Annotated in this window: 89 protein-coding genes and 4 tRNA genes; 48 read left to right on the top strand and 45 right to left on the bottom strand. The window is 66.9% G+C overall.

Annotated features, from left to right (window positions below):
• Positions 1-143: 143 nt before the first annotated feature.
• The 3 genes from ACPXCG_RS18705 to ACPXCG_RS18695 form a co-directional block, all read right to left on the bottom strand.
• Complete coding sequence (locus ACPXCG_RS18705) at positions 144-641, bottom strand: DUF5130 family protein (protein ID WP_425793582.1); 498 nt, start codon at positions 639-641, stop codon at positions 144-146.
• Complete coding sequence (locus ACPXCG_RS18700; protein WP_425793581.1) at positions 628-876, bottom strand: hypothetical protein; 249 nt, start codon at positions 874-876, stop codon at positions 628-630. The genes ACPXCG_RS18705 and ACPXCG_RS18700 overlap by 14 nt, the downstream gene beginning before the upstream one ends.
• Positions 877-1,033: 157 nt before the next feature.
• Entirely contained in the window at positions 1,034-1,681 is a 648-nt protein-coding gene (locus tag ACPXCG_RS18695; protein ID WP_425793580.1) for an HNH endonuclease, read from the bottom strand.
• 160 nt (positions 1,682-1,841) lie between these two features.
• Between ACPXCG_RS18695 and ACPXCG_RS18690 the strand changes: the two genes are divergently transcribed.
• Entirely contained in the window at positions 1,842-2,282 is a 441-nt protein-coding gene (locus ACPXCG_RS18690) for a globin (protein WP_425793578.1), read from the top strand.
• 70 nt (positions 2,283-2,352) lie between these two features.
• Complete coding sequence (locus tag ACPXCG_RS18685) at positions 2,353-4,560, top strand: alpha-amylase family glycosyl hydrolase (protein WP_425793576.1); 2,208 nt, start codon at positions 2,353-2,355, stop codon at positions 4,558-4,560.
• Positions 4,561-4,594: 34 nt separating this feature from the next.
• Here ACPXCG_RS18685 and ACPXCG_RS18680 read toward each other — a convergent pair whose 3' ends face one another.
• From ACPXCG_RS18680 to ACPXCG_RS18655, 6 genes are all read right to left on the bottom strand, one after another.
• Positions 4,595-5,290 (bottom strand): hypothetical protein, encoded by a 696-nt coding sequence (locus tag ACPXCG_RS18680; RefSeq protein ID WP_425793574.1) that lies wholly within the window; start codon positions 5,288-5,290, stop codon positions 4,595-4,597.
• Entirely contained in the window at positions 5,287-5,748 is a 462-nt protein-coding gene (locus ACPXCG_RS18675; protein ID WP_425793573.1) for an acyl-CoA thioesterase, read from the bottom strand. Before ACPXCG_RS18675 ends, ACPXCG_RS18680 begins: the two co-directional genes overlap by 4 nt.
• 330 nt (positions 5,749-6,078) lie before the next feature.
• Positions 6,079-10,905: an NAD-glutamate dehydrogenase gene (locus tag ACPXCG_RS18670; protein WP_425793572.1), complete on the bottom strand. Its 4,827-nt coding sequence runs from the start codon at positions 10,903-10,905 to the stop codon at positions 6,079-6,081.
• A 130-nt stretch (positions 10,906-11,035) separates the two neighbouring features.
• The gene (gene ettA, locus ACPXCG_RS18665) at positions 11,036-12,709 is read right to left on the bottom strand and encodes an energy-dependent translational throttle protein EttA (RefSeq protein WP_425793571.1); all 1,674 of its coding nucleotides are present in this window, start codon (positions 12,707-12,709) and stop codon (positions 11,036-11,038) included.
• Between the two features lie 210 nt (positions 12,710-12,919).
• A complete protein-coding gene (locus ACPXCG_RS18660) occupies positions 12,920-13,354 on the bottom strand; it encodes a single-stranded DNA-binding protein (RefSeq protein ID WP_425793569.1) in 435 nt (144 codons plus the stop codon).
• 122 nt (positions 13,355-13,476) lie between these two features.
• Positions 13,477-15,504 carry a cytochrome c oxidase assembly protein gene (locus ACPXCG_RS18655; protein ID WP_425793568.1) on the bottom strand — a complete coding sequence of 676 codons (2,028 nt, stop codon included), beginning with the start codon at positions 15,502-15,504 and terminating at the stop codon, positions 13,477-13,479.
• A gap of 54 nt (positions 15,505-15,558) precedes the next feature.
• Here ACPXCG_RS18655 and ACPXCG_RS18650 point away from each other — a divergent pair.
• Positions 15,559-15,635: transfer RNA gene (locus ACPXCG_RS18650), tRNA-Arg, on the top strand.
• Positions 15,636-15,726: 91 nt separating this feature from the next.
• Here ACPXCG_RS18650 and ACPXCG_RS18645 read toward each other — a convergent pair.
• Both ACPXCG_RS18645 and ACPXCG_RS18640 read right to left on the bottom strand, forming a co-directional pair.
• The gene (locus tag ACPXCG_RS18645; protein WP_425793567.1) at positions 15,727-16,035 is read right to left on the bottom strand and encodes a hypothetical protein; all 309 of its coding nucleotides are present in this window, start codon (positions 16,033-16,035) and stop codon (positions 15,727-15,729) included.
• A 10-nt stretch (positions 16,036-16,045) separates the two neighbouring features.
• Positions 16,046-17,362, bottom strand: a complete 1,317-nt coding sequence (locus ACPXCG_RS18640) for a uracil-xanthine permease family protein (protein WP_425793566.1) — start codon at positions 17,360-17,362, stop codon at positions 16,046-16,048.
• 120 nt (positions 17,363-17,482) lie between these two features.
• On the opposite strand from ACPXCG_RS18640, the gene ACPXCG_RS18635 reads away from it, so the two are divergent.
• The 15 genes from ACPXCG_RS18635 to ACPXCG_RS18565 all read left to right on the top strand — a co-directional run bounded on the left by ACPXCG_RS18635 (position 17,483) and on the right by ACPXCG_RS18565 (position 33,310).
• Positions 17,483-17,986 carry an RrF2 family transcriptional regulator gene (locus ACPXCG_RS18635; protein WP_425793565.1) on the top strand — a complete coding sequence of 168 codons (504 nt, stop codon included), beginning with the start codon at positions 17,483-17,485 and terminating at the stop codon, positions 17,984-17,986.
• 31 nt (positions 17,987-18,017) lie between these two features.
• A complete protein-coding gene (locus ACPXCG_RS18630; protein ID WP_425793564.1) occupies positions 18,018-19,205 on the top strand; it encodes an FAD-binding oxidoreductase in 1,188 nt (395 codons plus the stop codon).
• A complete protein-coding gene (locus ACPXCG_RS18625) occupies positions 19,202-19,636 on the top strand; it encodes a hypothetical protein (RefSeq protein WP_425793563.1) in 435 nt (144 codons plus the stop codon). Before ACPXCG_RS18630 ends, ACPXCG_RS18625 begins: the two co-directional genes overlap by 4 nt.
• Before the next feature lie 338 nt (positions 19,637-19,974).
• Positions 19,975-21,654, top strand: coding sequence for an ABC transporter ATP-binding protein (locus ACPXCG_RS18620; protein ID WP_425793562.1), 1,680 nt, complete (start codon positions 19,975-19,977; stop codon positions 21,652-21,654).
• An 86-nt stretch (positions 21,655-21,740) separates the two neighbouring features.
• A complete protein-coding gene (locus ACPXCG_RS18615; protein ID WP_425793561.1) occupies positions 21,741-22,898 on the top strand; it encodes a permease in 1,158 nt (385 codons plus the stop codon).
• Positions 22,899-22,969: 71 nt separating this feature from the next.
• A complete protein-coding gene (locus ACPXCG_RS18610; protein ID WP_425793560.1) occupies positions 22,970-23,515 on the top strand; it encodes a PadR family transcriptional regulator in 546 nt (181 codons plus the stop codon).
• A gap of 40 nt (positions 23,516-23,555) precedes the next feature.
• Positions 23,556-25,619 (top strand): FAD-dependent oxidoreductase, encoded by a 2,064-nt coding sequence (locus ACPXCG_RS18605; RefSeq protein ID WP_425793559.1) that lies wholly within the window; start codon positions 23,556-23,558, stop codon positions 25,617-25,619.
• A 66-nt stretch (positions 25,620-25,685) separates the two neighbouring features.
• Positions 25,686-26,507: a mycolate reductase gene (cmrA, locus tag ACPXCG_RS18600; protein ID WP_425793558.1), complete on the top strand. Its 822-nt coding sequence runs from the start codon at positions 25,686-25,688 to the stop codon at positions 26,505-26,507.
• Between the two features lie 120 nt (positions 26,508-26,627).
• Positions 26,628-27,227 carry an oligoribonuclease gene (gene orn, locus ACPXCG_RS18595; protein ID WP_425793557.1) on the top strand — a complete coding sequence of 200 codons (600 nt, stop codon included), beginning with the start codon at positions 26,628-26,630 and terminating at the stop codon, positions 27,225-27,227.
• Between the two features lie 103 nt (positions 27,228-27,330).
• Positions 27,331-27,403, top strand: a tRNA-His gene (locus tag ACPXCG_RS18590).
• Positions 27,404-27,499: 96 nt separating this feature from the next.
• Positions 27,500-28,576 (top strand): threonine aldolase family protein, encoded by a 1,077-nt coding sequence (locus ACPXCG_RS18585; protein ID WP_425793556.1) that lies wholly within the window; start codon positions 27,500-27,502, stop codon positions 28,574-28,576.
• A 70-nt stretch (positions 28,577-28,646) separates the two neighbouring features.
• Positions 28,647-28,808, top strand: coding sequence for a hypothetical protein (locus tag ACPXCG_RS18580; RefSeq protein WP_190268129.1), 162 nt, complete (start codon positions 28,647-28,649; stop codon positions 28,806-28,808).
• Between the two features lie 276 nt (positions 28,809-29,084).
• On the top strand, positions 29,085-30,560 hold the full coding sequence (locus ACPXCG_RS18575) for a flavin monoamine oxidase family protein (RefSeq protein WP_425793555.1): 1,476 nt from the start codon (positions 29,085-29,087) through the stop codon (positions 30,558-30,560).
• A 22-nt stretch (positions 30,561-30,582) separates the two neighbouring features.
• A complete protein-coding gene (locus ACPXCG_RS18570) occupies positions 30,583-31,203 on the top strand; it encodes a TetR/AcrR family transcriptional regulator (protein ID WP_425793554.1) in 621 nt (206 codons plus the stop codon).
• 49 nt (positions 31,204-31,252) lie between these two features.
• Complete coding sequence (locus ACPXCG_RS18565) at positions 31,253-33,310, top strand: neutral/alkaline ceramidase (RefSeq protein WP_425793553.1); 2,058 nt, start codon at positions 31,253-31,255, stop codon at positions 33,308-33,310.
• A 19-nt stretch (positions 33,311-33,329) separates the two neighbouring features.
• Here the strand turns inward: ACPXCG_RS18565 and ACPXCG_RS18560 are convergent, their stop codons facing one another.
• The 5 genes from ACPXCG_RS18560 to ACPXCG_RS18540 all read right to left on the bottom strand — a co-directional run bounded on the left by ACPXCG_RS18560 (position 33,330) and on the right by ACPXCG_RS18540 (position 37,622).
• On the bottom strand, positions 33,330-34,472 hold the full coding sequence (locus ACPXCG_RS18560; RefSeq protein WP_425793552.1) for an acyl-CoA dehydrogenase family protein: 1,143 nt from the start codon (positions 34,470-34,472) through the stop codon (positions 33,330-33,332).
• 133 nt (positions 34,473-34,605) lie between these two features.
• Positions 34,606-35,820: a L,D-transpeptidase gene (locus ACPXCG_RS18555; protein ID WP_425793551.1), complete on the bottom strand. Its 1,215-nt coding sequence runs from the start codon at positions 35,818-35,820 to the stop codon at positions 34,606-34,608.
• Positions 35,821-36,025: 205 nt separating this feature from the next.
• Positions 36,026-36,101: transfer RNA gene (locus ACPXCG_RS18550), tRNA-Lys, on the bottom strand.
• 82 nt (positions 36,102-36,183) lie between these two features.
• Positions 36,184-37,404 carry a L,D-transpeptidase gene (locus ACPXCG_RS18545; protein ID WP_425793550.1) on the bottom strand — a complete coding sequence of 407 codons (1,221 nt, stop codon included), beginning with the start codon at positions 37,402-37,404 and terminating at the stop codon, positions 36,184-36,186.
• Positions 37,401-37,622, bottom strand: coding sequence for a DUF3618 domain-containing protein (locus ACPXCG_RS18540; RefSeq protein ID WP_425793549.1), 222 nt, complete (start codon positions 37,620-37,622; stop codon positions 37,401-37,403). Before ACPXCG_RS18540 ends, ACPXCG_RS18545 begins: the two co-directional genes overlap by 4 nt.
• Positions 37,623-37,854: 232 nt before the next feature.
• Here ACPXCG_RS18540 and bcp point away from each other — a divergent pair, with 232 nt between their 5' ends.
• Together bcp and ACPXCG_RS18530 are read left to right on the top strand one after the other, a co-directional pair.
• Positions 37,855-38,328 (top strand): thioredoxin-dependent thiol peroxidase, encoded by a 474-nt coding sequence (gene bcp, locus ACPXCG_RS18535; protein WP_425793548.1) that lies wholly within the window; start codon positions 37,855-37,857, stop codon positions 38,326-38,328.
• Positions 38,329-38,352: 24 nt separating this feature from the next.
• Positions 38,353-38,985: a TetR family transcriptional regulator gene (locus ACPXCG_RS18530; protein WP_425793547.1), complete on the top strand. Its 633-nt coding sequence runs from the start codon at positions 38,353-38,355 to the stop codon at positions 38,983-38,985.
• 158 nt (positions 38,986-39,143) lie between these two features.
• Here ACPXCG_RS18530 and ACPXCG_RS18525 read toward each other — a convergent pair whose 3' ends face one another.
• Positions 39,144-39,536, bottom strand: coding sequence for a holo-ACP synthase (locus ACPXCG_RS18525; protein ID WP_425793546.1), 393 nt, complete (start codon positions 39,534-39,536; stop codon positions 39,144-39,146).
• Positions 39,537-39,556: 20 nt separating this feature from the next.
• Positions 39,557-48,835 (bottom strand): fatty acid synthase subunit beta domain-containing protein, encoded by a 9,279-nt coding sequence (locus ACPXCG_RS18520; RefSeq protein WP_425793545.1) that lies wholly within the window; start codon positions 48,833-48,835, stop codon positions 39,557-39,559.
• A gap of 541 nt (positions 48,836-49,376) precedes the next feature.
• On the opposite strand from ACPXCG_RS18520, the gene ACPXCG_RS18515 reads away from it, so the two are divergent.
• Both ACPXCG_RS18515 and ACPXCG_RS18510 read left to right on the top strand, forming a co-directional pair.
• On the top strand, positions 49,377-49,805 hold the full coding sequence (locus tag ACPXCG_RS18515; protein WP_425793544.1) for an HIT family protein: 429 nt from the start codon (positions 49,377-49,379) through the stop codon (positions 49,803-49,805).
• Complete coding sequence (locus ACPXCG_RS18510; RefSeq protein ID WP_425793543.1) at positions 49,802-50,626, top strand: SIR2 family NAD-dependent protein deacylase; 825 nt, start codon at positions 49,802-49,804, stop codon at positions 50,624-50,626. Before ACPXCG_RS18515 ends, ACPXCG_RS18510 begins: the two co-directional genes overlap by 4 nt.
• Positions 50,627-50,647: 21 nt before the next feature.
• Here the strand turns inward: ACPXCG_RS18510 and ACPXCG_RS18505 are convergent, their stop codons facing one another.
• From ACPXCG_RS18505 to ACPXCG_RS18495, 3 genes are all read right to left on the bottom strand, one after another.
• Complete coding sequence (locus tag ACPXCG_RS18505; RefSeq protein ID WP_425793542.1) at positions 50,648-54,892, bottom strand: AAA domain-containing protein; 4,245 nt, start codon at positions 54,890-54,892, stop codon at positions 50,648-50,650.
• A 133-nt stretch (positions 54,893-55,025) separates the two neighbouring features.
• Positions 55,026-55,358 carry a rhodanese-like domain-containing protein gene (locus ACPXCG_RS18500; RefSeq protein WP_425793541.1) on the bottom strand — a complete coding sequence of 111 codons (333 nt, stop codon included), beginning with the start codon at positions 55,356-55,358 and terminating at the stop codon, positions 55,026-55,028.
• Positions 55,359-55,561: 203 nt separating this feature from the next.
• Positions 55,562-57,340 (bottom strand): DEAD/DEAH box helicase, encoded by a 1,779-nt coding sequence (locus tag ACPXCG_RS18495; RefSeq protein ID WP_425793540.1) that lies wholly within the window; start codon positions 57,338-57,340, stop codon positions 55,562-55,564.
• A 237-nt stretch (positions 57,341-57,577) separates the two neighbouring features.
• On the opposite strand from ACPXCG_RS18495, the gene ACPXCG_RS18490 reads away from it, so the two are divergent.
• The 3 genes from ACPXCG_RS18490 to ACPXCG_RS18480 all read left to right on the top strand — a co-directional run bounded on the left by ACPXCG_RS18490 (position 57,578) and on the right by ACPXCG_RS18480 (position 61,869).
• Positions 57,578-59,362 carry an AMP-dependent synthetase/ligase gene (locus ACPXCG_RS18490; protein WP_425793538.1) on the top strand — a complete coding sequence of 595 codons (1,785 nt, stop codon included), beginning with the start codon at positions 57,578-57,580 and terminating at the stop codon, positions 59,360-59,362.
• A 144-nt stretch (positions 59,363-59,506) separates the two neighbouring features.
• Positions 59,507-60,664, top strand: a complete 1,158-nt coding sequence (gene opgC, locus ACPXCG_RS18485; RefSeq protein ID WP_425793537.1) for an OpgC domain-containing protein — start codon at positions 59,507-59,509, stop codon at positions 60,662-60,664.
• Positions 60,661-61,869: a trans-sulfuration enzyme family protein gene (locus ACPXCG_RS18480; RefSeq protein ID WP_425793536.1), complete on the top strand. Its 1,209-nt coding sequence runs from the start codon at positions 60,661-60,663 to the stop codon at positions 61,867-61,869. The genes opgC and ACPXCG_RS18480 overlap by 4 nt, the downstream gene beginning before the upstream one ends.
• Before the next feature lie 57 nt (positions 61,870-61,926).
• Here ACPXCG_RS18480 and ACPXCG_RS18475 read toward each other — a convergent pair whose 3' ends face one another.
• Both ACPXCG_RS18475 and ACPXCG_RS18470 read right to left on the bottom strand, forming a co-directional pair.
• Entirely contained in the window at positions 61,927-63,441 is a 1,515-nt protein-coding gene (locus tag ACPXCG_RS18475; protein WP_425793535.1) for a DUF7059 domain-containing protein, read from the bottom strand.
• The gene (locus ACPXCG_RS18470) at positions 63,438-63,641 is read right to left on the bottom strand and encodes a hypothetical protein (RefSeq protein WP_425793534.1); all 204 of its coding nucleotides are present in this window, start codon (positions 63,639-63,641) and stop codon (positions 63,438-63,440) included. The genes ACPXCG_RS18475 and ACPXCG_RS18470 overlap by 4 nt, the downstream gene beginning before the upstream one ends.
• 117 nt (positions 63,642-63,758) lie before the next feature.
• Here ACPXCG_RS18470 and ACPXCG_RS18465 point away from each other — a divergent pair, with 117 nt between their 5' ends.
• The 3 genes from ACPXCG_RS18465 to ACPXCG_RS18455 are packed head-to-tail and all read left to right on the top strand — an operon-like array spanning position 63,759 to position 65,105.
• Positions 63,759-64,319 (top strand): MarR family winged helix-turn-helix transcriptional regulator, encoded by a 561-nt coding sequence (locus tag ACPXCG_RS18465; protein ID WP_425793533.1) that lies wholly within the window; start codon positions 63,759-63,761, stop codon positions 64,317-64,319.
• On the top strand, positions 64,316-64,738 hold the full coding sequence (locus ACPXCG_RS18460; RefSeq protein WP_425793532.1) for an organic hydroperoxide resistance protein: 423 nt from the start codon (positions 64,316-64,318) through the stop codon (positions 64,736-64,738). The genes ACPXCG_RS18465 and ACPXCG_RS18460 overlap by 4 nt, the downstream gene beginning before the upstream one ends.
• Entirely contained in the window at positions 64,731-65,105 is a 375-nt protein-coding gene (locus ACPXCG_RS18455) for a DoxX family protein (RefSeq protein WP_425793531.1), read from the top strand. Before ACPXCG_RS18460 ends, ACPXCG_RS18455 begins: the two co-directional genes overlap by 8 nt.
• 27 nt (positions 65,106-65,132) lie before the next feature.
• Here the strand turns inward: ACPXCG_RS18455 and ACPXCG_RS18450 are convergent, their stop codons facing one another.
• The gene (locus ACPXCG_RS18450) at positions 65,133-66,185 is read right to left on the bottom strand and encodes a LacI family DNA-binding transcriptional regulator (protein WP_425793530.1); all 1,053 of its coding nucleotides are present in this window, start codon (positions 66,183-66,185) and stop codon (positions 65,133-65,135) included.
• A gap of 114 nt (positions 66,186-66,299) precedes the next feature.
• On the opposite strand from ACPXCG_RS18450, the gene ACPXCG_RS18445 reads away from it, so the two are divergent.
• From ACPXCG_RS18445 to ACPXCG_RS18425, 5 genes are all read left to right on the top strand, one after another.
• A complete protein-coding gene (locus ACPXCG_RS18445) occupies positions 66,300-67,316 on the top strand; it encodes a Gfo/Idh/MocA family protein (RefSeq protein ID WP_425793528.1) in 1,017 nt (338 codons plus the stop codon).
• 21 nt (positions 67,317-67,337) lie between these two features.
• Positions 67,338-68,243 (top strand): sugar phosphate isomerase/epimerase family protein, encoded by a 906-nt coding sequence (locus ACPXCG_RS18440; protein ID WP_425793527.1) that lies wholly within the window; start codon positions 67,338-67,340, stop codon positions 68,241-68,243.
• 31 nt (positions 68,244-68,274) lie between these two features.
• Positions 68,275-69,150, top strand: coding sequence for a sugar phosphate isomerase/epimerase family protein (locus ACPXCG_RS18435; protein ID WP_425793526.1), 876 nt, complete (start codon positions 68,275-68,277; stop codon positions 69,148-69,150).
• Position 69,151: 1 nt separating this feature from the next.
• Positions 69,152-70,177, top strand: a complete 1,026-nt coding sequence (locus tag ACPXCG_RS18430; RefSeq protein WP_425793525.1) for a Gfo/Idh/MocA family protein — start codon at positions 69,152-69,154, stop codon at positions 70,175-70,177.
• Positions 70,178-70,318: 141 nt separating this feature from the next.
• The gene (locus ACPXCG_RS18425; protein ID WP_425793523.1) at positions 70,319-70,486 is read left to right on the top strand and encodes a hypothetical protein; all 168 of its coding nucleotides are present in this window, start codon (positions 70,319-70,321) and stop codon (positions 70,484-70,486) included.
• 1 nt (position 70,487) lies between these two features.
• On the opposite strand, the gene ACPXCG_RS18420 is transcribed toward ACPXCG_RS18425, so the two are convergent.
• A tRNA-Leu gene (locus ACPXCG_RS18420) sits at positions 70,488-70,572 on the bottom strand.
• Between the two features lie 78 nt (positions 70,573-70,650).
• On the opposite strand from ACPXCG_RS18420, the gene ACPXCG_RS18415 reads away from it, so the two are divergent.
• The 3 genes from ACPXCG_RS18415 to ACPXCG_RS18405 all read left to right on the top strand — a co-directional run bounded on the left by ACPXCG_RS18415 (position 70,651) and on the right by ACPXCG_RS18405 (position 72,667).
• Positions 70,651-71,088 carry a transcriptional regulator gene (locus ACPXCG_RS18415; protein WP_425793522.1) on the top strand — a complete coding sequence of 146 codons (438 nt, stop codon included), beginning with the start codon at positions 70,651-70,653 and terminating at the stop codon, positions 71,086-71,088.
• Positions 71,085-71,429: a DUF3817 domain-containing protein gene (locus ACPXCG_RS18410; protein WP_425793521.1), complete on the top strand. Its 345-nt coding sequence runs from the start codon at positions 71,085-71,087 to the stop codon at positions 71,427-71,429. The genes ACPXCG_RS18415 and ACPXCG_RS18410 overlap by 4 nt, the downstream gene beginning before the upstream one ends.
• A 131-nt stretch (positions 71,430-71,560) precedes the next feature.
• Complete coding sequence (locus ACPXCG_RS18405) at positions 71,561-72,667, top strand: glycosyltransferase (RefSeq protein WP_425793520.1); 1,107 nt, start codon at positions 71,561-71,563, stop codon at positions 72,665-72,667.
• Between the two features lie 16 nt (positions 72,668-72,683).
• Here the strand turns inward: ACPXCG_RS18405 and ACPXCG_RS18400 are convergent, their stop codons facing one another.
• From ACPXCG_RS18400 to clpS, 11 genes are all read right to left on the bottom strand, one after another.
• Complete coding sequence (locus ACPXCG_RS18400; RefSeq protein ID WP_425793519.1) at positions 72,684-73,301, bottom strand: non-canonical purine NTP pyrophosphatase; 618 nt, start codon at positions 73,299-73,301, stop codon at positions 72,684-72,686.
• On the bottom strand, positions 73,298-74,056 hold the full coding sequence (rph, locus tag ACPXCG_RS18395) for a ribonuclease PH (protein ID WP_425793518.1): 759 nt from the start codon (positions 74,054-74,056) through the stop codon (positions 73,298-73,300). The genes ACPXCG_RS18400 and rph overlap by 4 nt, the downstream gene beginning before the upstream one ends.
• 62 nt (positions 74,057-74,118) lie before the next feature.
• Positions 74,119-74,886: a cyclic nucleotide-degrading phosphodiesterase gene (locus ACPXCG_RS18390; RefSeq protein ID WP_425793517.1), complete on the bottom strand. Its 768-nt coding sequence runs from the start codon at positions 74,884-74,886 to the stop codon at positions 74,119-74,121.
• An 87-nt stretch (positions 74,887-74,973) separates the two neighbouring features.
• Entirely contained in the window at positions 74,974-75,774 is an 801-nt protein-coding gene (gene murI / locus ACPXCG_RS18385; protein ID WP_267631625.1) for a glutamate racemase, read from the bottom strand.
• Positions 75,775-75,818: 44 nt separating this feature from the next.
• A complete protein-coding gene (locus tag ACPXCG_RS18380) occupies positions 75,819-76,448 on the bottom strand; it encodes a rhomboid family intramembrane serine protease (RefSeq protein WP_425793515.1) in 630 nt (209 codons plus the stop codon).
• Between the two features lie 186 nt (positions 76,449-76,634).
• On the bottom strand, positions 76,635-77,606 hold the full coding sequence (locus ACPXCG_RS18375) for a PLP-dependent cysteine synthase family protein (RefSeq protein ID WP_425793514.1): 972 nt from the start codon (positions 77,604-77,606) through the stop codon (positions 76,635-76,637).
• 6 nt (positions 77,607-77,612) lie between these two features.
• Positions 77,613-77,885: a MoaD/ThiS family protein gene (locus ACPXCG_RS18370; RefSeq protein ID WP_425793512.1), complete on the bottom strand. Its 273-nt coding sequence runs from the start codon at positions 77,883-77,885 to the stop codon at positions 77,613-77,615.
• Between the two features lie 3 nt (positions 77,886-77,888).
• Positions 77,889-78,296 (bottom strand): Mov34/MPN/PAD-1 family protein, encoded by a 408-nt coding sequence (locus ACPXCG_RS18365; RefSeq protein ID WP_425793990.1) that lies wholly within the window; start codon positions 78,294-78,296, stop codon positions 77,889-77,891.
• A gap of 130 nt (positions 78,297-78,426) precedes the next feature.
• The gene (locus tag ACPXCG_RS18360) at positions 78,427-79,518 is read right to left on the bottom strand and encodes a P1 family peptidase (RefSeq protein WP_425793510.1); all 1,092 of its coding nucleotides are present in this window, start codon (positions 79,516-79,518) and stop codon (positions 78,427-78,429) included.
• Complete coding sequence (locus ACPXCG_RS18355; RefSeq protein WP_425793509.1) at positions 79,515-80,090, bottom strand: DUF2017 domain-containing protein; 576 nt, start codon at positions 80,088-80,090, stop codon at positions 79,515-79,517. The genes ACPXCG_RS18360 and ACPXCG_RS18355 overlap by 4 nt, the downstream gene beginning before the upstream one ends.
• Positions 80,091-80,108: 18 nt before the next feature.
• Entirely contained in the window at positions 80,109-80,330 is a 222-nt protein-coding gene (clpS, locus tag ACPXCG_RS18350; protein ID WP_425793989.1) for an ATP-dependent Clp protease adapter ClpS, read from the bottom strand.
• 260 nt (positions 80,331-80,590) lie between these two features.
• Here clpS and ACPXCG_RS18345 point away from each other — a divergent pair, with 260 nt between their 5' ends.
• The 5 genes from ACPXCG_RS18345 (at position 80,591) to glgB (ending at position 88,932) form a co-directional block, all read left to right on the top strand.
• The gene (locus ACPXCG_RS18345) at positions 80,591-81,895 is read left to right on the top strand and encodes a nicotinate phosphoribosyltransferase (RefSeq protein WP_425793508.1); all 1,305 of its coding nucleotides are present in this window, start codon (positions 80,591-80,593) and stop codon (positions 81,893-81,895) included.
• A gap of 8 nt (positions 81,896-81,903) precedes the next feature.
• The gene (locus ACPXCG_RS18340) at positions 81,904-82,503 is read left to right on the top strand and encodes an isochorismatase family protein (RefSeq protein ID WP_425793507.1); all 600 of its coding nucleotides are present in this window, start codon (positions 81,904-81,906) and stop codon (positions 82,501-82,503) included.
• A 55-nt stretch (positions 82,504-82,558) separates the two neighbouring features.
• Positions 82,559-84,637, top strand: a complete 2,079-nt coding sequence (locus ACPXCG_RS18335) for an ATP-dependent DNA helicase (RefSeq protein ID WP_425793506.1) — start codon at positions 82,559-82,561, stop codon at positions 84,635-84,637.
• A 76-nt stretch (positions 84,638-84,713) separates the two neighbouring features.
• Entirely contained in the window at positions 84,714-86,714 is a 2,001-nt protein-coding gene (locus ACPXCG_RS18330; protein ID WP_425793505.1) for a maltotransferase domain-containing protein, read from the top strand.
• A 7-nt stretch (positions 86,715-86,721) separates the two neighbouring features.
• The gene (glgB, locus tag ACPXCG_RS18325) at positions 86,722-88,932 is read left to right on the top strand and encodes a 1,4-alpha-glucan branching protein GlgB (RefSeq protein WP_425793504.1); all 2,211 of its coding nucleotides are present in this window, start codon (positions 86,722-86,724) and stop codon (positions 88,930-88,932) included.
• 150 nt (positions 88,933-89,082) lie between these two features.
• On the opposite strand, the gene ACPXCG_RS18320 is transcribed toward glgB, so the two are convergent.
• The 5 genes from ACPXCG_RS18320 to ACPXCG_RS18300 form a co-directional block, all read right to left on the bottom strand.
• Complete coding sequence (locus ACPXCG_RS18320) at positions 89,083-90,102, bottom strand: tetratricopeptide repeat protein (protein ID WP_425793503.1); 1,020 nt, start codon at positions 90,100-90,102, stop codon at positions 89,083-89,085.
• Positions 90,103-90,143: 41 nt separating this feature from the next.
• A complete protein-coding gene (locus ACPXCG_RS18315; RefSeq protein WP_425793988.1) occupies positions 90,144-91,250 on the bottom strand; it encodes an MFS transporter in 1,107 nt (368 codons plus the stop codon).
• Between the two features lie 107 nt (positions 91,251-91,357).
• Positions 91,358-91,663 (bottom strand): thiamine-binding protein, encoded by a 306-nt coding sequence (locus tag ACPXCG_RS18310; RefSeq protein ID WP_425793502.1) that lies wholly within the window; start codon positions 91,661-91,663, stop codon positions 91,358-91,360.
• A 12-nt stretch (positions 91,664-91,675) separates the two neighbouring features.
• Positions 91,676-92,035 (bottom strand): DUF3817 domain-containing protein, encoded by a 360-nt coding sequence (locus tag ACPXCG_RS18305; RefSeq protein ID WP_425793501.1) that lies wholly within the window; start codon positions 92,033-92,035, stop codon positions 91,676-91,678.
• Positions 92,036-92,096: 61 nt separating this feature from the next.
• Positions 92,097-93,329, bottom strand: a complete 1,233-nt coding sequence (locus ACPXCG_RS18300; RefSeq protein WP_425793500.1) for an acetyl-CoA C-acetyltransferase — start codon at positions 93,327-93,329, stop codon at positions 92,097-92,099.
• Positions 93,330-93,411: 82 nt separating this feature from the next.
• On the opposite strand from ACPXCG_RS18300, the gene mce reads away from it, so the two are divergent.
• The 3 genes from mce to ACPXCG_RS18285 all read left to right on the top strand — a co-directional run bounded on the left by mce (position 93,412) and on the right by ACPXCG_RS18285 (position 95,417).
• Positions 93,412-93,906: a methylmalonyl-CoA epimerase gene (gene mce, locus ACPXCG_RS18295; RefSeq protein WP_425793499.1), complete on the top strand. Its 495-nt coding sequence runs from the start codon at positions 93,412-93,414 to the stop codon at positions 93,904-93,906.
• A gap of 28 nt (positions 93,907-93,934) precedes the next feature.
• The gene (locus ACPXCG_RS18290) at positions 93,935-95,038 is read left to right on the top strand and encodes a hypothetical protein (RefSeq protein WP_425793498.1); all 1,104 of its coding nucleotides are present in this window, start codon (positions 93,935-93,937) and stop codon (positions 95,036-95,038) included.
• Between the two features lie 94 nt (positions 95,039-95,132).
• Positions 95,133-95,417 (top strand): nitroreductase/quinone reductase family protein, encoded by a 285-nt coding sequence (locus ACPXCG_RS18285; RefSeq protein ID WP_425793497.1) that lies wholly within the window; start codon positions 95,133-95,135, stop codon positions 95,415-95,417.
• 99 nt (positions 95,418-95,516) lie between these two features.
• Here the strand turns inward: ACPXCG_RS18285 and nucS are convergent, their stop codons facing one another.
• The 3 genes from nucS to ACPXCG_RS18270 all read right to left on the bottom strand — a co-directional run bounded on the left by nucS (position 95,517) and on the right by ACPXCG_RS18270 (position 99,125).
• Positions 95,517-96,200 (bottom strand): endonuclease NucS, encoded by a 684-nt coding sequence (nucS, locus tag ACPXCG_RS18280; protein ID WP_425793496.1) that lies wholly within the window; start codon positions 96,198-96,200, stop codon positions 95,517-95,519.
• A gap of 57 nt (positions 96,201-96,257) precedes the next feature.
• Positions 96,258-97,691, bottom strand: coding sequence for a glutaminase A (gene glsA, locus ACPXCG_RS18275; RefSeq protein WP_425793495.1), 1,434 nt, complete (start codon positions 97,689-97,691; stop codon positions 96,258-96,260).
• 231 nt (positions 97,692-97,922) lie between these two features.
• Entirely contained in the window at positions 97,923-99,125 is a 1,203-nt protein-coding gene (locus ACPXCG_RS18270) for a GAF domain-containing protein (protein ID WP_425793987.1), read from the bottom strand.
• Between the two features lie 213 nt (positions 99,126-99,338).
• On the opposite strand from ACPXCG_RS18270, the gene ACPXCG_RS18265 reads away from it, so the two are divergent.
• Positions 99,339-101,183 carry a flavin-containing monooxygenase gene (locus ACPXCG_RS18265; protein ID WP_425793494.1) on the top strand — a complete coding sequence of 615 codons (1,845 nt, stop codon included), beginning with the start codon at positions 99,339-99,341 and terminating at the stop codon, positions 101,181-101,183.
• 72 nt (positions 101,184-101,255) lie between these two features.
• On the opposite strand, the gene ACPXCG_RS18260 is transcribed toward ACPXCG_RS18265, so the two are convergent.
• On the bottom strand, positions 101,256-101,525 hold the full coding sequence (locus ACPXCG_RS18260; protein ID WP_425793493.1) for a hypothetical protein: 270 nt from the start codon (positions 101,523-101,525) through the stop codon (positions 101,256-101,258).
• 14 nt (positions 101,526-101,539) lie between these two features.
• On the opposite strand from ACPXCG_RS18260, the gene ACPXCG_RS18255 reads away from it, so the two are divergent.
• Genes ACPXCG_RS18255 through ACPXCG_RS18245 form a run of 3 tightly spaced genes read left to right on the top strand, consistent with a single transcriptional unit; the run spans position 101,540 to position 104,852 of the window.
• Entirely contained in the window at positions 101,540-102,412 is an 873-nt protein-coding gene (locus ACPXCG_RS18255) for a universal stress protein (protein ID WP_425793492.1), read from the top strand.
• Positions 102,409-103,968, top strand: coding sequence for an APC family permease (locus ACPXCG_RS18250; RefSeq protein ID WP_425793491.1), 1,560 nt, complete (start codon positions 102,409-102,411; stop codon positions 103,966-103,968). Before ACPXCG_RS18255 ends, ACPXCG_RS18250 begins: the two co-directional genes overlap by 4 nt.
• Positions 103,969-104,024: 56 nt before the next feature.
• Positions 104,025-104,852: an alpha/beta fold hydrolase gene (locus ACPXCG_RS18245; RefSeq protein WP_425793489.1), complete on the top strand. Its 828-nt coding sequence runs from the start codon at positions 104,025-104,027 to the stop codon at positions 104,850-104,852.
• Positions 104,853-105,059: the final 207 nt, after the last annotated feature.

Raw genomic sequence — 105,059 nt, 5'->3', positions numbered from 1 at the left:
TGCCGCCTCTCCCTGCCCCCCCCCCCCCCCCCCCCCCCCCCCCCCCCCCCCCCCCCCCCCCCCGCCCGCTGGATTGTGGAATTGTTCGGTACTGCCGTAAGGAGACTCGCGTACCGCCCGTCAGGAGACGGCCGTACTGCCCGTCAGGAGACGGTGGCAGCGGTCGACATGACCCGCAGCGCCGCGATCAGTCCATCGATCAGATCGCCCTGACGGAAACTCGTGACCGCCGCGGTCACACCGAGCTGGGCGACGCGATCGTTGACCCGGTCGGCGACCGCGACACCCGACACCACGACAACCTCGTGGGCATTCGGGGACACTGCGATCAGCGCGCCATGGGCCGGCTCCGGAGACCGGAGCAGCACCGCGCGAGCATCCGCGACGGCGTCCGCGCCGAGCTCACCGACATAGACCGAGAACCGCACGAGTGCCTTCTCGCTGGCACTCTTGAGCGCGTCGTCGAGGCCGATCAGCTCCTCACGGGTGAACGGCGGCGTGGTGGGCGCCTGACCCGGGAACCGCGTCGCCGAGATGCGACCGCTGTTGGTGATGACCGTACCGACCGGCAGTGCACTCCCGGCCGCCGATGTCGCCTCGACCTCGGCGTGACGACCTGTTGCTACCTCACCACTTGCCACTGGCCGAGCCTCCGTCCACGTCGGTCGATTCCGCATGATGTGCCAGTGCCATCGGCTCGATACCGGTGGCGCTGAAGAGCAGTGGAGCGTGCTCCCACTGCTGATCGAGGGTGTACAGCGACACCTTCGGATACTTCGTGTTGAACGTGAACGCCATCGCGATGACACATGCCACGACAAGGACCGCACAGATGATCGTGACAGGCATTCCGATGGCGACGATCAGGTTGTCCATGTCACCCTTTCGATCGGTTGCATTGCGGTGACCTGCGGAACATCCATGTACAGGTCATTGTGATCAATCTAGCCGACGCACGCGACCCTCGGGCGGTGACCCCTACAGTGCGTCGTAGACGCAATTCCGCCGATCGACCATCCGAAACCCGGCCGGATCAGGCGGCACCGGCGTCGATGTACTGCGCCCATGCCGGATCGATCTCCTTGACGGTGGCCAGCAGACGCCAATGACGCCCCTTCGGGACGCCCGGCTGGACGCGCAGCGACCAGCCCAGCTCGCTCAGAAGCCGATCGGCCTTGCGGTGGTTGCAGCTCGCGCAACAGGCGATGCAGTTCTCCCACGTGTGGGATCCGCCCCGACTGCGAGGCAGCACGTGATCGATGGTGGTCGCCTTGGCAGAGCAGTACCCGCACCGGAACCGGTCGCGCTGCATCAGCGCCGCCCGCGTCAGCGGAACCACGGCGCGATACGGCACCTTGACGAACGACCGTAGTCGGATGACCGAGGGCACCGGGACCGACATGTCGGCCGAGTGCACGGCGAGTCCGCCGTCGTCGGCATGCACGACGTCGGCCCGCTCACGCAGGACCAGGACGATGGCCCGACGCAGGGAGATGGCGGTCAGCGGCTCGTATGTGGCGTTGAGCAGGAGAACCCGGCGGCGACCCCAGAGCAGTGCCGAACGCGACGGAGAGGCGCCCACGAACTCGTGCGCGCGGCCGCCGGGAAGGGTGGTGAGCGCAGTGATGCGCGCCCGGCCGCCGTCGGCCGATACCGTCTTTGCTGCGCTCCTGCTCGTCATATGTGTCTCCCACCTCAACACGACGAGGTCAAGTTGACCATGGAACACCGACTATTGCACGACAATTGTGCGTGTCACCGCAGGTCGCCTCGGTGAACACCCGGCGAACCGACCGCCTGCGGAGTACGGGTGGTTGAGGCCCACGCCCGCGGTCAGGACAATGGAGGCCGTGAGTACCGAGGTCCCCGGCGGCATACAGCCCAGCAACCCTTCCACGCAGCGCACGTTTTACGACGAGGTGGGCGGCGCGGAGACGTTTCGCAAGCTCACCGCGCGGTTCTACGAGGAGGTCGCCGCCGACGAGGTGTTGCGTCCGCTCTACCCCGAGGAGGACCTCGAGCCCGCGGAGCGGCGTCTGCGGATGTTCCTCGAGCAGTACTGGGGCGGGCCACGCACGTATTCCGAGGAACGTGGCCATCCGCGGTTGCGCATGCGCCACCATCCGTTCCGCATCGGTCCCATCGAACGCGATGCATGGCTGCGCTGCATGCACACCGCAATCGGTTCGATCGACGCACAGACCCTCGACGACCCGCACCGGCGGGCACTCGTGGACTACATGGAGATGGCAGCGCAATCGATGATGAATTCGCCCGTCTGACACGCCGTCACGTGCGTTCCGACGCGCCGAGATGACCTGTAGTTCTCACCGAAAACACAGGTAAGGCACAATGACGACGGTGAGCGACGAGACATCGAACGCTGTCCCCGCCGAACCGGATCCCGATGGCGCGCCCGACGCCGCAATCACCGGTGCCGACGAGAACGCCGTGACCTCCGAGGAGGCCACGGCAACGGACAGCACAGACGAGGACGCTGCCGACGTAGTGGGCGACGAACAGTCGGACGACGCAGTCGACTCTGCGCCTGCCGATCCCGGTTCTTCCGAGACCGATGACGTGGTCGAGACCGACGAGACCGGAGCTCCGGGCCCGGATGTCGCCGCAAGCGGTGACGAGGACATCGACGACTCGAAGATCGACGCTGTCGCAGAGAGCTCCGAAGCCACCGGCGACGACGAGCAGACCGCCGAAACCGTTGACGCCGTTGACGCCGTTGACGCCGTTGACGCCGTTGAGGCCGTTGACGCTGACGAACCCGACCGCGCGGACGACGACACCGATGCCACCGCCGCGGGGGCCGGCGACGACAACGACGATGAGTCGGCCGATGACGTCGACGAAGTCCAACAGGCCGTCGACGCAGACGATGCCGTGGTCCCCGCAAGCACTGCGACGCAACTCGATCCCGACGACGACACCTGGTGGAAGTCCGCGGTCTTCTACCAGATCTATCCGCGCTCGTTCTCCGATCTGGACGGCGATGGCGTCGGCGACCTCGCCGGTGTGATCGACAAGCTCGGCTACCTCGAGCTCCTCGGGGTGGACGCGCTGTGGCTGAGTCCGATCATGCGCTCCCCCATGGCGGATCACGGGTACGACGTCTCCGATCCGCGCGACATCGATCCGATCTTCGGCGATCTCGCGCGGTTCGACGAGCTGATCGCCGAGGCACATGAGCGGTCCATCCGCGTCACCATGGACCTCGTCCCCAACCACACCAGCGATCAGCATCAGTGGTTCGTCGACGCGCTGGCGGCCGAGCCCGGCAGCAATGAGCGGGCCCGGTACATCTTCCGCGACGGACGCGGCGATGACGGCGACGAGCCGCCGAACAACTGGCGGAGCATCTTCGGCGGTCCGGCCTGGACGCGGGTCCCGGATCCCGATGGCACACCGGGCCAGTGGTACCTACACATCTTCGCTGCCGAACAGCCGGATCTGAACTGGGAGAATCCCGAGGTCTTCGACGATCTGGAGCAGACCCTGCGCTTCTGGCTCGACCGCGGAGTGGACGGCTTCCGCATCGACGTCGCGCACGGCATGGCCAAGCCGGCGGACCTGCCCGACATGGATCTCGAGTCGACTGGCCTCCTGCAGAACGACGACGACGATCCACGGTTCAACAACTATGCCGTGCACGACATCCACCGCAAGATCCGCAAGGTGCTCGACGAATATCCCGGCTCGGCGAACGTCGGTGAGATCTGGGTCGACGACAACGAACGATTCGCCGAGTATCTGAGGCCCGATGAACTGCATCTGGGCTTCAACTTCCGCCTCGCCAAGGCGACGTTCGACACGGAGTCCATCCGGGACGCGATCGAGAACTCGCTGGCGGCAGTGCTGTCGGTGTCCGGGGTGCCCACCTGGACGCTGTCCAACCACGATGTGGACCGTGAGGTCAGCCGATACGGCCAAATCGAGGGCACTCCCTCCGGGGCCGACCCCGCCGACCCCGAGATCGAGGCGCCCGACACCGACATCGATCTCGGCATCCTGCGGGCGCGCGCCATGCTGCTCGTCGAACTCGCACTCCCGGGAACGGTGTTCATCTACAACGGCGCCGAACTCGGACTGCCGAATGCCGATCTGCCCGACGACGCCCTGCAGGATCCGGTGTGGGAGCGCTCCGGACACACCGAACGCGGCCGCGACGCGTGTCGGGTCCCGTTGCCCTGGGAAGGCTTCGAGCCGCCGTTCGGATTCAGTGGCAACCCGGACACGTGGCTGCCGATGCCCTCATCATGGTCGCGGTTCACCGTCGAGGCACAACTCGAAGACATCGGTTCGACGCTCTCGCTCTACCGGCAGGCAATCGAGATGCGATACGAGCGAACGGAGTTCGACGGTGACACGGTGGAGTGGTACGGCGCCCCGGATGGCTGCCTGGCCTTCCGCCGGTCGGTCGGGCACCTGACCTGCGCGCTCAACACCGGCGATGTCCCGGTCCCGCTCCCGCCCGGCGAGATCCTGCTGACCAGTTATCCACTCATCGACGGGCAGCTTGCCCCGAACTCGGCCGCCTGGCTCGTCTGAGCGCCGATCGGGGCACCGGGAGACCGGCGTGCGGTCACACAGTCATCATCGCGATCTTCTCGCGGCGCTGGAACACCGATCCGTATCGGGCGTCGATCCGAATCCAGGCACCGGACACGCGGATTCGAACCGGTTCGTCGGCGGCGATGCGGTCGATCGGTGACGTCTCGGTGACCTCGTGGCCGTCGGCGTCGCGGATGAATCCCATCGCGGTGACGGCGAAGAGCGATCTCATCGAGACCGCGGCGCGCCGTTCACCGTCTCGCGACGTCACGTCGAGCACATCCTGGTCGAGCAGTCCGGTCGCGGGACCATGCGCACTGCCCTCGGTCCGTGCGAGATGTGCACCACCACGGGACAATTCGACGACGGTACGCGCCGGGACGTCGTCGAGCTGGGTGAAACCGGAGTTCGCCGGCAGCGCGCCGCGCCAGGCGCTGTCCAGACCGAACCCGGGATCGACCGCGTTGCCCGGCTCCGCCGCCGACAGTGCCGCGCGCAGCATCCCGGCGTCCGCGACGATGTCGGCGGGGCGCATCGTCCCGAACACGGATCTGCTCGCGAGGACATCGAATCCGGTGTTGACCCAGAATCCGAGCAAGCCGTCGGGGCGGGCGGCCACCCGCACGGCGGCCGTGTCGTCGAGACGGACAGCGCGTCCCAGGAATGCGGTTGCGTCAGACCGGTCCCCGGGACCGGTCACGGTGATGTGACGTTCGGGCGCGGTCACCCGGCCACCGGATCTGCGCGGCGGAACGACCCGAGGAATTCCTTCTCGTCCGCGGTGAGTCGTCGCAGACGCTGCGCATCGACATCGAACGCGACGAGCTGGGTGGTGGCGGTGACCGCCGGTTTGCTCGCCGGGTCGGCGCCCTTCGGACGGACCTCGTACCCGACCGTGAAGTCCACCGCGCGCAGCTGCTCGACGAACATGGTGACCTCGATCGGCCCCTCGTCGTGGCGCACCTGTTCCCGGTACTTCACGTGCAGGTCGGCCACCACGCACCCTTCTCGCAACGAGGCCGTGGGCCGCCCGTCGTAGAAAAGCCACGGAATCCGGGCCTCCTCGAGGAGGGTGACCATCCGTGCATGGTTGATGTGGGCGAAGACATCCATGTCAGACCACCGGACGGGTACCTTGACCAGGTATCCGGCGTCGGTCTTCGTTCCCTCGTCCTCGTAGAGCACGCGCTTCCCTTCCCAGACGTCGTCGACCGGCGACTCACCGCCGCGGGTCCAACCCTACGCAAGCACCGTCGCGCGATCAGCCCGGCACGATCTCCACCGGCAGCCCGTTGAGCACGACGGGGGCGCAGAGCTCGCCGCCGGGACCGTGGCGTCCGCCAGCCCGAGACGGTCCGCATCATCGGGTGCACGTGCAGGGGCCGAGGTCGATGCCGTGCGGGGCGTCTTTGAGGGTGCCGGGGGTCAATCCGTCGTGCGGTCAGGTCCCGGCGCTTCCCATCGTCGACGGTCAGGGTCAGTCCGCAGGTCGCCTCACACAGCGGACAGTATCGCTCAACGGATCACGCTGCGCAGTTGACGGGCGGCCACCGAGAGCACGGCCAGGTCCAGGGTGTCCGACTCGGTGATGTCGGTGAGCATCGTGCGAACCCTGGACAACCGGGACGTATGGGAGAACTCCCATTCGTGGATCTTCTCGGCCGCCGACTCGTCGGGCTCGCCCACCTCGAGGATCTTCAGCGTGAGGGCGCGCAGCGCGCCGTGCATGTCATCGCGAAGTGCCAAGCGCGCCAGCGCATGCCATCGATCACCGTAGGCGAGGTCGGACACCGCGGTGAGCAGTTCCTCGAGTCCGAAGTGCTCCATCACCGCGAAATAGAGTTCCCCGACCTCGACGGGCTCACGGTCCGCGATCTCCGAGGCATCGATGATGTCGAGGAGGCAGAACCGGTGCAGGCTCACGGCCACATCGTGCGCGAGATCCTGTGGCACTCCGGCCGCCTCGTAGCGGTCCAGTCGCGCGTCGACATCGAAAGCCGAACTCGCGCCGAACCAACTGTCGAGCAGGGCCGACAGCTCCGTGACCCGCTCCCCGTACCGGGTGATCTCCGCGGCCATCGCCAGCGGCTGTGGCCGGAAGGCCAGCAACCACCGCGATGCCCGGAACAGCAGGCGGCGAGCGTACATCGACATCTCGTCGATCGCCGTGGCCGGCGCGGGCGCGTGGGTGATCCGTTCGAACAGACCGTCCATGCCGAAGACTGCGCCCGCCACCACATACGCACGCACGCCCTCCTCCGTCGAGGAGCCCGTGCCCTCCCCCAGACGGAAGAGGTGGGTCATCCCCGCCTTGTCGACCACATCGTTGACCAGCGTGGTGGTCACGATCTCCCGCCGCAGCCGGTGCGAGCGGATACCGTCGGCAAACCGATCCCGCAGGGGCATCGGGAAATAGCCGGACAGCCGAGCGTCGAACACCTCGTTGTCGGGCAGATCGGTCGCGAGGAGATCCGATTTCGCCGCCAGTTTGACGTGCGCCATCAGGGTGGCGAGTTCCGGTGAGGTGAGGCCACGGCTCAGGTCGCCGCCGAATCGTTTTCGCAGTTCGGCCGGTTGCGGTAACGCCTCCAGTCGGAGGTCCACACCGCGATTGCGCGCGAGATCGGCCAGCTGCCGCATGTGGACGTCCACCCGGACGGTGGAGAAGGTTCGGCTGAAGCCGAGTTCGGAGTTCTGCGAGATGTTGTCGGCCAGCACGAGATCGCCGACCTCGCCGGTCATCGACTCCAGCAGCGGGTTGCGGTCCGTGACGTTCAGGTCACCCGAGGACACCGCGGAATCGAGCAGGATCTTGATGTTCACCTCGTGGTCGGAACAGTCGACGCCTGCCGAATTGTCCATCGCGTCGGTGTTGACGTGCCCACCTGCCAGGTCGAATTCGATCCGGCCGCGTTCGGTGGCGCCGAGGTTCCCACCCTCGCCGATGACCTTGGCGCGCAACTCGTTGCCGTCGACCCGGATCGCATCGTTCGCCTTGTCGCCGACCTCAGCGTCGGACTCGGTCGATGCCTTGACGTAAGTGCCGATGCCGCCGTTCCACAGCAGGTCGACAGGTGCCAGCAGAATGGTCCGGATCAGTTCCGGTGGTGACAGTTCGGTGACCTCGTCGCCGAGGCCGAGCGCGCCGCGCATCTCGCCGCTGACCGGGATCGCCTTCTGCTCCCGCGACCAGACCCCGCCGCCCGGACTGATCAACGACGTGTCGTAATCGGCCCACGACGAGCGGGCAAGGGCGAACAACCGCTCGCGCTCGCACCGTCCGCCGGCCGCATCGGGCTCCGGATCGACGAAGACATGTCGGTGGTCGAACGCCGCGACCAGTCTGATGTGCTCGGACAACAACATCCCGTTGCCGAAGACATCACCGCTCATGTCGCCGATCCCGACCACCGTGAAGTCCTCTGACTGGGTGTCGCGGCCCATCTCGCGGAAGTGACGCTTCACCGACTCCCACGCGCCCCGGGCGGTGATCCCCATCGCCTTGTGGTCGTAACCGGCCGACCCGCCCGAGGCGAACCCGTCACCGAGCCAGAAACCATACTGCGCGGCAACGTCGTTGGCGATGTCGGAGAACGACGCGGTGCCTTTGTCCGCCGCGACGACGAGATACGGATCGTAGCCGTCCCGACTCACCACCGACCGCGCCGGGATCACCGTTCCGGTCTGCTGGTCGATGTTGTCGGTGACGTCGAGCAGACCGGAGATGAAGGCCCGATAGCACTCGAGGCCCTCGGTGCGCTGGGCATCGCGGTCCGCGGCGGGGTCACCCGTCGGCGCGGGCGGGCGCTTGACGACGAACCCACCCTTGGCCCCGACGGGGACGATCACCGCGTTCTTCACGGCCTGCGCCTTCACCAGCCCGAGGATCTCGGTGCGGAAATCCTCGCGCCGATCAGACCAGCGCAGACCACCGCGGGCGACCATCCCGAAGCGCAGGTGCACACCTTCGGTGCGCGGTGAGTAGACGAAGATCTCGTGAATCGGACGGGGCTCCGGCGCCTGCGGGATGTCACGGGGGCGGAGCTTGAACGACATGACCGGCCGTCGGCCGGCATCGCCGGTCACGTAATAGTTGGTGCGAGAGGTCGCGGTCACCACCGCGACGAACGCCGACAGGATGCGGTCGGCATCCAGGCTGATCACTGTTCCGACGTCGCGCTGCAGGCGTGTGAGGACACCGTCACGCCGGCTCTCGTCGGCGCCTACCGGGTCGAACGACGCCGCGAACAGGTCGACCAGCCCGCGGATGACCGATCTGTGCTCGCCAAGAACAGCCGCGACATGCGTTGTGGTATAGGAGAATCCACACTGGCGCAGATACCGGGCGTAGGCACGGAGCATCGCCGCCGACCGCCAGTCCAACCCGCATCGGATCACCAATTCGTTGAACGCGTCCACCTCCGCGTTCTGGCGCCAGATCTGGCGGAACGCGTCGGTGAACCGGTGCTCGAGATCATCGAGGCCCTCGGCGTCCACCGACATCCCCGCTGTCAGGGTCACACCGAATTCGTAAGCCCAGCAAGATGTTCCGTCCGGACGAATGAGGTGATACGGATGTTCGTCGAGTACGTCGAGACCGAGGCTGTGGAGCACCGGAAGCACATCGGTGAGGGTGGCGGCCGCCCCGCACAGGTACAGCGTGAAGATCCATCGGTCATCGGCGAGTTCGTGGTTGTCGACGTCGTCGGCGATCGCCTCACCCCGTTCCCGCCCCTCCGGTTCGCCGGCGACGAATCGGCTCAGCGTGACGGTGACGCCGCCGGGCTCCAGCTGGGTGACGTGGATCAGATCTGCGAGGGCCGCCCGTGGATTTCGCTGCTCCTTGTAGTCCTCCGGGAGTGAGGGCAGGGCACGGAGCAAGGTGTCGACACCACCGGCCGGCCATGCCGACGGCGGATGCCCGGCCGCGGTGGCGCGACCGAGCGCGCGGACGCGTTCGTCCCAGCTGCGTATCGATCCGGCGAGTTTCGCCTGCATCTCCTGATGCCGGCGACCGCCGGTGTCGAGTGAACCGAGCAACCTGGCGCGATCGCTGTCGACACGTACCAGTACCTGGAGAAGTGCCAGCGGCATCTCGCTCACTCGCGCCGTGTACTCGATCGCGGTCCCGCCGAGCGCATCGAGGAGTTCGGCCTGCAGCGTGAGGCGCGACTGGGTGTTGTAGCGGTCACGCGGTAGGTAGACAAGGGCCGCCGCCATCCGGCCATCGGGGTTCATGCGGACGAACAGCCGTAGCGACCGGGTCGCGACCGCGTCCAGCATCTCGTCGACCTGGCGGCCGAGTTCGGCATCGGTGGCGGCGAACATCTCGACGAGCGGGTAGTTCTGGAGCAGCTCGAGCATCGCCTGTCCGGCGAACGAGTCCTCGTCGACACCGGCCCGGTCGAGGACCCCCCGAACCTTGACGCGCAGCACCGGGACGTCGAGCACTGTCTGATGCAGGCCCGACGAGGTGAAGGTGCCGACGAACCGATGTTCGCCGGCGTGTTCGCCATCAGAGGTGAACGCTGGTATCTGCAACAGGGTGGGAAAGTCGGAACGCTGGATTCCGGTCTCGAGGTAGATGCGCGAGACCCGCGGCAACGGCGCCTCGGCGGCGACCGGGAAGGCCGACACGACCGTGTCCGTGCGCCACACGCCGAGACGGTCGGTGAGGGCTGCGCCGTCGGCAGGGGCGCGCGCATATCCGAGCGGCAGGAAGTGGTTGCCGGCGAACCACTCCAGCAGGCGCGCGTACTCCTGACGCTCACCTGCGGGCAGGCCGGTGGCACCGGACTCCTGGACCGCCGCGCATTCGACGGCCAACTCGGTCAACCCGGTCCGCATCCGGTCGACGTCGCGGTCCACGTCGGCGACCCGGCCGATGACCTCGAGGACGTCGGACCGCAGCGCCGCCAGATCGAAGTCGGGTTGCTGCGACAAGGCGACGACGAAGATCCACGATTCGACGGCGGTCGGCTCCTCGTCGTCACCGAACGCCGACAACGTCCCGTCGTCGTCGCGGATCACCGGCAGCATCGGGTGGTCGATGCGGGTCACCACCAGCTCGTGGGCCTCGACGGTCGCCAGCACGGCCTCGACCAGCAGAGGCATGTCGTCGTTGACGACCACCACCTCGACACCGCCGGACCGACTCGCGACGATGTCGACCAGACGTTCACCGGGATCGCGCCGATAAGCCACGTCGAGGTGACGACGTACCCGGTCGACCTGCTCGGACGAGAAGCGATCCAGATCCGGCGACGCTGCCGGACGCGCCGCCGACGACGAGCTGAAATACCGCGCAATCGCTTGCGGCAGAAGCGATGTCACGTTCGACAACGGCACTCACCCCATCGCGGGAGGGGCAGGGACCCGGAATCTCCGGAGTATGCCCCCTCCTCTGCGATGGTAATGACCGGCGTCGTCGCGGTCAGGCGATCCGGCGCGTGTCCGGCCGCCGATGCACGAACTAGTCGCGGGTGAGCTTGCGGTGCGTGACCCGATGCGGCCGCGCGGCGTCGGCGCCGAGACGTTCCACCTTGTTGGCCTCATAGGCCTCGAAGTTGCCCTCGAACCAGAACCACTGACCTTCGGCGACGTTGCCCTCCCACGCCAGGATGTGGGTACAGGTGCGGTCGAGGAACCAGCGGTCGTGAGAGATGACCACGGCGCACCCGGGAAAGTTGTCCAGGGCGTTCTCGAGTGAACCCAGGGTCTCGACGTCGAGGTCGTTGGTCGGCTCGTCGAGCAGGATCAGGTTGCCGCCCTCTTTGAGGGTCAGTGCCAGGTTCAGGCGGTTGCGCTCACCGCCGGAGAGGACCTCGGCACGCTTCTGCTGATCGGGACCTTTGAAGCCGAAGGCGCTGACGTAGGCGCGCGACGGCATCTCGTTCTGGCCGACCTCGATGAAGTCCATCCCGCCGGACACGACCTCCCAGACGTTCTTCTTGGGGTCGATGTTCGCGCGGTTCTGGTCGACGTAGCTCAGCTTGACCGTCTCGCCGACCTTCACGCCGCCCGAATCCGGCTCCTCGAGCCCGACGATCGTCTTGAACAGCGTCGTCTTGCCGACGCCGTTGGGTCCGATCACACCGACGATGCCGTTACGCGGCAGCGTGAACGACAGGTCCTTGATCAGCACTCGGCCGTCGAAGCCCTTGTCGAGGTGGTCGACCTCGACCACCACGTCGCCCAGACGAGGCGGCGTCGGGATCTGGATCTCCTCGAAGTCGAGCTTGCGGGTCTTCTCGGCCTCGGTCGCCATCTCCTCGTAGCGGGTGAGACGGGCCTTGTTCTTTGTCTGGCGCGCCTTGGACCCCGACCGGACCCAGGCGAGCTCTTCCTTCAGCCGACGCTGCAGTTTCTGGTCCTTCTTGCCCTGCACCTCGAGTCGCTCGGCCTTCTTCTCCAAGTAGGTGGAGTAGTTGCCCTCGTACGGATGCAGCTGGCCGCGATCGACCTCACAGATCCAGCCGGCGACGTGATCGAGGAAATAGCGGTCGTGCGTCACCGCGAGCACGGCGCCCGGGTAGTTCGCCAGGAACTGCTCGAGCCACAGCACGCTCTCGGCGTCGAGGTGGTTGGTCGGCTCGTCGAGGAGCAGCAGGTCGGGCTTCTGCAACAGGAGCTTGCAGAGCGCGACACGTCGGCGCTCACCACCGGAGAGGTGGGTGACCGGCGAGTCGGCGGGCGGACAGCGCAGTGCGTCCATCGCCTGCTCCAGCTGCGAGTCGAGGTCCCAGGCGTCGTTGTTGTCCAGGTCTTCCTGGAGTTTGCCCATCTCCTCCATCAGCTCGTCGGAGTAGTCGGTGGCGAGCAGCTCGGCGATCTCGTTGAAGCGGTCGAGCTTCACCTTGATCTCGCCCATTCCCTCCTCGACGTTCTGCTTGACCGTCTTCTCCTCGTTGAGGGGAGGCTCCTGCAGCAGGATGCCGACGGTGGCGTCGGGGTCGAGGAAGGCCTCGCCGTTCGACGGCTGGTCGAGCCCGGCCATGATCTTCAGGATCGACGACTTGCCGGCGCCGTTGGGCCCGACGACGCCGATCTTGGCACCGGGATAGAACGACATGGTGACATCGTCGAGGATGACCTTGTCGCCGTGCGCCTTGCGCACCTTCTTCATCGTGTAGATGAACTCAGCCACAGAAAAACTCCTTCAGACCTGCGCTCATTGTCGGCTGGCGTCAGCCGTTGACATCTGATGCACGCGATGACGCGCACTCACCCACACCAGCCTAGTGGGCGCGTCGGGGCGCGGTGTCGTCCGGTGACTCACCAGCCTCAACCGGCGATCCCGTGGCCGTTGTTCCCATCCGGGGACAACGGCCACGGGTCGTGGCGTACCGGCAAAGGATCAGGCCGCCGTCGGGGTGGCGTCGGCCTCCGCCGATCGGTCGACCGCCTCCACGACCTGCGTCCGGTCCGCGCCGGGCGTGCCCTGGTAGGTGACGACACACCGGCTCAGGTCCAGTCCCACCGCGTTGGCGGTCATCTCGAGGTCGGAGCGTTTCTCCCCATCGGCGGTGACGTACTCGTTGGTCTTGATCTGCCCGTGCGCGATGACCGGGCGCCCCTTCGCGACCGCGAGACCTACCCCCGCCAGCAGCCGACGCCAGCAGCTCACGGTCAGATACAGGGTCGGGCCGTCGATCCATTCCTGACTGCGCTTGTCGATCCTTCGCGAGTTGCACGCCACGCGGAAGGAGATCACCTCCTCCCCGGTGGTCGTCTGCCTGCGCCGCGGTTCGGAAACAACGGTGCCGATGATGGTGGTGTAGGTCTCGTACATGCTCGACTCCTCGGGTTCTCCCGCGCCACGCGTTGTCGTGGCTGGAGCCAGCATCGATCACGCCGCGGTCCCGAAACGATCCGCAGCGCCATCTGTGGACAAGTCCGCGAGATCGTCGGCGATCACTTGCGGTTGTGGAGATCCTTGAGCATCTCGTTGTAGCTGTCGAGGTCCGCGTCGTGATCACGTACGGCGCGGCGATCGTAGCGGCGGGCCTGCTTCTCGTCCTGGCGTCGCCATTGCACGAGCAGCGCGAGCATGATCACCACCAGCGGTATCTCTCCTGCCGCCCAAGCGATTCCACCGCCGGCGCGCTGATCGTCGAACAGGTCGTAGGCAAACGGCAGGTTCAGGCTGCGGTAGTACCCCTCGGCGATGACCGCACTGGTCATCATCAGGGCCACGCCGAAGAACGCATGGAACGGCAACGAACCCATGACGATGCCGAGTTTGGCGACCGGCCGGACCTGGCGTGGCGCGGGGTCGATGCCGATCACGATCCAGTAGAAGAGGTATCCGCTGAGCAGGAAATGCACGTTCATGAGGATGTGCGCCGCGTGATACGGCACCACCGCCTCGAACACACCGCCCAGATAGAGGACGTAGAAGCTACCGACGAACAGGACCGCCGCGACCGCGGGGTGGGTGAGCAACCGCGACGGCGCGCTGTGGATGGCCGACTGGATCCACTCCCGAGGTCCGGGAGGATTACCCCTCCCGGCCGGCCGCAACGCACGGAGTGCGAGCGTGATTGGCCCGCCAAGCACCAGCAGGACCGGGATCATCATCGACATCAGCATGTGCGCGATCATGTGCATGCTGAACATCGCCGGCGCATATCGGCCGAGGCCCGAGGACGTCGTGAACAGGAGCAACGCGCAGCCGAGGATCCATGCCACCGTCCGCCCGACCGGCCACTCGTCCCCACGGCGCCGGAGCCGAACCACCGCGCGCAGATAGACGATCGCCAGGACGATCGCGAGCGTCCCGAACAGGAGATCGAACCGCCAGTCGACCAGAATCCGCCACAGCGACGGCGGGGCGTCGATCCGGTATCCGATCTGTGCCTCGACGGCGGAGATGTCGGCGCTCTCACCGGCCGGCGGCGGGGTCCGGGACAAGCCGACGGCCAGTCCGAAGGTGATGGCGAACACCAGCGTCTCGACGATGCCGAATCGGACGAATGTCGACCGCTGCCCCGGCTCGTCCTCCAGGCGCGTGATGGTCACCCGCCGATGCCAGGCCCCCAGCGCACCCAGAACCACCAGGGCACAGGTCTTGGCCAGCACCAGTCGCCCGTAGGTGTCGCTGAAGAGGTCGGCGAGCGGCATCCGTACCAGTGCGTTGATGACCCCGCTGACACCGACCACGAGGATGGTCCAGAACGCGACCCGGGAGAACCGTCGAACGGCCAGCACCCGCCAGCGCCCATTGGCCAGAGCGTAGACGAGCACTGCGAACAGCCCACCCATCCACAGCGTCGCACCCACGATGTGCAGGATCAGGCTGTTGGTGGCCACGTCATGGTTGCCTCCCGTCGACGAGTGGCCGGCGAGCGCTGCCGGCATCAGGCTCAGCACCATGAGCGCGATGGCGCCGAACGTCCACCCCCACTTCAGGATCACGCGTGCCAGGGCCGCGGCGGCCACCGCGAAGATCGCCGTCCACAGCCAGGTGCGGGCATCGGCGACCTGCGAGTACGAGTTGATGAGGTTCGCCGGTTTCAGGGACGCCGACAGTGGTTGGCCGCTCACGTTGGAGATCGACAGCGGGATCAGCAGGACGGCACACACACTCCAGGTGAGGGCGGCGGTCGCCGCGATCCGGATCGCTCGATAGCCACCGACGTCGAGCACACCGTCGGACTGCGGGGGCACGAAGAATGCGGCGAAGACGGCCGACCCCAGCGCGATCGCGGCACTCACCTCACCGACCGCGGTGACCGCCGGCAGCCCATAGGTCGTCAGCCGGCCCGGGTCGGGCACACCGGCGAGTTGCACCGCACTTGCCGCCGACATCGCCGTCACCAGGATCGCGACGATCCCGGCCAGCCAGCCGAGCGCCCACGACAGGCCCGCCACCGCGCCCCGTTGCTCGCGAATCGTGTCCCGGCCGGGCTCGGCCGGAACTGTCGGCGTTGCGCTGGTCATGGCATCACTCTAGGACGGGATATACTCGCCCACGCTGCCGCCCCGAGCGGCGCTGCCTCCGTAGCTCAGGTGGATAGAGCAAGGGCCTTCTAATCCCTAGGTCGCAGGTTCGAGTCCTGCCGGGGGCACCACCACAGCGCGGCCGCCACCGGCGGCGATGCGCCCAGGGCGCTCGAAAGAGATCGACGCAGGCGCACTGGCCTGGGTGTGATCTCGGCTATGTCAGCCGAGTCCGCGATGACCCGACCACAAGGTTCCGGCGCGGGCCGCGGCCCGATCGATCAGCGTGGAGATCTCGGGATCGTCGGGCACCTGGAACGATGTGTAGGTCCCACGTCCGCCGTGCGTCGGCCGCCCATAAGCCTTGGCCGCGAGCCGTCCGTCCGGCAACAGGCGCACGTTCACCGTCGTCAGCGTGAACTCCTCGTCGCGCCGGATATCCGTCCAGCGCAGGCCCCCGGGGATGGTGACGTTGATCGCCAGCGCGCTGACCTCGACCTCGTACTCGTCGATCGCGGACTCCTCAGTCATCCTGACGACCCTACGCACCGGGTGTCGGATCGACCTCCCTCGCGTCGCTGCCGCGTTCCGGCGGAACCGTCCCCCGCCACCGTCCGATCAACGACATCGAGTGATAGATGACCAGTGCCGCCGCGGCTCCGAGGGCGATCCCCCCGAAGTCGAGATCCCCCACGACCCAGGTGAAGTCGGCGATTCCGATCACCAGCGGGATCGCTGCGGTGAACTGGTTGACCGGTCGGGAGAAGTCCACCCGATTGGTCACCCAGATGTGCACACCGAGGATGCCGACCAGCCCGTACAGTGCCGTCGTCACGCCTCCGAGCACGCCGGCAGGTACCGCCGCGATCACCGCCCCGACCTTCGGAGACAATCCCAACACCACCGCCACCACACCCGCGATCCAGTACGCGGCAGTCGAATAGACCTTCGTCGCCGCCATCACACCGATGTTCTCGGCGTAGGTCGTGGTGGCCGAACCACCGCCACTGCCGGCGAGCACCGTGGCCAATCCGTCGGCGAACAGCGCGCGGCCGATCCGGCGGTCGTAGTTGTTCCCGGTCATCGTCGCCACCGACTTCACATGGCCGATGTTCTCCACCAACAAGACGAGCACGACGGGCAGGAACATCGGGATCACCGAGAGATGGAATGTCGGGGTGTGGAACTCGGGGAAGCCGACCCACGCGGCATCGCGGATCCCACTGGTGTCCACCTTGTCGAAGATCAGTGAGATCACGTACCCCAGGACCACGCTGAGGAAGATCGCAAGGCGCCCCAGCAACCCTCGAAACAGCACCACGGACGCGACGAGGAGCACCAGCACCACCGTCGCGATGACCGGATCCTTCTCGAAATTCGTCTTCGCGGTCGGCGCGAGATTCAGTCCGATGAGTGCCACGATCGTGCCGGTCACGACCGGCGGCATGAGGATCTCGATCCAGCCGATACCGGCGAAATGCGCGATCGCGCCGATCACGATCAACAGCGCACCAACCACCACGATCCCGCCCAGTGCGGCCGATTGACCGTTCGAGGCGGTGGCCGCCAGCACCGGCGCGATGATCGCGAAACTCGAACCGAGATAGCTGGGTAGCCGATTGCGGGTGATCAGCAGGAACAGCACCGTGCCGATCCCCGAGAACAGCAACGTCGTCGACGGTGGGAAGCCGGTGAGCACCGGGACGAGGAAAGTCGCGCCGAACATCGCCACGACGTGCTGTAGCCCGATACCCACCGTTCGCGGCCAACTGAGGCGTTCGTCGGGTTCGATGACTCCCCCGCCGTCGACCTTTCGCCAGGACAAGAATCCACCCGTTCGCGCGTCCGGAGTCGCCATGGGAATCAGTGTGCGACATCCGCACCTACCTTGGCGCCCACTGCGTCACCCCGGCGGAGGTGACAGGGATCACTCCATTTAAATATGCATCTGATAGTCCAATTCTGGTTCACTCGGATCATGCAGCTGACCCGGTTCACCGACATCGGCCTGCGGGTGGTGATGCGTCTGGCCGTCCCCATCGAGAACTCCACGACCACAACGCCGATGACGACCAGGCAATTGGCGAACGAGCTTGCCGTGCCGTACACCCATATCGCCAAGGTGGTGGGACGCCTGTCCGAGATGGGCGTGGTCCATGCGCGCCGAGGACGCGCCGGAGGTCTCGCCATCACCGCTCTCGGCCGCGACGCGCGAATCGGCTGGTTGGCGTCCACCCTCGAGGGCGACGGTGAGGTGGTCGATTGCGACGGCCCGCAACCCTGTCCGCTGCGGAACGCATGCCGCCTCCGCGGCGCACTCGCACGTGCCCGCGTGGCGTTCTTCGAGAGTCTCGACGACCACTCGGTCGCGGATCTCATCCATGAACCCACCGCCGCCGTCCTGCTGTCTCTCGCGTCCCGCCCTGCCCCCGCCGGGTCCCACGATCTACCGGACGCCCCAAACCTGACCCAGAACCCCTGACGGGAAACGCCACCGAAGGATCGGAGTCAACATGCTGTCCGACGCCCAACGCGCCACCATCGCTGCCACCCTGCCCGCCGTCGAGGGCGGGCTGGCCGAGATCACCCAGCGGTTCTACCGCGGAATGTTCGCCGCACATCCCGAACTGCACGACGACCTGTTCAACCGAACCCATCAGAAGAGCGGAGAACAACCGCAGGCCCTTGCCGGATCGATCGCTGCATTCGCGCGGCTGCAGCTCGAGCCGGATGCTCGACGTCAGAGTTTCATCCTCGACCGGATCGCACACAAGCACGCATCGCTCGGCGTGACCCGCGATCAGTACGCGGTGGTGCACGAACACCTGTTCGCCGCCATCGTCGACGTGCTCGGCGACGCCGTGACAGCACCGGTCGCCGATGCGTGGGATCAGTTGTACTGGGACATGGCGGATCTGCTGATCGAAACCGAAGCAGACCTGTATGCCCACGCCGAAGTCACACCGGGCGACGTGTGGCGCGACGCCATGGTGACCGAGCGCGCGCAGATCTCCCCGGACACCATCTCGCTGACCCTCACAGCCCGCGCCGACACCGGTCGGTTACCGTGTTTCCGTCCAGGACAGTACATCTCGGTCCAGGTTCCGCTCACCGACGGTGCCCAGCAGATCCGGCAGTACAGCCTCACCGGCGCACCCGGCATCCCGGAGTGGCGATTCAGCGTGAAACTCGCGGGCGAGGTCTCGGCGCACCTGCACGAGCATGTCTTCGAGGGCGATCTGTTGCGGGTCAGCAGTCCCTTCGGCGATCTGGTACTGCCAGAGGACGACGCGCCGATCATGCTGGCATCAGCCGGCATCGGCTGCACACCTGTCATCGGCCTACTCACCGCGATGGCCGAGCAGGGCGACCGTCGTCGCGTGACGGTGTTACATGCGGATCGCTCCCGAGACCGGCAGCCCCATCGCGGGCAACTCGCCGCCCTGGTGGAGTCGCTGCCCGACGGCCGGTTGTTCCAGTGGTACGAGAATGCGTCACCGCACATCCTGTCGGACACCATCCGGGTCGGTCAGATGTCGTTGCAGGACATCGACATCAGCGAGCATTCTCTGGTACTGCTCTGCGGACCGACCGGATTCCTTTCGTCGATGCGCGAAGCCTTCCTCCTTCATGATGTCGCCGAGAGCCGCATTCACTACGAGGCCTTCGGACCAGAGTTGTTGCGGTCCGGTGCCCGATGAACACGGCTTCAGCGGTCGTCGTCGCGGTCACGTTCATCTGGCTCGGTATGGTGCTGGCGATCTCGTTCCTCGAGGCGCCGCTCAAGTTCCGGGCTCCCGGGGTGACTCTGCCCATCGGCCTGGGTATCGGACGGCTGGTGTTCCGCGCGCTCAATACCGCTGAGACCCTGTGGTCGGTCGTCATCGTCGTGGCCCTCATCGCAGGCACTTTCTCGGGCAGCACGATCACGGTCACTGCCGGCGTGGCCATGGCGATGCTGGCCATCCAACTGATAGCGGTCCGCCCGCGGCTCACGCGCCGCTCTGATGCGGTCCTCGCCGGCCACGAGGGCCCACGCAGTCATGCACATCTCGTCTACGTGGTGCTCGAGATCATCAAGGTGGTCGCGCTCGTCTGGCTCGGCGTCGCCCTGTTGTCGGCGCCGGCGTAGTCCTGGGCTGACAGCATTCTCGCAGCTACGACCAAGGCCATCCGAAGGTGACACCCATAGCTTTCTCCACGTCGGCAGAGTTGCCGGCCGTAACACAAGGAGAAGCACTCATGCCTCAGCCAGGACCCAAGCCCGGAAACGGCCCTCGCCCGCAGCAGCACCACCCCGCACCGCCGCGCAAGCGTCGCCGTCGCCGCGTCTGGAACCGGCGTCTGCACCGGTGGGACTGGGTGTGGTTCTGAGCACTCCACGGTTCTGACCACCCCACGCAGCGTTCCGGGGCCATATGGCCGCACGTATGGTCCCGGAACGTCGCACGTCATCGATCGGATCACAGGATGACCGCACGCGACGCATTCCGCCGCTTCTTCCCGACCCTCAAGGGCGAAGGTGCCCGGTTCGCGCTGGCCGCAACGCTTCTGCTCGTCGCCACCGGTTGCGAGATCGTCGCGATCTTCGTGCTCTCCGATGTGATCGACGGAGCCCTCACCGCCGACAACGCCGTCGGCTTCGCCAGATTGGCGGTCCTGTGGCTGCTCATCACCGCGGTTTCCACCGCCGCGGACTACTACGGCCAGGTCACCGCCATCGGCATCTCCGAACGGGTGGTCCTCCGCCTGCGCGATTCGCTGTTCGCCCATGTGCAGCGGCTCAATCCGGTCATCCATCGGCGGTTCGGCCTCGGCGACCTCGTGACCCGGCACTCCGGCGACCTCGAGGCCGTCGAGTACCTCGTCGGGTCCGGTGTCATGCAGTTCGTCATCGCGGTGGCCAACACCGTCGGTCTCGTCGTCGCGGCGTTCATCATGAGTTGGCAGGTCGCGCTGGTCGCCATCGCGGCGGTGCCGATCCTGTGGGCGATCTCGGCCTACTACGGTCGCCGCCAGACGGTCGTCACCCGCGACGAACGAACCGCCAACGCCGACATCGCCATCGCGGTCCAGACCGCCCTCAGCGGGCACGAGACCGCAGTCGCCTACAACCAGCAGGACCGCGAACACGCGCGACTGCACCGTCACGGTGTCACCTGGCTGGGCGCACGGATGTCACAGACCCGGATCGAGGCCGGATTCGGTGCCGTCATGGGTTTCGGACAGGTGGTGGTCACCCTCGCCATCGCCGTCGCGGGCGTCTGGCAGGTGCGCCACGGCGCCCTGAGCGTCGGACAGCTGCTCGCGCTCACCGGCTACCTCGGCATGCTGTATCCGAAGATGCAGGAGCTCGCGGAGGTCCGCCTGTCGCTTGCCTCCGCCGCGGTGAGCGCGGAACGGATCTCCGAACTCCTCGACCTCGTCCCCACCGACTCGGATCGCGAGGATGCGGTGGTACACACCGGGCCCGGTCACGACGTCGCGGTCCGCGGCGTGACGCTCCGCCGCGGCGGGGCCACCATCCTCGACGACGTCTCGCTGGACCTGCGTCCCGGCGAGATCACCGCCCTCGTCGGGGGCAGCGGTGCCGGGAAGTCGACCCTGGCGTCACTGCTGTGCCGCTTCGAGAATCCCGATGACGGTCGGATCATGCTCGGCGGCAACGACTTCACCACCTTGACCGGCCGTTCCATCCGCGATCACGTCACTCTCCTCCCCCAGCAGCCGATCATCAAGGCGGCCACAGTCGCCGACAACATCGCCTACGGTCGCCCCGAGGCATCCCGTGCCGAGATCATCAGCGCCGCCATCGCGGCGGATGCCGATGGATTCATCTCGGATCTCCCGCTCGGTTATGACGCGCCCCTCGGCGAGGACGGACTGACGCTGTCCGGCGGTCAGCGGCAACGGATCGCCATGGCCCGTGCATTTCTCCGCGACAGCCCGGTCCTGATTCTGGACGAACCCACCTCAGGCCTCGACGACGCCACCGCACAACGCATCCTCGAACCGCTGCGCCGCCTCGCGCATGGACGGTCCACCCTGCTCATCACGCACGATGCCCGGGTGACGGAGATCGCCGACGACGTCCTCGAGCTCCGCAACGGATGTCTGTACACACTCCGGCACACGTTCGCATCCGTGTGACATCGGCCTCTGTGAACGACCGATCGGGCACACTGGTGCCCAACAGGCCGACGATGGGCTGATCGGAGACAGATCGGAGGACGTCGTTGCATGCGATCGTTCACGCTCTCGGCCTCGCCGGCACGATGGCGTGGAACATCCTGTGGGCACTGGTATTCGGGTTCGCCCTTTCGGCGATGATCCAGGCGGTCGTTCGTCGATCGACGATCGTGCGTGCGCTCGGCGACCACCGGCCACGGACGCTGGCGGTGGCAACAGGATTCGGAATGGCCTCGTCATCGTGTTCGTACGCGTCGGTCGCCCTGGCCCGTTCGCTGTTTCGTCGCGGTGCCGACTTCACCGCTGCGATGGCTTTCGAAATCGCCTCGACCAACCTCGTCATCGAACTCGGTGTCATCCTTGCGATCCTGATGGGCTGGCAGTTCACCCTGGCCGAGTTCATCGCGGGACCGCTCATCGTCGTCATCGTCGCAATGCTGTTCCGGGTGGTACTGCGCACCAAGATTCTCGACGCGGCACACGAACAGGCAGACAAGGGGTTTGCCGGATCGATGGAAGGTCACGCGGCGATGAACATGTCCGTCGACGGTGACGGAGGCTTCTTGACGCGATTGTTCTCCGGCAAAGGTCTCACGGCGGTATCGAATGTCTTCGTCATGGAATGGGCGGCCACCTGGAAAGACCTCGCCGCCGGGCTGGTGATCGCCGGCGCCATCGGCGCCTGGGTGCCCGACGCATTCTGGCAGGGACTGTTCCTCCAGGACAATGACGTGGTCGCCGCCATCTGGGGACCGCTCATCGGCCCCATTGTCGCGGCTTTCAGCTTCGTCTGCTCTGTTGGCAACGTGCCTCTGGCCGTCGTGCTGTGGACCGGCGGGATCAGCTTCGGCGGTGTGATGGCATTCATCTTCGCCGATCTGCTCATCCTGCCGATCCTCAACATCTATCGGAAGTACTACGGGATGGCGATGACCGTGCGGATCACACTGGTCTTCTACGTGGCGATGGTGACCACCGGCTACATCATCGAGATCGTGTTCCACCTCCTGAACCTCATACCGGATCCGTCCTCGGCACACCTACCCGAGGGAGGGATCTCCTGGAACTACACGACCTGGCTCAACATCGCAGCCCTGGCCCTGGCCACGTCACTTGTCGTCCGATTCCTACGGCAGGGAGGCTCGCCGATGCTGTCGATGATGGGCGGGCAGCCGGCCGATTCCGGCACGGACGGACAGGACTGACGACCGCGTTCACATCGACTGGCATATGAACCTAGTTGCATAGTGCATGGGTGCACTGTTAGCGTGATCCCATGGCACTCGAGCATGCGATTCTCGTGTCGCTGGCCGAACGACCCGGCACGGGTTACGAGATCGGTCGGCAGTTCGACAGGTCGATCGGTTACTTCTGGTCGGCGACGCATCAGCAGATCTATCGCACACTCAAGAAGCTCCACTCCGATGGGCTGGTCAGTTTCGAGTCGATCACCCAGGACGGCCGGCCGGACAAGAAGGTCTACACCATCTCCGACGGCGGACGCGAGGTCCTGTCGGCGTGGGCGACGAGTCCCACGCCGATGCAGCCTCTGCGGAGTGACCTGGGGGTCAAGCTGCGGGCGGCCGAGTTCGGTGACCTCGCCGCCATCATCGGCGAACTGAAGGTGCACCGCGATGAGCACGTCGCCCAGCTCAAGATCTTCACCGGATTCGAGGAGAGCTACTACCCCGATCCGGACACGCTGAACGGCCGCAAACTGCATCAGTATCTGGTGCTGCGCGGCGGTATCCGCCAAGAAGCAGGCTTCATCGAATGGTGCGACGAGGTCATCGCCGCACTCGAACGAGAGCTGTCCGCCTGACCGGCCTCATCCGGTCATCCCTTCGATCCGAAAGGTCGCCATGTCAGCCCACACGACCGCACCGAATCCGCACTACCCGAGACTCTTCGAGCCCATGCAGCTCGGCGGGACGACCCTGAAGAATCGTCTGATCATGGGTTCGATGCACACCGGCCTCGAGGATCGCGTCTGGGACACCGACAAGCTCGCCGCCTACTACGCCGAGCGCGCTCGCGGAGGGGTCGGTTTGATCATCACCGGCGGCTTCAGCTCGTCACGTACCGGGCTCCTGCTGCCCTTTGCCGGGAAGATGACCAATGTCGCGGATGTGAAGCGGCACCAACGGATCACACGCGCCGTTCACCGCGAGGACGGCAAGATCGCGATGCAGCTCATCCATGCGGGCCGGTACGGTTACACACCGCTGAAGGTCGCCGCGGGCTCGGAGCCCTCCCCCATTCATCCGTTCAAGCATCTGAAGATGACCGAACAGATCATCTGGCATGTCATCCGCTCCTTCGGACGCTCCGCGAAACTCGCCCGTAAGGCGGGATACGACGCCATCGAGATCATGGGCGGCGAGGGTTATCTGATCAACCAATTCCTCTGCCCGCACACCAACGACCGCACCGACAAGTGGGGCGGCTCCACCGAGAACCGGCAACGCTTCCTGGTCGAAATCATCAAGGAGATCCGCCGTCAGGTGCCGCGCGACTTCCCGGTCATCCTTCGTCAGTCGATCGCCGATTTCGTCCGCAAAGGTCAGACCTGGGACGAGATCGCGCTCATGGCCCGCAAGGCCGAGGAATACGGTGTGGACGCGATCAACAGCGACATCGGTTGGCATGAGGCCGGTGTGCCGACCATCGTGACGTCGGTGCCGCGGGCCGCCTTCGTGAAGTTCACCGAACGGCTCCGCGACGAGGTGTCCATCCCACTGATCGCCAGCAACCGCATCAACACCCCCGAGATCGCCGAGGAGATCCTCGAGCGCGGCAAGGTCGACGCGATCTCGATGGCGCGTCCGCTGCTCTCCGACCCCGACTTCGCCGCGAAAGCCGAGACCGGTCGCGCGGACGAGATCAACACCTGCATCGGGTGCAACCAGGCCTGCCTCGATCACGCGTTCGTCGGCAAGAAGGTGTCGTGTCTGCTCAACCCGCGCGCGGGACGCGAGACCACCCTCACCCTCGGCGCCACCCGCAGCGCGAAGCGAGTCGCAGTGATCGGTGCCGGACCGGCCGGCCTGTCGGCGGCGGTGTCGGCCGCCCAGCGCGGTCACAAGGTGCACCTGTACGAGGCAGGCGAACACATCGGTGGCCAGTTCTCCATCGCCGCAAGGATTCCCGGCAAGGAAGAGTTCAACGAGACCATCCGCTACTACACCCGCCAACTCGAGATCAACAATGTCACGGTGCACCTCGACACCCGGATCACGGCCGACGAGATCATCGAGGCGAAGTTCGACGAGGTGATCGTGGCGACCGGCGTCACCCCACGGATGCCGGAGATCCCCGGCATCGATCATCCGATGGTGATGTCTTATGCCGATGCCGTGCTCGGTCATCGGGAGATCGGCAAGCGGGTCGCCGTGATGGGGGCGGGTGGAATCGGATTCGACATCACCGAGTTCCTGACCGTCGACGAGTCGCCGACCCTGAATCTCAAGGAGTGGGAGCAGGAATGGGGTGTGAGCGAAGACCTCTCCAAGCCCGGCTTCGTCACCAAGCCCCGCCCGCTCCCCGCGGTGCGCGAGGTGTTCCTGGTGCAGCGCAAATCCGGCCGACAGGGCAAGTCGCTCGGCAAGACCACCGGCTGGGTGCACCGCGCCACGGTCAAGATGAAGGGCGTCGAGCAGATCAGCGGAGCGACCTACGACAAGATCGACGATCAGGGCCTGCACCTGAGCTTCCGTGGTGAGGACGGCTCGGTGACCGAGACGCGTGTGCTCGAGGTCGACAACGTCGTCGTGTGCGCGGGTCAGGAATCGGTGCGCGAGCTCGTCGATCCGCTGACCGTGGCAGGCGTGACCACCCACGTCATCGGCGGTGCCGACCTGGCTGCCGAACTCGACGCCAAGCGGGCCATCCGCCAGGGCACCGAGGTGGCCGCCGGCATCGCCTGACGGTGCGACCGATGCACGATCCCTCGGGCGCCGGCCGATGGTCGGCGCCCGACTAGGATTTCTGTCATGGGTATACCTGCGCCGAACGAGTCCGCCCGCGCCGTGGTGACCGGCGCCTCATCGGGTATCGGGATGGCCCTCGCCTGGGAATTGGCCGCGCGCGGCCACTCGCTCGTCCTGGTCGCCCGTCGCGGCGACATCCTCGAAGACCTCTCCGCAGAGATCCGTGCCCAGCACGCTGTCCAGGCCGAGGTCCGAGCGGTGGATCTGTCGGATCCGTCCGCCGTCGAGGTGTTCTGCGCCGAGCTCGCCGACCGCGAGGTCCCCGTCCTCTGCAACAACGCTGGCATCTCGACGTTCGGCGCCCTCAGCGAGCTCGACCCCGACTACGAGCGCGCACAGGTCCGCCTGAATGTGAACGCCGTCCATGACCTGACCCTGGCGGTGCTGCCGCAGATGGTGCGCCGTGGTTCCGGCGGCATCCTCATGGTGGGTTCGGCCGCCGGGAACATGCCCATCCCCAACAACGCCACCTATGCGGCCACCAAGGCCTTCGTGAACTCCTTCAGCGAGTCGCTGCGCGGCGAGGTCGGCCCCCGGGGCGTCCACGTGACCCTGCTGGCACCCGGCCCGGTGCGCACCTCGACACCCGATCCGAAGGATGCCTCGATCGTCGATCGCGTGGTCCCCGATTTCCTCTGGCACTCGAGTGTCAAGGTCGCCGAGTTGAGCCTGGATGCGTTGGAGAACAACAAGATGCGCGTGGTTCCGGGCACCCTGTCCAAGGCGATGTCGGTGGCAGGTGGTTACAGCCCGCGCGCGGTGGTCGCCCCGATCGTCGGCAGCTTCTACCGCAGACTCGGCGGCGACGGCCCCGCCAACCCGTAGTCCCGACACGCGCATTCCGCGGATCATCGACCATGGAATCGGCCCGACTGCGAGTGCACCACAGCAAACAAGTCCGGTCACTGCCCGTCGCGAACCGCACCGACGACTAAGGTTGACCGGATGCAGGACAAACTGGTGTGGATCGATTGCGAGATGACCGGTCTGCGTCTCGAATCGGACAAGTTGATCGAGATCGCCGCGCTCGTCACCGACAGCGAACTCAACGTCCTCGGTGACGGCGTGGACATCGTGATCCACGCTTCCGACGACGACCTCGCGGCAATGCCCGACGTGGTCACCAAGATGCACGCCGCATCCGGCCTGACCGACGAGGTGCGCGCCTCGACGGTGACCGTCGCCGAAGCCGAGAGGCAGGTCCTCGACTACATCCGTACTCAGGTCACCACGGCAGGCGCCGTGCCGCTCGCGGGCAATTCGATCGCCACCGACCGCGGCTTCATCGCCCGGGACATGCCCGAACTCGACGCCTACCTGCACTATCGGATGGTTGACGTGAGCTCGATCAAGGAGCTGTGCCGCCGCTGGTACCCGAAGATCTACTACGGGCAGCCCGAGAAGGGACTCGCCCACCGCGCACTCGCCGACATCCGGGAGTCCATTCGCGAGCTGAAGTACTACCGGACGGCCGCCTTCGTCGCGGCACCCGGCCCCGACGTCGATCACCTCGCCGCCATCGTCAAGGACCTCGGGCCTGCGTGAACACGCGGAGCGTCGGCCGATTGGAGTTCGGGTGGCCCGACCCGCTAGAGTATGACCTTGGCTCTGGGACCCGGTGAGCGATCCTGGGTGACGGACGCCGATGGTGGATGTAGTTCAGTTGGTAGAGCACCAGGTTGTGATCCTGGCTGTCGCGGGTTCGAGTCCCGTCATCCACCCCGAGAGAAACAATGCCCCACCTGCGGCTTCGCAGGTGGGGCATTGTTGTTCGACGGCCCTGGGGACGGCTGTTCGGTCCACCTACACTTGTACTCATGCCTGAATCGGACGCCGCGCTCGCCGGCCACCCGGCCGATCGGATGTTCGCCAGCGACAACGGGGTCGGTGCTTCGACAGAGATCGTCGAGGCGGTCGCGCGGGCGTCGGCCGGTGGGCACCTCGCTTACGGCGAGGACACCGTCACCGCAGAAGCCCGGCGCAAGGTCGCCGAGATCTTCGACCACGAGGCGATCGTGCACTGCGTGTCGACGGGATCCGCGGCCAACGGGCTTGCCCTGGCGACCCTTCTCGATCCCTGGGGTTCGGTCCTCTGCCATCGCGGGAGTCACATCTTCTACGACGAGTGCGGCGCGCCGGAGTTCTTCACCTCCGGCGGCAAACTGCTCCCCCTCGACGGGCCGGACGGCAAGATCGATCCCGACGAACTCGGCCGCGCCGTGCGCGCAGGCGTCGGCAGCATCCACAGCGCCCAGCCCCAGGTCGTCAGCATCACGCAGGCCACCGAGGGCGGATCGGTCTACACCCTCGACGAGATCCGCGTATTGTCGACGATCGCCCACGACGCGGGCCTGCGGGTACACATGGACGGGGCACGGTTCACGAACGCTCTTGTCGCACTGGACATCACTGCGGCCGAGATGACGTGGCGCGCGGGCGTCGACATCCTCTCCTTCGGCGTGACGAAGAACGGCGGACTCACCACCGATGCCGTGGTCGGCTTCGACACGACACTCGGGACCGAACTCGCCTATCGGGTCAAGCGGGCGGGCCAGCTCACCTCGAAGATGCGATTTCAGTCTGCTCAGCTCGCCGCGTACCTGACCGACGACCTCTGGTTGCGCAACGCTCGCCACGCCAACGCGATGGCCGAACGCCTCGTCGACGGCCTCCGCGCGACGCCGCAGGTACACCTCCAGGGAACCGGCGGGGCGAACATCGTGTTCTGCCGGCTACCCGATGCCGTCGTCGAGGCACTCGTCCACGACGGCTTCGTTTTTCACCACGGTCACCCCGAACCCGGTGTCGCCCGTCTGGTCACATCGCATGCGACCACACCCGACGCGGTCGATGCGCTCGTGACGGCGATCCGGCAAGCGGTCGACGCCCCGTAGCCGACCGCCACCGCGAGCCACCGGCCTCCGCAACGCCGATTGTTCATCTCCATCCCGTAGCATCCCGCGCATGCTCGAGGATCTGAACAAGGCGGCCAAGAAGGTCGGTCTGCACGTTGCCGCAGCGAAGAAGGATGGCAAGTACTCCATCCGGAAGACCAAGAACGCCAAGCTCGTGGCGAAGAACGTCGACGCCGACGAGGCGGCCAAGATCATCAAGAAGTACAAGTAGCGCGACGCAGCGGATCACGCCGTCGTGGTTCGCCGGCCACTCCACCCCGTCTCCGACGATCCCCTGTCACCGCGAGGTGAATCGTCGGCGGCGGGGTGTTTTCGTGGTGCCCGCCGGCGGTGACCCGACACGAAACACCGGACCTTCGAGACATATGACACAGGCACCTGTTACTCTGCCGTTACTTCAGGTCAAATGACCTAAACATCTGGACCCTAACGTTTCGTCGTACCCCGTGGCGGACTCCAGCAGTCCCTGGCCGGATCGGAAACCTTCATGAGCCAACACATCTCACGTCGCCTCTTTCTCGGCGGGGCACTCGCGGGCGCGGGCACGGTCGCCGGCGCGGCCACGTTGGGTCCCGGTCGTGCGGCCGCCGCTCCCGGCGACACGGTCGACGCGATCGTGGTCGGTGGCGGACTGTCCGGGTTGTCGGCGGCCAAGACCCTGAGCGAGTCCGGAGCGTCGGTCGTCGTGCTGGAGGCACGCAACCGGGCGGGTGGACGGGTCCACAACATCACCACGCCACGGAGAGGCGCCACCCTCGATGCCGGAGCCGAGTTCATCGGACCGACGCAGAATCACATCGCCGGCCTCGCCCGTGAATACGACGTGCGTTCGATCCGCACCTACAACCAGGGCGACAGCGTCTTCTGGAACACGGACAACGGCACCCGGATGCCCGCAGCGCTACCACTGCCGGCGGAGTTCTCGACACTCGAGGCGCTGCCGGCACTGGCCCGCGCCCAGGCAGAGGCCCTGCTCCCCTTCCCCGTCGGCGAAGCCTGGAAGCATCCGAACGCCCGCTATCTGGATTCGATCACCTGGCAGCAGTACACCGACTCAGTCACCACCGACCCGACCGCACGGATGCTGACCAGTATCGCGATGTCGGCCGCGCTCTCGGTGCGCCCCGACGAGGTCTCCGCCCTCTACTACATCAACTACATCGCGGCGTCCGGCGACGAGAACAATCCCGGAACGCTCATCCGCCTGCTGAGCACCGACGGCGGCGCGCAGGAGAGTCTCTTCGAGGGCGGCGCCGCACTGATCCCGTTGCGCATGGCGAACGCTCTCGGGCCACGTGTCGTGTACAACGCTCCGGTCCGCTCCATCGACCACACGGGCGGAATCGCCTCGGTCAGCAGCGATGCCGGGACATTTCGCGCGCGCAAGGTCATCGTCGCGATGTCGCCCGCGATCAGCGGTCAAATCAGGTTCCGACCCGGACTGCCTGCCGCACGCGTCGCGCTCAGTCGCGGTTTCCACATGGGGGCGGTCAGCAAGTTCTCTGCCCTCTACCGACGACCGTTCTGGCGAGACAAGGGTTTCTCCGGTCAGGTGATCGGCAACGGACGCCCGATCGATGTGACCTTCGAGAGTCATGCTGAAGATCGTCACATTCTCATCGGGTTCATCTCCGCCGACGCCATGCGCAGGCTCGATCATGCGCCGGAGAGCCAGATCGTCCGTGAATGTGTCGGCAACTTCGTCGACTACTTCGGTCCGGAGGCGCGCGATCTCATCGACTACGGCGTCTTCAAGTGGGATCTCGAGGAGTGGTCACGGGGTGGTCCGGTTGCGGTCAGCTCACCGGGGACCCTGACCAGATACGGGCCGGCACTGCGTGATCCGGTCGGCCCCATCCACTGGGCAGGCACCGAGACCGCCGACTACTGGACCGGGTACATGGACGGCGCGGTCCGATCGGGCCGACGCGCTGCACGCGAAGTCCTCGACGACCTCCGCTGATCCGGGACACATCATGGCCAGGATGCCCGTCGAGAAGCGTCGCGAGCTGCTGCTCGACGCGGCGTTCCGGGTGATCGCCCGCGCCGGCGTCGACGGCGCCACCACGCGGGCCATCTGTGCCGAGGCGGGGATGACGCTCTCGACATTCCACTATGTGTTCTCCTCGCGCGACGACCTGCTGGCCGCGCTGGTGCAGCGCGGTACCGACATGGAGCTGGCGGTGATCGCCGAGGCACTCCTCGCGGCGTCGGCAGATGACGTCGGTGGTGTCGATGGCATCCGAATCATTCTGCGGGCGAGCTTGTTCGGCTACCTCGACGGCCTGATCGAGGATCCGGACCGTGAGCAGGCGATGATCTCCCTCAACCAGTACGCGCGACAGACCGCCGGGCTCGACCGGCTCGGCGCCGACATGTACCGCCGCTATTACGAGGCCATCGCATACGGCCTCCGCATCGGAGCCGAGCAGGCCGGAGTCGAATGGAACCGTCCCGCCGACGAAATGGCCCCGCTCGTGGTCGCGGCCACGGACGGGATCACCCTGGCCTATCTCAACACGCGCGACCGCGCCGTCTGCGAACGCATCGCCGAGGCAACCGTGACGTTGTTGCTCGGCCACGTGACCGACACACGCTCGAGTTGATCAACACTTCCGCGTCGACGATGACGCGACATCGACAGGGGGACAGATCATGGACGTGACACGCAGACAACTTCTCACCGGGGTCGCGGCGACCGCCGTCGGGGGTGGTGCCGCACTCGCCGCGGGCCTGCCGGTGGCCGAGGCGGCACCGAACGCGAACGGTTCGGCGGCTCGCACAGGCAGCACCGATCTTCTCGTCGGTTGCGGTATCGCCGACATCACCGGCGCCATCGCCGGTCAGGGCATGATGGGTTACTCCGATGCCGACCAGGTCGCAGCAGGCCTCCTCCAGCGGTGCTGGGCGCGCGCCTACATCATCGTCGACCGCGCCACCGGTGAGCGAGTGGTGTTCGTGACCTCGGACATCGCCTGCCTCTTCGAGTCACACCACATGGGACTGATGCCCCGGCTCCGCCAGAAGTTCGGCTCCCTCTACACCGAGCGCAACGTCAATCTCAATGCCACGCACTCCCACGCGTCGTGCGGGGGTACAGCCTGGGACTTCGCGTATTCTCTTGCGGTGTACGGCTTCAAGAAGAACTCCTACGAGGCCGAGCTGAACGGGATCTACACAGCCATCGTGCGCGCGCACGAGGATCTCGCACCCGGAACGCTCTCCATCGGCCACGGCGAACTGCACAACGCAAGCCGCAACCGGTCGAAGGTCGCGTTCGACCTCAACCCCGGCTCCGAGCGCAAGCACTTCCCCGGGGCGATCGACCCCAAGGTCACCGTCCTACGATTCCGGCAGGGCGGGACCGACGTCGGCGCCATCACCTGGTTCTCCACCCACGGCACGTCGCTGACCGACCGCAATCGACTCATCGCCGGCGACAACAAGGGCTACGCCAGCTACCGTTGGGAGCGCACGCATCCCGGCTTCGTCGCGGCCTTCCCGCAGACCAACAGCGGTGACATGACACCGAATCTCAACCTGGTGAAGATGCATCCGGGCGGTCCGACCTCCGACAACAAGACGAACTGCGAGATGATCGGTGAACGCCAATATCTCGCCGGCCGAACCGCATTCGACAACGCGCGCCCGATGACCCGCGGCGGTGTCGATTCCATCGTGCGCTACGTCGACATGTCCGCGGTGAAGATCGATGGTGCCTACACGCCCGAAGGCAAACCGGCCGCCACGACGCCGGCGATGATGGGCGCCGCGGCGGCGGCGACCAGCACCGAGGACAACTGGAAATCCCAGCTCCCGTTCCTGAAGGAGGGCACGACCAACCCGCTGGTCTCCGCGTTCGGCGGCGACCGGCGACCGCCTGTCTCCCCGTGGATTCGCGACATGCAGGCCCCCAAGCTGATCCTGTTCCCGCTCGGGATCATGCCACCGGCACCGTGGATACCTCAGGTCGTCCCGCTGCAGATCCTCCGCATCGGAGAGCTCGTCCTGGTCGCGGTGCCCGCCGAGGTGACCATCATCGCGGGCCTCCGACTACGGACCGTCGTCGCCGATGCGCTGCGGACCGACCCCGACAACGTTCTGGTGCAAGGCTATTCGAATTCCTACACGCAGTACGTCACCACCCCCGAAGAGTACGACGCCCAGCAGTACGAGGGCGGCGAGACCCAGTTCGGGCGATGGACGCTGTCGGCGTACATGCAGGAGTTCCATGCGCTGGCCGCCGCGATGGCCTCGGGCAGCCCGCTCGGCCGGGGCCCCGCCCCGCTGAACAAGTCGGGATTCCAGCCCGACCTGCTGCCACCGGTCCCGCCCGACCGTCCGGTGGCGGGTCGCGCATACGGAGACCTGCTGACCCGCCCCGCGGGTCGGTACCGCCCTGGTCGGACGGCGGTGGTCGAGTTCGTCGGTGCGCACCCGAACAATCGGCTGCGCACCGGCGGGACGTACCTCGAGGTACAACGACGAGACGGGATGTCCTGGACCACCGTTGCCACCGACAACGACTGGGAGACCGAGTTCCACTGGCGGCGTCCGGCCGGTGAGACCCAGGCCTCGGTCGTCCGGATCGTGTGGACGATCCCGTCGAGCACGTCCGGCCGGTTCCGCATCCGGTATCACGGGGACAGCCGCGCCGACAACGGGTCCACGCGGTCGTTCAGCGGCACCTCGACGGAATTCACGGTCACCTGATCGACGATCTCTCGGCGGCTCAGAGGGATCGCGCGATGATCTCCTTCATGATCTCGTTGGTCCCGGCGTAGATCTTCTGGACGCGGTTGTCGGCCCACATCCGCGCTATCGGGTACTCGTTCATGTAGCCGTACCCACCGAAGAGTTGCAGGCATTCGTCGGCCACGACCATGGCACGATCACTGGTCCACCACTTCGCCATCGCCACGGTCGGGATGTCCAGCTTGCCGTCGAGATGCTTGGTGATGCAGTCGTCCACGAAGACTCGCGCGATCCGCGTCTCCGTCGCGGCCTCGGCGAGCTTGAACTTGGTGTTCTGGAACCCGAAGATCGGCCGGCCGAAGGCGGTGCGGTCCTTGGTGTATTCGATGGTCTGTGCGACCGCGCTCTCCATGCCTGCCACGGACGCGACCGCGATGATGAGCCGCTCCTGCGGTAGCTGCTGCATCAGCTGGATGAAGCCCTGACCTTCATCCTGCCCCAGCAGATTCGACGTCGGCACGCGGACGCCGTCGAAGAAGAGCTCCGATGTGTCCTGGCCACGCTGACCGACCTTGTCCAGTACCCGGCCACGGCGGAACCCGTCACGATCGGCTTCGACGAGGACCAGCGAGATCCCCTTGGCGCCCTCGCCGGTGTCGGTCTTGGCCACCACGATGATCAGATCGGCCTGGCTACCGTTGGTGATGAAGGTCTTGGACCCGTCGATCACGTACTCGTCGCCCAGCTGAATCGCCTTCGTCTTCACGTTCTGCAGATCCGAACCCGTCCCCGGTTCGGTCATGGCGATGGCGCCCACCACTTCCCCGGCGGCCATCTTGGGCAGCCAGGTCTTCTTCTGCTCCTCGGAACCGTAGGCGAGCAGGTAGTGCGCGACGATCCCGTTGTGCAGGCTCGCCCCCCAGGACGAATCGGCAATGCGAGCCTGCTCTTCGATGAGCACCGCCTCATGGGCGAAGGTGCCACCACCGCCGCCGTACTCCTCCGGGATCGACATGCAGAGGAGCCCCAGCTCACCGGCCTTGTTCCACAGGTCACGGTCGACATGATGCTGCTCGATGAACTTCTCGATGTTCGGCTTGATCTCTTTCTCGCAGAAGCTGCGAGCGAGGTCGCGCAGTGCGGTGAGATCGTCGGTTTCCCAGGAGGAGCGTTCGGCCATGTCGGGCACACCCTTTGTCGTCGGACGTTACTGTCATCGGTGATCGTAACAGTGCGCGTTGGTAACGTCGGATCGACGACACCCGAAGCGGATCATCGAGCATGGCGACTGTCGACAGACCACCGACCGTCGGTCAGGCGTTGCCCTTCGACCAGACGGCCCACGGGATGTTCCAGTCCCCCAGTCCGTCGGTACCCGACAGGACCGCTCCCCCGGTGTTCTTCACCACCACCGGATCTCCACGAAGGGTGTTGCGCATGACCCAGAGCGCATCGTCCGGGCTGAGGTTCAGGCAGCCGTGGCTGGTGTTGGTGTTGCCCTGGGCCCAGACCGACCACGGTGCGGAATGGAAGAATATGCCGCTGTAGGACATCCGCGTCGCATAGTCCACGGGCGTGCGGTAACCGTCGGCGGACGTCACCGGCACGCCGTAGGTCGACGAGTCCATGATGATGTGGTCGTGCTTGTCCGACACCAGATACACCCCGTTGTCGGTCTCCGCACCCGGCTTTCCCATCGAGGTGGGCATACTGCGGAGCACCTTGCCGTCCCGGGCGAAGCTGACCTGCTTGCTGTTGTCGTCCGCGGTGATGATCATCGACCGCCCCACCTGGAAGTCGGTGCGCACGTTCTCCTGGCCGAACAATCCGTCGCCGAGGTCGATGCCGTAGGTGTTGACCGCCACGTTCACCGTGGTGCCGGTCTTCCACCAGTGTTGTGGACGCCACCGGACCTCGGAGTCACTGATCCAGTAGAACGCGCCGGCGGTCGGCGGATCGGTGGTGACCTTGATGGCGTCCTGGGCGGCCTTCCGGTCCGGGATCGGCTCGTCGAACTTGATCGCGACCGGCTGACCGACGCCGACCGTCTCACGCGGCGACGGTGTCAGGTATGCCTGCGTGAGGTTGTTCGGCGCACGGGTGGTGAACGAGACGCGCTTGGTGCTCTTGCCGCCGATCCCGACAGCGTCGGCCTGCAGTGTGTAAGTGCGGTTGTAGCCGAGCGGCTCGGCACTGGTCCACGTGGTGCCGTCCTCGGAGAGCTCACCCTTGACCGGTGAGCCGTCGGCTTTGGCGATCACGACCCACGTGATGGCGCCTTCGCGAGCGGCAACGGTGATCGGCGCACCCGGCTGGATTCCGACCGCCTGGTCTGCCAGCGGGCGATTGCCCCATTCGGAGATCTCCACCCCTGGCTTCAGCATGTCGTCGATCAGCTTGGAACTACCGACATCCGACGAATACTTCGGGTCCTCAGTGCACGACGAGACCCCTGCGACGACCGCGATGAGAACGCCGATGAGCGTGAGCGGTGAGCGACGCCCCATCCGGGTACGACTGATCCCCATGATCCTCCAACCTTGTAACCACCACGACGATCTCACCGCTCACGTCGACGACGACGCGCCCCTGACCCACGGTTGGAGACAAGTGTACGAGACAACGTGCGACCGGTTTGTCCGAGTCGGTCCTCCGGATGAATCGGGGCCCGCACAGCGTGTTCCACCTGACAGAAAAACGCCCCGCGCTGGGCGGGGCGTTCATCTGTGTGTGTGGTGCGCCATCAGGGACTCGAACCCCGAACCCGCTGATTAAGAGTCAGCTGCTCTGCCAATTGAGCTAATGGCGCTTGCCGGTGCGAAAAGGAACCTTACATGTCGTGGCGACAGAAGTGAAATCGCCCCCGCGACGGCTCCTACGCACCGTGCCGATCAGGCATTGCCCTTCTTCCAGACCGACCAGGGGACGTTCCAGTCCCCGAGCCCGTCGTCGCCGGGAAGCGTTGGACCGACAGTGTTTTTCGCGATCACGATGTCGCCACGCAACGCATGGTTGAGGAACCATTCCGCGTTCTCCGGGCTCACGTTCAGGCATCCGTTGCTGACGTCGTCGACGCCCTGGTCGCCGAGTGACCACGGCGCGGAGTGGACGTAGATGCCGCTGAACGAGATTCGGGTCGCGTCGTAGACCGTCTCCTTGTAACCCTCGGGCGAGTTCACCGGGACACCGTAGGTCGATGAGTCCATCACCACGCTCGGCTCTCGCTCGGCCACGATGTAGGTCCCGTTGTTGGTGGGCGTGGAGTCCTTGCCCAGCGAGGTCGGCATGGTCTTGACCACCTTGCCGTTCACCGAGACCGACAGCTGTTTGGTCTTGTCGTCGGCGACGGCGACGAAACTTCGGCCGACCTTGAAGCCGGAATCCAGATTGTTCTCGCCGAACACGCCGTCGCCGAGGTCGATTCCCTTGATGTTCGCCGCGACGTGCACCTTGGTGCCGGGCTTCCAGAAATGTTCCGGACGCCAGCGCACCATGCTGTCGTTCAGCCAGTAGAAGGCACCCTCGACCGGCGGGTCGGTGGTGACCTTGATGGCGTTCTCCGCGTTGTGCTTGTCGGCGACCGGGGTGTCGAAGTTGATCACCACGGGCTGGCCCACGCCGACGGTCTCGCCGTCGCCGGTCACGGTGGACGCGTCGGCCAGCGAGTCGGCCGAGGCGGTGGTGAAGCCGATCTTGCGTGCCCCGGCGCCGTCGACGCCGCGGGCGGCCGCCGTCAGGGAGTAGTCGGCACCGAAGTCGAGGGCACCCGTGGAGACCCAGTGAGACCCGTCCGACGATGTCTTCCCCGGAACCGGACCGTCGGGCCCCGACACCACCACCGACGACAGATTGCCGTCGTGGGAGGTGACGGTGATCGGCGCGCCGGGCATTACACCGACGGCCTTGTCGTTCATCGGCTGGTCATGCCAGCCGGTCACCGATATGGTCGGCTGCGCCACGGAATCGAGACTCTGGGCGTCGGTGATGACGTCGGGATAGCTCGACGACTCGGAGCAACCCGCGAGCGCGGCGACGGAGAGTGCGGCCACCAGGGCCACTCCGGCGCCACGGCGACGAGCCCGGCGGGTGCCGGGCAGACGAACATCGGTCACTTCACGATCTTTCGTACGATCACGACGACGACCACTGTCCCGACCCCCGCCAGCGCGTACTTCACCGCAGGCGTGGAGAGGGTGGCCATCACCTTCTTCTTGACGTCCTCTGCGAGCCGCTGCGGATTCGCGCGATCGGCCAGCGAATCGAGGGTCTTGGCCAGGTCCTCGCGCGCCTGCGCGATCTCCTGCTCGATACGTTCGGTATCCCCGGCCACGTGGTTCCTCCCATACGTGATTGACGGCGTCATCGGATCGGTGTGCGACAGCGTTCCGGCCGCCCGCCCGACGCCTGGGTTGCGACCTTTCGAGACTACGGCATCGGCGGCCCCACCAGGCATGCGCGCCGCCCTGCGCGGCGCCGGAGCACCCACACGAAATCGAGCGATACCGACATTCCGCTCCCCCACGCGGCATCCGGCCGATGTGCGCATCGACTAACCTGGCGGTATGCCAGCGACACCGAGGTTGTCCGTCGGAGACCCAGCCCCCGCTTTCACCCTTCACGACTCGCAGGACACGCCGGTGTCCCTGTCCGACTACGCCGGGCACAAGGTGATCGTCTACTTCTACCCGGCGGCGTCCACCCCTGGCTGCACCAAGCAGGCATGTGATTTCCGCGACAACCTGAAGGATCTCGATGACGCGGGGATCGCGGTGCTCGGGATCTCGCCCGACAAGCCGGCCAAGCTGGCGAAGTTCACCGAGGCGCAGGGCCTGACCTTCCCGCTGTTGTCCGACCCGGACAAGGAGGTCCTCACCGCCTGGGGTGCGTTCGGCGAGAAGAAGATGTACGGCAAGACCGTGACCGGAGTGATCCGCTCGACCTTTCTCGTCGACGAGGACGGAAAGATCGAAGTGGCGCAGTACAACGTCCGCGCCACGGGGCACGTCGCCAAGCTCCGGCGCGATATTGCCGTGTGAGACCGGCCTCGAGGAGCGACGACGATGTCCGCATCACTCGCCGAGCCGCTGGTCCCTCGCAAGCGGCCGACGCAGGAACGTAGCAAGAAGAAGTTCTCCGCAATGCTCGGCGCCGCCCGCGACCTGCTCATCGAGGTCGGTTTCGAGTCGTTGACCTGCGAAGAGATCGCGTCACGCGCCGAGGTCCCGATCGGCACCCTCTACCAGTACTTCGCCAACAAGTACGTCATCGTCTGTGAACTCGACCGACAGGACACCGTCGACGTCCGGGAGGAGCTGGCGGCCTTCTCGTCGGAGATCCCTTCGCTGGAATGGCCCCACCTGCTCGAGAGGTTCCTCGATCACCTCGCCGCGCTCTGGCGCGACGACCCGTCACGCCGTGCGGTCTGGCTGGCCGTGCAGTCCACCCCCGCCACCAGGGCCACCGCCTCACGGAATGAACGCGTACTCGCCGACCAGGTCGCACACATCCTCGCGCCGCTCACACCGACCCAACGCGGTCGGCGCGAAATGATGTCGCAGGTGCTGGTGCACACCGCGTACTCGGTGCTGAGTTTCTCCGTCCAGGACGGTCACGACCACGACGAGACGGTCGCCGAGCTCAAGCGGATGCTCGCCGGTTACCTACTGCTCGAGGAGACCACCGCGGAGGACTGAGCCGCGCACGATCGACGCATACGTCACCCCAACCGCCGATCGAGTAGCCGTCCTACCGCCGATCGGCGCGACCATCCCCACCGCCGATCGAGTAGCCGGCGAGCGCAGCGAGCCCGCGTATCGAGGTCACCGGAGCCGACCCCTATCGGCGAAAGCCGTCAGACGCCTTCCAGGATCGCGACCGCGGCGGCGGTGTCGCCGTCGTGGGTGAGCGAGATGTGCAGGCGGGTGTCCTTGAGCAGATCGCCGATCTCTCCGCCCAGGCGGATCGCCGGGCGGCCCCAGTTGTCGGTGACCACTTCGATGTCGCTGTGGCGGATGAGCGGCAGCAGCGGCGACCGCGAGAACCGGCTCACCGACCATGCTTTCACCACGGCCTCCTTGGCCGCCCACCGTGCGGCCAGATGGCGTGCCTCGTCGCCGGTGCCCGCCGCCGCGTCACGGCGTTCGCGAACCGTGAACCGGTCCGCGAACGTCGTTCCGGGCTGCTTCAACTGCTCACCGAACTCCGGAATCGACACTATGTCGATGCCCACTCCGAGAACGCTCATCGCCGCATCCGACTCGGGTTTCACTCCGCCCCGCCGGCGCGGCCATAGCTGCCACCTGCCGCGAGCCGCAACGACGGGTCGAGCAGGAGCTCGGCCTCGGCATCGTGCTCATCCGCCGCGCTGTCGAACCGGCGGTTCGGCGGGCGCTGGTAGGCCGGCTCAACGCCACACATCGCCTCCAGCAGACGGTGATTGCCCTTGCGGGCGCGCTCCGCGGCCTGCTGTCGGTAGACCTCGGCCTGCTCCGAATCCAGTGTCGCCACAAAGGCTTCCGGGTGGACCACGGCGATCAGACCGGAGACGTGACCGAACCCGAGGCTGGTCAGCAGACCGGCCTTGAGCGGGAACCGCTCGCCGAGGTTCAGGGTCTCGCGCGGCCACACCAGATGCGGATACTCGCGCATCTGTTCGTCGACACAGTCCAGACTGCGGTTCGGCGGGATCACCCCGTCGCGCAGCAGCTGGCACAGCCCGATCAGCTGGAAGGCGGCGGCACCGCCCTTGGCATGGCCGGTCAGCGACTTCTGCGACACGACGAACAGTGGAGCACCGTCACCGCGACCGATCGCGGAGGCGAGCCGCTCATGCAGCTCGGACTCGTTGGGATCGTTTGCCCGCGTGGAGGTGTCGTGCTTGGAGATCACCGCGACATCGTCGGCGCTGACGCCGAGCGCACTGAGCGCGCAGGCCAGCGGCGAGGCGTCGTTGCCACGTGCGGCGCCCAGCGCACCCAGGCCGGGGGCCGGGATCGAGGTGTGCACACCGTCACCGAAGCTCTGCGCCCAGGCGACCACGCCCAGCACCGGCAGACCCATCTGTGCCGCTACGTCACCGCGGGCCAGCAGAATCGTTCCGCCGCCTGCGGACTCGACGAACCCGCCGCGACGACGATCGTTGGCCCGGGAGAACCGGCGCTCGTCGATCCCGCGTGCCGACATCGCGGCCGACTCTGCGGTTGCAGACATGTCGCCGAAGCCCACGATGCCCTCGATACCGAGATCGTCGAACCCGCCGGCCACCGCGAACATCGCCTTGCCGAGGCGGATCTTGTCGACGCCCTCCTCGACCGAGACGGCCGCCGTGGCACATGCGGCCACCGGATGGATCATCGCGCCGTAGCTACCCACATAGGACTGGACGACGTGTGCGGCAACGATGTTCGGCAGAGCTTCCTGCAGGATGTCGTTGGCCTTGGATTCGCCGAGCAGGGTGTTGATGTAGAGCTCGCGCATCGACGTCATGCCGCCCATGCCGGTGCCCTGGGTGTTGGCCACCAGGCCGGGGTGCACCCACCGCATCAGCTCCGACGGGGTGAAGCCCGACGACAGGAACGCATCGACGGTCGCCACCAGGTTCCACAGTGCGACACGGTCGATGGACTCGGCCATGTCCGGGGTGACACCCCAGCGGGTCGGGTCGAAACCGGTCGGGATCTGACCGCCGACGGTGCGCGACAGTGTGAACTGCCGCGGCACCCGGATCTCGGTGCCCGAGAGTCTGGTCACCTGCCAGTCGCCGGTCTCCGCGTTCTCCGCGATCCGCGTCTTCTCCGGGGCCGCCGAGGCGAATGCGCGTGCCTCCGCCTCGGAACTCACCGTGAAGGTGAGGTCGTCGTCGAGGAAGACCGAGGTGAGCAACGGCGATGTGTTGTCCACCATCGCTCCCTCGTCGGCGTAGCGACGGATACCGCAGCGCGACACGACCTCGTCGTGGTAGCGCTCGGCGATCTCGCTCTCCGGTACCGGGTCACCGGATTCGGTGTCGTACCAGCCCGGCTTGGGTGCGGTATCCCACTGGATCAGTCCGGTGTTCCAGGCGAGTTCCGCAACGCCTGCGGCGGAGAGCTTCTCGTCGACCTCCATCTCGAGCCGGGTGCGCGAGGAGCCGTACGGGCCGAGTTCGCCCGCGCCGACGATGACGACGAGGTCCTCCGGACGGGCGTCGATCGACGGCCACTGCGGGGTCATCGCCTTGGGTGCACGGGCCGGGGCGGGCAGCGCCGCCACGGTGGTCACCTCGTCGTCGGACTCCTCGGCTTCGTCGGTCGCCGCGTCGGCCGCTGCACCGGCCAGTGCCTTGAGATCGATCGAGGGATCGAGGCCGCCGGTGAAGTCGGCGACGATCGCTTCGGCCCGGGCATGCTCCCGGTGCTCCGTGGTGCACAGGCCGAGCAGGTTCGCGGCCATCTCCGCCGTGCTCCAGGTGCGCACCCCGGCCGCCTCGACGGCGTCGACCATTCCGTCGTTGTGACCCATCAGACCGGTTCCGCGCACCCATCCGATGAGGGCGTGCGCGATGGTGGTCTTCTGATTCCACGAGTCCTCGGCCGCCCAGCGGGTGACCAGCGCGTCCAGCGACGCCTTGGCCTCGCCGTAAGCGCCGTCGCCGCCGAACATTCCGCGGTTCGGCGAACCGGGCAGCACCACGTGGACGCGAGCGGCGATGTCGTGATCGGCGTGCAGTTCTCCCAGTCCGCCGATCATCCGCTCCACCGACCAGAGCAGAACCTTCATCTCCAGTTCCGCGCGACCGCCTGCATCGGTGAGATCGCCGGCCACCCGGGGCGCGGCGAACGGGAAGAGCAGGGTCGGCTTCATCGCCGGCTTGATCACCGACGTCGTGCCACCGAGGTTCTCGGTCTGCTCGGCGCCGATCCACTCGACCAGATCGTCGACGTCGGTGTAGGACGCCATGTTGGCGGGCGCCACCCACAGTGCCGCGTCGTACCGGGCGTTCTCACGGTAGAGCTTCTTGTAGAACGCGAGCTTGCCGGAATCCAGGCGCGACGTCGTGGCGATCACCGTCGCGCCGCCGGCCAGCAGCCCGGCGATCACGCCGGAGGCGATCGAACCCTTGCCGGCACCGGTGACGACGGCGATCTCCTTCGACCACTGCCCGACACCCGGCTGCTCCGCGGCGCTGGCGATGGCGGCGAACGTGCGTGCGTGCACGGCGTTTCCGGATGCCAGCGCCTTGCCCTGCCACCACGTGGCGTGCGTCGCGACCGTGTGGCCCGCACCGTTGAACCGACCGACCACACCCTCGAAGTCGGTGTCGAGGTCGTGCTCGTCGGTCAGCCAGATCCGTACGAGGTCCTCGCGGCTGGTGGCCCAGCGGTCGTCGACCAACACCACCTTGGCGGTGTCGAAGGCCGGCGCGACGGTCCGAGCCCAGTCCGAGCCGAGTTCGGCGCTGACACGCTCGACGATGGCGACGTTCGGGTCCTCGACCAGCTCGCCCGCCTCGTTGATCTCGGCCAGGCCCAGCTTCTCCAGCACGGTGTAGGCGGCCGAGGCCAGCGCGCCCGAGCGACCGGTGATCTGCTCGGTGAACTCGCCCAGCGCGGCCGCGTCGACCGTTGCACCGGCACCACTCTCGGCGGCCGGCTTGGCCACCGCGACACCACGTGCCGCCCCCACCGACGTGACCGCACGATCGATCAGGGCGTCGAGCGCGTCGGCGTTGGCGAGCGCACCGTCGAGCAGGTTGCCGAGGTCCTCGCCACGCACACTGGCTCCGTCGCGGGTACCGAGGGCGACCGCCACCGTGGCGTGCAGGCCCCAGCCGGGTCCGAGCTGCCACACATTGGACACGCGATCCGTGATGTAGGACTGCCGCTTGCCCAGGGGTCCGAGTACCTTACGGACCTGGTCGCCGACGGCGTCGGTGAGCACCGGGCCCAGCGGGCGGTAGCCGCGTGCCAACGTCTCCACCGTGGACGACAATGCGTTCATGTCGGCCTCGGCCGCGCCGTCGATGGCACCGAGTCCGAGCTCGCCACCGATGTCGAGCAGGAGCTGGTTACGACGTGACGAGACACCGTCGCACAGCGCCTCGATGGTGTCGGCGGAGCCGATCTGATCGGTGCGCATCTTGGTCCACAGCGCGATCACGGACTTGACCGCGTCGGCCGGCCCGAACGAGACGTCGTCCGGTCGGGGCCCTGATGCGGCCGGCGCCGGTGCCGGTGCGGCGGCCGGCGCAGCCGTCGGTGCGGCCGCGGCTGCCGAGGCATCGGCGGCCGGTGCGTCAGAGCTCTCGTCGGCGTCGTCCTCGGGTTCGGGACCCGAGTCGTTGGCCAGGATCACATCGGAGTCACGCTCGACGTTGGCCACCTCGGTGGTCGCCGCGGCGTAGTCGTCCAGCTTGAGGGTGTTGGTGGCGAGGCCGGCGAGCGTCGGGGCGCCCTTCAGGCCGATCTCGACGAAGCGCTGCACCCCGAGGCCGTCGCGCGACGGTCCGGCGAACAACAGTTCCTGGGTCTCGATCCAGCGGACCGGGCTGGCGAACTGCCAGGCCAGCAGCTCGATGAGGACGACACGGACCAGCTGTCCCGGCTTGTCCGCCCAGGAATCCCACTCCGCCAGAACGGCATCGAGCGGATCGGACGGTACCAGCGCGGCGATCTCCTCGATGAAGGAGCGATCGAGGGTGAACAGCCGGGGCACGAGATTCGGGATGTAGTGACCGACCAGGATCTCCGGATCGATGTGCTCGGGCAGCAGCCCCTCGAGCTTGGACCGGAACTCCGGCACCCCTTCACGCAACACCGTTGAGTGGAACGGCACGTCGATGCCGGGCACCAGGATGAAGGACTTCTTGCCGCCGAAGTCGATACGACGTCGCTCGATCTCGTCCTCGAGGTGTTCGAGGCCACGGACCGTGCCGGCGATCGCGTACTGCGAGCCGAGCAGGTTGAGGTTGACCACCTCCAAGAACTCAGTGCACGAGCGTCCGACCTCCGCCACGAACTCGGTGACGTCGGCATCGGCCAGACCGAACTGGCTCGGGCGGATCGCCGCCATCCGGTAGTCACTGCGGCCCAGGTCATCTCGCGGAACCAGGTGGTGCATGGCCTCGCCGCGCTGGAACACGACCTCGAGCACGGCCTCGAGCGGCAGCACCCCGGCACACGCGGCGAGCGCGTTGTACTCGCCCACCGAGTGACCGCAGGTGATGGCGTTCTCGACGAAACCGCCGGCTTCCTTGAGCTCGGCGATCTGCGCGACGCCCAGGGTCGCCATGGCGACCTGGGTGAACTGCGTCAGGTAGAGAACTCCGTCGGGATGGTTGTAGGTGGTGCCGTTGGCTACCAGGGTCGTCGGGTTGTCCCGCACCACCGCCAGGATCGAGAAACCCAGGGCGTCGCGAGTGTGCTTGTCGGCCCGATCCCAGATCTCCCATGCGGCCTTCGACCGCGAGCGGGCGTCGAGCCCCATGCCCTTGCTCTGGATGCCCTGGCCCGGGAAGGCGTAGACCGTGCGCGGCGCGGCCATCAGGCCGGTGGCGGCCATCACGAGGTCGTCGCCGACCTTCGCGGTGACCTCGACGACCTCACGACCGGCGTCGAGACCGACCCGGTCGACGCGGATCGAGATGGAGTCGCCGGTGCGCACCATGCCCAGGTACCGGGCCGTCCAGCCGACCAACGGGCGGGCCGACGGGGTCGGGTGCTTGCCGTCGGTTGCGGTGACCACCTGCTGGGCGGCGGCCGACAGCCACATGCCGTGCACGATGGGCTCGCCGAGCCCGGCCAGTTTGGCGGCCGCGACATCGGTGTGGATCGGGTTGCGATCACCGGACACCGCGGCGAAACCGGTCATGCGACTCGGTGCGGTGATGGTGGCAGAACGGAGCAGCTTACGGGTGGCCGACCGCTCGTCGTCGGCAGCGCCACCGGCGCGCACCGGGTCGGTGAGTTCCGCCGACCCGAGGCGTCCGCGGATGGCGAACCGCTCGGCCATCGTGGCGATCGGTCCGGCCGCGCCGGCCACCTCGACACCGACCTCGACCACCCGGCCGACCTCGGTGTCATACACTGCGCCCGAGCGCGCGGTGACAGTCAGTTCCGCTGCGGTGGCGGGTATCTCGCCGACCAGCTCGACGGCGTGGTCGAGATGGACCAGGTCCAGCAGACCCTCGACGACGGGAGCGCCCGATTCGGTCCGGGCCGCACCGATGACGCTGAAGACGCTGGGCCAGCTCGCGCCGACGAGGGTGTCGGGGACCGCGAAGCCGAACGGCTCGGTCGGGGTCGTCGGACGCAGGTTGGCGGGCAGGGTGTAGCCGGTCACCGCGGCGTGGTCGGCAACGCTGTCCGGGTCCCACGAGACGGTGGTGACCGAGACGCCGCCCTCGACGGTGGCGAGTTCGCCACCGGCGGCGACGGTCAGGATCTCACGCATGGCCTGCGAGGCCTCGTCGATCCCGACCCGCGGATTCCCGCCGTCGAGCAGACCGGCATCGACGTGCAGCGGAATCCGGACCGACGAGCCGGAGATCGGCGTGATGAGGTCGTACCGGTCGCCCCGGAATCCATTCGACCCGCTCGCTTCGCTCCCGGCGCCGGTGACACGTTCGAGCACCGAACCGGTCGGCTCGTGCTCGGCACGATCCGGGTCCACGAGCGTCCAGCGATCGCGATCGCCGAGCAGCGCAACGGGATTGGGCACCATACGGCCGACCCAGTCGACGTCGTCGGCCTCCAGTACGGCCACGATGGTGCCGTCGCCGTCCACCAGGCCGGCGCGCTTGCGGGTGTCGACGGCGACGGAATCTGTGCCGGCGTCCTGAAGATCGTGCACGACCTGCGCCTCGAAGCGGTCGAGCAGCTCGCCGACCGGCTCGTCGACGCGGGTGATGCCGGAGACGGCCACCGGGCCGGGGATGATGCAGACCGCATCGGCCGGATAGCGCGCATCGTGGGCCTGCCACAGCGAGTCACTGCGCCACCAGCGGCGCACGTCCTTGTCGATGACCGGGACGAAGTTGACCGGCTTGCCCGGGGTGCGGCAGAGCTCGAGGAAGAACGCGACGTCGGCGGGATGCAGGATGTCGGTCTCGATCTCCGGGTACACACTGCCGAGCGCATCGATCGCGGAGTGGGGATCGTCGGTGCTGCCGGACCCGGCGAACATCGTCGGGATCTCACCCGAATCGACGGGACTCATCCGGGCCTCGGTGCGCTGGAGCATGTCGGTGAACCGCTGCTGCCAGGTGATGTCGGCCCACGGCAGCTGATCGGACCGGCCGTCGCCGACCGCGAGGGTCGCGTAGCGGTCCAGCCATGCCCGGTAGGTCATGGCGGCGACGTCACCGAAGTAGGGCTTGGCGGTGTCGGCCATGGCCGCGATGATCTCGTCGCGGCGGTCGGCGACGGCGTCGGCGTCCCCGGCGACCTCGTCGAGCAGACGACCGCAGCGCGACGCGGTGTTGTCGATCTCGTGGATGTCGGCACCGAGCTGACTACGCCCGGAGGCCATGCCGGCGGTCGCGTACCCGGCACCGATCCAATCGTCGCAGCCGATGGTGTCCACCAGCAGTTGCTTGACCTCGGGGGCGGTGGTGGCCTCCTTGGCGGCCATCGCAGCGGTACCGATCAGGATGCCATCGAGCGGCATGGACGGATAACCGTAGACCGACGACCATGCGCCGGTGAGGTATTCGCTCGCGCGTTCCGGGGTGCCGATGCCGCCACCGACACAGATCACGACGTTGTTGCGGGCCCGGAGTTCGCTGTAGGTGGCCAGCAGCAGATCGTCGAGGTCCTCCCATGAGTGGTGGCCACCGGCCCGGCCGCCCTCGATCTGCACGATGACCGGGTGATGGGGCACCTCGGCGGCGATGCGGACCACCGCGCGGATCTGCTCGACGGTGCCGGGCTTGAAGGCGACGAAGCGCAGGCCGGCTTCGACGAATTCGTCGACGAGTGCGACCGCGTCCTCGAGTTCGGGGATACCCGCGGACACGACGACACCGTCGATCGGTGCGCCCTGGGCGCGGGCCTTTTGCACGAGGCGCTTTCCGCCGAGCTGCAGCTTCCACAGGTAGGGGTCGAGGAACAGCGCGTTGAACTGTGCCTGCCTGCCGTCATCGAGGAGCTCGGTCATGCGTGCGACGTTGTCGGCGAAGATCTGCTCGGTGACCTGCCCGCCACCGGCGAGTTCGGCCCAGTGCCCGGCGTTGGCGGCCGCAGCGACGATGGCGGGATCGACCGTGGTCGGGGTCATGCCGGCCAGCAGCATCGGTGAACGACCGGTCAGCCGGGTGAACGCGGTGTCGACGACCTTGCGGCCGTCGGGCAACTCGACGAGCTGCGGGGCGAACTGCGTCCAGGGCCGGGCGACCTCGGGGATTCCGCCCGGGCTGAACAGGTTCCGCTGACCCACGCGGAGTGCGGGCGACACGAGTCCGACGCCCTGGCCGCGGACCAGCGAGGAGGTGAGGCGGGTGGCGAGGTCGCCGGGCCCGAAGTCGAGGATCCACTTGGCGCCGGCATCGACGACCTCGTCGACCGTCGCGACCCAGTCGACGGGATCGACCAAGATGGAATTGGCGTGGCCGATCGCGGTGTCGCGATCGATCCCGCACTCGTCGGCCCACTCCGCGACGAGGTCGACGGCCTCGGCCATGGTCGGGTGATGGAAGGCGACGCTGACGTTCAGGTGGTCGAACTTGGGCGCGAACGGCGCCCCACCCGCGACCTTGCGCTTGCGCTCGTCGGTCTCGGCGGCCGCGAGGCGCTCGCAGAGCGCCGCGAACGCGGCGAGGTGGCGCGGTGCACCGGAGAGGGCGACGGCGCGCCGGCCGTTGCGGATCGCGACGACGGGGGCCGAGGCCAGCTCGGACTCACTCAGACCGGCGCGGTAGTCGGCGAGGATCTCCTCGATACGCGCGGGCACGGCACCGCTGATGGCGAGCATGGGGGTGCCGTCGGTGGTGGTGGCCAACCCGCGACGACGTGCGACGAGGGTGCCGGCGGCGCCGACGAGGTGTGCGATCGCCAGCAGCAGGCCCTGGCCGGACTCTGCCGCCTGGCCGTCGGCGCCGATCGCGTGCGTGGCGATGGACCCCTGCGAGTGTCCGATGACGGCAGTCGGCGTGATGGCTGTGGTGTCGAGGCCCTGCTTCTTCAGCGCTTCCACGGCGGCCAGCTGGGTCAGCAGCACGCCCGGACCCGACAGCGTGAAGTCGGCGAGCTCTGTCTCACCGGGCACCGGCTCTTCGGCGTCAAGGGCACGGACCCAGGTCAGCGGGTGGAAACCGTCCACCACCGCGATGGTGAGCTGGGCGGCGACCGGGTCGATGATGCGCTCGGCGGCGGCGACGATCTTGCCGATCCGATGCTCGAGATCGGCGTCGACGACCAGTTCGGCCAGGGTGGGCAGCCAGGGCGATCCCTGTCCACCGAAACTGATCGCATACGGCTCGCCGTCGATGAGACGGTCGATCAGCGTCGTGGTCGGGCGGTCCGAGTGCGCGGCGCCCTGTGCTCCTGAACGGAATTGGTCGACGGTCACGGGTTCTCCTCTTGTCTCGACACTGTTGTGGCCTGGGTGCTCGTGTCGCGGGTAGTCAATGGCTTGTCGTCGTTGGCTGAGCCGCGGGCACACAAATCACCCGCTGAGGTCTGTCGGTACGGTGGCCTGGACTTTTCGGTGCTGCGCTGCACTTCTCCGTGCCGCGCTGTGGCACGCTCGATGAACACACCTGCCGCGCAACACTTTTGGCTGCACGTGAGACTCACCTATGAGTCGTCGTCGGCGTGAACGTGTCCCAATGATGACACACGAAAATGAGGCTTTCCTCATGTTTGGCATCGACCCGCGGGTATACCCGCGGGTAACCCCGCGAGTAACACACGTGTGCACCGAAGCCTCCTACTGCCGCCCCTGGATTGCCGCTGATCACGGATCATTTCCGAGCGCTCGTTCGGAGCCCCCGAGAGCTGCGACGATCCGTTATCTAATCGTTATGTGACATGCTGCACTCTCGATCCACGACGATCACAGGTCGTCGCCGATCGCGACGGCGCGCGTCCGGAACCGTAGGGTGCTCGGCATGGCAACGTGCGTGTTCTGCGACATCGTCGGCGGGCGGGCACCGGCTCGGACGGTCTACCGCGACGACGACGTCATCGGATTCCTCGACATCCGCCCGGTCACCCGCGGTCACACTCTGCTCGTCCCACGCGAGCACTCCTCCGGGCTCGCCGACCTCGACCCAGAGATGGGGGGCCGTCTGTTTGCCGCCGGTCAACAGGTGGCCGCCGCGATGAAGTCCGGCGCGCTGGGCGCCGACGGCGTGAATCTGGTCGTCAACGACGGACGGGCGGCCTTCCAGACCGTGTTCCACACTCATCTGCACGTCGTGCCCCGCCACAACGGAGACAAGCTGAGCTTCGCCAAGGGGCTGGTGGTTCGTCGCGACCCCGACCCCGATCAGACCGCCGAGCTGCTCCGGGTTGCGCTGGAAACCGATCGCCGATGAGCGACCACGACGAATCGCCCCCGACCACGCGGTCGGCGACGTCGACATCCGCGCCGGCTCCGGATCTCCCCGGCGACGCGGTCGAAGCGGTCCGGCGGGCCGAATGGGTCACGGTGTTCACCGGCGCCGGAATGTCCGCCGAGAGCGGCATCGCCACCTTCCGCGATGCCGAGACCGGCCTGTGGGAGAAGTTCGATCCCGCGCAGCTGGCAACCCCGGAGGCCTGGGCGGCCGATCCCGCACTGGTGTGGGGTTGGTATCAGTGGCGGGCCCGGATGGTTCGCGAGGCGCAACCCAACACCGGACACCGCGCGCTCGTCGAACTGGCTCGCGATCGTGCGGTGATGGTGGTGACGCAGAACGTCGACGATCTCCACGAACGAGCCGGCAGCGACGTGGTGAGCCACCTACACGGGAGTCTGTTCGCGCCGCGCTGCAGCCATTGCGGGCGGCCCTATCAGGGCACCGGAGCCGACCCGGAGCGGGCCGTGCACGAGGCGCGCGTGGAACCGCCCACCTGTCCGGTCTGCCTGTCCGCAATCCGTCCCGGTGTCGTCTGGTTCGGCGAACCGCTGCCCGCCGACGCGTGGAACACCGCCGAGAACGTTTTTGCCGCAAGCGATGTCGTCATCGTGGTCGGAACCAGCGGCATCGTCTATCCGGCCGCCGGGCTCCCCGAGCGGGCCATCGCCTCCGGCACCCCGGTCATCGAGTTCAATCCGGAGCCATCGGCGCTGAGTCGCGAGGTCACCCACAGCATCCGGTCGTCTGCCGCGGTCGGCCTGCCTGCGTTGGTCACGGCGGTCCGATCCGCCGACTGACGGTCCGGTCTCCGCGCCGTCTCACTCCCCCGCGCTGAGACCGATCGGGTCCCAGCCATGGTCGGATGCCGCCCGCGCATCCGCCGACAGCGTGGTGATCGATCCCGGCTTCACCCCGCGCCGATCGAGCGCCTCCCACAGCCCATCGAGGGCACGGTCGGGATCGAGTTCGAACTCGGACTCCCGGACTCGCCAGAAGTCCCAACCGCATCGACGCAGTTCGCGTTCGCGTTCCATGTCCGAGCGGGCCTGCTCCCCGGTGGTACGGAACGAGTCCCCGTCGCACTCGACGGCCATCCGGGCGTCCGACCCGGTGACCACGAGATCAATCACGCGGTTGTTGATGGTCATCGACGGCACCACGTAGTAGCCACGGTCGGCGAGCCGGTTGAACACCTGCTGCTCGAAGAGACTGGAGAACGGTTGCTGCCGCTCGGTGTTCGAGACGTCGGACGGCATCGGCGGATTGGTCGGCCCCTGCCCGGCCCGGATGTAGTCGAGCAGCGAGTACCTCAGATCGTTCGCCCTGAGCGCCTCGAGCTCGATCGAGTGGAAGAGCCACATCTGATCCATCGCACGCGAGGCAGCGACATTGATCCGGCGCTGCGATTCCGCGCGCGTCAGCGGCGCGATCGCGGACGGATCGGAAACCACCATGGACAACATCACCACATGTCGCTCGTCACCCTGGAAGTCCGGCGGTGTCCCCACCCGGATACGACGCGACCGCCAGTCGTCTTCGCTGACGGCGGCACGCAGCCGGCGGGTGATCTCGTCCACCTGCTTGGTGCCCTGCAGTGCGATGACCCCGAAATCGAGTCCTTCATAGGCGGGGTCGCCCAGACACGTGGTGAGCGCCGCGACGATCGCCGCCGCCTCGTTCTCGTTGACGACCGAAGCCCCCTGACCGGTGGCGACGCCGTCATCGACGGCCACCGATCGCAGCGGCGGCAACCGGTCCGCGCCGAATTGCCGCACCGGCAGCAGCGGGGCACCCGTATAGAACTGACGCGACGAGAACTCGATGATCTCGGGCATCGACCGGAAATGCTCACGCAGACGGATCAGATGACCGAATCGGCTGCGCAGCAGGGAGAAAAGGCTCGATCGGGGTGTGAGCCCGTCCCGCAGGTAGTTCGGCAGGTCCGGTAGATGCGCGTCGAGTTTGGCGAACGCGTCGTCGAGGGTGGTTCCCGACAGGCCGGTGGGCGCGCACTGCCGGTCATCGCCCACGACGATGACCCGCGGGGCCAGCCAGAGCAGGAACGAGCTGGTGATGTCGGCCTGACTGGCCTCGTCGACGATCACGACGTCGAACGCGTTGCGGTGCGGATCCACGGTCTCCGCGACCTGACTGATCGACATGATCCACGCGGGCACCGCGCCCTGCGCGTGCTCCATCGCGGCCCGGGCTGCCGCCCGAAAGCGGTTGGCGTGCTTTCCTGATCCCTTGCCCAGATTGATCATGTGATCCCGGTAGGACTGCAGGGCCTGGACCTCCGCGACACTCATCCGATCCAGGCACTCGCGCCAGGCGTAGGCCGCGGTCAGCCGGGCGGTGAACGCGGCGATGTCGGCTTCGTGTTCGTCGAGTTCGGCCTGCAGACGTGTCTCGAGCGTCGGATCGCTGCGCTCGAGAGCCCACGCCTGTGCGCGGCGCCACGACCAGGCCGCCCCGACGTCGCGCAGTCGGGCGTGCCAGGTGTCGTCGTCTGCGGTGTCGGTCAGTAGGCCGTAGAACTCCGGGGCCTTGTTGCGCAGTCGCAGTGCGTAGAGATCGAGCGCGGTCTGTGCCTGCAGTTCGTCACGTGCCCTACTCCAGTCGCGCCGCGCCGACTTGATCGCCTGCGCATCGGCTTTCGCCAGCGCGGCGACAAGTGCGTCGCCTTCCGGAGAAGGTCCCCGGTCCACCTCGGCCGACAGTCTGTACGCGCACTCGGCCAGCTCGTGTTCGGCGAGTACGGCGTCGTTGGTGGCGGCAATCGCCCCGGCCTGTACGGCGACCTCGGTCACCTCGGCGACACTGCGTGGCCGAGGCCCGCCGGGGCTGATCGCTTCGAGCTCACGAACCAGTTGGTCGCGCCCGGCCATCAGCTCGGAGATCCACGCGAGCTGGTTGTCGAGTCGGACGAGGCTGTTCAGCTGCGCCGACCGCGATCCTGAGTTGTCCACCGGGACATGCAGATCCGCGAGGACCCTCTGCACTTGCTGCACCGCGTCGAAGACGGCGAGGTGGTCGGCGACGAGCCGCAACGACTGTTCGTCGGTGGCCTCGACCCCGTCGACGGTGGCGCGGACTCCGGATTCCTCGACGGCACGTTGTTCTGCCGACCGCAGGAGTCGGCCCCGCCGGCGGCCGCCGGCGGCAAGGTGATCGGCCGCGGCACGGAAGATCGCGCTGTCACCGGGCCGTGCCCCCTCAGTTCCGATCACATGCGCCCCGATCGCCCGGTCACGCTCGGCGGCCTCGCCGATGATCGGTGACAGTGTGGTCACCCGTGACCAGAGATGGGCGGCCTGACCGGCGAGCAGACGATCGGCCATGTCGGCGACCAATGGCGGGAACGAGGCGACTTCACCGGCGGAGACCGCGAGGTGGTCGCACACGTCCTTGATCCGCACCAGCCGTCCACTGTCCACACCGGACAGGATCGACAGCAGCGATCCGCTTCCGATCATCGGCTCGTGCGGCCGCCGACCGATCCGTTCGCAGATCTGCTCGAGGTCGGCCGAGTCGGGCAGGTGATCGGCGAGATCGGGCAACCGCTGCCCCAATCGCGTTGTCGCACCGACGTCGGTGCGGAGCAGCTCGAGAAGCTCCTCGAACTCACCGGCGCCGAGCGGGGGCAGGGAACCCTCGACCGGACCCGGCAACCAGTCATATCGGTGCTTGTCGTCGTTGCATCGCCGAACAACCTCGGCTGCGGTCCCGCGGTAGTCCCCGGCCACCCATTCGTGGACCTCGGTCTCCGACTCGCGCGCCATCCAGAGTTCGCGGAGCACGCGCTCGCGCTTGCGGATCGCCTGTTCCCGCTTGTCGATGAGGTCGGCGATCTCCGCGGCCACCACCCGCGGCTGGTGCCCGGCTTTGCGTTCGGCGATCGCCTCCACACCGGAAACCGTCGCCTCGAAATCGTCCTGCCCGACATCGGCGATCGAGACCGCGAGCCCTCGCAGCTCCGAGGGCAACATGTCCCTGATCACCTGCAGGGCATGTGCCTTTTCGCTCGTCACCAGCACGCGCTGCCCCTTGGCCAGCAGCGCAGCCGTGAGGTTGGCGATGGTGTGGGTCTTACCGGTCCCCGGTGGGCCCTCGACGACCACGCCGCTGTCGACGCCCAATTGCGCCAGCACATCTCGCTGCTCCACATTCGCGGGCAGCGGGTACAGCGCGTCGCGTACGAGGTCCTCGGCGGGTAGCGCACCCGACCGCGCGAGCGCGGCCAGGCGTTCGGGCGCCTCGATCGGGGCGACCAACTGCGCGAGACCGATGGGCACCTCGCCCCGGACCGGTCCGGTCGGGTCGCTCTCGGTACCGGCGGTCTCCCGCAGCTCGGCCAGGATCGCGTCGTAGAACGCCAGTGCTGCCGTGACCCCGCGTCGCCGCAGCACGAGCGCCGGGCGCATGTCGACCGAGAGCGACACGATGTCGGAGTCGACCCGCACCTGCTGCTGCCAGGTGTCCACGAGGTCGGTCACCTGGTTACCCACCGGGCTGACGAGTTCGGAGATCTGGCCCCGCACCTTGATCGCGGCGCCGAGGTCCACGCCGTCGATCGGGGCGAGGAGGTAAGTGTCGTGCATCATCGGCGTCGCGCCGGTACCGATGGTCACACGAATGGCCGCGCTGTCGTCGTCCCGGTCGGCGACCACCTGCTGGGTCACCAGGTGTTCACGGATGCGGGTATCGCCCTCGGCCTCGTCGTCCCGCACCGTCACCAGCGCATTGGCCAGCACGAGTTCGAGCGTCTCCGGACTGTCGTGCAGTTCGTCGATCAGGTGTGAGACCGCGTCGTATCCCTGGCTGTCGGGCGCGAGCTCGATGACCACCTGACCGGTCCCGGCGCCCGCCCGTATCGGCACGTCGGTCGACTTGCCCACCCAGACCAGGCCCGGGTGTTGCTCGACGTCGCTGACGATCTCCGAACGGGAGCGCACGAGTTCTCGGAGATAACCCAACAGCCGCACAACCTGGTCGGCCGCGTCGGTGTGCTGTGGATCGGTGTGCTGTGGATCGGTGTGCGCCGTGTCGGTCCCGTCGGCCATGCCTGTTCCGTTCCCTCCTCCGTCCGCCCTATCCGGCGTCGTCGGCTGGATTCACTGGCGTGGATACGTCAAGAACGCTACCAATCGGACTCGGTGCGTGCGGATTCGACTGGGCGCGGTACGCGGTGTTCGACTACGCGCGATACGCGGTGCGCAGGGCGGGGAAACCACCGTCGACGTAGCGCACGTTCGTGTAACCGAGATCCGCGATCTCCTCGGCAATGGCGGGTGCCTGCGATCGCACCGACACGACAGCGATCTCGGTGTCGGGATCGCGCACGATGGGGAACGTTCCCGACGGGGTGGGCTTGAACCGATCGCGGACATCTCTCGGGTCCACCACCACCGCACCGGGCAGACTGCCCTGGTGTCGGACCACCTGAGGGCGCGCATCGACGATCACTGCGTGATCGTCCTCACAATGCGACTTCGCGTCGGCTGCTGTTATCGAATCCACCACTGACACTGGTGAGTCACCGTTCCTGTTGAGTCGTCTGCCTGGAACCGCCACTGACGCACGGTTCAGCCGTGATCAGAAGGGGTGGGTCGCGATGCGCACGACCCCTGAGGTCTGGCGCTCCCCCACCAACAAAGGTTACGGAAATATCTCGATCCGGCAAGTTTTACACCACGAAATACCAAACCCCACAGGTATCTCGTCGGATTCGTTCAGCTCCGGCCGCGGCCGGCCACTCGCGGCGTGGTCCGCTTGCCCCAGTGATCCGGTCGTTTCCCGTGGCCGTCGCGCGCAGGCCCGCCGCGCTGACCCTGTCCGCGTTTGGCGCCGCCTCGCGACCGCGGTGGCCCGTAGTCACGGCGGATGTCGATGGGAGTCTTCCCGATCCTGGTGTTCCGCAGGCCGGCAAGGGTCTCGTTGTCGAGATTCTCCGGGAGCTCGACGAGGGAGAAGTCGTCGCGGATGCTGATGTTGCCGAAGTCCCCGCGGGACAGTCCGCCCTCGTTGGCGATCGCGCCGACGATCGCACCCGGGGAGACCTTGTGCTTACGTCCGACCGCGATCCGGTAGGTGGCGAACTGGCCGCCGCCGGACCCTCGTGGAGCACGCTCGCGCCGATCGGCGCGCTGCCCCTCCGGCGGGTCGGGGGACATGAGGAAACCTCCGTCGCGGGTCTCGAGCGCGAGCGCCGCGGCGATGTCGGCCATCGTGACGTCCTTGTCGCGCGCGTAATCCTCCACGAGCTTGCGGAACAGGTCGAGGTGGTCGGACCCCAGGTTCTCGTTGATCGAATCCGCGAATTTCGCGACACGCTGCGCATTCACGTCCTCGACGCTGGGCAACCCGATCTCGGTCAGGGTCGACCGCGTCGCCCGCTCGATGGCCCGCAGCAGATGTCGCTCCCGCGGCGACACGAACAGCAGCGCGTTTCCCGACCGTCCGGCGCGCCCGGTGCGGCCGATCCGGTGCACATACGACTCGGTGTCGTGTGGGATGTCGTAGTTGACGACATGGGAGATGCGTTCGACGTCGAGTCCTCGCGCAGCCACATCCGTGGCGACCAGGATGTCGATCGCCCCACCCTTGAGCTGGTTGATGGTCCGCTCGCGCTGGGCCTGGGCCATGTCGCCGTTGATCGCGACCGCGGAGAAGCCGCGCGAGCGCAATTTCTCCGCCAGTTCCTCGGTGGCTGATTTGGTGCGGACGAAGACGATCATCGCGTCGAACGTCTCGACTTCGAGGAACCGGGTGAGCGCATCGAGTTTGCGCTGGTGGGACACCTGTAGGTACCGCTGGGTGATGTTCTGTGCGGTCGCGGTCTTGGACTTGACCGTGATCTCCTGCGGATTGTCGAGATACCGCTGCGCCAATCGACGGATCGCGCTGGGCATGGTCGCCGAGAAGAGCGCGACCTGCTTGGAGTCCGGCGTCTCGGCCAGGATCCGTTCGACGTCCTCGGCGAACCCCATGGTGAGCATCTCGTCCGCCTCGTCGAGGACGAGGTATTCCAACTGGGAGATGTCCAGGGTGCCCTTGTCCAAGTGATCGATGACGCGGCCCGGCGTCCCGACGATGACCTGCGCACCCCGCTTGAGTCCGGCGAGCTGGACGCCATAGCTCTGGCCGCCGTAGATGGGCAGCACCCGAACCTGCGGCATGTGCGACGAATAGCGTCCGAATGCCTCGGACACCTGCAGGGCGAGCTCACGCGTGGGAGCCAGCACCAGCGCCTGCGGGCGACGCGCCGAGGCGTCGAGCCGAGAGAGGATCGGGATCGCGAACGCGGCGGTCTTGCCCGTTCCGGTCTGAGCGAGACCCACCACGTCGCGGCCGGCCATCAGCGGCGGGATGGTGGCGGCCTGGATCGGTGACGGTGTCTCGTACCCGACGTCGGTGATCGCCTGGCGGACCTGCGGGTCGATGTCCAGGTCGTCGAATGTGACGCCGGGGCCGTCGGCGTTGTCGGCCTTCTCGTCGGTGGACTCACTCATGTGCGATCTGTCCGTTCATCACTGCCACTCTAATCCGCCGAGGCCGCTGGCGAGGAATCTCACCGAACGACGACGTCACAGGGTCGACCTGCCCTTGCTCACGCAGCGCACCGAGCTGTGATCGCGCCCACTGGATACTGGTACTGTCAGTGACACTCAACAGACAGCTGACGGAGTTCACGCGGGCCCGCCCGTGTCCGTTATGTACCAATTTCGTTGCGCACAGGGGAGCCCGCCATGGAGCAGTATTCCACCCCGTCGAACCTTTCCATCGAGGACAAGGCGACGACCGTCGACAGCATTCTCCGGTACCGATCGGAGCGCCCGACGATGCCGTTGTTCCGGAAGCGGTCCGGGAATCAGTGGGTGAATGTGACGGCGAAACAGTTTGCCGACGAGGTCGACGCGGTGGCCAAGGGCCTCATCGCCTCCGGGATCAAGCCGGGCGAACGCGTCGCGATCCTGTCGTCCACCCGCTACGAGTGGACCGTCCTGGATTATGCGATCTGGCGCTCGGGGGCCACGACGGTGGCGATCTACGAGACGTCCGCGCCGGATCAGGTGAAGTGGATTCTCGAGGACTCGGGGACGTCGATGTTGTTCATCGAGCAGCACGCCCACCAGACCAAGCACATCCGCGTCATCGAAGAAGCTCCCGAGCTACGGGAGACCCTCATCATCGACGACCACGCACTGGCGACGATCACCAAGCGCGGCGCCAAGATCGGCGACGCGGAACTCGACACCCGCCACGCCAACGCGCTCTCCTCGGACGCGGCGACCCTGATCTACACCTCCGGCACCACCGGCAGGCCGAAGGGTGTGGTCCTGACCCACGCCAACTTCCTGGCCGAGTGCGAAGCCACCCGCGACGCCGTCGGCGCCGGCCTGGTCGAGGGCAAGTCGACGCTGTTGTTTCTCCCGCTGGCGCATGTGTTCGCCCGAGTCGTCGCGGTCGGTTGCGTGGAGAACGGGGTCGTCCTCGGTCACACCAACGACATCCCGAACCTCATCGACGACCTCGGCAAGTTCAATCCGAACTACGTGTTGTCGGTGCCGAGGGTCTTCGAGAAGGTCTACAACTCCGCCAAGCAGAAGGCATACGACGGCGGCAAGGGCAAGATCTTCGACCGCGCGGCCGAGACGGCGATCGAATACAGCAAGGCGATGGAGAACGGTGGCGCCGGCCTCGGCCTGAAGCTCAAGCACGCGCTGTTCGACCGCTTGGTGTACGGCAAGCTGCGCGACGCGCTCGGCGGCCAGTGCGAGGGCGCGATCTCCGGCGGAGCACCACTCGGTGCGCGACTCGGACACTTCTTCCGCGGCGTCGGCATCCCTGTGTACGAGGGCTACGGGCTGTCCGAGACCACCGCGGCCGTGACCGCCAACAACGAGGAGCATCAGCGTGTCGGCTCCGTCGGTCGCCCGGTTCCCGGCGTGACGGTGGGGATCGCCGACGACGGCGAGGTGCTGCTGAACGGTCCCGTGGTCTTCGGCGGCTATTGGAAGAATGCCAAGGCGACCGAGGAGTCCATCGTCGACGGCTGGTTCCACACCGGCGACATCGGTCATCTCGACGACGGCTTCCTGTTCATCACCGGACGCAAGAAGGAACTGATCGTCACAGCCGGTGGCAAGAACGTCTCGCCGGCCCAGCTCGAGGACACCATCCGGGCACATCCGATGGTCAGCCAGTGCCTCGTGGTCGGCGACAACAAGCCGTTCATCGCCGCACTGATCACCATCGACCCGGAAGCGATCCCGGGATGGCTCGAGCGTCACCACCTGCCGGCCGACACGTCGCCCGCCGAGCTCGCCGAGAACGAGACGCTGCACGCCGAGATCGACGCCGCGGTCAAAGATGCGAACGGGAAGGTGTCGAAGGCCGAGGCGATCAAGAAGTTCACCATCCTGGACACCGACTTCACCATCGAGTCCGGTGAGCTGACGCCGACGATGAAGTTGAAGCGCAACGTGATCCACGACGCGCAGAAACGCGCCATCGCCGACCTCTACACCTGATCGCCCACCGGGACGGGACGACACCCGTCGGGTTCGGCGACCGGCGCCCGGCTCCCCTCTTCGGGAGCCGGGCGTTCCCGTCGGGTGGGGTGACCACGGTCGCCGTGGCGTCCCCGGACGATCGACAACGTAAGGTGTCATCCGATGAATCGAGATCTCGCCATCGACGCGACGCGGGGGCTCGCGATCTGGAGCATGATCTCGCTGCACTTTGCCGCCGGCACGCTCATCGCCGCACCCACCCACGCATACCCGTACGTGGACGGGATGTCGGCGTTCGTATTGCTATCGGGAATGGTGCTGGGGCTGGTCTACCGGCGCTGGATCGAACGCATCTCGTTGCGCTTCGCCTACTGGCGACTCACCAAGCGACTGGCGGTCCTCTACGTATGCCAGCTGACGATCGCGCTGATCGCGGTCGCGGCGGCCATCGAGGGCCATCGCTGGCTGACCCTGCTGCTCCCGATCGACGGTTGGGGCCAAGGACTGGGCCTGGCATTGCAGATGCGATACCTACCGAGCGGCGGGAACATCCTGTTGCTCTACATGGTGCTGATGGCATCGGCCTATGTCCTCTTCCCCATGTTGATGCGGGGATGGTGGCCGGTCGTCCTCGGGGGTTCGATTGCCCTGTACGTGGTCTCGCTGATGTTCTCGCCCGACTGGCTCTACCTGACGGCGACCATGGCGGCGCCGCGAATCCAGAACTGGGCGGCGTGGCAGATCATGTTCGTCCCGGCGGTGGTGGTCGGTTGGAAGTGGCGGGATTGGCGGGTGCCCGAGTTCATCGATCGGTGGCTCCCCGTGATCGTGGCGGTCGCGATCGGTGTCGCGCTGATCCTGCATTTCGTGGTCGATGCGGGTCCGTGGATACAATTCGAGCCGGCGATCGCCGACAAGTTGGATTTCCGACCCGCCCGTGCGATCGGCGCGTGGCTCGTGGTCCCGGCGATCTACGGGATCTTCCGCGTGTTACTGCGTTGGTGGCACAAGGATTGGCTGCGGCCCCTCGTGATGACCGGCACCCGCAGCCTCGACTCCTATGTGTTGCAGGCGATCGCGCTCGTGCTCATACCGATACATGTGGCCCACCGACCGTGGGAATCGGTGACGACCACCTGCGTGGTCCTCACTGTTTTCGGCCTCTGCTGGGCGTGGTCGGAGTTCCGGAGTGCCTGCCACATCGACAAACTCCACCGGCTGCCGGTCATTCTCGCGCGGCGGATCGAACGACGCAGCCATCAGGCACTTCCATCCACTGTGGCGGCACAACCCGCCGAGACCGTCGGAGCTGCATCATGACGTCGTCAGAATCATCCCACCGGCAACCACTGGGCGCCGTCGGCGACCACACGCTGTGTGTCCACGCCGGCAACACGGAGGGCTCGTCGGGCGCCATCCGGACGCCGATCACCATGGCGAACTCCTATCGCCTGCCCGACGACCCGTCCACGATGAACTGGTCCGCGACCGACCGGCTGTTCTACACCCGCAACTCGGGCGCCAACCAGATCGCGTTGCAGGAGAAGCTCGCGGCGCTCGACCACGGTGAGGATGCCGTCGCTCTCGCTTCCGGTGTCGCGGCCCTGCACGCGATCTTCTTCACCCACGTCGCGGCCGGTGATCACGTCGTGGTGTCGGACACCACCTACGAGGCGACCTGGAAGCTCTGGTCGTCGTTGTTACCCCGCAAGTACGGGATCGAGGCCACCTTCGTCGACGTCACCGACCTCGACGCCGTACGCGCGGCAGTGCGCCCCACCACCCGCTTGCTGATCACCGAGGCCGTCGCCAACCCGACGACGAAGGTCGCCGACATCGCGGCCCTCGCCGACATCGCTCACGGCGCCGATGCACTGCTGGTGGTGGACTCGACGTTCACCCCACCACCGCTCTACCGCCCCATCACCGATGGCGCCGACCTCGTGGCCCACTCGCTCACGAAGTACATCAACGGACACGGAGACGCGATGGGCGGTGCGGTCATCGGGCGGACAGATCTCGTCGAACCGATCAAGGCGGAGGCGATGGTCGATGTGGGCGGGGTGATCTCACCGTTCAACGCGTGGCTCATCTCACGCGGATCGATAACCCTCCCGTTGCGACTGGCCCAGCATCAATCGAATGCGCAGCGATTGGCCGGGTTTCTCGAGGCGGACGAGCGGATCGCGTTCGTCGCCTATCCCGGCCTGGAATCGCACCCGCAACACGAGCTCGCCACACGACAATTCGGCGGCCGCGGCTTCGGCGGGATGATGGCGTTCGCGGTGAACGGCAGTCCCGACGCGCAGAATCGTTTCGTTTCCCACCTGCGGGTGATCACCTCGGCGGTCTCCCTCGGCCACGACGAGTCGTTGATCGTGCACGTCGGCACCGACGGTCCCCGGGTGGCCGCCTACCCGGCCGACTTCCGGCGATGGGGACATCTCCGGTTCTCGGTCGGCCTCGAGGATCACGCCGACCTCGAATCGGACCTCCGCGCCGCATTGGACGCGACCTTCGGTTGACACCGACCTCGGCGTGAGAACAGCTGCCGCACAACGTGAATGTGACCGAGACCTGCCTCAGGTCGCCTCGTAGAGAATCCCCCGCCCGACCGCTTCACGCACGACCGGCAACGCCGCCTCGGCGAGCGCTCCCTCGTCCACTCCGTGAAAGCCGGCGAGCAGGTCGATCAGCGTGCCGAGCGGCACCTGCCCCCGACATCCCGCGAGCAGCGCTCGCGACACCTCGTCGACCCCGAGCAGGGCACCCGGCCCGCCTGGCCGGCGCACCGCCGCCGAGATCTGCTGCCAGCCTTCTTCTCCGGGCAGTGACTGCTCCTCCAGGAAGATCGGCGCGGTCGACAACCGGGCGCTGAGTAGATGCGCGTCAGACGTGGTCCGGAGGTAGTGACGCCGGGCCAGGAATGCCTGGGCTTCGGTTCCCGTCACCTCCTCCCCCGCCCCGGTGATCTCCTCGATGACCAGGTCGGGCTCTCCGACCTCCCCCTCGATCCGGCGGCGCATCGTGATGAGTCCCATGCCGATGCCGGCGATCCCGGAGTCGGCGAACCAGTCGAGCCACTGCGCGCCGCGTTCGGCGACGGTGTCGGATGACTCTCCCGCGTCGGACAACCAGAGCGAGATGTAGCTGACCGGGTCGGCCAGCTCGCGTTGGACGACCCAGGCATCCAGTCCTGTTCGAGCCAGCCAGCCGCGCACCCGGTCCCGCCAGTCCGCGTCCGTCGGCACGATCCAGTTGGCCAGGATCTGCGCCGTGCCACCGGGATTCAGGTGGTCGGGGATCTGCCTGATCAGGTCGGCGCACAGTGCGTCGCCGATCATGCCGGAATCACGATAGACGTAATCCTGGGCGCCGGCGCCGACGACGAACGGCGGGTTGGAGACGATCAGGTCGAACCGCTCACCCGCCACCGGCTCGAACAGGCTGCCGGACCGTAGCTCCCAGCGCATCCCGTTGAGTCGTGCGGTTGCTCCGGCGAGAGCGAGAGCGCGCTCGTTGGTATCAGTCGCCACGATCTCGTCACAGTGGGTGCCGAGATGCAGGGACTGGATGCCACAACCGGTCCCGATGTCGAGCGCGCGGCGCACCGGCGTGCGGATCACCGCGCGCGCCAACGACACCGACGCGCCACCGATGCCGAGCACATGTTCACGGTCGACCGGTCCCGACCTCATCACCGCATCCTGGTCCGACACGACCAGGTACTCGCGGACGTCGTCGGCGTGCGGCCGGATGTCGAGCGTCGCGCGGATCATCTCGGCGCCGAACCGGGCGATCACACCGTTGACGATCAGCGCACCCACCCCGGCCGTTGGAAATGCCTGAGCAACCGCTGTTTCCGACTCATCGGAACCGAGGAGGAAGAGCCTGATCACCGTGGCGAGTCGAGACGAGTCCTCCTGCGCCCGACGGGTGGCGTGCAGCGCAGGCCACCAGATCCCCCGGCCGAGCGCCTCGTTCGCCTCGTCACCCAGCAGCTCGGCCACACCGTCGGCACTGTAGCCCGCGGATCGCAGGTCGGCACCGAGCGCATCGACCACCGCGTCGTCGGCCAGCGGTTGTGCGGCGCTCATCCGACCTTCCGATACTTCTTGTGCATCGCCTGTTTCGAGACCCCGAGCAAGGTGCCGATCTCGGCCCACGACAGGCCCGCATGGCGCGCACGGCGCACCGCAACTTCTTCCTCGCGGGCGATGTCGCGGCGGACCGCGGCAATCCGCGTCAGCTCCTCGATCGGCGTATCGCCGTCGTCGCTGTCGATGCCGGTCTTCATCCCTCCAGGGTGCCGGCCACCCGGCGATTCGTCAACCCAGGTTGACACGCTTCACCGCACAGTCAAATGTCCCACAACCATGTTGTGCACAACAAACAATGCGCTAGTGTCGTATGGGTGACCTCCGTCCGCCTCGACGACCAGCTCTGCTTCGCGCTCTACACCGCATCCCGTGCGGTGATCGCGGCGCAGCGCCCCGGCCTCCGTGAACTCGGACTCACTTATCCGCAATACCTCGCGATGCTCGTGCTGTGGGAAGAAGACGAGATCTCGGTCGGCCGACTGTGCCAGCGCCTCCACCTCGACTCCGGAACGGTGTCACCACTGGTCCGACGACTCGAGACGTTGGGCCATGTCACCCGCCGCAGGTCAGACGACGACGAGCGATCGGTCACCGTGGCCCTCACTCCCGAGGGGGTCGCGCTGGGCGGGCACGCGGATTGCGTCTACGAATCCCTCGCGTCGGCGATCGTCGATGTTGCGGAGGAGGATTTCGGCGCAGACGAATCCGGCGCAGGCGAATCCGGCGCAGGCGAATCGGAAGCTCAAGAATCGGGCGCCGACGTCTCGTTCGACCCTGCGGCACTCATCGCACTCCGCACCACCCTGCACGAACTCACCGACGAGTTGCGCCGACACCTCGACGCGCCCGCATCACCGAAAGGAATCGAATCATGAAGGCGATCTACACGGCAGAGGCACTGGCGACCGGCGACGGTCGCAACGGTCATGCCCGGACCTCCGACGGCAAGCTCGACTTCGACCTCGACATGCCGAAGGAACTCGGCGGCTCCGGGGTGGGCACGAACCCCGAGCAGCTCTTCGCCGCCGGATATGCCGCCTGCTTCCACAGCGCCCTGCGACTCGTGGCCGGCCAGGAAGGTGGGGACGTGACCGATTCTGCTGTCGGAGCACGGGTTTCGCTCGGTTCGACCGAATCGGGCGGATTCGGGCTCGCGGTCGAACTCGAGGTGTCACTCCCGTCGGCCGATCACGCAACAGCGAAGTCGCTGGTCGAGAAGGCTCACGAGGTATGCCCGTACTCCAATGCGACGCGCGGCAACATCGACGTCACACTCTCGCTCGCCGATGACTGACACGCACCGCGTCGCCGGTCTGACGTTGGGCGCGGTCCTCGCCACCGCGGGCATCGGGCACATGACGTTCCAACGTGAGGAGTTCCAGGCCCAGGTGCCGGACTTCGTCCCGCTCGGCGCAGATGCCACGGTGCTCGCCTCCGGTGTCGCCGAGGTCGGACTCGGGCTCGGGCTCATCGGACTGCCGAAACAGCGTCGCGCGCTGGGCGCGCTGGCCGCGGCGTTCTTCGTCGCGGTGTTCCCTGGCAATATCCATCAGTACCGGAACAAGATCGATGCGTTCGGTCTCGACTCGGATCGCAAACGTCTCATCCGGCTGTTCGGCCAGCCCGCGCTCGTCGCCCTGGCCCTGTACGCCCGCGGCTGAGATACACGGCAGCACCCTGCTCGAAGGTCAGCGGGGTGCCGCCGTCGTCCGTCTGACCACCAGTTCTGGCGTGTGCCGATAGACCCGCCGCGGGGCGGCGAGTCTGTCCATGCGCTGGATGAGGAACTTCGCCGCCTGCGCACCGACGGTGAAGTTCCCGTTGTCGATGGAGGTCAGCGAGATGTGCCGCAGGCCGGCCAACTGCGTATTGTCGTAGCCGAGGAGCGCCAGGTCACGGGGCACCGAGATGCCTCGGTCATCGGCCGCGGACATCGCACCCAGGCACGTCATGTCGTTGAAGCCGAAGATCGCGGTGGGCGGCGCAGCGGAGTCGAGTAGTCGCGCGGCCGCCGCATGTCCGCCGTCCTCGGTCATGCCGCCGTACTCCACCATCACGGATTCGACCGCCGCACCCGACTCGGCGATGGTCTCCTCGAATCCCCGCCGACGGAGGGTCCCGACCACGCCCGGCCCCTGGATGTGCGCAAGTCGGCGATGCCCCAGCGCGAGAAGGTGTTCGGTGGCCAGCCGCGCGCCGACGAGATCGTCGTCGACCGAGATGTCCACGGTCGGCATATCCGGCTCGAGGGTGCCGGCGAGCACCACCGGAATCGACTGCGCCGCCCGCTCGACATCCACGTGTGCGTCGGTCGTACCCACCACCACCAGACCGTCCACCTGCCGGGACAGCAATGTCTCCACGGTGTCGCGACCGACCTGGTGATCAAGTCGACTGTCCACCAGGATCGGCGCGACATCCACCGCGTCCAACGTCGTCGCCAGGCCTTCGATCAGACTGACGTACCACGGGTTCCGCAGGTCGTTGATCACCACACCGACGGTGCCGCTACGAGCCTCCGACAGACCTCGCGCGATGGAGTTCGGCCGGTAGCCGAGTTCGGCCATCGCCGCGCGCACCCGCTCCCGACGTTCTTCGCTGACATTCGGCTCGTCGCGCACCACCCGCGAGACCACGGACTTCGACACGCCCGCGTGAGCGGCAACGTCGCGGATCGTCGCAGCTCGTCGACCGCCGACGACGGCAGCACCGCCATCGGGATTCACTTCGTCAACACTCACAGTCGTTCATCCTATTGCCCTGGTGATCTGCACCACGTATGGTGACTGGGACCGGTCCCATAGTGTCCCACTGTCCCACGGTTCGCCGGTTTCCGACAGAAGGAGCGCGCGCGAATGGTCCGCATGGCGCTGATCGGCGCAGGGTTCATCGGCTCGGTTCATGCCGAGAACCTCGCCGCCCATTCAGGTGTCGAGTTCGTCGGCGTCTACGACGTCGACACCGCGCGCTCCACCGACCTTGCTACCCGGAACCTCACTCGGGCAATTGATCTCGATGCGGCTTTCGCCTCCTCGGAGGTCGACGCGGTATTGATCGCCTCGTCGACCGACACGCATGCCGATCACCTCCGACGCGCCGCGGAGTCCGGACTGGCCGTTCTCTGCGAGAAGCCGATCGATCTCGATCTGCAGCACGCGATCGACGCCGTCGGCGAGGTGGGGGCCGCCGGGAGCCCGATGATGGTCGACTTCAACCGACGCTTCGACCGCGACTACGCACAACTCCATCATGCGGTGCGCGCGGGCGAGATAGGCACCGTCGAACTCGTCCAGATGACCACCCGAGGTCCGGCCCTGCCGCCGTTGGACTACGTCGCGGTCTCCGGCGGTCAGATGCGGGATCAGACCGTGCACTTCTTCGACCTCGCGCGTTGGATCACCGGCGAGGACCCCGAGTCGGTGTTCGCCACGGGCTCCGTGTTCACCGATCCCGGCCTGACCGATCTCGGCGACGTCGACACCTCGGTCGTGATCCTCCGGATACCCAGTGGCGCACTCGTTCAGATCGACAGCGTGCGTCGCATCGGTTACGGGTACGACGAGCGTATCGAGGTGCTGGGCTCCGACGGGATGATCGAGGCAGGTCGGCAGCGCGTCGGGTCGGTCACCCGCTATCGCGCCGGGAGCCTGGTCACCGACGGCATGCATCCTGGATGGTTCGGGCGGGTCGCCCCGACCTATCGCAGCGCACTCGACCACTTCGTGTCCGCGGTCGACTCCGGCACCCCGATCGGCCCCACGCTGCCCGAGGCACTCAAGGCCCAGGCGATCGCCGAGGCCGCCACCAGGTCTCTGCGCTCGGGCGTACCCGAGACCATCTCGTATCCGGCACTCTCTGCCACCAGTATCTGAACACCCGAAGGGACAACATCAGTGAGCAACATCATCGTCGGTTCTGCACCTGACTCATGGGGCGTCTGGTTCCCCGAGGATCCCCAGCAGACCCCGTACACCCGATTCCTGGACGAGGTGGCCGCATCCGGTTACGAGTGGATCGAACTCGGACCGTTCGGCTATCTGCCGACCGATCCGGAACAACTCCTCGACGAACTCGGCGAGCGGGGCCTGAGACTGTCCGCGGGCACCGTCTTCGAGCACCTCCACCAAGACGACTCGTGGGATGCCGTGTGGTCTCAGATCGAGGACGTCGCCAAGCTCACCGCAGCCGTGGGCGGCAAGCATGTGGTGGTGATCCCGGAGATGTGGCGTGACCCGGCGACCGGTGTGGTCCTCGAGGACCGCCACCTCACCGACGACCAATGGCTCGCCAAGACCCGGGGCATGAACGAGCTCGGCAAGGCCATGTTCGAGAAGTACGGCGTGCGCGCCCAATATCACCCGCACGCGGACAGCCACGTGGACACCGAGGAGAACATCTATCGGTTCCTCGAGAACACCGACGGCGAGTTCGTCAATCTGTGCCTCGACACCGGGCACGTGAGCTACTGCGGCGGCGACAATCTGGCCATCATCCGCAAGCACCCCGAGCGCCTCGGCTATCTACACCTCAAGCAGGTCGACGAGGCCGTGCGCGCGAAGGTCGCCGCCGACGACCTTCCGTTCGGTGAGGCGGTCCGTCTCGGCGCGATGACCGAACCTCCGCGCGGCATCCCGGAGATGCCGCCGCTGCTCGACGCCGTCGCCGACCTGGACATCGACATCTTCGCGATCGTCGAACAGGACATGTACCCGTGCGCCCCCGACGCCCCGCTGCCGATCGCCCAGCGCACCGCGCGCTACCTCGGTTCCTGTGGCGTGCCTGCCGTCCGTTTCAGCTGACGCCTGACACCCCACCGAGGAAGGTCCCGACATGAAGGTCGCGCTCGACCCCACCCCGTTCCACCACAGCCACTCGCTGCTCGAATTGCCCGGCGTCGTGGCCGATCTCGGCTACGAGTACCTCCAGCTGACGCCGCACGCGGACATGATCCCGTTCTTCAACCACCCCAAGGCCGACGACGACCTCGTCGCGAAGTTTCGCAAGGCCTGCACGGACGCCGGCGTCGGCATCGCGTCGGTGCTACCGGTCCTGCGCTGGTCCGGCCCCGACGAGGACGCCCGCGAAGCCGCTGTCCGCTACTGGAAGCGGGCCATCCAGATCACCATCGATCTGGGCGTCAACGTGATGAACACCGAGTTCTCCGGCCGCCCCGAGAACGCCGAGGAATCCGAGCGCGCCTTCTACCGCTCGATGGAGCAACTGGTGCCGATCATCGAGCGTGAGGGCATCGACGTACGGATCGACCCGCACCCCGACGACTTCGTCGAGGACGGCCTGGCCGCGATCCGGATGATCCGCGGGATCAATTCGAAGAACTTCGGCCTCGTCTATGTGGCCTGCCATTCCTTTCACATGGGTGACAACACGGCCGAGATCATGACCACCGCCGGCGACATGCTGCGATTGGTGCACGTCGCCGACACCATGGATCACCATGCGTCACATGGCCTTCGGTACATCACCAATCCGCCCGGCAACGCGGTCCGGGTGCACCAGCACCTGAAGATCGGTGACGGTGACGTGAACTGGGAGGAGTTCTTCGGCACGCTCGGCGAGATCGGTTTCTACGACCGTGACGACGCCGTCATGGTGTCCAGTGTCTTCGCCGAGAACGAGAACGCGAGCGACGTCTCGCGGTATCAGCTGGCGACCATGACCGACTACGTCGACAAGTACCGGAACTGACGTGCCGGGGCACCTGCCGGCACCCCGAACGCTCGACCCGTCGACGGCGCCCTCACTGCGCTGGGGAATCATGGGACCGGGCTGGATCGCACAGCGGTTCGTCGGGGCGCTGCACAAGCACACCGGTCAGCGGGTCATAGCGGTCGGATCTCGATCTGCCGATCGTGCCGACGAGTTCGCCAGGCGCATGGGCATTCCCACCGCACACGCCGGTTACGAAGCGCTCCTCGGCGATCCGGATGTCGACATCGTCTACGTCAGTACGCCGCATCCGCAGCATCATCGATGTGCGCTGGACGCGATCGCGGCCGGCAAGCACGTCCTCATCGAGAAGCCTGCCGGGATCAACGTCGCCCAGGCGCGCGAGGTCTTCGCGGTCGCCCACGCGGCCGGCGTGTTCGCGGGCGAGGCGATGTGGACGAGGTTCCTGCCGAAGTTCGATGTGATCCGCCAACTCCTGGACGACGGGACACTGGGGACACTGCGCACCGTGGCCGCCGATCACGGCGAGTACTTCACCACCGCCCACCGGATCTACGATCCGGCGCTCGCGGGCGGCCCGATGCTGGACCTGGGCACCTACCCGGTGGCCTTCGCCCAGTGGGTCCTCGGTGAGGTGCATACCGTGTCGGCGATCGGCGTAGCCGCGAATCACGAACTCAACGGCCAGATCTCGGTCACCCTGGGCCATCGTGACGGCGGCCAGTCCTTCGTCTCGACGACGATCCTGGCCGACACGCCGACCACCGCATCCGTCGCCGGTGAGGACGGGTACCTGGAGCTAGCCGGGCCGTTCTACCAGCCGGGGCCGTTCCGGCTGGTGCCGCGGGCCGGTGAACCGCTGGTCCATGAGGAGGAGTCGGCATCCCATGAGGACGGGCTGCACTTCTCGGCCGCCGATGCGGCGCGACGGATCGTCGACGGCGCCATCGACTCCGCCATCCATCCGTCCGCGGACGTGGTCGCGACCCTCGGGGTGATGGACCGCATCCGTGCAGAGATCGGGATCGTGTTCCCGGGCGAATGAGGGCCATGCCCGTCGTCGCCGAGCGGGCACAGTTTCCCGCCCATCGGGCACAGTTTCCCGCCAATCGGACGCAGGTACCCGTCGCAGCGCTGTATGCAGGCGGACTTGTCGATCGGGCACCCCCTGTGCGTACCGTGGGGTATGTCCACATGGTTGATCGTCGCAATCCTGGTCACCGTCTGGGTGACGATTGCCGTCGTCGTGGCACTCATCGTGGGCCGCATGCTCCGCCTGCGAGACGTCAACGAGAAGCACGACGAGCATCAGGAAAGGACGTCCGACGATACGAGGCGCCAGGACCGTCGCTGAGTGGTGCGCGAGGCGGGACTTGAACCCGCACGTCCTGAGACACTGGAACCTAAATCCAGCGCGTCTGCCAATTCCGCCACTCGCGCGTGTCGCCGGCCACACCGGCGCCTGCGTCAGAGTACCGCCCGTGAACCGATCATCGCTGGCCAGGTACCGTCGACGGTATGGAATCGGGCTCCTCCACCCCCAGGCACCGGCATCGTCCGGCACTCATCGTCCTGGTGATCGTCGCGGCACTGGCGTGTCTCGCGCTGGCGTGGTGGCAGTGGGACCGGTACGAGTCCGCGTCGGGCACCGCCCAGAATCTCGGATACGCCCTGCAGTGGCCGGCGTTCGCCGTCGCCGTGATCTGGGCCTATCGGCGTTTCGTTGTCCTGGAAAGTGATCCGGAGGAGAAGGCCAAGATCGCGCCCGGCGCCAAGGGGGCGACCGAGATCCCCGCGGGCCTGCTGCCCGAGCGGCCCACCACTTCGAGTGCGTCATCGCTGTCGTCCGCGCCGTCGGAATACGACGATTCCGCGCTGGCCGAGTACAACGCATACCTGACCGAACTCGGTCGGTCAGACGAATCTCTGTCGAGCAGTGAGGAACATCGCAGGTGACCGAAACAACCAGTACCACCACCGGCACACCCGTGGAGAAGGTCCGGCCTGCGTTGCTGCGCTACCGCGTCCTCGCCTGGATCACGGGCCTGTGGTTGCTCCTGCTGGTCGCCGAGCTGATCCTCAAGTACGGATTCGGTGTCGACGCGCTCGACTTCGTGCCGATCGTGCACGGTTGGGTCTACTTCGTCTATCTGATCGTCACCATCGATTTGGCGATCAAGGTGCGCTGGCCGCTCGGCAAGATCGTCATCACCGCGATCGCGGGCACCATTCCGTTCCTGTCCTTCTACTTCGAGCACATCCGTACGAAGGACGTGAAGGCGCAGTACGGCCTCTGACGCTCAAGGCGGGCGCTGTGCGCCCGATCGACGAACTTCTGCGCCCGATCGGCGAGGTGTTCACCCGCTGATCGGCGGCTCGTGAGGCAACAGTCGGTAGGGGTTCACCCCGGTCCGACCTCATTGAGCGGGTGCGCATCGTGCAGCTCGCCAACTTCTACGGAGCCCGGTCGGGTGGACTGCGCACCGCGATCGACCGTTGGGGCGCCGGGTACGTGGCAGACGGTCATGAGGTGATCCTGGTGGTTCCCGGCGTCGACGATCACACCGAGACCCTGCCAAGCGGGGTCCAACGGATCTCGGTGAGCGCGCCGCGACTGCCGTTCTCAGGCGGCTACCGTGTCGCATCGGCCAGACGCGTCGCCGACATCCTCAGCCATCTCGGGCCCGACGCGCTCGAGGTATCGGATCGCCTCACCCTTCGCGGTTTCGGCCGATGGGCGCGCCGGCGCGACATCCACTCGACGATGGTGTCGCACGAACGGCTCGACCGACTCCTCGCGATGACCATGCCCAACCCGTTGGCGCGCGCACTCGCCGACGAGGCGAACCGAAGAACCGCCGACTCCTTCGACACGGTGGTGTGCACCACCGACTTCGCAGCCGCCGAGTTCGCCCGCATCGGCGCGGCCAACATCGAGCACGCGCCCCTCGGCGTCGACCTCGACGTCTTCGACCCACGCCACGCCGATCCCGCCGTCGGCGCCCGGTTCGCCGATCACACGACCACCTTGATCACCCACTGCGGGCGCCTGTCCCCCGAGAAGCGGGCCGACCGCAGCATCGCCGCGATCGGGCGATTGCACAAGTCACGCCGCAAGGTACACCTGGTGGTCGCCGGCGACGGACCCCGACGACCCGCCCTGCAGCGCGCGGCACGCGACCTACCGGTCACGTTCCTCGGTCACGTCGCCGACCGCGGTGAGGTCGCCGCACTGCTCGCCACCACCGAGATCTCTCTGGCCCCGGGTCCGCATGAGACCTTCTGCCTGTCGGCGCTCGAGTCCCTGGCCTCGGGGACCCCGGTGGTCGCGTCCACGTCGTCGGCGGTGGCCGGCATGGTCGACGCGAGTTGTGGTGCGCTGGCTGCCAATTCGCCCGCCGCATTCGCCGACGCCATCGAGGAGGTGCTCGCCCTGCCGCGGCCGGACCGGGAATCGGCTGCCCGACGTCGGGCGTCGGGGTACCGATGGCCCGACTCGATCGCCCGCATGCTGGCCGTCCACCGAGGAGGGTGACGTGACCGGTACTCTCTCAGCCTCCGGCGAGGACCCGGAGCGCGGGAACCAGCAGCGCCAGCGCCTTGCCACGGTGACTGAGCGCATCCTTCTCCGCTCCGGACAGCTCGGCCGATGAACGGCCTTGAGCAACGTCGTCGTCCGGCACGAACAACGGGTCGTAGCCGAAACCGTTGTCCCCGCGCGGCGCGCGCAGCATCGTGCCCCGCCATTCACCGAACGCGACGGCCTCTCTACCCGACGGCTCGACCAGGGCACACGCCGACACGAACGCCGCACCGCGCCGATCGTCGGGAACGTCGTGGATCTGCGCCAGGAGAAGATCGTTGTTGGCCTGGTCGTCGCCGTGACGACCGCACCAGCGCGCCGACAGGACGCCCGGCATCCCGTTCAACGCATCCACTGCGAGGCCGGAATCGTCCGCGAGACAAGCCAACCGGGTTGCGCGTGCACCGGCCACGGCCTTGATCAGCGCATTCTCCTCGAATGTTGCGCCGGTTTCGGGTACTTCCGGGTACTCGGGCACGGCGTCGAGACCGACCACGTCGATCCCGATGACCCCGGCGGCATCCAATACGCGCCGTAACTCGCCCAGCTTCTTGGCGTTGCGGCTGGCGACGAGGACGGTCGTCATTGCTTCGAACCGGGCAGCTCGCCCGGGTACGGCTGCGCCATGACTTCGCGTTGCGCCGCGAAGAGCTGCTCTGTCCCGAGCGTCGCCACGTCGAGCAGTTTGTCCAGGGTGGCGCGCGGGAATGTGGCGCCCTCACCCGTCCCCTGCACCTCCACGAGGGTGCCGGCGTCGGTGGCGACCACATTCATGTCGACCTCGGCGCGCGAATCCTCTTCGTAGGGAAGGTCGAGCCGGACACGACCATCGACGACACCCACACTGACCGCCGCGATCATGCACGACAACGGCTGCGGATCGCTGAGCCGCCCGGCGGCACCGAGCCACGTGACGGCGTCGGCGAGAGCCACGTAGGCGCCGGTGATCGCTGCGGTGCGGGTCCCGCCGTCGGCCTGCAGCACGTCGCAGTCGATGGCGATGGTGTTCTCGCCCAGCGCCGCCAGATCGATGCAGGCCCGCAACGACCGTCCGACGAGCCGGCTGATCTCATGGGTACGTCCGCCGACCTTGCCCTTCACCGATTCGCGGCGGGAACGTTCGTGCGTCGACGACGGCAGCATCGCGTACTCGGCGGTGAGCCAGCCCAGACCCGAACCACGACGCCAGGGCGGCACGCCGTCGGTCACGCTGGCCGTGCACATCACGCGGGTCTGGCCGAACTCGACGAGCACGGAGCCCGCCGGATGGCTCGTGAATCCGCGGGTGAAGGTGATCGGTCGCAGTTCGTCGTCGGTCCTGCCATCAGCTCGTGTCGTCACGATCCCAACTGTAACTACCCGTCTGACGGGTGATCGACCGGCCTGCCGGGCGTTGGCAGGCCTCAGGGAACGAGATCGAAAACCTGTCCGGGCCGCACCAGGTCGACCGGTCCGGAGAAGGTCGAGCGCGCCTCGCTCAGGATGGCCTCCGCGTCGAACCACGGGGCGAGATGCGTCAACGCCAGCGACCGCACCCCCGCCTTGGTGGCGATCTGACCGGCCTCGTACCCCGAGAGATGCAAGTTGGGCGGTCGCTCGTCCGGTGCATGGGTCCAGGTCGCCTCACACAGGAAGATGTCGGCGCCGGCCGCCACGTCGACCACCTCGTCGCACATCGCGGTGTCGCCGCTGTAAGCGATCACCTGCCCGTCGGGCCCGGTGAGACGCATTCCGAAGGTCTCGGGCGGATGGTTGACCTTCGTCGGGACGATCTCCACACCGTCCAGCATTTCGGGAACACCGTCCTGCCACTCGACGATGTCGAAGGTGTCCGAGATGTCGTCGATGTCGCCGGGGATCTCCGCGGACGCCGCACCCACCCGCAACGCGGTACCGGGCGGGCCGTACAGCCAGGCCCGGCAGGGCGCTGGGCACGGCGCATAACGTCGCCACACCAGCATCGCGGGCAGGTCGAGGCAGTGGTCGGCGTGCAGATGGCTGAGGACGACGTCCACCTCGACGGGGTCGACCACCTTCTGCAATTCGCCGAGCACACCGGGACCGCAGTCGATGAGCACCGGACGACGGCCTTCGGTCGACAGCAGATATCCGGAGCAGGCGGCGCCGGGGCCGCCCACACTTCCGGAACATCCGAGGACCGTCAGACGCATATGCCCTACTGTGCCACGCCGTCGTCGGATAGCGATCAGGTACGGGTCACAACTGGCCAACGACTGTTCACAGGAGCGATGCGGCGATCACAGATGCTGTACCTGACCGATCGCCGGACCGAGAAAACGGCTGGACAGGCGGGCGAAGAACTCGGGGTCGCCCGTCGACCGGAACTCCCGGACGGCGTCACGGTCGGAGTGAGGGTGCAGATGATCGCGCTCCGTCAGCACCCGAAAGAGGTCCTTGGCCGTCTCCTCCGCACTGGACACCAGGGTGACCTGATCACCCATCGCCAGTTGGATGACGCCGGACAGCAACGGATAGTGCGTACACCCCAGGACGACCGTGTCGACGTCGGCCTCCTGCAAGGGTTCGAGGTAGCCCTGCGCCAGACCGAGGATCTGCCGGCCGCTGGTGATACCCCGTTCGACGAAGTCGACGAACCGCGGACAGGCCACCGCCGTGATCTCCGCGTCCCGGGCCGCGGCGAACGAGTCCTGGTAGGCGCGTGAGGCGATGGTCGCCTCGGTGCCGATCACGCCGATACGTCCGGTCTTGGTCGCCACCACCGCGCGGCGGACTGCAGGGAGGATCACCTCGACCACCGGGATCGGCGCATAACGCTCCCGGGCGTCGCGCAGACACGCTGCCGAGGCCGTATTACAGGCGATCACAATCGCTTTCACGCCCCGTTCGGCGAGATCATCGCCGATGGTCAGGGCGTGTCGTCGGATGTCGGGGATGGCGAGCGGGCCGTACGGGCCGTTGGCGGTGTCACCGATGTAGATGACGTCCTCGTCGGGGAGGAGGTCGATGATCGCGCGCGCCACCGTCAATCCGCCCACGCCGGAGTCGAAGATGCCGATGGGGGCCGTCGGGTCACCCAGCCCGGCTGCGACGTGAGCGCGCCCGTCGCCGTTGTTGTTCGCCGCTATGACGACACCCCCGGGAACTGGGGTGTGCCGGGATTGACCTTGCGACGACGGTCCCGGTCGGCGAGGAACCAGGCGGCGAGCACCCCTCCGAGCGCACCGAAGAGGTGCCCTTGCCAGGAGACGCCCGGATTGCCCGGCAGCACACCCCACAGGATCGATCCGTAGACCAGGAACAGGACGGCTCCGGCCAGTATCTGCCACAGGTCCCTGGTGAACAGTCCACGGATGAGCAGGTATGTCAGCCAGCCGAAGATGATCCCGGACGCACCTACGGTCGCCGTGTACGCCGGTCCGAACAGCCACACGCCCATCCCGGACACCACCCAGACGATCAGCGTGACGAGGACGAAGCGCCTCGTCAGCAACAAGAGGAATCCGAGGATGAGCCCGGGGATGAGATTCCCGATGAGGTGCGCCCAGTCGACATGGAGAAACGGCGCCCAGAGGATGCCGTCGAGGCCGTCGACCTGACGCGGCACGATACCGGCGTCGTCGAGCCGGTAATCGGTGGCCGCATCGATCGCCTCGATCACGAACAGCAGCACGGCGATCGCGGCCATGATCAGCGCCGAGCGCTGCCAGAGGGGCCGCGGCGTGGGCCGTGCGGGTGCCGGATTGGCTGTCATCTGGGTCCTCGTCGGTGGTGGTCTCGATACGTCGACTCGCTCCGCTCGCCGACTACTCGACCAACGGTTGGGGCCAGTCGGCCCCACGCTCGCCGACTACTCGACCAGCGGTTGGTGCCAGTCGGCCCCACGCTCGCCGACTACTCGACCAGCGGTTGGGGCCAGTCGACTCCAGACCAGCGCAGGTCATGCCCAGAGCTGGCCCTCGAGCGCCTGCTCTGCCTGCTCCAGGCTACCTTCGTACGCTCCGGTGCTCAGATACTTCCACCCGGCATCGGGGATGACCAGGCCGATGTCGGCGCGTTGGCCGTTCTTCATCGCACCCCGGCCGACTCCGCGTGCGGCCTGCAGGATCGCCCCGGTGGAGATACCCGCGAAGATCCCCTCGGCATCGATGAGCTCGCGCACCCGGGCGACCGCGTCGACGCCCTGGACGGAGAACCGACGGGTCAGCACCGAGTCGTCGTAGAGCTCGGGCACAAAACCTTCGTCGATGTTGCGCAGCCCGTAGACCTCGTCGCCGTAACGCGGCTCGGCGGCGACGATCTCGATCTCGGGGTTCTGCTCACGCAGGTAGCGGCCGACACCCATGAGGGTCCCCGTGGTGCCGAGCCCCGCCACGAAGTGCGTGATCTCCGGCAGGTCCGCGAACAGCTCCGGTCCGGTTCCCTCGTAGTGGGCGAGCATGTTGGCCTCGTTGCCGTACTGGTACAGCATCACCCAGTCGGGATGTTCGGCGGCAAGATCTTTCGCCATCGCGACCGCCGTGTTGGAGCCACCGGCCGCCGGCGACGAGATGACTTGCGCACCAAACATCTTCAACAGCGACCGGCGTTCCTCCGAGGTGTTCTCGGGCATCACGCAGATCAGCTGATAACCCTTCAGCCTGGCGGCCATCGCCAGCGAGATCCCAGTGTTGCCGCTGGTCGGTTCGAGGATCGTCGATCCGGGTGACAACAACCCGTCACGCTCGGCCTGCTCGATCATCCGCAACGCGGGACGGTCCTTGATGGAACCGGTCGGATTACGATCCTCGAGTTTGGCCCACAGGCGCACATGCGGACCGTCGGCCGTCTCGTCCCAACGCGGTGAGAGTCGCCGTAGCCCGATCAGGGGTGTGTGCCCCACCGAGTCGATGAGCGACGTGTAGCGAGCCACCGAGATCTATCCGCCCGCGACGGCGGGCAGGATCGTCACGTCGTCACCGTCGCCGATCGTCGTGTCGAGACCGCCGGAGAACCGCACGTCCTCGTCGTTGACATAGACGTTGACGAAGCGATGCAGCTTGCCGTCGGCGACGAGTCGTTCCTTGATCCCCGGGTTGGCCGACTCGAGATTGTCGATGACCTCCGAGAGGGTCGCGCCGGACGCCTCGACGCGCTTCTCACCACCCGTGTGTGTACGCAGGATGGTCGGGATGGACACGGTTACCGCCATGGGTCAGCTCCTGATCTCTATCGGCTCTTCGGTCACCACACCATCGACGATGCGATAGCTGCGGATCTCCGCGTTGTCGGCGTCCCGGGTGGACACCAGCACGTAGTGGGCATTCGGTTCACTCGCATACGAGATGTCGGTGCGACTCGGGTAGGCCTCGGTCCCGGTGTGCGAGTGGTAGATCACCACCGGCTCCTCGTCGAGGCGATCCATCTCCCGCCACACCTTCAACTGCTCGCCCGAATCGAATCGGTAGAAGGTCGGCGAGCGCTCCGCGTTGACCATCGCGACAAACCGATCGGGTCGATCCGACCCCTCGGGCCCGGCGATGATCCCGCACGCCTCGTCCGGGTGGTCGGCGCGAGCGTGCGCGACCATCGCATCGACCAATTCCTGACCGATCGTCAGCACTTCGTCCCACCTCTCGTCACGCTCGGCGACAACGTCGGTCCGGTTGTCGCTATTCCGGACCCGCACCTGCCCCAGGTCACACGAACCGCGCGGCCGAACGCAAATAGCGGCGTGAGGAGCGGCATCGGCCTCACCCGGTCACTCGAAAAGCCGAGGGCAGCACCTCGCGGTACGTCGGTAGCCCCGCCACCGGGGTCGCGGCCAGCACCGCGCCGACGATCGCCCGCTGCACCACGTCGGCCGCGGCGCGACAGACCTCGGTGAGCAACGCCACGCCCGGATTCATACCCGCCGGAACGTCGGGTTGTTCGGGATGAACCGTCCCCGTCGACACCGCGAAGACGGTGTCTCCGTCCAGCGGGGAATGTGCCGGCACGATCGACCGCGCGATGCCGTCGTGACCGGCCATCGCCACCCGACGGGTCGACGCCGGATCCAGGACCGCGTCGGTGGCCACCACCCCGATCGTCGTGTTGAGCACCGTCTGCTTGGCGACGAGGCCGGCATGGTCGACGATGTGACGCCCCGACGGTCGTCGCAGACCGAACCTTTCCAGATCGAAATCTGTTGCCGACCAGGGCAATCCGGTATTCTCGTTGATCACCGAACCGACCGGGTTGACCACCATGAGGGCACCGACCGTCACGCCCGCGGCCGGTCCGTCCTCGATCACGATCGACGCCGTACCCACGCCGCCCTTGAGGGCCCCCGCCCGCGCCCCGGCCCCCGCACCGACACTGCCCACCTCGAGGTCGGTCGTCGCCGCCGACAACGCCGCCCGACCGAACGGGGCGTCCGGTCGGTTCTCCCACGCGCCCATCGGGAGGTCGAAGATCACCGCGGCCGGCACGATCGGCACCACGTGACCGAGGTCGTCCATCCGCAGGCCGACCCCCGCGGACTCCAGGCCCGACATCACCCCGTCGGCGGCGGCCAGTCCGTAGGCGCTGCCGCCGGTGAGCACGATGGCGTGTGCGGTCTGGACGGTGTTGACGGGGTCGAGCAGATCGGTCTCCCGGGTACCCGGTCCGCCTCCGCGCACATCCACCGCACACACCGCGTTCGGGCCGGATATCCGGACCACCGTGGCGCCCGTCGCCCAGCCGCTGCCGTCCCGGGCGGCGTCTGGGTCGGCGACCACTGCGTCCGGATCGATCCGGTGATGATGACCAACCTCGATGCCGGCGACGTCGGTGATGCGGTCCCCCGACGGGGCGATCACGGCAACGATTCCACGAGAAGTTCCTGCATCACCGTGAGCCAGTGGTAGACGTCCAGATGGGCCGCATGTGGATGATCCGGGGGCAACTGATCCGGGGTGTCCTCGGAGATGCCGAGCATGGCACCGAGCGCGAGCCGGACGTCGTTCAGCGCCGTCAGCCACTCCATCGCCTGATCCTCGGTGAGCGCCAGATCGCCGCCGCCGCGCGGCAGGGTGTCGAGCACCACCTGTGCGGCCGCCATCTTCGCGTCGATGATGTGCGGCTCGTGAACGCTGCGGAGCGCACCGTTGACATCGCCGTTGACGACATCGGCGGTCAGTTCCCGGTCCTGATCAGGCCGGTGGAAGTCGGGCAGCAGACGACCGAGGGTGGCGTCGCCCGGTGCGGCGCTGTGTCCGGTGCGGATACCGGTGAGATCGGAGAGCTCATCGCGCGGCGCGGTGGATTCGCGTTCGGAGAGCAACTCCCTCAGCGAGGTGACCATCGATGCCAGCAGCTCGACCTCGTGCACGTCGAGGGTGGAGCAGATACGCATCGCAGGGCCACGGCCCTTGCGCTTCCAGGTACGCACGTGTCGTCCGGTCCCCGTTCAGGCGTCGCGCTGCATGGTGGCCCACAGGCCCGCCGCATGCAGCTTCCGGACGTCGGACTCCACCTTGTCACGAGCACCCGCCGACACCACGGCCTTGCCCTCGTTGTGGACCTGCATCATGAGCTCGTTGGCCCGGGACTCGGAGTAGCCGAAGATCTTCTGGAACACAAAGGTGACATACCTCATGAGGTTGACCGGATCGTCCCATACGATCGTCACCCAGGGCCGATCGAGGGCGGTCGCACCCTCGGCGACGCCGGGTTCGGCAACCGCGGTACCTCCCGGCGTGGATTCCCCGTCGCTCCGCTCGCCGAAGAATCCCCCGTCGCTCCGCTCGCCGAAGAATCCCCCGTCGCTCCGCTCGCCGAGCCTTCTCCCGTCGCTCCGCTCGCCGAGCCTTCTCCCGTCGCTCCGCTCGCCCGGGGTAGCCTCGTGCGCACGAGTTTCGTCAGGCGCCATAGGACCAAGGGTAAGCGATTGTGACCATCGACAACACCGCGCTGCTGACCGATCAGTACGAACTGACCATGGTCTCGGCCGCGTTGCACCACCCTGTCGCGCACCGTCCGTGCGTGTTCGAGGTGTTCGCCCGGCGGCTCCCCGACGGCCGTCGGTACGGCGTGGTGGCAGGCACCGGACGACTCATGGACGAGCTCGCCGGATTCCGCTTCGGCGACGAGGAACTCGCCGTGGTGCGCCGATTCCTCGACGCCGACACCGTCGACTGGTTACGTGAATACCGGTTCTCCGGAGACATCGACGGCTACCACGAGGGCGAACTCTATTTTCCCGGATCGCCGATCCTGACCGTCCGGGCCGGCTTCGCCGAGGGCGTCCTGCTCGAGACGCTGGTCCTCTCGATCCTCAACCATGACAGTGCGATCGCGTCCGCAGCCGCCCGCATGGTCAGCGCCGCCGCATCACGCCCGATCATCGAGATGGGTTCGCGCCGCACGCATGAGCGGGCCGCGGTGTCGAGCGCCCGCGCCGCCTATCTGGCCGGTGTCGCCGCGACCTCCAATCTCGAGGCAGCCCGAACCTACGGGGTCCCGAGCGCCGGCACCGCGGCACACGCCTTCACCCTCGGTTTCGCCGGGCCGGACGGCCCCGACGAAAAGGCGGCCTTCGCTGCCCAGATCGCGGTCCTCGGGACCGGCACCACCCTCCTGGTCGACACCTACGACATCACCCAGGGCGTCCGGAATGCGATCGAGGTCGCCGGTCCCGAACTCGGCGGCGTCCGGATCGACTCCGGTGATCTCGGTGTCCTCGCACGCCAGGTCCGCGAACAGCTCGACGACCTGGGCGCGACCGGCACCAAGATCGTCGTGTCGGGCGACCTCGACGAGTACGCCATCGCGTCGCTCCGCGCCGAGCCGGTGGACACCTACGGCGTCGGCACCTCCCTGGTCACCGGTAGCGGCGCACCGACCGCCGGCATGATCTACAAGCTGGTCGAGGTCGACGGGATCCCGGTCGCCAAGCGCTCGAGTCACAAGGAGTCCAAGGGCGGGGCCAAATCCGCGTTGCGAGCGGCTCGCGCCAGCGGCACCATTGTGGAGGAGATCCTGTATCGCGCCACCGACGATCCACCGCACACCGACGGCCTGTCCGTTCGGCCACTGCAGATCCCGCTGGTCCGCGGAGGCGAACCCGTCGACGGCCTGCCGTCGCTCGGCGACAGCCGAACCCATCTCGCCGACGCACTGGTGACCCTCCCGTGGGAGGGCCTCGGCCTGTCGCACGGCGACCCGGCAGTGCCCACCCGTTACCTGCTCGGTTAGGAGTCGCGATGTCCGATCGGGAACCCAAGGACCATGCATTGATCGTGGTCGACGTCCAGAACGACTTCTGTGAGGGCGGCGCACTCGGCGTCAACGGTGGTGCCGCGGTGGCCGCAGCCCTCGAGACGATCGTGCACGATTACCGCACCGTCGTCGCGACGCGTGACTATCACATCGATCCCGGCGATCATTTCTCCGATGATCCCGACTATGTCGACTCCTGGCCTCCGCATTGCCGGGCCGGCACCGAAGGTGTCTGGTTCCACCCCTCCTTCGATTCATCGGTCGCCCAGGAGGTCTTCTCGAAAGGCCACTACAGCGCCGCGTACTCCGGGTTCGAGGGGGCCGCCGACGACGGCACCTCCCTGGCGGATTGGCTCCGCGATCACCGGATCACGCACGTCGACATCGTCGGGATCGCGACCGATCACTGCGTACGTGCGACCGCGCTCGACGCCGTGAAAGAAGGATTCCAGACGCGCGTGCTCTTGAACTTCACCGCAGCCGTCGCCGCCACCACGTCGTCGAAGGCTTTGTCCGAGATGCGTTCGGCAGGAGTTGATCTCACGGGGGATCTGCTCTACGACGGATCCACACACATCGAATGACGTCGCCCTACATGACTCAGCACCACACGGCGTCGGGCGCAATGGCGCCGACCGGATGAGCAAGACCCCATCGGTGACCGCGCTGCTCGACACCGCGGTCACCGCCCTCGGTGGCAGCCGCCGTGACGGGCAGGTCCGGATGGCGACGGCGGTCGCGCACGCCATCGACACCGGCGAACATCTGGCCGTCCAGGCCGGCACCGGTACGGGTAAGTCCCTGGCCTACCTCGTCCCGGCGATCCGGCACGCCGTCGAGTCCGGCCGCACGGTCGTGGTGTCCACCGCGACGATCGCACTGCAACGCCAGCTCATCGAGCGGGACCTGCCGCGCCTGGCACCGGCACTCGCCGGATCGTTGCATCGGGAGCCGACCTTCGCAATTCTCAAGGGTCGAGGAAACTATCTGTGCCTCAACAAGATCCACAGTGGGACTGCCGAGGAGCCGGCCACCGAACTCTTCGACGCCTTCGAACTGTCACGCACCGGACGGGAGGTCACCCGACTCCGCGAGTGGACCTCGGACACCGAGACCGGTGATCGCGACGACCTCTCCCCCGGTGTGACCGATCGGTCGTGGCGCCAGGTGAGTGTGACGGCGCGCGAATGTCTCGGCGCCGCCAACTGCAGCTACGCCGACGACTGTTTCGCGGAACGATCCCGCCGGGCGGCCGGGCAGGTCGACGTCATCGTCACCAATCACGCGCTACTCGCGATCGACGCGATGAGCCCCGCCAGCATCCTGCCCGAACACGACGTGGTGGTGATCGACGAAGCCCACGAGCTGGTCGACCGCATCACCTCGGTCTCCACCGCCGAGATCTCCGGCGCCGGGATCACTCTGGTCGCGCGACGATGCGGCAAGCTCATCGACGACGAGACCACCGATGCGTTGCTGGGTGCCGGCGAGAACTTCGACGGCCTGCTCGCCGAGTTGCCGGCCCGCGAGTGGCTCCGGTTGCCCTCCGGCACGGCCGAGGCCCTCGCCATGTTGCGTGATCGCCTGTGGCAGGCGCGCAATGCGATCGGCCCGGTCCGGATGCCCGGCGCGAGCGACGATTCGGCCGCCGCCCGCTCGGCCGCGCTCACCTCGCTCGAGGACACCCACGACACCGTGGTACGCCTGCTCGGCGCCTTCGACTCGCCTGACGAGGCGAAGCGCCGCGACGTCGTGTGGGTGGCGCACGACAAGGTGGGGCAGGACACCCGACCGGTGCTGCGCATCGCACCGCTGTCGGTCGGCGGCCTGTTGCGGGCGTCCCTGTTCGCGAAGGCGACGGTCATCCTCACGTCGGCCACGCTGACCGTCGGGGGGAACTTCGACGCGCTCGCCGCAACCTGGGGTCTGCCCGCCGCCGGCCGGCGTGACACCGACGGGGTCGACCCGTCGACCGAGGTGCCGACCGGCGACATCGACGTCATGGCGATCGGCAAGACCGCACCCGCAGACGACGCACCGCCACGCTGGGCCGGCCTCGACGCGGGCTCCCCATTCGACTACCAGAAAGCGGCGATCCTCTACGTCGCTCGCCATCTGCCGCGACCGGGCCGGGATGCGATCGCCGACGTGACCCTCGACGAACTCGCCGGTCTCGTCGACGCCGCCGGTGGACGCACCCTCGGGCTGTTCTCCTCGATGCGCGCGGCGCGGGAGGCCGCGGAAGCCATCCGGGGCCGCACCCATCACCCGGTGCTCTGTCAGGGTGAGGACACCACATCCGCCCTGGTCCGCAGATTCGCCGACGATCCCGAGACGTGCCTGTTCGGGACGCTCTCGTTGTGGCAGGGTGTCGACGTCCCAGGGCCGTCGTGCAGCCTCGTGGTCATCGACCGTGTCCCGTTCCCCCGACCGGACGATCCGCTGCTCACCGCCCGCCAACGCGCAGTGGAGGCTCGCGGAGGCAACGGATTCCTCACGGTCGCGGCCAATCACGCCGCACTGCTGCTCGCCCAGGGTGCCGGACGCCTGCTGCGCTCCACGGATGATCGCGGTGTCGTCGCCGTTCTGGACTCCCGCCTGGCGACGGCCGGATACGGTGGGTATCTGCTTGCGTCGTTGCCGCCGTTCTGGCGTACGACCGATGGCGATCTGGTGCGTTCTGCGTTGGGCAGACTGGCCGCGATCCCCTACGGTTGAGAGCGGCAGCGATGCCGGCGTCGCCGCACCCGAGCGTGCGCCAGAGATCGCGGGGTCTGACGAGAGGAGGCCGCTGGTGATCGGGCGGATGGGGATCGACGATATCCGACCCCTGGTGTCGGCTGGGCAGCTGCCGGCGAAAGCCGTTGTCGGTGAGCTCATCCCGGTCAGCAGCACCGCATGGCGCGAAGGACACGACGCCCTCGGCGTGACCTTGCGGGTGGACGGCCCGGAGCGGACCGGTCTCGACATCCGGATGCAACCGGCCGGCGAACCCGACGTGTTCAACGCCGCGTTCGTACCGGACGCCATCGGATACTGGGTGTTCCGCATCGAGGCCTGGAGCGACCCGTACACCACGTGGCGGTCGGCCATCGTCAAGAAGATCGACGCCGGCCAGGGCGCCGCCGATCTGGCGAATGACCTCGAGATCGGCGCCCAGCTGCTCACCCGGGCACACGACGTGGTCCCGATCGAGGCCCACGACACCCTCGACGACGCCATCCGCCTGCTGCGCGCGAGGCGACGGCGCATCGAGAACCGGGTGATCCTGGCCATCTCCGACGAGGTCGCCGAACTGCTGACCGAACACCCGATCCGCGAACTGGTCACCAAATCACGGTCGTATCGCGTCTGGGTCGACCGTCGCCGCGCACTGTTCGGTTCGTGGTATGAGATCTTCCCGCGGTCCACCGGCGGATGGGACAACGAGGGCAATCCCGTCCACGGCACCTTTCTGACGGCCGTCGACGACCTGCCCCGGATCGCCGGCATGGGTTTCGACGTCGTATACCTCCCGCCGATCCACCCGATCGGCAAGGTCAATCGCAAGGGCCGCAACAACACATTGGTCGCAGGACCCGACGACGTCGGCTCACCGTGGGCCATCGGCTCCGTCGAGGGCGGGCACGACGCGATCAACCCCGCGCTCGGCACCGAGGACGATTTCACCTACTTCCTCGCGCGGGCCCGCGAACTCGACCTCGAGGTCGCCATCGATTTCGCTCTGCAATGCGCTCCCGACCATCCCTGGGCAGCCGAACACCCCGAGTGGTTCACCACGCTGCCCGACGGCACCATCGCCTACGCGGAGAATCCCCCGAAGAAGTACCAGGACATCTATCCACTGAATTTCGACAACGATCGCAACGGGCTCTATCGCGCGGTCCTCAAGATGACGTTGAAATGGGTCGGACTGGGCGTCAAGATCTTTCGGGTCGACAATCCGCACACCAAGCCACCCAACTTCTGGGAGTGGCTGATCAACGAGGTCAAGAAGCGGGACCCGGACGTCCTGTTCCTGGCGGAGGCGTTCACCCGGCCGGCCCGTCTGTACGGACTCGCCCGCATCGGGTTCAGCCAGTCCTACACGTACTTCACCTGGAAGACGGCGAAGTGGGAACTCGAGGAGTTCGGCCGAGAGATCGCTGCCCACGCCGACGAGGCCCGTCCCAATCTCTTCGTCAACACCCCGGACATCCTGCACGCGAGCCTGCAACACGGCGGCCCCGGGATGTTCGCCCTGCGCGCCGCGCTGGCCGCCACGCTGGCGCCGACGTGGGGAGTGTACAGCGGATACGAGCTCTACGAGCACATCGCGGTGGCCGACGGAAGCGAGGAGTACCTCCACTCCGAGAAGTACGAGCTGCGGCCACGCGACTACAAGGCCGCCTCCAGCCGGGGCGAATCACTCGAACCGTGGATCACCACACTGAACGAGATCCGACGGCGTCATCCGGCCTTACAGCAGTTGCGCAACATCACCTTCCACCATCTCGACAATCCCGCGCTGATCGCCTATTCGAAGTTCGATCCGGTGTCCGGCGACCGCGTGATCGTCGTCATCAATCTCAATCCGTTCGGTACCGAGACGTCCACGCTGTGGCTCGACCTCCCCGCTCTCGGTTACGACTGGCAGGACCGTTTCACCGTCCGTGACGAGGTATCCGGCCACGAATTCCATTGGGGACAGGCCAATTACATCCAGCTCGAGCCATGGCGTGCGGTGGCGCACATCCTCGCATTGCCCCCGATCGCCCCGACCGCCGCCAGACGACTCGCCTACCGGATGCAGTGAGGTTGCCGTGACCGAGACGACCAAAACCCCCGAACCCTATGCCTCCGACCATGATCTGCGCCGGCTGTTCAGCCTGACGCACCCGGACCCGCACTCCTTTCTCGGCGCGCACGAGACCGATGACGGCTGGACCATCTTGCGCACCCTGCGACCGGATGCCACCGCCGTCGTCGCCGTGATCGGCGAGGCCGACCATCCGATGCAGCGCCAGAGCGACGACCTCTGGGTCGTCGCGGTGCCGATCACGGGACTGATCGACTATCGCTATCGGGTCTCGTACCCGGATGGCGACGACCATCTGGTGGCCGATGGATATCGCTTCCTGCCCAGCCTCGGTGAGGTCGACGTCCACCTCTTCTCCGAGGGCAGGCACGAATCCCTGTGGGACGTCCTCGGCGCTCGGGTGGTCTCGTACACGACACCGGACGGCGAGGTCCGCGGGACGGCATTCTCGGTGTGGGCCCCGAACGCCCATGGCGTGGCGGTCATCGGCGATTTCGACAACTGGACCGGGCGGCAGACTCCGATGCGGCAGATCGGCAGCAGCGGGATCTGGGAGGTGTTCGTCCCCGACGTCTCCGATGGCGAGCGGTACAAGTTCCGCGTCCACGGTGCGGACGGTGTGGTCCGCGACAAGGCCGACCCGATGGCCCGGCAAACGCACACCGCACCGTCCACGGTGTCGGTGGTCAGCGAGTCCACGTACTCGTGGACCGACGACGACTGGATCGCCCGGCGCGCCGAGGGCTCGCCCGTCGACGAGCCGATGAGTGTCTACGAGGTCCACATCGCCTCGTGGCGGGTGGATCTCTCGTACCGGGAACTCGCCACCGAGCTCGGAGACTACCTCGTCGAGAAGGGGTTCACCCACGTCGAATTCCTACCGGTCGCCGAGCATCCGTTCGGCGGGTCCTGGGGCTATCAGGTCACGTCGTATTATGCGCCCACCGCGCGCTTCGGTTCGCCCGACGACTTCCGATATCTCGTCGATCATCTTCATTCGTTGGGGATCGGCGTGATCGTCGACTGGGTCCCCGCCCACTTCCCCAAGGACGACTGGGCCCTGGCCCGCTTCGACGGCACGGCCCTCTACGAGCACGCCGACCCGATGCGCGGCGAGCAATTGGACTGGGGCACTCTGGTCTTCGACTTCGGACGCCGGGAGGTCCGCAACTTTCTGGTGGCGAACGCCCTGTACTGGTTCACGGAGTTCCACATCGACGGACTGCGCGTCGATGCGGTCGCATCCATGCTGTACCTGGACTACTCGCGTCCCGCCGGGCAGTGGCGCCCGAACGTCTACGGCGGCCGCGAGAACCTGGAGGCCGTACAGTTCCTCCAGGAGACGAACGCGACTGTGCACAAACACTTCCCCGGCGTCGTCACCATCGCCGAGGAGTCCACCGCCTGGCCTGGGGTGACCCAGATGACCACGCTCGGCGGTCTCGGATTCACCTTCAAATGGAACATGGGCTGGATGCACGACACCCTCGGATACCTCTCCCGGGATCAGATCCACCGCAGCTTCCACCATCACGAGATCACCTTCTCGTTGATGTACGCGTGGAGTGAGCACTTCGTGCTGCCGATCTCGCACGACGAGGTCGTCCACGGGAAGGGCACATTGTGGAGTCGGATGCCGGGCGACTCGTTCACCAAGGCGTGTGGGGTCCGCGTGCTGCTCGCGTACATGTGGTCACACCCCGGCAAGCAGTTGCTGTTCATGGGTCAGGAGTTCGGGCAGACCGGTGAGTGGGCCGACAACCGGAGCCTGGACTGGCACCAACTCCAGGGTTGGGAAGGCGAATTGCACTCCGGGATATCGGCATTGGTGTCCGATCTCAATCGCGTGTATCGCGAGAGCCCGGCACTCTTCAGCCAGGATGGGACGCCGGACGGGTATTCGTGGATCGATGCCAACGACACCGCGAACAACGTCATCAGCTTTTTACGCTATGGCACCGACGGCTCGGTCATGGCCTGCCTGTTCAACTTCTCCGGCTCCGATCGCGAGAGCTACCGCGTGGGCCTGCCGCGGCCAGGGACGTGGGCGGAGGTCCTCAACACCGACTCGGCGGCTTACAGCGGAGCAGGGAAAGGCAATCTCGGACAGGTTGTCGCCGACGGACCGGGCTGGCACGGCCGCGAGAGCTCCGCGACGGTGATGCTCCCGGCCAACTCGGCCATCTTCCTCGCACCCGCCACGTCGTCGAGCTGACGCCGACCGGGCGCACCGGTTCGTCGATCGGGCACAATCTCGCCGACTGGGCGCAGATACCCGCCGATCGTGCCGACAGGCACAGCGGTGTGCCCGCTCGACGGAATCCTGCGCCCGCTCGGCGGACAGTCTGTCGGCCTCGGCGGACGGTCAGTACAGCGCGCTGGCCAGCTTGCGGCGCGCCGCCACCACGAACGGTTCCGCCGGATCGAAGAGCTCGAACAATTCCAGCAGGCGGGTCCGTGCTCGCGTGCGCTCGTCGCCCGACGTCACCTTGATGACGCCGACGATCCGGTCGAACGCATCCTCGGGCCGCTGCCCGAGCAGCAACACATCCGCGGCGGCCAACTGGGCATCGACGTCGGCCGGTGCAGCCGTGTCGACGATCGCCGGATCGTGGGCCTGTGCGCGGAGCACGAATTCGAGATTCCGGGCTGCCGACGCCGCTTCGATGTTGTCGGGTTCGGCCTCGGTGATCGCCCGATAATCGGCGAGGGCGCCCTCGAAATCACCGGCGTTCAGTTTGTCCTCGGCCGCCACCATGCGGGGGTCGTCGGGCTCCGGCTCGACCTCACCGGCCTCACCGGCCTCACCGCCCGGCAGGGCCTCGCCGAGCTGATCGAGGATCTCCCCGACCCACTGCGCGATCTCTGCCTCGGATCGCACACCGTTGAAGGCGGCCACCGGCTGTCCCTGGGCGATCGCCACGACCATCGGGATCGATTGCACCCGGAACGCCTGGGCGATGCGCGGGTTGGCGTCGACATCGATCTTGGCGAGTACCCAGGAGCCCTGCGCGCGCGCCGCCAGCGACTCGAGCACGGGCGAGAGTTGCTTGCAGGGACCGCACCACTCTGCCCACAGATCGACGAGAACCAGCTGTTCCTGCGACCGGCCGAGCACCTCGCTCTCGAAGTTCTCGTCGGTGACGTCGATGACTGCGCCGCCGGAGTCGCCGGGGGTCCCGCCGGCCGGCGCGTTGCCGCCCGGCGCGTCCTGCGGTGCTTCCGACGTTCGGGGGGCCGGTGCCGGCCTTCCCGACTGCTGCCGCTGCGCGTCGGCGCGTTCTTTGAGGGCCGACAGGTCGACCGCACCCGACATCGCTACCGCGGCAGCCTGTTGCCGTGCGGCCGCGGCGGCCGCCTGCTGCCGATTCGTTGGTCTGCTCACCCCTCCAGTGTGTCATGCCTCCCGACGGCCGACCTCCGCTGTCACCGGTCCGCGCGTACCACCCCGGCGGCCGCCGCGGCGAAGACGAGGGCGCCGATCGCGACGATCAATCCGACGGACAGGCTGCTGCGGGTGCTGATGAACCCGACGACCGCCGGTCCTGCCAGCATGCCCAGATAGCCGCATCCGACGACCATGGAGATCGCCCGACCACTCGAAGCAGTCGTGAGGTTTCCGGCGGCGGTGAAGATCTGCGGGATCAGTCCGGCCAGGCCGACGCCGAAGATGGTCCATCCGGCGATCGCCCAGCCCGCCGACGGCGCGAGGACTGCGAGCAGCATGCCCGTCATCCCGATCAGGGCACCCCAGCGGATCACCGCAACCGGGCCGACGGATGCCGCGACCGCGTCGACGCCGAATCGGGACACCGTCATCGCCGCGCTGAAGGCGCCGAAGGCGATGGCACCGATCGATTCGCGGGTACCGAACGTCTCGACGACGTGCAGGGCGCTCCAGTCGTAGGCGGTGCCCTCGGCGAGCATCAGCGCGAACGCCACCGCGGCCAGCAACGCCAGCCGTCGCAGATCGACGCCGGTCCACCAGCGCGCAGGACCCGCCCCCTCCGATTCCGCGGCACGCCGCACGGGCGCCGGCTGGTGTTGCTCCCGGGGCAGCAGCCCGGGGGCCGCGCATGCGGCGACCACCAGGCCGACGACGCCCGCGACGGCGACGGTGGCGAGGACCCCCGCATCGAGCCACAGCGTCGCCGCGACGACACCGGACCCGATCAGGCTCCCGACGGAGAAGAACCCGTGGAACGACGACATGATCGGGCGGCCGTACCGGCGCTCGACCTGAACCGCCTGGGCGTTCATCGAGACATCGAGTGCACCGTTGGCGAAGCCGAATCCGGCGAGGGCGGCGGCCAGCGTTGCGCCGTTGACCGCACTCACCGGCGCGAGGATCACGAGCGAGAGCACAACGGCCGCGACGACGGTGCTCGGACGCGAGCCCCATCTGTCGATGAGCGGTCCGCAGACCTGCATCCCGACGAACGCCGACGCCCCGAGGAGTAGGAGCAGCCCGCCGAGTTGATCATGCGAGACGCCGGTGCGTTCGGTGATCACCGGGATGTGGGCCACCCACATCGCGGCGAGAAAGCCGTTCAGCGAGAAGACGGCGACGACGGACGCGCGTGCCCGTCGTTCGGTGGCCTCGACCTCGACCTCGCGTTGCGCCCCCCGACGAGGCGCATTCACGCGAGATGCCGGTCGACCCGCTCGACCTTGCCGGTCAGCTCGTCGGTGTGGCCCGGCCGGATGTCTGCCTTGAGGACCAGGCCCACGCGCGGGGCGTGCTCGGCAACGGCGTCGGTGGCGCGTTTGACCACGGCCATCACCTCGTCCCAGTCACCCTCGAGGTAGGTGAACATCGCAGTCGTCTGGTGCGGCAGACCCGACTCACGGACGACTCGAACCGCTGCCGCGACGGCCGCGCTCATGCCGCCGTCGTCGCCGACCGCATCGCCGCCCGAAGGCGTCAGGCTGAACGCAACGATCACGACGGCCCGTACTCAGGCGGTCAGCTGCTCGGCGGCGGGTTCGTCGGAGAGCTCCGCGAGGTGGCCGTTGCGCTGCGCCCACCATTCGAACACCAGCGTGCCGAACGGCGGGATGCTGGACACGAGCGCCAGCACGGTGACCCCGGCACGCCAGCGCAGCTGCATGGCGGTGACCAGCGAGACGATGACGAAGAGGATGAAGACGATGCCGTGCACCATGCCAGGAACCGCAACCGCTTCGGTGTGCCCGAGCACCCACTTGAAGAACATCGCGACCAACAGCGCCAACCAGGTGATCGCCTCGAGGACCGCGACCAAACGGAAGCGCTTGGCCGGGGTGCTGAGATCGAAGAATTGCGACATGGTCTCCATTGTGCCGAATCAGACAGAATTCTACGACCAGGTGTAGTAGAAGTCTCCTCGTCCGGTCGGATCAGCTCTTCGGGACCCGCACGATCAGGGCATCGCCCTGTCCACCGGCGCCGCAGAGCGCCGCCACGCCGACTCCGCCGCCACGACGCTGCAGTTCCAGCGCGAGGTGCAGCGTGATGCGAGCGCCGGACGTGCCGATCGGATGCCCGACGGCGATCGCCCCGCCGTTGACGTTGATGATCGACGGATCGATCCCGAGCTGTGCGGTCGAGGCGAGCCCGACCGCGGCAAAGGCCTCGTTGATCTCGACCAGGTCGAGTTCGGCGGGCGTGATCCCGGCGCGCGCGCACGCCTTCTCGATCGCGTTGGCGGGTTGCGCCTGCAGTGACGAGTCGGGACCCGCGACCACGCCGTGCGGACCGATCTCCGCGAGCCACGTGACGCCGAGTTCGGTCGCCTTGGCCTTGCTCATGACGACGACGGCGGCCGCACCGTCGGAGATCTGCGACGAGTTGCCCGCGGTGATGGTGCCGTCCTTGCGGAATGCGGGGCGCAGACCGGCCAGCGAGTCGGCCGTGGTGTCCGCGCGAACGCCCTCGTCCTCGGCGAACGAGATCGGGTCACCCTTGCGCTGCGGGATGCTGACCGGCACCACCTCGTCGGTGTACACGCCGTTCTTCCACGCGATCGCTGCTCGCTGGTGGCTCTGCGCGGCGAACTCGTCCTGCTGAGCGCGCGAGAATCCACGGGTCACGTCTGCTGCCGCATCGGCCGCGACGTCGTTGCCCTGCTCGGTCAGAGCGCCCATCGGCTGATCGGTGAAGGCATCCCAGAGGCCGTCGAAGGCCATGTGGTCGACCAGCTCGGTGTTGCCGTACTTGAAGCCACCGCGACTACCCGGCAGCAGGTGTGGTGCCTGCGTCATGGACTCCTGGCCACCGGCGACCACGACGTCGAACTCGCCGGCGCGGATCATCTGGTCGGCGAGCGCGATCGCGTCGATCCCGGAGAGGCACATCTTGTTGATCGTCAGCGTCGGGACATCCCAGCCGATGCCCGCCTTGACCGCGGCCTGCCGCGCCGGCATCTGACCGGCACCCGCGGTGAGCACCTGCCCCATGATCACGTAGTCGACCTCCGAGGCCGGCACGCCCGACTTCGCCAGGGCGCCCTCGATCGCGATCGCGCCCAGGTCCACTCCACTGAAATCCTTCAGCGACCCCATCAGGCGGCCGAACGGCGTCCGCGCTCCCGCGACGATGACCGTCGACGACTGTTCCGTGTTCGTGGACATGGGACCTCCAGGATCTCCGGTGAACGCGGGCAGACCGAGCGCCCGCTCTGTGCGCTTGTACATCCAACGCTACCGTTGTTGCATGACCACCTCTGCAACAGACCCCGCAACCGTCTCGGCCACCGAGCTGATCTCGGATCTCGTCGTCGCGATCGATCATGTCGGCATCGCGGTCCCCGATCTCGACGCCGCGAAGGAGTGGTACCTGACCCACCTCGGATTCGAGACCCTTCACCAGGAGACGAACACCGACCAGGGCGTGATCGAGGCCATGGTGGGCCCACGGAGCGCAGCCGAGTCCGGCGGTGCCGTGATCCAGTTGCTCGCCCCGCTCACCGAGGACTCCACGATCGCCAAGTTCCTCGACCGCAACGGGCCGGGTCTGCAGCAGCTGGCCGTCCGCGTCACCGATGTCGACGTGGTGAGCGCCCGCCTGACCGACGCCGGCGTGCGTGTCCTGTACCCCGAGCCACGGCGTGGCACGGCCGACTCGCGGATCAACTTCGTGCACCCCAAGGATGCCGGCGGCGTGCTCCTCGAGCTGGTCGAGCCTGCGACGGATTCCACAGGTCACTGACCTTTCCCACTGAGATAGACTGTGCCGCATGTCAGCTCCTGCACCGCGGCAACTCCCGTTCGCGATCGTCATGCGCGGCTTCGATCGCGAGCAGGTTGCCGAGCATCTGCAGCGAATGGACGCCGAACTGCGCGTGCTCGCGGCGGACCGCGATGCGGCCACCGCCAACGCTCACGAACTCGCCGCACACTTAGAAGAAGCACGCGACGAGATCGAGGAGTTGCGTCGCGAGGTCGACAAACTCTCGGTACCGCCGACCACCGCTCAGGGAATGAGCGAGCGGCTCGGCCGGATGCTCCAGCTCGCCTCCGACGAGGCGTCGGAGATCCGTGCCGATGCCGCCGCCGAGGCGGCCGAGACGACCTCTATCGCCCGGCAGGAGGCCGCCGGGCTGCGCGACGACGCCCAGGCCGACGCCGAGCGCATCCGTGAAGACGCGGAGGACAAAGCAAAGAAGCTGATCGACGAAGCCGAGGAACGTGCACGTCAGACGCGCGAGAAGGCCGATGCGCTGGCCGCGCAGGCCGCCGAGGAGGCCGAGGAGGCCGGCGTCCTCATCACCGAGCGCACTGCGGCGATGGAGGCCGAGCACAAGGAGACGATGAGCGCGGCACGCGACGAGGCACGTCGGATCGTCACCAAGGCCAAGGGTGAGGCCGCCGAACTCGAACTGCAGAGCACGCGTGCGCGCCAGGCCGAGCGCGAGCGTCACGACGCCGAACTGGCCGCCCAGCGTGACCGAGCACGCCACGATGCCCAACGGACGAAGGACACGGCACAAGAGATAGCCACCGAGCGACTGGCCCGTTCGCGTGAACTCGCCAACAAGGCCGACCTCGCCCGCAAGCAGGTCGTCGAGCAGCTCGACCGGGTCCGCGAGCAGTTGGCGAAGGTTCCCGAGCAACTGGCCGAACGCCACAAGGACCTCGCCGAACTCACCGATTCCGACGATCTCGAACTGCTCAATCGCGCGCTCTCCTCGCAGTCCCAGATCAAGCGACCCGGCGCGGCAAACGGCGGCGGCACCAACGGCTCGTCGGCGGCGCCCACGTCCAATGTCGCCGGCGGTCAGTCCAAGAACAACCAGACGGCGAAGAACCAGACAGCGAAGAACCAGACAGCGAACAAGTAGGCCCACCGGGATCGATACGCGGCGGATCTCCGCCGAACTGCCCACGATCTCGCCATGAAGTGGCGTGCGTCTGGTGAACCGCACCATGAACGCTGTGATCGGACGGATCCGTCCACGGCATTTCCGCGGGGCCGACCTGCTGATGCTGACCACCACGGGCCGCGAGAGCGGAGCGCGGCGCACGACACCTCTGATCCTGATGCCCGACGGCGATCCATGGATCGTCGTCGCCTCGAACGGCGGGGGCGGCTGGGAGCCCGGCTGGTGGCTGAACCTCAAGGCGCGCGACCCGGCGGAGATCGCGATCGGAGACGCGGTGACGCCGGTTCGGGCGCGGAGATCATCGGTGCCGAACGAGATCAGATGTGGACGGCCCTGAACGAGAACGGCTTCGACTTCCAGAGCTATCAGGACCAGGTCAGCCGCACGATCGCCGTGGTCGCACTGCCGCCGATGTCCTGAGGGCCGCGGGGAGTGTTCAGAACAACCGGAACTCGGTACTCTCCGCGCCACGCAACGCATCGTAATCGAGTATCAGACAACGAATTCCACGATCTTCGGCAAGCGTTCGCGCCTGGGGCTTGATCTGCTGCGCGGCGAAGACCCCGGACACCGGCGACAGGATGGGATCGCGGTTGAGCAACTCGAGGTAGCGCGTCAGCTGTTCCACCCCGTCGATCTCGCCGCGACGCTTGATCTCGACCGCCACCGTCGCGCCGGTGGCGTCGCGGCACAGCAGATCGACCGGACCGATCGCCGTCATGTACTCACGCCGGACCAGGGTGTGACCGGTTCCGAGCGTCTCGACGTGTTCGGCCAGCAGCTCCTGCAGGTGGGCTTCGACACCGTCCTTGACCAGACCGGGATCGACGCCGAGCTCATGAGCCGAGTCGTGTTCGATCGATGCGATGGTGATCCGCAGTTCCTCGCCGGCCTTGTTGGTGACGACCCAATACGCCTCGCCGTCGACGCCGTCTGGAACCGGCAGCTCGGCCATCCAGCAGGGTGGACTCATCCAGTTCAGGGGTTTGTAGGCGCGGTCGTCGGCGTGCACGCTCACCGAGCCGTCCGACTTGATCAACAGCAGACGTTTCGCCATCGGCAGATGTGCTGTCAATCGCCCGACGTAGTCCACTTGGCAGCTCGCGATAACCAGACGCACGGTGGCCAGCTTAGCGACCGCGCCGACGTGGCGGCGCACTCCCCACCCAACACGCCCTCACGCCGAGTACCGCTGCTTCAGCTGAAACGCCTCCGCGTCGATGACCGCATCCGCGATGGTGCCGTGGACATGCGGCAACGTCGGGTCGAAACCCCGAAGTGCTTGCGGTGCAGCAAGATCTGGGAGCGAGCTGTCGTTGCGGTGGCGATCCACGCTGGCCCGCACCACGCCGTCGGGGTCGACCAGCATGGCACGTTGCCCACGATCGTCGAGGGCGTGCTTGAAGTTGAGGATCATGGTCCGGGCCACCGGGTCGATGACCCCGATCCGGGAGATGTCCACGATCAGGACGTCGAGGTCGTCGAGATCCCCCTCGAACCGCCGCATCGCGCTCTCGGCGCCAGAGAAGGTCAGGTCGCCCTGGAGTTCGTAGATTCTCACCCGGTCACGGCAGGTTCGCAGATACAGGCGTTCGACCTCGCCCCAGTCCTCCCCGATCTCGAAATCGGCGATGTCGTGGATCGACCGGATGGTCACCCGGCTCTCCCGGGTCAGATTGAACATGTGCAGACCGAGGTCGGTCGACAGATGGCGGCAGGTGTCGATGCCCCGCACACTGTTGCCGTGCCGATCGAGTCGTGGTGAGTACACCCCGATCCCCAGCTGCCCCGGCAGGATCGCGAGGATTCCGCCGCCCACCCCACTCTTGGCCGGCAGCCCGACCGACGACACCCAGTCGCCCGCGCCGTCGTACATTCCACAGGTCGTCATCACCGACAGCACTCGTTGGGCCACCTCTTGGTTCAGCACCTGGCGACCGGTACGCGGATTGACCCCGCCGTTGGCGACGGTGCATCCGATCACCGCCAGATCGTCGGTGGTCACCCGCAGGGAGCACTGCCGGTAGTAGAGGTCGAGCGCAGCCTCCGGATCGGTGTCGATGACCCCGAAGCTGTCGAGCATGTAGGCGATCGCCCGGTTGCGCGCACCGGTCGCCGCCTCCGACCGGTAGACCGCGGAGTCGATGGACAGATGCCGCCCGGCGCATGCCGAATAGAACGTCACCAACTCGTCGAAGACTTCGTCTACGGTCTGCGCGGCGACCTCACGAACGGGCGGCAGCAGCATCGATGCGGTCAGGATCGCGCCGGCGTTGATCATCGGGTTCTTGGGGCGCCGACGGTCGTCGACGCTGATCTCGTTGAACGCCTCACCCGAGGGCTCCACTCCGATCTTGGTGTCCACCTGCACGTAACCCAGTCGGGAGAGCGCCATCGCGTACGTGAGCGGCTTGGAGATGGACTGGATGGTGAACTCCACCGAACTGTCCCCGCGGGAGTAGACGTGGCCGTCGTGCACGCACAATGACAGCCCATATCCCTCCGGGTCCACCTGCGCGAGTTCGGGGATGTAGTCGGCCACCGCGCCGGAGAGATCGGCGGCGCAGGCGGACGTGATGTGGCTGAGATACCCGTCGACGAGGGAGGTCACACAGCGAATGTAGGCCAGAAGCGGCGCTCGGGGGCGGAGGTGCGCCCATCGGGTAGCCCGCGTCCTTCGCCGATCGTCCTCCGCCCATCGAGTAGCCCGGCCTCCCGCCGATCGTCCTCCGTCGCCCGAATGGCCACGAGCGAGCGCAGCCAGCCCGCGGCATATCGAGATCACCACTCCCACAACACGATCGCCCGCACCCGGCGCCTCAGAGCACGCTTGTCCGGCGTGTCAGGAGACGGCTACCGCACGGTCCACTCGTACGGTCACACCATCGGCGAAGCGGTAGGGGTTTGCGGCGAGCAGTCCACCGAGATGCTTCCGAAGGCGCGACATCTCGGCTCGCACGGTGACCGTCCGGTCATCCGCCCCGAACAGATGCCGTGACATCTGTGCCGCACTCCGGCCACCCCGGTGCTGCGCGAGCAGCGTCAGGATCTCCGCGTGCCGGGGCGACGGCTGCATGGTCCACCGGCCCGTCAGACCGGACACCGTCAGCGATGGATTGCGCGAATCGCGCAGATCGAGATCGAGTGTCGTGTCCGACGACGACGTCGAGTCCCGCTCGGCGACTCGGACCAGCCAACCACCCGGCAGCGGTTCGAGGTCACACTCCCCCAGACCGCGCAACCACATCCGACCGGGTCCGGCATGGCGCGGCAACGTCAGGCGGGTGCGGGGCGCGACGGCGTCGAGCGCGGCCACCCATCCGTCGTCGTCCACGGCCAATGCGGGCCCGCCGAATCTGGCGAGCATCGGCGCGGCGACCGACCGTAGCTGGTCCAGTGAGCGGCGGTGATGATCACGCAGTTGCGACTCTGCGAGCCTCGCGACCACGTCGACGAGCGCCACAGTGGTCGGATGAATCGTGGCGGCCGGTCCACTCACGTCCACCACGCCGAGCAGAGCGCCGGTCCTCGGGTCCCGGATCGGCGCCCCGGCGCAGGTCCAGGAATGGTGGCTGCGCACAAAATGCTCCGCCGAGAACACCTGGACCGCACGACCCGACATCAGCGCGGTGCCGATCGCATTGGTCCCGACAGCGTCCTCCGCCCAGCCTGCGCCCTCGATGAAACCGAGTCGATCGGCCCTTTGCAAGACGCGCGGTGCGCCGCTACGCCAGAGGACGCGACCTTCGGCGTCGGCGACGACGAGGATGTTGTCACCGTCCGCGATCACCGAATCGAGACCTCGGGTCAGGTCGTCGAGCACTGTGGTCAGACCGGACACAGCCCGACGTTCCTCGATCTCACTCACGTCGAGGCCGTCATCGGTCCGCCCGACCTCCGGATCGACTCCCGCGGTCAGGACGCGGTCCCAGGACTCGCTGATCACCGACCGAGGACGAGCCGGCATCTTGTCGCCGGCCATCGCGGCGTCGTACACGGCGGAGAGCAGTTGGGCGTAGTGCCGTGGGTCATCCCCCGCGGACATCGCGGGTTCGGGGCCGATCTGCGCATCTGGGTCCGACACCCCCTGATTGTGCTCCCCATCACACTCGGCCCGCAAAGCACGGACGTGGGTTGCAGCGGGTTGCAGCCACGAGGGCCTCCGGCCGCAACCCGCTGCAACCCTTGTCGCGGCCGCCTCATCGGTGTGCTGTGGATCACAGACAGCGATGATCGCAGCACCCGAGGAAGGCACATCATGACGCAGACATTGGAGCCCACCACTGCCGAGGCGCGACCGACCGAACCGCAGCAGCGCATCGACGCCTGGCTCGCCGCGTTCGAGGCCGCACTTGCTGCCCGCGACGTCGACCAGGTCACCGGTATGTTCGCCACGGACAGCTTCTGGCGAGACCTGGTGTCGTTCACCTGGAACCTCAAGACCGTCGAGGGTCGCGAACAGATCGCCGATATGCTGACCACCCGGCTCGCCGACATCGATCCGCAAGCCTTCCGTTCTGCCGCACCCGCCACCGAGGAGAACGACGTCGCCTCGGCGTTCATCGAGTTCGAGACCGCGACCGGTCGCGGCGTCGGTCATCTGCGGCTCCGGCCGGACGCGGTGTCCGGCACCGATGTCGCGTGGACACTGCTCACCACGTTGCAAGAACTCAAGGGACACGAAGAACCCAACGGCGCCACCCGCGTGCGCGGCGCGGTACACGGATCCGACCCCGACCGGCGCTCGTGGGCGGAGAAGCGCGAAGACGAGGACGCCGCGCTGGGCCGCACGCTTCAGCCGTACGTGCTGGTGATCGGCGGCGGGCAGGGCGGGATCGCGCTCGGCGCCCGGCTACGGCAACTCGGCGTGCCGTCGATCGTCGTCGACCGCCATGACCGACCAGGCGACCAGTGGCGCAAGCGCTACAAGTCGCTCTGCCTGCACGATCCGGTCTGGTACGACCACCTGCCGTATCTACCCTTCCCGGCCAACTGGCCGGTGTTCGCCCCCAAGGACAAGATCGGCGACTGGTTGGAGTTCTACACCAAGGTCATGGAGGTGCCGTACTGGAGCAAGACGACGTGCCTGTCGGCCGACTACGACGAGCAGGCACAGCAGTGGACTGTCGAGATCGAGCGCGACGGCGAGCGGACGTCGCTCCATCCCACTCAGCTGGTGCTGGCCACCGGTATGTCGGGCAAGGCCAACGTGCCCTCCTTCTCTGGTCAGGATGTGTTCACCGGCGAGCAGCACCACTCGAGTCAGCATCCAGGTCCGGATGGCTACGCCGGCAGGAAAGTCGTCGTGATCGGCGCCAACAACTCCGCGCACGACATCTGTAAGGCGCTGGTGGAGAACGGTATCGACACCACGATGGTGCAGCGGTCGTCAACCCACATCGTGAGGTCGGACTCACTCATGGAGATCGGCCTCGGCGCCCTCTACAGCGAGCAGGCCGTCGAGTCCGGAATGACGACCAAGAAGGCCGACCTCACCTTCGCCTCACTGCCATACCGCATCATGCACGAGTTCCAGATCCCGTTGTACGACCAGATCCGCGAGCGCGACAAGGACTTCTACGACCGTCTCGAGGCGGCCGGATTCGATCTCGACTTCGGCGACGATGATTCCGGTCTGTTCATGAAGTATCTGCGGCGCGGTTCCGGCTACTACATCGACGTCGGCGCATGCGATCTCGTCGCCGACGGCACCATCAAACTCGCCCACGGCGATGTCGATCACCTCACCGAACACTCCGTGGTCCTCGCCGACGGCACGGAACTCGAGGCCGACGTCGTGGTCTATGCGACCGGCTACGGCTCGATGAACGGCTGGGCGGCCGACCTGATGGGCCAGGACGTGGCCGATCGCGTCGGCAAGGTGTGGGGACTCGGCTCGGAGACCACCAAGGATCCGGGTCCTTGGGAAGGCGAGCAACGCAACATGTGGAAGCCCACCCAGCAACCCGGCCTGTGGTTCCACGGCGGGAATCTCCATCAGTCCCGCCACTATTCGCTCTATCTCGCACTCCAGCTCAAGGCCCGGTACGAGGGCATCCCGACGCCGGTGTACGGATTGCAGGAGGTCCATCACCTCAGCTGAGCCGACGTGTACGGCGCTGCCGGTCGGGAAAAGCCCTGGCCGGCAGCGTCGTCCGCTCAGCGGGAAACCCGGTCAGGCCTCCATGACCTTCTCCGCGAGCAGCGAGCCGACGGGGCATTCGGCGACACCGATCGTCGCCCAGGGCGGTCGCCTCGGCCTGCTCTTGGTCGCCTGGAGTTCGACGTCGTCACGCGGGTGACCACCGGGTGACCACCGGCCCGCGTCGGCGACCTCTCCGCTCCACCGTGTACATGGCTGGTGTACCGAGCGCGACATCTTGTCAGATGCGCAGGCATCATGACCGGCGCACAGTGAGTTCACCTGCATCGTTCTCGAGCTCACGATCGGAGTGCACGATGAAGCTGCTCGTCGCGTATCTGGCAACGCCCGGGGGCCAGGACGCCGTAGCGCTCGGCGTGTGCCTGGCCCGCACCCTGAAAGCCTCACTCGACATCTCTCTGGTGATCCCGCCCGACCGACCGGAGGCGTTCGCGAGCACAGGCAGCTACGCCGACGTCCTCGACGATGCGGCCCAGGAATGGCTGGCAGAGGCAGCGGCCCTGGTACCCGACGACGTGACAGTTGCGACTCACGTCGCGTTCGACGAGAACTCCGCCGACGGAATCCTCAAGGAGGCCGAACGCCTGAACTCGACCCTGCTCGTCGTCGGCGCCTCCGGGGGTGGCCTCATCGGCCGGCATTCCCTCGGGTCGGTCGTCAATGACCTCTTGCACAGTTCCTCGATCCCGGTGGCGCTGGCCCCGAGGGGCTTCAGTCACACCGGGTCGGCCCGGGTCCGGGCGATCACCGCCGCCATCGGGAGACGGCCCGGGGCAGAGATCCTCCTGGACACCGCACTCGAACTGAGTGCGCAGGGAGACCTGCCACTGCGATTGCTCTCATTGGTGTCACGTGACGACATGCCGCCGCGTCGGTCCGCGCAGGACGAGGAGAAGGCCACCGCCCATGCCGTCGAACTCGCACAGCGGGCACTCGACACGGCACAGCAGCGCCTCCCCGACAGCACGCCGCTGAGTTCCGCGATCGCCGAGGGGCGCAGCGTCGAAGATGCGGTCGCCACCGTCGACTGGCACGACGGGGACGTGATCATGGTCGGGTCCAGCCGACTCGCCGCACCGCGGAAGCTCTTCCTCGGTTCCACGGCGGCCAAGATGCTGCGGGTGCTCGCGGTCCCGATGATCGTCGTTCCCCGACAGGCACCGCAATGACCGATCCGTCCAAACCGTCGGGCCCTCAGCAGGATTCGACCGACCTGATGGACAAAGGCCTCGCCACCGGCAAGGTGGGCACCTTCGCCGGTGCCGTACTCGGCATTTCCTGCGTGGCTCCCGGGTACACGCTCACCGCCAGTATCGGTTTGATCGTCGCCGCGGTCGGCCTGAAGATGCCGGCGATCTTCATCGCCGGCTTCATCCCGATGTTCCTGACCGCGTATGCCTATCGGGAACTCAACTCACGCGCACCCGATTGTGGCGCCTCCTTCACCTGGTCAACCAAGGCGTTCGGCCCCTATGTCGGTTGGATGTGCGGTTGGGGCATGGTCCTCGCCACGATCATTGTGTTGTCGAACCTGGCCGCGATCGCGGTCGAATTCTTCTATCTGTTCATCGCCCGCGTCTTCAATGCGCCCGACGTCGCCGACCTCGCGGACAACAAAGGCGTCAACATACTCACCACTCTCGCGTTCATCGCGCTCGCCACCTACATTTCGGGGCGGGGAATCACGACGAGCGAACGCGTCCAGTACGTCCTCGTCGGCTTTCAGATGATCGTCCTCGTCGCCTTCGCCATCGCGGCGATCGTCGAGTCGGTGAACGGCAACGCTCCTGCCGGCCTGCATTTCAGCCTGGAGTGGTTCAACCCGTTCACTGGCTTGGCGTTAGGTGCGTTCGTCATCGGGGTCACCGGTTCGATCTTCGCGTTCTGGGGGTGGGACACCTGCCTGACACTGGGCGAGGAGTCGAAAGATCCCACGAAGGTACCCGGACGTGCGGGCTTGCTGTGCGTGATCTCGATCCTCATCACCTACCTACTCGTCGCGGTGGCGGTGATGATGTACGCGGGGGTCGGAACCACGGGCATCGGGCTGGGCAACGACCAGATCTCCGAGAACGTCTTCGGCGCACTCGCGTACCCGGTCCTCGGCAGTTGGGCCGGACCTCTACTGTTTCTCGCGATCCTCGCGTCCTCGGCTGCGAGTCTGCAGACGACGTTCCTGCCCGCGGCGCGAACAATGCTCGCGATGGGCGCCTATGGCGCCTTCCCCAAGAAGCTCGCCTCCGTTCATCCCCGATTCTTGGTACCGACCTACAGCACAATCGTCGCCGGCGTCATCACGGGAATCTTTTACACCGTCGTCAGCGTGCTGTCCGAACACACACTCCTCGACACCATCGCGGCGCTCGGCATCATGATCTGTTGGTATTACGGGATCACCGCATTCGCATGTGTCTGGTTCTTCCGCAGAGAATTGTTCAGCAGCGCCCGAAACATCGTGTTCAAGTTCGTGTTCCCACTCTTGGGCGGCATCATGCTCACCGCGGTCTTCGTGATCTCGGTACGCGAGAGCATCGACCCCGAGAACGGCAGTGGCGCCTCGATCTTCGGGATCGGACTCGTCTTCTACATGGGATTCGGCCTCCTGGCGTTGGGGCTGGTCCTGATGTTCGTGATGCGAGCGACCTCACCCGACTTCTTCGCCGGTCGCACCCTCCGCCGTGATACCCCGGCACTGGTGGACGAGAGCTCGCTCGTCCAGAAGTGACCTCCTGACAACCCGGGTACCGACCGCTCCACGAACGACGCAGGGACACTGGCCAGATGACCACGAATCACCTGAAACGCACCCTCCGATGGGCCGGTCGCACCGTCAGGTGGGATCGATTCGGCGACGGCCCCGCCCTGGTTTTCCTGCATGGCACGCCGTGGTCGTCGGCGCTGTGGCGACCGTATGCCGAGGCCCTGGCGGAGGACTTCACCGTCTACCTCTGGGATATGCCCGGGTACGGATTGTCATCGAAGGCCCCTGATCATCGCGTCGACCTCGGGGTTCAAGGTGAGCTCTTCGCACATCTCCTGGACGTCTGGGGGCTCGAACGTCCACATGTCATCGCCCATGACTTCGGTGGTGCCGTTGCCCTGCGCGCCCGGCTGCTGCACGGCAGACGGTATGCATCGCTGTGTCTCGTCGACGTCGTGGCGCTGAGCCCGTGGGGCTCGCCCTTCTTCACCCTCGTCCAGCAGCACGCCGACGTCTTCGAACAGCTGCCGCCTGCCGTCCACCGGGGCGCGATCGAGGCCTACATCCGCGGCGCAAGTCACCGGGGACTCCGCGACGACCACCTCGAGATGCTGGTCCGACCCTGGTCCGACACAGACGGACAGACCGCGTTCTACCGACAGATCGCCCAGGCGGACGAGAAGTACACCGACGAGGTGGAGCCGCTGTATGGGTACCTCGATGAACCGACACATATCGTGTGGGGCGCAGAGGACACCTGGATTCCGATGGATCGTGCAGAGCGCTTGGGCACATTGATACCGCATGCGACGCGAACGCTGATTCACGACGCCGGCCACCTGATCCAGCTCGATGCGCCGGCGCAACTGTCAGCTGAATTGACCCGTTGGACCACCGAGGTGGCATGACTCGCGAGAACTTCTGCAGTCAGGTCGAAATCAGGACCGCAAAAGAGAGAGCGGGACAAACAATGTCCACACATCGCTGAAGATGCACAAATGACTGTGGCCCCCGAATTGCTTCGGGGGCCACAGTTCTGAGTTGTGTTCGGCGGTGTCCTACTCTCCCACACTGGTTAGGGTGCAGTACCATTGGCGCTGGAGGGCTTAGCTTCC

Origin of the sequence: Gordonia sp. DT218, from assembly GCF_049847105.1 — a bacterium.
Classification (GTDB): Bacteria; Actinomycetota; Actinomycetes; order Mycobacteriales; family Mycobacteriaceae; genus Gordonia.
The sequence above is the reverse complement of the archived record's forward strand: the minus strand, read 5'-3'. Positions and strand labels throughout refer to the sequence as shown.

Excerpts from the sequence above, each read along its gene's own strand:
- ACPXCG_RS18700 (WP_425793581.1), bottom strand. The coding sequence starts at position 876 with ATGGACAACCTGATCGTCGCCATCGGAATGCCTGTCACGATCATCTGT.
- ACPXCG_RS18695 (WP_425793580.1), bottom strand. The coding sequence starts at position 1,681 with ATGACGAGCAGGAGCGCAGCAAAGACGGTATCGGCCGACGGCGGCCGG.
- ACPXCG_RS18690 (WP_425793578.1), top strand. The coding sequence starts at position 1,842 with ATGGAGGCCGTGAGTACCGAGGTCCCCGGCGGCATACAGCCCAGCAAC.
- ACPXCG_RS18685 (WP_425793576.1), top strand. The coding sequence starts at position 2,353 with ATGACGACGGTGAGCGACGAGACATCGAACGCTGTCCCCGCCGAACCG.
- ACPXCG_RS18660 (WP_425793569.1), bottom strand. The coding sequence starts at position 13,354 with ATGTACGAGACCTACACCACCATCATCGGCACCGTTGTTTCCGAACCG.
- ACPXCG_RS18655 (WP_425793568.1), bottom strand. The coding sequence starts at position 15,504 with ATGACCAGCGCAACGCCGACAGTTCCGGCCGAGCCCGGCCGGGACACG.
- ACPXCG_RS18645 (WP_425793567.1), bottom strand. The coding sequence starts at position 16,035 with ATGACTGAGGAGTCCGCGATCGACGAGTACGAGGTCGAGGTCAGCGCG.
- ACPXCG_RS18640 (WP_425793566.1), bottom strand. The coding sequence starts at position 17,362 with ATGGCGACTCCGGACGCGCGAACGGGTGGATTCTTGTCCTGGCGAAAG.
- ACPXCG_RS18635 (WP_425793565.1), top strand. The coding sequence starts at position 17,483 with ATGCAGCTGACCCGGTTCACCGACATCGGCCTGCGGGTGGTGATGCGT.
- ACPXCG_RS18630 (WP_425793564.1), top strand. The coding sequence starts at position 18,018 with ATGCTGTCCGACGCCCAACGCGCCACCATCGCTGCCACCCTGCCCGCC.
- ACPXCG_RS18625 (WP_425793563.1), top strand. The coding sequence starts at position 19,202 with ATGAACACGGCTTCAGCGGTCGTCGTCGCGGTCACGTTCATCTGGCTC.
- ACPXCG_RS18620 (WP_425793562.1), top strand. The coding sequence starts at position 19,975 with ATGACCGCACGCGACGCATTCCGCCGCTTCTTCCCGACCCTCAAGGGC.
- ACPXCG_RS18610 (WP_425793560.1), top strand. The coding sequence starts at position 22,970 with ATGGCACTCGAGCATGCGATTCTCGTGTCGCTGGCCGAACGACCCGGC.
- ACPXCG_RS18605 (WP_425793559.1), top strand. The coding sequence starts at position 23,556 with ATGTCAGCCCACACGACCGCACCGAATCCGCACTACCCGAGACTCTTC.
- cmrA (WP_425793558.1), top strand. The coding sequence starts at position 25,686 with ATGGGTATACCTGCGCCGAACGAGTCCGCCCGCGCCGTGGTGACCGGC.
- orn (WP_425793557.1), top strand. The coding sequence starts at position 26,628 with ATGCAGGACAAACTGGTGTGGATCGATTGCGAGATGACCGGTCTGCGT.
- ACPXCG_RS18585 (WP_425793556.1), top strand. The coding sequence starts at position 27,500 with ATGCCTGAATCGGACGCCGCGCTCGCCGGCCACCCGGCCGATCGGATG.
- ACPXCG_RS18580 (WP_190268129.1), top strand. The coding sequence starts at position 28,647 with ATGCTCGAGGATCTGAACAAGGCGGCCAAGAAGGTCGGTCTGCACGTT.
- ACPXCG_RS18575 (WP_425793555.1), top strand. The coding sequence starts at position 29,085 with ATGAGCCAACACATCTCACGTCGCCTCTTTCTCGGCGGGGCACTCGCG.
- ACPXCG_RS18570 (WP_425793554.1), top strand. The coding sequence starts at position 30,583 with ATGCCCGTCGAGAAGCGTCGCGAGCTGCTGCTCGACGCGGCGTTCCGG.
- ACPXCG_RS18565 (WP_425793553.1), top strand. The coding sequence starts at position 31,253 with ATGGACGTGACACGCAGACAACTTCTCACCGGGGTCGCGGCGACCGCC.
- ACPXCG_RS18560 (WP_425793552.1), bottom strand. The coding sequence starts at position 34,472 with ATGGCCGAACGCTCCTCCTGGGAAACCGACGATCTCACCGCACTGCGC.
- ACPXCG_RS18555 (WP_425793551.1), bottom strand. The coding sequence starts at position 35,820 with ATGGGGATCAGTCGTACCCGGATGGGGCGTCGCTCACCGCTCACGCTC.
- bcp (WP_425793548.1), top strand. The coding sequence starts at position 37,855 with ATGCCAGCGACACCGAGGTTGTCCGTCGGAGACCCAGCCCCCGCTTTC.
- ACPXCG_RS18530 (WP_425793547.1), top strand. The coding sequence starts at position 38,353 with ATGTCCGCATCACTCGCCGAGCCGCTGGTCCCTCGCAAGCGGCCGACG.
- ACPXCG_RS18525 (WP_425793546.1), bottom strand. The coding sequence starts at position 39,536 with ATGAGCGTTCTCGGAGTGGGCATCGACATAGTGTCGATTCCGGAGTTC.
- ACPXCG_RS18515 (WP_425793544.1), top strand. The coding sequence starts at position 49,377 with ATGGCAACGTGCGTGTTCTGCGACATCGTCGGCGGGCGGGCACCGGCT.
- ACPXCG_RS18510 (WP_425793543.1), top strand. The coding sequence starts at position 49,802 with ATGAGCGACCACGACGAATCGCCCCCGACCACGCGGTCGGCGACGTCG.
- ACPXCG_RS18505 (WP_425793542.1), bottom strand. The coding sequence starts at position 54,892 with ATGGCCGACGGGACCGACACGGCGCACACCGATCCACAGCACACCGAT.
- ACPXCG_RS18495 (WP_425793540.1), bottom strand. The coding sequence starts at position 57,340 with ATGAGTGAGTCCACCGACGAGAAGGCCGACAACGCCGACGGCCCCGGC.
- ACPXCG_RS18490 (WP_425793538.1), top strand. The coding sequence starts at position 57,578 with ATGGAGCAGTATTCCACCCCGTCGAACCTTTCCATCGAGGACAAGGCG.
- opgC (WP_425793537.1), top strand. The coding sequence starts at position 59,507 with ATGAATCGAGATCTCGCCATCGACGCGACGCGGGGGCTCGCGATCTGG.
- ACPXCG_RS18480 (WP_425793536.1), top strand. The coding sequence starts at position 60,661 with ATGACGTCGTCAGAATCATCCCACCGGCAACCACTGGGCGCCGTCGGC.
- ACPXCG_RS18475 (WP_425793535.1), bottom strand. The coding sequence starts at position 63,441 with ATGAGCGCCGCACAACCGCTGGCCGACGACGCGGTGGTCGATGCGCTC.
- ACPXCG_RS18470 (WP_425793534.1), bottom strand. The coding sequence starts at position 63,641 with ATGAAGACCGGCATCGACAGCGACGACGGCGATACGCCGATCGAGGAG.
- ACPXCG_RS18460 (WP_425793532.1), top strand. The coding sequence starts at position 64,316 with ATGAAGGCGATCTACACGGCAGAGGCACTGGCGACCGGCGACGGTCGC.
- ACPXCG_RS18455 (WP_425793531.1), top strand. The coding sequence starts at position 64,731 with ATGACTGACACGCACCGCGTCGCCGGTCTGACGTTGGGCGCGGTCCTC.
- ACPXCG_RS18445 (WP_425793528.1), top strand. The coding sequence starts at position 66,300 with ATGGTCCGCATGGCGCTGATCGGCGCAGGGTTCATCGGCTCGGTTCAT.
- ACPXCG_RS18435 (WP_425793526.1), top strand. The coding sequence starts at position 68,275 with ATGAAGGTCGCGCTCGACCCCACCCCGTTCCACCACAGCCACTCGCTG.
- ACPXCG_RS18425 (WP_425793523.1), top strand. The coding sequence starts at position 70,319 with ATGTCCACATGGTTGATCGTCGCAATCCTGGTCACCGTCTGGGTGACG.
- ACPXCG_RS18415 (WP_425793522.1), top strand. The coding sequence starts at position 70,651 with ATGGAATCGGGCTCCTCCACCCCCAGGCACCGGCATCGTCCGGCACTC.
- ACPXCG_RS18400 (WP_425793519.1), bottom strand. The coding sequence starts at position 73,301 with ATGACGACCGTCCTCGTCGCCAGCCGCAACGCCAAGAAGCTGGGCGAG.
- ACPXCG_RS18390 (WP_425793517.1), bottom strand. The coding sequence starts at position 74,886 with ATGCGTCTGACGGTCCTCGGATGTTCCGGAAGTGTGGGCGGCCCCGGC.
- ACPXCG_RS18380 (WP_425793515.1), bottom strand. The coding sequence starts at position 76,448 with ATGACAGCCAATCCGGCACCCGCACGGCCCACGCCGCGGCCCCTCTGG.
- ACPXCG_RS18370 (WP_425793512.1), bottom strand. The coding sequence starts at position 77,885 with ATGGCGGTAACCGTGTCCATCCCGACCATCCTGCGTACACACACGGGT.
- ACPXCG_RS18340 (WP_425793507.1), top strand. The coding sequence starts at position 81,904 with ATGTCCGATCGGGAACCCAAGGACCATGCATTGATCGTGGTCGACGTC.
- ACPXCG_RS18335 (WP_425793506.1), top strand. The coding sequence starts at position 82,559 with ATGAGCAAGACCCCATCGGTGACCGCGCTGCTCGACACCGCGGTCACC.
- ACPXCG_RS18315 (WP_425793988.1), bottom strand. The coding sequence starts at position 91,250 with ATGTGGGTGGCCCACATCCCGGTGATCACCGAACGCACCGGCGTCTCG.
- ACPXCG_RS18305 (WP_425793501.1), bottom strand. The coding sequence starts at position 92,035 with ATGGAGACCATGTCGCAATTCTTCGATCTCAGCACCCCGGCCAAGCGC.
- ACPXCG_RS18300 (WP_425793500.1), bottom strand. The coding sequence starts at position 93,329 with ATGTCCACGAACACGGAACAGTCGTCGACGGTCATCGTCGCGGGAGCG.
- mce (WP_425793499.1), top strand. The coding sequence starts at position 93,412 with ATGACCACCTCTGCAACAGACCCCGCAACCGTCTCGGCCACCGAGCTG.
- ACPXCG_RS18290 (WP_425793498.1), top strand. The coding sequence starts at position 93,935 with ATGTCAGCTCCTGCACCGCGGCAACTCCCGTTCGCGATCGTCATGCGC.
- ACPXCG_RS18270 (WP_425793987.1), bottom strand. The coding sequence starts at position 99,125 with ATGTCCGCGGGGGATGACCCACGGCACTACGCCCAACTGCTCTCCGCC.
- ACPXCG_RS18265 (WP_425793494.1), top strand. The coding sequence starts at position 99,339 with ATGACGCAGACATTGGAGCCCACCACTGCCGAGGCGCGACCGACCGAA.
- ACPXCG_RS18255 (WP_425793492.1), top strand. The coding sequence starts at position 101,540 with ATGAAGCTGCTCGTCGCGTATCTGGCAACGCCCGGGGGCCAGGACGCC.
- ACPXCG_RS18250 (WP_425793491.1), top strand. The coding sequence starts at position 102,409 with ATGACCGATCCGTCCAAACCGTCGGGCCCTCAGCAGGATTCGACCGAC.
- ACPXCG_RS18245 (WP_425793489.1), top strand. The coding sequence starts at position 104,025 with ATGACCACGAATCACCTGAAACGCACCCTCCGATGGGCCGGTCGCACC.